We start from the raw sequence: 115,343 nt of genomic DNA, 5'->3' as shown, positions 1-115,343 counted from the left end.
GGGACGAGCACACCCGACATGTCTTGGTTCGAAGCGTTCATCCTCGGGCTCGTCCAGGGGCTGACCGAGTTCCTGCCCATCTCCTCCAGCGCCCACCTGCGGCTGACCGCGGTCTTCGCGGGGTGGGAGGACCCCGGCGCGGCCTTCACCGCCGTCACCCAGATCGGCACCGAGACCGCCGTGCTGATCTACTTCCGCAAGGACATCGCGCGGATCGTCTCCGCCTGGTTCCGCTCCCTGTACGACCGGCGGGCGCGCAGCGAGCACGACGCCAAGCTGGGTTGGCTGGTGATCGTCGGCTCCATACCCATCGGCGTCCTGGGCCTCAGCCTCAAGGACCACATCGAGGGCCCCTTCCGGGATCTGCGGCTGATCGCCACCACACTGATCGTGCTGGGCGTCGTGCTGGGCGTGGCCGACCGGCTGGCGGCCCGCGACGCGAGCGGCGGACGGCACCGCGCCGTACGGGAGCGCAAGGGTCTGGAGAAACTGACCGTGCGCGACGGCCTGCTGTACGGCATGGCCCAGGCGATGGCGTTGGTCCCGGGCGTGTCCCGGTCGGGCGCGACGATCAGCGGCGGCCTGTTCATGGGCTACTCCCGCGAGGCGGCCGCCCGCTACTCGTTCCTGCTGGCCATCCCCGCCGTGCTCGCCTCCGGCCTGTTCGAGCTGACGGAGATCGGCGAGGGACACGTCTCCTGGGCGCCGACGCTCTTCGCCACCGTCCTGGCCTTCCTGGTGGCCTACGCGGTCATCGCCTGGTTCATGAAGTTCATCTCCACGAAGAGCTTCATGCCCTTCGTGGTCTACCGCATACTGCTGGGCCTGCTGATCTTCGGACTCATCGCGGCCGGGGTGATCTCGCCGCACGCGGGCGAAGCGGTGGGCTGAGGGACCCGTCCCACCACCTTCCGCCTCCGGCCTCCCGCCCCGGGCGGCCCTGGGGTCGGCCCGCCGCGGCGCCGCCCGGGGCGGGGACCGGTCACCGGGCCTCGGTCAGCCCGTCCTCGGCGGCGCCCCGGCTCAGCACCGCCTCGCGCACCCGTTCGCGCACCTCGGGGAAGTTCTCCCCGGTGGCGCGGACGACGCGGAAGGGCGGGCCGGTGTCGGAGTGGCCGACCAGGAACTCCGCCCGTGTCACGGTCCAGCCCTCGCCGTCGGGCTCGGGGGCGAAGGTGAAGCGGGCCATCGAGCCCTCGTTGCCGCTGCGCTTGTCGGCCGGGACGAAGCCGGCGACCTGGTCGCCCAGCCCGTAGACCACCCAGGTGCCGTTCACCTTCTCGTAGGGCTGTGGAACGTGGTTGTGGGTGCCGACGACCAGGTCTATGTCCCCGCGGCCGTCGGTGCGCGCGGCGGTCAGCTCCCGGGCGAGCCGGAGCTGCGTCGGGTCGGGGGCCTGCTGCCACTCGGTGCCCCAGTGGACACTGACGACCACCACGTCGGCTCCGGCCCGGCGGGCGGCGCGGGCGTCGGCGATCACCCGTTCCGGTTCCAGCAGCCGTACCGCCCAGGGGCGTTCCTCGGGGATCGGGATGCCGTTGGTCCCGTAGGTGTAGGCGAGGTGGGCGATCTCGGCCCCGCCCGCCCGCAGCACGGCCGGACGGGCGGCCTCCGTCGCGCTGCGGGCCGTGCCCGCGTGCCGCACCCCGGCCTCGTCCAGGGCGTCCAGGGTGCGGCGCACCCCGTCGAAGCCGTCGTCGAGGCTGTGGTTGGAGGCGGTCGAGCAGCTGTCGTAGCCCGTCGCCCGCAGCGCCTCGGCCAGCTGCGGCGGCGAGCGGAACAGCGGATAGCCGGTGAAGGGGCCGTCCTCGTCGCCGTAGGGGGTCTCCATGTGGCACAGCGCGATGTCGGCGGAGGCGACGACCGGCCTCACCCCGGCCAGGATGTCGGTGAAGTCGTGGCCCTTCCCGCCCGCGTCCAGTCGCGCCTGCCGGATGATCGAGGGGTACGGGATGATGTCGCCGGTGGCGACCACGGTGAAGGACCGCCGTTCGTCGGCCGGCGCCGCGTCCCCCGCGCCGCCGGCCGGGGTGTCACGGCCGGTGCACGAGGCCAGGACGGCGAGCGCCAGGAGAACGGCCGCCGGGGCCGCGACGCGTATTCGGCCGGCGTGCGCGCCGCCTCCCGGGCGGGGTCCGCGTCGGAGGCCGGGCCGGTGTCCCGCCACCGTCCGTCGGGTCCGTTCCGTCCGCGTGCCGTCGTGCGTTCCGCGCATCTTCCGTCTCCGTCCCTCGGGTGCGTCACCCCCGAACGGCCGTGCCGTCCCTCCTCCCGGCAGCGTGGGCGGTCGCGGCGCGGGGGGCATCCGGGGAGGGGTTCCGCTGGGCCGGCCGGGCGAACGGAGCGGGACGGGTGTTGGAATGTGGGGTGTCGCCCACCGGGCGGTGGAACGGAGTGGCGGACCAGGGGCGGACCAGTGGCGGAGGGAACGGTGGACGAGACGGTGGGTGTCGGGACCGACGCGGCCTCCGCCGGGGAGACGGACCTGCTGGTCGTCGGCGGCGGCCCGGCCGGATGCGCCGCCGCCGTGATGGCGGCGAGCGTGGGGCTGCGCACCCTGGTGCTGGAGGCGCGGCGGGAGCTGTGCGGCAGGCTGCGGTACGTCCGTCGCCTGGAGAACGTGCTGGGCGGTTTCTCCTCCGGCGCCGAGTTCGCCGCGTCGGCGGCCGCCGACGTGGCACGGGCCGCCGGGTGCCGGGTCGAGTACGGCGCGCGCGTGGTCCGTCTCGCCGCGCACGACGACCACGTGGCCGTCACGCTGGAGTCGGGCGCGCTCCGCACCGCCGCCCACGTCGTCGTCGCCACCGGCACCGGCCCGCTGGGCCCCGCCGGGACCGACTGGCTCGACGGTCCCGGCGGGCCGGCCGCCGCCCCGCTGTGGGAGTCCGGACCCGAGGAGTGGGCGGGGCGGACGGTCCTCGTGTTGGGCGCCGACCGGCCGCTGGGCACTGTGCTGCGCGCTTTCCCGACGGTGGCGGCCCGCTTCCTGGTGGCGTACCCGCCCTCGGACGACCACAGGGCCGACGAGGTGCGCGCCGACCCCCGCGTCGAGTTGGTCCCGGTACGACGTGCCGTTCTGCCGACCGGACGGGAGCGGGCGCGGCCCGGCGACCGGTTCGTGGTGGAACTCGTCACCACCGGGGGCGGGGTGTTGCGCCGGGAGGCGGACGCGGCGTACCTCAACCTCGGCAACGTCCCCGTGCGCCCCCTCGGTGACCTGGTGTGCGGGACCGACGGCTACTGCCCACCGGACCGGCAGCGTCCGCGCGTCCATGTGGCGGGTGACCTGCGGTCGGCGCGCGCCCAACGGATCATGACGGCGGCCGGGTCGGGCGGCGAGGCCGCGCTGCGCGCGTACTACGCGCTGCGCGGGGTGCGCGGGTAGACCGGAGGGCCGCCGCCGGGAAGCACCGTCGGGAGACGCCCGCCGGGAGACGTCCGCCGGAAAGCACAGCCGGGAGCCGGACGGTGGTCCACACGGCCGTTCCCGGGGGCGGTACGCCCGGCCCGACCGGGCCTCGCTTTTCCGCGCCGCCTCCGGCTGGGAAGCTTGGTGCAGGCAGCCGCGGGGGCACCCGCACCGATTTCCGGAGTCCGACTTGGCCGAGCGCACCGACGACAGTTACCGACTGCTGGCCGCCCTCCCGTTCGTCTCCATGGCCGTCGTCGCCCTGGTGGACGTGACGGCGGGGCCGGACGTGGGGTTCCTGCCGCTGTTATCCCTGGGCCCCGCCTTCGCCAGCCTCGTCGGCGGCATGCGCCGTACCGCGCTGATCGGGCTGTTGGCCCTGCTGCTGTGCCTGTGTCTGACCGCCTTCAACGACCTGTTGTGGTCGATGCGCGGCTACACGGCCCTGATCTCGGTGGTCGGGGTGGCGGTGGCCGGGTTGGTCGCCGCCGCCATCCGACAACGGCACGAGGCGGAACTGGCCAGCATGCGGTCCATCGCGGAGGTGGCCCAGCGGGTGCTGCTGCGTCCGGTGCCGCGCGCGGCGGGCCATCTGCGGGTGGCGGTCTCCTACACCTCCGCGGTGGCCGAGGCGCGGATCGGGGGCGACCTGTACGAGGTCGTCAACTCCCCCTCGGGGGTCCGGCTGATCGTGGGCGACGTACAGGGAAAGGGCCTGGAGGCGGTGGAGACGGCCGCCGTGGTGCTGGCCGCGTTCCGGGAGGCCGCGTACGACGAACCGGACCTGACGGCGGTGAGCGCCCGGCTGGAGAGATCGGTCAACCGGCACATGGGGGCGGAGCGGTTCGTCACCGCCGTCCTGGCCGAGACGCACGAGGACCGCTCGGTCACCCTGCTCAACCACGGTCACCCGTCGCCGCTGGTCGTCCGCGCGGACGGTGCGGCCCACCCGGTGGAACCGCCCGAGACCGCTCCGCCGCTGGGCACGGGATTCGACCTCAAACCGCCCGAGCCGTACGGGGTGACCCTCGCCCCCGGCGACCAGATGCTGCTGCACACCGACGGCGTCACCGAGGCGCGCGATCCGGAGGGCGATTTCTACCCGCTCGTGCGGCGGTCCTTCCTGCTGCGGGAGGCGAGCCCGGACATCGCGCTGGAGTCGCTGCGCAGGGATCTGGTGGCCCACGTGGGCGGACCGCTGCACGACGACGCGGCCATGCTGCTCCTGCGCTACCGGGACGGCTGACCCGGGGGGCCACCCCGGCACGAACCTTCGCGAATCACTGCGCAACGGGAGGTTCAATCCCTCGAACGGGGTACCCGCCGAATCGTTGTCCGTTGTTCCGCCGTTCCGGACGTCGAGTGAGCGAAGCCGAGATCATGAAAGAATCCCGCCTCACCCTACGAGAACTCCGCATCCTGCACGAGACCGAACGGGCGCTGCTCCGGGACGCCCGGCTCGCCGAGGCCTTCCGGGAGTTCCGGGAGATCCGGGAGGCCCGGGAGGCCCGGGAGCCCGACGGCTCCGGCCCGGAGGCCGGGCCGGGCACCGGGCCGGCCTCCCCGGACTCCCCGGCGTCGCACCGACTGTGGCTGCTCGTCGGGATCTGCGCCTTCCTGGTTCCCGCCCTGATGGTCCTGCATCCGGGCGTCGGGGCACTGGCGTTCCTGTCGGTGTCGATCGTGTGCGCGGCGGGCTGGGTCAGCCACCGCCGGGGGCGTCGGGGAGCGGGCTGACCCGGTCCGCCCCCGTGCCGTTCAGCCTCCCGTCAGGCGCAGCCCGCACGACTCGCCGGGCTCGACGGTGACGGTCCGGTCGGGCAGCACCAGCCGCACCGGGCCCTCGGCCGACACGGGCAGGCCGATCTCCAGCTCGTTCCGCCGCATCCGCACCCCGATGTCCCAGTGGTGCCGGTAGCGCATGGTGAAGCCGAACTCCGAGAGCTCCGGCAGCGGCGCCGGATCCAGCCACAGACCGTCCGCGCGGGGCCGCATCCCGGTCAGTCCGCGCTGCACGAGGTCCAGCGTCCCGGCCATCGCGCCCAGGTGGATGCCCTCGGCGGTGGTGCCGCCCTGGATGTCGGCGATGTCGCCGACCAGGGCCTCCTGCACGAACCGCCAGGCGTCCGGACGTCGTGCCCGGGCCAGCACCCACCCGTGCACCAGGGCGCTCAGCGTGGAGCCGTGGCTGGTGCGGCGCAGGTAGTGGTCGACGGTGCGCCGCCACAGGTCGTCGTCGAGGGTGTGGCCGAGCCGGCGGAACAGGTCCGCCAACTCGACGGGCGGGAACAGGTAGCCGAGCATCAGCACGTCGGCCTGTTTGGAGGCCCGGTAGCGGTTGGCGGTGTCCCCCTCGGCCTCCAGGATCCGGTCCAGTCGCCGGATGTTCCCGTACCTCCTCCGGTAGCCCTCCCAGTCCAGCTCGGCCAGCTCGCCATAGCCCTCGAACTGGCTGACGACTCCCTCGTGGAAGGGCACGTGCAGCCGCCGGGAGACGTCCTGCCACCGCTCGGTGGTCCCCTCGTCGATCCCCAGGTCCCGACACAGCTCCTCGCGCAGCGGCTCCGGGAGGAGCTCCAGGGTCTCCAGGGCCCGGGAGAGCACCCAGGCGGCGGTGACGTTGGTGTAGGCGTTGTCGTCCAGGCCCGGACGGTCGCTGTCGGGGTACGCCTCGTGGTACTCGTCGGGGCCCACCACCCCGAGGAGGCGGTAGCGCTCGCGCTCGGGGTCGTACCGCGCGGCGCTCCCCCAGAACTGGGCGATCCTCAGCAGGGTCTCCGCGCCCCGGGAGTGCATGAAGTCGGTGTCGCCGCCGGCCTGCCAGTACTGCCACACGTCGTAGGCGACCGCCGAGCCCACGTGATACTGGAGGTGGGAGTGGTCCGGCAGCCAACGCCCCGAGCGCGGGTTCAGGTGCAGGGTCTGAGTCTCCTCGCGCCCGTCGCTGCCGCTCTGCCAGGGGAACATCGCCCCGGCGTACCCGTTGTCCGCGGCCGCCCGCACGGCCTCGGGCAACCGTCGGTGCCGGTAGGTCAGCAGGGCGCGGGAGACCTCCGGGAAGTGGACGTTGAGGTAGGGCAGGACGAACAGTTCGTCCCAGAAGACGTGTCCCCGGTACGCCTCGCCGTGCAGTCCGCGCGCGGGCACCCCGACGTCCAGGTCGGCGGTGTGCGGGGAGAGGGTCTGGAGGAGGTGGAAGAGGTGCACCCGCAGGATGTGCCCCGCCTCGCCGGGGACGTCCAAACCCGTGTGCCGCCACAGCTCCGCCCAGGCCACCTCGTGGGTCCGGAGCAGTTCGGGGAAGTCGGGCGCGTGGCCGATGTCCTCCAGGGCGGCCCGGAGGGGGTCGCCGGCCACGGGATCGTGGGAGGTGTGCAGGGCGACGGTCTTGTCGACGGTGATCGGCCGTCCGGGCCGGACGGCGAAGGTCACCAGCCGGGCGGGCCGGAGACCGTCGAGATCGGTGCGGGCGGCCAGGGGCTCGCCGTCCTCCGCCCGGGTGCGGGCGGCCACCGCGATGCCGGTTCCGGAGGTGGTGGTGCGGCAGTGCACCCAGACGGTGTCGGGCCCCGCCGAACCCGTCTCGTGGTCGGTCAGGTGGCGTCCGTTGAGGGCCCGGTAGCGTTCGACGCCCGCGTTGGTGACGCCGCCGTCGAGGGCGGACTCGACCTCCAGGACCACCGGCCGGTCCTCGGCCGTGAAGGTGGTGCGCAGGGCGGCCAGGTGGGGCCGGCCCATGTGGACCAGCCGGCGCTGCTCGACCCGCACCCGCCGTCCCGAGGGGGCCGTCAGGCGCAGCGTCCGGGTCAGGACGCCCCGCCTGAGGTCCAGGACCTGTCGGTACTCCGACGGAGCGTCCCGGTCCGGTGACCACCAGTCGGTGCCCGGCGCGCCGGGGCGGTGCGGGCCCGCGGCGTTCTCCCGGTGCTCCGCGTCCCCCTCGGCGTCGGGGACGTCGGGGACGTCGGGGACATCGAGAAAACGAAAGCGGAGGGGCAACCAGTTGGGCAGGTTGACCATGTCCTCGTTCTCGACCTGCCGATCCCCCACGGTGGACACCAGCCGGTTGTAGCAGCCCGCCGCGTACGTGCCCGGGTAGTGCGGCCCGCCGGCGTCCGCCTCGGGTGCCGCGCCCCGGGTGGCGAAGTACCCGTTGCCCAGGGTGCACAGCGCCTCGCGCAGCCTCTCCTCCGAGGGGTCGTACCCCTGGTAGCCCCACGTCCACCGGTCCTCGGAGCGTTCCACGGTCATCGCTTCCCCTCGTCGTGCGCGCCGCCGGGCGCACCGTCACACCCGGTCGACAGTTCGGCCAGGTCGGTCACGACCACGTCGGCACCGCGGTCGTACAGGTACCGCGCACCGGTGGGTCCCCCCGTCCGGTCCACGCCGACGACCAGGCCGAAACCGCCTCGTCGGCCCGCCTCCACGCCCGCCGGCGCGTCCTCGACGACGGCCACCTCCGGCGGGGGCACGCCCAGCCGGGCGGCGGCCGCCAGGAAGACGGCGGGGTCCGGCTTGCCGGGCAGGCCCAGCCGGGCCGCCTCCACGCCGTCCACCACCGCGTCGAACAGCCCCAGCACCCCGGCGTCCGACAGCAGTTCCCGCGCGTGCCGGGAGGCGGAGATCACCGCCATGGGCGTCCCGGCGCGGCGCAGGAACCGCAGCAGTCGCGTCGCGTCGGGCCAGACGTCGACCCCGTCCCGCCGCAGCGCGGCGACGAACGACCGCTCCTTGCGCGCGGCGACGGCCCGGACGGTGTCGTTGCCGGGCGGATCGTCCGGCGTGCCCTCCGGCAGGCGCAGTCCCCGGGAGGCGAGGAACGCGGCGGCGCCGTCCAAGCGCGACCTGCCGTCCACGAGGCGCCGGTATTCCTCCCGCACGTCGAACGGGCGGAACCGGTCCGTCCCGCCCTCCGACCCCGGCCCCCCGCCCGTGCGTTCCCGCCACTCGCGCAGACAGGCGTCGAACGCCTCCTTCCAGGCGGCGGCGTGGAGACGGGCGGAGTCGGTGATCACCCCGTCGGTGTCGAAGACCACGGCCCGCACCCCGCGCGGGCGGGGAGCCGGCTCCCCCGTCCCTCGGGGATCCTGCGGTGCGGCGGCGAACGACATGGGAAGTGTCCGTCCGGTCGGGGCGGCCGAGGCCGCGGGTCAGATGTGCTCCGGCACGAGGGCGACCGGGCTCTCGGCGTGGTGGAGGACGGCGTGGGCCACCATCCCCAGCTGGAGCCCCGGACGGTTCTGCCGGCGGTGTGCCCCCAGCACCAGCAGGTCCGCCCTGCGCGACTCGTCCAGCAGCACCGCGCGTGCCGAGCCCTCCGGAGCGTGGAGCCGCAGGTCGGTCCCGGGGTACTCGCGCGCCGGGTCGCGCAGGGTCTCGTCCAGGTACTCCAGCGCCTCCCTCCGGCGCGCCCCGGAGAGGTTCCCCTGGATCAGCGGGTGGCTCCCCGCGGCGTGGGCGGGGCGGCGCCAGGTCCGCACGGCGTGCAGCTCGCACCCGCGGACGGCGGTCTCGCGGAAGGCGAAGCGGGCCGCGGGGGCGCCGCCCTCGACCCTGTCCCCGACCCCGAGGACGATCCGTCGGTGCCCGCCGGCCCGCGCCGTCCCGTCACCGCGCACGACGACGACCGGGCAGTCGGAACGCCCCGCCACCGACAGCCCCACCGAGCCCAGCAGCAGTCCGGTGATCCCGCCCCGGCCCCGGGAGCCGACGACCACGGCGAGGGCGTTCCGTCCCGCGTGGACCAGGGTCTCGGCGGGGTCCCCGGTCAGGATGACGGTGTCCGGCCGCAGGTCGGGGGCGTTCTGTCGGACGCGCTCCACCGCTGCGGCCATCAGTTCCTCCGGGTCCGGGTCGCCCTCGTCCCTCCGTTCGGCGGCGTGGACCAGGCGCAGCGGCACCGCGTGGCGGACCGCCGCGGCCACGGCCCAGTCCACCGCGAGCAGACCGGGTTCGGAACCGTCGACGCCCACCAGCAGGGGCAGTTCCACCACCACGCCTCCTTCTCACGCCCTTCTTCCGGTCCTCCCGGCCCTCTCCCGGCTCCTTTCCGCGAGTTTCTCCGGGTTCCTCAGGATTCCTCCGGTTCCCTCCGGGATCCTTTCGGTTCCTCGCCGCTCCGGGGCCATCATCCGGCGGTTCCTGGGAACGGTGACCCGATATGGGCCGCCGAAACCCCTGGGCGGTTCCCGGCCGAGGCGAGGAGGCGCGGCATGCGGGTGGTCCACCGGGCCCGGTGGTGGCGCGGCGCGCTCGCGGTGGCGGCCGGCGCGCTGCCCGTCCTGGCCTTCCCCGCGCCGTCGTTGTGGTGGTGGGCCTACGGGGCCCTGGTGCCGTGGATGCTGCTGCTGCGCTCCGCGGACGGGGGGCGCCGGGCCGCCGTGGAGGGTTGGCTGGGCGGTGTCGGCTTCCTGCTGGCCGGTCACCACTGGCTGGCGCCGAGTCTGCACGTCTTCCTCGTGGTGGTGGCGGCGTTGGTGGGCCTGCTGTGGGCGCCCTGGGGGTGGCTGGTGCACCGGCTGCTGGCGGGCGCGCCGGGGCCGGGACGGGCCCTGGCGGCCGTGGCGCTGGTGCCGTCGGCGTGGCTGACGGTCGAGCTGGTGCGCTCCTGGGAGTACCTGGGCGGGCCGTGGGCGCTGCTCGGGGCCAGTCAGTGGCAGGTCCCGGCCGCGCTGCGGCTGGCCTCGCTGGGCGGGGTCTGGCTGGTCACCGTGTGGGTGGTGGCCGTCAACACCTCGCTGACACTGCTCGGGACGGCGCCCCGGGCCCGCCGCGCCGCGGCGGCCGCCACCGTGGCGTGCGCGCTGCTCCCGGTGGCGGTCTGGGCGTGGGCGCCGCCGCCGCGGCCGGGGGACACCGTCCGGGTCGCGGTGGTGCAGCCGGGCGTCGTCGAGGGGGCGGACGTGCGTTTCGACACCGGTGAACGGCTGACCCGCTCCTTGGCGGGCCGGGGCGCGGATCTGGTGGTGTGGGGCGAGAGCAGCGTGGGGTACGACCTGGACGACCGTCCGGACCTGCGGGAACGGCTGGCCGAACTGTCCGCGCGGGTCGACGCGCCGCTGCTGGTCAACGTGGACGCGCGGCGCTCGGACCGACCGGGGATCTTCAAGAGCTCGGTGCTGGTGGGCCCGGACGGCCCCACCGGGGACCGCTACGACAAGATGCGGCTGGTCCCGTTCGGCGAGTACGTTCCGGCCCGCTCGCTGCTGGACTGGGCGACGGCGGTGGGCAGGGCGGCCGAGGAGGACCGCGGGCGCGGGGACGCCCCGGTGGTGATGGAGACCGCCGCGGTGCGGCCGGGGCCGCTGGTGTGCTTCGAGTCGGCCTTCCCCGACATGAGCCGGGCGCTGGTGCGCGAGGGCGCCGGGCTGCTGGTCGCCCAGTCGGCGACCTCCACCTTCCAGGAGAGCTGGGCACCGCGGCAGCACGCCTCCCTGGCGGCGCTGCGGGCGGCCGAGACCGGGCGCCCGGTGGTGCACGCCACGCTGACGGGGGTGAGCGCGGCGTACGGGCCGCGCGGCGAGCCGGTGGGCGAACCGCTGGGCACCGACCGGAGCGGGGCGGTGGTGTACGAGGTGCCGCTCGCCTCGGGCACCAGCCCCTACGTGCGGTTCGGCGACTGGGTGCCGGCCGGCGCGCTGGGCGCGCTGGCGGCGGCCGGCGTGTCGGCCGCCGGGCGGGGGCGGGGGTGGGGGCCGCGTCCGGGCCGGCGGCGAGGGGCCGGGCGGCACGAGGCCGCCGACACCGTCAGGCGGCCTGCTCCAGCGCGGCGGTGACGACCCGTTCGCACAGCTCGTGGGTGCGCAGCGCGTCCTCGGCGCTCAGGTGCCGCCCGGCGCGCACCGCGTCGAGGAAGGCGAGGGTGATCTGTTCGATGCCGCGCTGGCGGGCCACGGGCACCCAGTCCCCGCGGCGGCGGACGCTGGGTTGGCCCTTGTGGTCGACGATCTCCGCGAGGTTGAACACCTGGCGCTTGGTGTCCTGTCCGGAGACCTCCAGAATCTCCTCGGTGCTGCCGCTCATCCGGTTCATCACGCCGATCGCGGTGAACCCGTCGCCCGACAGTTGGAGCACCACGTGGTGCAGCAGCCCGTCCCGGACGCGGGCGCGGACGTCCACGTGCTCGGCCGGGCCGGGCAGCAGGAAGCGGAGGGTGTCGACGACGTGGACGAAGTCGTCGTAGACCACCACGCGCGGGTCGGCGGCCAGTCCGACGCGGTTCTTCTGCATCAGCACCAGTTCGCGCGGATGCTCCAGGCACTGTGCGTAACCGGGCGCGTGGCGGCGGTTGAAGCCGACGGCGAGCGACACGCGCCGCTCGTCGGCCAGCCGGACCAGCCGTTCGGCCTCGGGCAACTCGTAGGCGAGCGGCTTGTCGACGTAGGTGGGCACTCCGGCGTGGAGCAGCCTGGTGACGAGGGCGGGGTGCTCGACCGTCGGGGCGTGGACGAACGCCGCGTCGAGGCCGACGGCGAGCAGCCCGTCGAGGTCGCCGTGGCGCTGCCGCTCGGGGACGCGGTGGGCCTCGGCGGTGCGCTCCAGGGTGGCGCGGGTGCGGGTGTGGAGGTGGAGTTCCAGGCCCGGCTGGGTGGTGAGCACCGGCAGGTACGCCTTGTGCGCGATGTCGCCGAGCCCGATCACGCCGACCTTCATGTGGCCTTCCCCTTCGTCCGCCGGGCCGTCGGCCGGGCCGCCTGCCGGTTCGGCCGGTCCGTCGGCCGCGCCCGCCCGTCAGCGGTCCGTGTCCGCCCGAGTCGTCTCCCGTGTCCCGGCAGCATACGGCTCCGGCGGCCGCCAGTCGGCGATGCCGTCCAGCCCGCGCAGGGCCAGGCGCGGTCCGAACCGGTCGACGACGGTGAGGGCGGTGTCGCGCAGCGCCCGGGCGGGCCGGGCGGAGACGCCGGCCAGCCGCGCCACCCGGGCGGAGCGGCGCACCACCTCCGTGGTGCGGGGCAGCCGGTCGCGGGTGTGGGCGGCCAGGGCCCGGGGAACGTCGGCGGCGTCGGGCGCGGCGTGGTGCGCCAGGACGACGGCGTCCTCCAGCGCCTGGCAGCCGCCCTGGCCGAGGTTGGGCGCCATCGCGTGGGCGGCGTCGCCGAGCAGCGCGGTGCGACCGCGGTGGTGGGCGGGCAGCGGTCCGGCGGCGCGGTACACGTCGTTGCGCAGGACGGCGTCGTCCGAGGCGGCGGCGATCAGTTCGGGCACCGGGCGGTGCCAGTCGCCGAAGCGGCGCAGCAGTTCGGCCCGTTCGCCGTCCGGTGCCCGTCCTCCCGCGGGAGCGACGGCGGTGGCGTAGGCGTACACCCGGCCGTCGTGCAGCGGGACGGTGCCCCACAGCGCGCCGCGACCCCATGTCTCGTGGGGGGTGAAGGGCGTTTCGGGCGCGGGGACGACGAACCGCCAGGCGGTGGACCCGGTGTGGCGGGGTTCGGGGTGGCCGGGGAAGAGCGCCGCTCGGGCGGCGGAGTGGATGCCGTCGGCGGCGACGACGAGGTCCGCGGTGATCTCCTCGCCGCCGTCGGTGCGCACGGTCGCGGGCCGGCCGTCCGCGCCCGGATCCGTGAGCCGGGCCGGGGTTCCGGTGCGGAGGACACCCTCGGGCAGGCGGGACAGGAGGAGGGCGACGAGGTCGGCCCGGTGGGCGACGACGACGGGTCCCCCGAAGCGTTCGGCCGCGGCCTGCTGGGTGGTGCGGGAGAGCCAACGACCGGAGGGGGTGCGCAGTCCGCCCTCGTCCTGCCAGGCGGACATGGCACGGACGGTGTCGCCGAGCCCGATGACGTCCAGGGCCCGTTGGGCGTTGGGGGCCAGGGCGATGCCCGCGCCGACCGGCTCCAGGGAGGGGGCGCGTTCGAGGACGGTGACCGACCAGCCGCGCCGGTGCAGGGCCGCGGCGGCCGCCAGTCCGCCGATTCCGGCGCCGACGACGACGGCTCGGGGCTGGGGCATGGCGGTGTCCTTCCCCGACGGGGTCTCACTACAGATGTAGTGACAGCTACGACGTTACTACACCTGTAGTGAGGGCGGTAGATTGGCGGGCATGGCTTCCGGCAAGACCTCCGCCCCCCGACCCTCCCGGGCCGAGTCGATCGCCGACACCGCGATCGACCTGCTCGCCGAACGCGGCCTGCGCGGGCTGACCCACCGGGCGGTGGACGAGGCGGCCGGCCTGCCGCAGGGCTCCACCTCCAACCACGCCCGCACCCGCGAGGCCCTGCTGGAGGCGGCGGTACGGCGACTGGCCGTCCGTGAGGCGGACGTGTTGGCGCCCCGGGAGATGCCCGACCCCGACGCCGGCTCGGAGGCGATGGCCGAGGCACTGGCCCTGGCCCTGCACCGCTACCTCACCCGGCACCGCCGGCTGGCGGTCGCCCGTTACGAACTGGCGCTGGAGGCGACCCGGCGTCCCGCCCTGCGGGCCGCCTACGACCGGGCCGGGACCCGCGCCTTCCGCGAGCCGTTGGTGGCGGCGATGGCCGCCGCGGGCTCGTCCGCGCCCGAGCGGCACGCGCTGTCCCTGATCGCCTGGTGCGAGGGCGTGATGTTCTCCTGCACGGCGGGCTCCCACCACTCGACGGTGCCGGACCCCCAGGAGCTGCGGACCGGGCTGGGCGAGCTGTTGCGGGGCATGCTGGGCGGCTGACGCCCGGACGTCCCCCGGTACCGTTCGCCTCCCGCGCACGGTTCCCTCCACCCACCGGGCCGCTTCCGTTCGCCCGAGTCACTCCTGCGGGGAGTTCCCGACGGTCACCGCGTACCGCAGAGTGGGCGGGTGCGACGCATGAGAAGCGCCCTGACCCTGGCCGGGGTCGCCTTGGCCACGCTCTCCGGATGCGTGTCGGTGGCGGGCGAGCACCACCCGGAGGAAGGCCACCGGTCCTCCCCGCCCCCGGGTCACCCGCCCTCCGGCCGACCGCCGTCCGCGCCCGCGCCCGCGCCCGCGCGAGAGACCTCCCCCTCCCCCGCACCGGCGCGGGAGACCCTGGCCGAGGTGCCGAACGGGACGGGAGAGCCCACCGCGCGCCCCGGCACCGCCGCCCCGCCACGGCGCGAACCGGCACCACGGACCGTCCGCCCCACTCCGCCGAGCGCTCCTCGGGCACCACACCGGCGCCCGCGGCACGAGCCCGCCCCTCCCGCCCCGCCCCGCGCCGAGCACACCCCCGGGGACTTCCCGCCGTGGTCCGGCGCCGACGTGTGCGAACTCGGCGAGCGCCACGGGGGCTGGGACCCGCGGAGCACGTCGGCCCGGATCTGCCGGGAGGTGTACGGCCGCTGAGGCGGGGCGCGCCCGGACCGCCGGCGACGGGCGCCGGGCCGGCGACGGGCTCAGGCGCCTCGCCCTGGCACCGAGCGGCCTCCAGGCGACGTGAGCCCCCCGGCCCGGTACCGCGCGAGATCGAAGTCCGCCGGCCGCTTCACCGGCCGCGAGGTGGTCACCGGCACCGTGGGCGGACGCCCGGGCGGCTTCGTGCTCGCCGAGCGCGGCACCTTCGACCACGAACCGGAGGACCGCTCGAACCGGCCCTGAGGCGTCAGGAGCCGAGATGGGGGATGCACCAGTCGATCGGCGTGTGCCCCTGCGCCGCGATCGCCTCGTCGATCCGGCTGAAGGGGCGGGAGCCGAAGAACTTCTTCGCCGACAGCGGCGAGGGGTGGGCCCCCTCCACCACCACGTGCCGCTCGGTGTCGATCAGCGGCAGCTTCTTCTTCGCGTAGTTGCCCCACAGCACGAAGACGGCCGGGTCGGGGCGGTCGGCCACCGCGCGGATCACCGCGTCGGTGAACTTCTCCCAGCCCTTGCCCTTGTGCGAGTTGGCCTCTCCGGCCCGGACCGTCAGCACCGCGTTGAGCAGCAGGACGCCCTGCTCCGCCCAGGGCATCAGATAGCCGTTGTCCGGCACGGGACAGCCGAGGTCCGCCTGCAGCTCCTTGTAGATGTTCCGCAGGGACGGCGGGACGCGCACCCCGGGACGCACCGAGAACGCCAGACCGTGCCCCTGCCCTTCCCCGTGGTACGGATCCTGGCCGAGCACCAGCACCTTGACCCGGTCGTACGGGGTGGCGTCCAGCGCCGCGAAGACCTCCTCCCGAGGCGGGTAGACCGGCCCGCGCGCCCGCTCCTCCTCGACGAACTCGGTGAGCTCCTTGAAGTAGGGCTTCTCCAGTTCCTCGCCGAGGACCCTCTGCCAGGACTCGGGCAGCATGCCGTTCACGTGAGACAACCTCCGGTGTGGGTTCCGTGCGCCGCGCGTCGGCCCGCGCGGCGCACCTCAGAACGTACCGGTGGGCACCGACAGTCGCCCGCCGACGCGGGCGCCACCGACGTCACCAGCTCTTCTTGCGGTCCAGCTCCCACAGCCGCATGATCGTCGAGGAGTCGATGCACCACTCCACGCCGGCGATGTCCTCGTGCGCGGCGATGTACAGCTTGCCCTGCCACAGGGGCAGCAGGCGGGCGTCCTCCGCGAGGATCTCCTGGGCCTTGCCGAAGTCGTCGCTGACCGCGCCCCGGTCGCTCTCCTTGCGGGACCTGGGCAGCAGGGTTCCGGTCAGGACCTTGTCCTCGTACGGGGCGCCCAGGGCGTTCTCCTTGCCGACGAACGGCGAGATGTAGTTGTCGGCGTCCGGGAAGTCGGGGAACCAGCCACGGCCGAACACCGGGTACTCGCCCTCGGCTATCCCCTTCTGCAGCTCGCGCCACCCCCGGCCCTCCAGGGTGACCTCGAACAGCCCGGAGGCCTCCAACTGCCGCTTGATCTCGCCGAACTCCTCGGCGGTGACGGCCCCGTAGCGGTCGGTGGCGTACCACAGGGTCAGCCGGACCTTCTCGGTGATCCCGGCCTGGGCGAGGGTCTGCTTCGCCTTCTCCACGTCCGGCTCGCCGTACTTCTCGTAGAAGGCGCTGGTGTGGCCGGTGATCCCGCCGGGGACCATGGAGTACAGCGGGGCGGCGGTGCGCTTGTAGACGTTGCGGACCAGCGCCTTGCGGTCGATGACCTGCGCGACGGCCCTGCGGACGGCGGGGTTGGAGACCGCCTCGTGCTGCGGGTTGAACACCAGGTAACGGATCTCGGTGCCGTAGACCTCGCTGAGCTTGATGTCCGGGTAGTCGGTGCGGTTCTTCTCGAACTCGGTGATCTGCTCCGGAGTCAGACCGCGGTAGGTCAGGTCGAGGTCGCCCTTCTTGAACTCCTCGACCATCTCCTCCGACTCCTTGAAGTACCGGACGGTGACGGCGTTGTTCTTGACCTTGGCGGAGCCGTCGTAGCTCCCGTTCTTCACCAGTTCGGCGCGCTCGCCGTCCTGGTAGCTCTCCAGGCGGTACGGACCGGAGCCGCTGATCTTGTCCGATTCCAGGAGCCGGTCGGCCGGGTAGACGGCGGGATCGACGATGGAGGCGGCCGGGGTGGCGAGCACCAGCGGGAAGGTGGCGTCCGGACGCTTGAGATGGAAGATGATCGTCCGCTCACCCGAGGTCTCGATGCGGTCGATGCTCTGCAGCAACTGGGCCGGTCCGGTGTCGGCCTTGATGTCCAGCGTGCGCTCGAAGGAGTACTTGACGGCTTCGGCGTTCAGCGCGCCGCCGCCCGAGAACTTCAGGTCCTTCTTCAGCACGCACCGGTAGACGCTGCTGACGGTGTCGGTGAAGCCGCAGCGCTGCGCCGCGTCGGGCTCGGGGGTGCCGCTGGAGTTCGGGAAGTGCAACAGCGTCTGGTAGACGTTCCGGAACAGCTCCCAGGAGCCGTCCCAGGCACCGGCCGGATCGAGGGTGCTCGGCGTGCTGGTCGTGCCGACCACGATCGCCTCCTCGGTCTCGCCCTCTCCGAGCAGCGAGCCGCATCCGGCGAGCAGGGTCACTGTCACCAGCACGGTTGCGCCCTTCAGAGGCTTGTCCTGGCTGAACACTTGTACGCTCCTCGGTCGGCGATGCCACTAGTGCCTGGGGGGCTGGGGGGATTTGCCGGCCGACGAGGCGGAGCGCGCACCGCGGCGCGCGTGGGCGTCCGCGCCCGCGACAGAGGTCCAACGGGCCTGTCGTACCGACGACGTGGCAGACCTTACCGCAGCATGTGAGGGACCTGACAGGCTCCTGGACCGGGCAAGATCGGGAGGTTCCCCACACCGCGCGGAGGCCACACGGAAGCGCACGAAAAGGGGGTTCCGCCGCCTTGCGCCCCGTTGTGAGGGCATATGACGGCGGAACCCCCCTCCCGGTGTCACTCCGGCGTGACCGTGTGCTCACTCCACCCCGGCGTTGAGGAACATGCCGCCGTCCACCACCAGGGTCTGGCCGGTGATCCATCCCGACGCGTCGGAGGTGAGGAAGGCCGCCGCTCCCCCGATGTCCTCGGGTACGCCGAGCCGTCCCATCGGGTAGCGCCTGACGACCTCCTCCTCGCGCCCCTCGTAGAGGGCCGCGGCGAACTTCGTCTTCACCACGGCCGGGGCGATGGCGTTGACCCGCACGCCCGGCGAGAACTCGTGCGCGAGCTGGAGGGTGAGGTTGACCATCGCGGCCTTGCTGATGCCGTAGGCGCCGATGAAGGGCGAGGCGGACAGCCCGGCGATGGAGGCGATGTTGACGACGGTGCCGCCGTGCTCCTTCTGCCAGGCCGCCCAGGTGCGCTGGGCGAAGCCGAGCGCCGAGAGCACGTTGGTGTCGAAGACCTTGCGGGCCACGTTCAGGTCCAGCTCCGCGATCGGGCCGAAGACCGGATTGGTGCCCGCGTTGTTGACCAGGTGGTCGACCCGGCCGAACGCCTCCATGGTGCGCTCGACGGCCTCCGTCTGGTGGGCCTCGTCGTGCGCCTTCCCGGCCACGCCGATGGCCCGGTCGGAGCCGAGCCGTTCGACGGCCTCCGCCAGCGCCTCCTCGTTGCGACCGGTGATGCACACCCGGTCGCCGCGGGCCACGAGCGCCTCGGCGATGCCGTAGCCGATGCCTCGGCTGGCTCCGGTGATCAGGGCGACCCTGCCGCTGTCCTGCACTGCCATGTGTTCTTCCGTTCCCTGGTGGTTCTTCCCGTCCGACCGTCAGTCGAGCGGGCCGCCGGCCACGTACAGCACCTGGCCGGAGACGAAGCCCGCGTCCTCACCGGTGAAGAACGCGACGGCGTTCGCGATGTCCTCGGGCCTGCCGACCCGCTGGACGGGGATCTGGGAGGCGGCGGCCTTCTGGAAGTCCTCGAAGCCCATGCCGACCCGGGCGGCGGTGGCTGCGGTCATGTCGGTGGCGATGAAGCCGGGCGCCACGGCGTTGGCGGTGACGCCGAACTTTCCGAGTTCCTTGGCCAGGGTCTTGGTGAAGCCCTGGAGGCCGGCCTTGGCGGCGGAGTAGTTGGCCTGGCCGCGGTTGCCGAGCGCCGAGCTGGAGGAGAGGTTGACGATCCGGCCGAACCCGGCGTCGACCATGTGCTTCTGGCAGGCCCGGGACATCAGGAAGGCACCGCGCAGGTGCACGTTCATCACGGTGTCCCAGTCGGAGTCGCTCATCTTGAACAGCAGGTTGTCACGGAGCACACCGGCGTTGTTGACCAGGACGGTCGGCGCCCCCAACTCCTCGGCGACACGGGCGACGGCGGCCTCGACCTGCTCGGTGACGGAGACGTCGCAGCCGACCGCGAGGGCCTTGCCGCCCGCCGCGGTGATCTTCTCCACGGTGTCCTCGCAGGCCGCCTCGTCCAGGTCGAGTACGGCGACGGCCCGCCCCTCGGCGGCCAGCCGGACGGCGGTGGCCGCGCCGATGCCGCGGGCTCCGCCGGTGACGATCGCGACACGCTGCTCGGTGGTGGACATGCTGGTTCTCCTCGCGCTCGGGTGGGTGAGCAACCGCTTAGTACCTTCGGTGGACGTGACGCTAGAAGCACGGACACGCTCTGTCAACGCCTGGCAGCACCGGTGAGGCCCACCCCACGTCGGTTCCCCGGCCCAGGGGCGCGCGGAGCCGGGTGACCGTGCGCGACGGGCCGGCGCCGAACACGCCGAAGGGGCGCGCGGCCGAATGCCGTACGCCCCTTCGGCGGCGCGCTCCGATCAGCGCACCAGCAGGTCCAGCAGGCGCTCGACCTCCGCCTCGGGATCGGCGGTCAGCCCGGTGTGCACCGGCCCCGGCTGGACAACGGTGGAGCGGGGCGCCACCAGCCAGCGAAAGCGCCGTCCGGCATCGTCCGCGGCGGCCTGACCGGCCGCCTCTCCCCCACGGCACACGCACTCCACGGCGTGCAGAGCAGCCCGTACGCCGTCGACGTCGACCTCCGGATCGAGTGCCCGCAGCCGCCCGACGTCCAGATGGGTGCGGGCCGCCACGAAGGAACGGGCCCGGCAGTAGACGACCACTCCGGCGTTGATCGTCTCCCCGCGCTCGATTCGCGGGACGACACGCAGGAGGGCGTACTCGAAGACGTCGCGCTCCGTCGCGCGCTCCACTGTCCGTGCCCTCACCGCGTCCGTCCGCCCTTCTTCAGCCCGCTCACGGCCTCGGCCCAGTCCCTCAGCCAACCCGGCGCCCTGGAGGGGCCGTCCTGGCTCGGCTCCCCGAGGGTGATCCGCCGGTGGACCGTACCCGCCCGGGCCGCCAGCACCTCCACGTAGGCCCGGCGCAGCGCGTCCGGCGTGTCGAAGCCCGGCTCGTCCTCCAGCCACGCGTCGGGGATGTCGGCCGCGCACTCGGTCAGCAGCTCCTCCGTCACCCGCGGCGCCAGTTCGGCGGCGGCCGCGGCGACGTCGGGGCCGGCGGGCGCGAGCACGTGGTCGGAGGCGTCGTACGGTTTGTCGGCCGCCTTGGCGGCGGTGGGCCAGTTGTGGTGCCAGATCAGGGCGGCACCGTGGTCGATGAGCCACAGGTCGCCGTGCCAGACGAGCAGGTTGGGGTTGCGCCAGGAGCGGTCGACGTTGCCCACCAGGGCGTCGAACCACACCACGCGCCCGGCCTCCTCGGGGCCCACCGCGTAGGCGAGCGGGTCGAAGCCGATCGAGCCGGGCAGGAAGTCCATGCCCAGGTTCGGTCCGCCACTGGCCTTGAGCAGCTCCTGCACCTCCTGGTCGGGCTCACCGAGGCCGATCACCGGGTCGAGCCACACGCGCACCAGGTCGGGCACGCGCAGGCCGAGCCGCTGGGCGAGCCGCCCGCACAACACCTCGGCCACCAGGGTCTTGCGGCCCTGCCCGGCGCCGGTGAACTTCACGACGTAGGTGCCCAGGTCGTCGGCCTCGACCAGGCCGGGTAGCGAACCGCCCTCGCGCAGGGGCGTCACATAGCGCGTGGCGGTGACTTCGGGAAGCATTTCCCCAGGCTATCCGACCTGTCGGCCTTGCAATCCACGGTTTTCTCCGGAGGCCCCCGAACCGGGAACCCCGCCGCAACCACTCCTGAGTCGCCCTGGGGGGGAATCCGGGGAGTTTCAGTCGGCACCCGACTCCCCCGCCTCCAACATGAGCGAGGCGTAGGTGTGCCGCAGCACATGGAAGCCGTCCTTCGGCGCCGCCTCCCACTGCCACTGCTTCGCGCCCTTGGCTCGCGGTGGGATGACGCCGGCCTTGGCCAACGCGGGCTTCCACGTATAGGTGTTCCCTGTGTTCACAGCCACGGCGTTGCCGAACCGCATGGTGGCGGAACCAGCGCGGCACCAGGACCGCCTGCCGGAACGGGCCCAGCGCCCGCGAGCCGCGCGGAGTGCCGATTCGCCGCCGGTGGGCGGCCGGCGGCCGGGCGAGGAAGGCCACCACCGGGCGCGGGACGTCGGGCATGGCGACATGGGGAACCAACGTGAAGCCTCTGGTGTCGCAGGACGTTCTTGTGAGAGAGAACCGTCCTACCAGGGGCTCTACGCCGCCCGCCACCGGGGCAGAGCTGCCCGACTCGTCCGGACACCAGAGCCTCATCCGACTTCACGTAGATCATTTCGCTGAGAAAACCTCAGTGTGACAGGCCTGCAGAGTCCGCGATTCTGCGAGCATGGACGTGTGGTTCAGGATGGCCGGAAGCGCAGGCGACGGTCGACGGTTGCCGCTTTCCCGAACATCACGACCTTCTGAAACGAGATGCATAAAGCGACCGCCTGGTCTCGGAAATCCCGGTGCGGCACATGGCCTCGGAGTGTCATGTACGTAAGGTGCGCAAGCGGAATCCGGCTGCCTCCGGTCTCGGTTGGATGGCCCAGGGCAGGCCGGTATCACAGGGGCTGCCGATGGCGGGCGGGATATGGCCGGTGCGGGCGGCGTCTGAAGGGGCAGTGCGGCAGGCCCGGCGCGCGAAGGGCCGCGGTGGTGGCGAAGCCCTCGGGCGGATCGGCAGATGCCTGGCCGAGGGCGGGACTGATGACGGTGCCGGTACCGATCAGGACGCCGTCGCCGAACAGGTCCAGTGCGGTGCCGCCGTAGACGGCGTAGGGGGCGGCACTGCCTCCGGCGGTGCCGCAGGCCTGGAGGTATCCGGCGAAGCGGTCGACGGCGAGGAAGAGTCCGGCGCCGGCGATGAGGGCCGGCATCGGAACCCGGACCGGGTCGGCCTCCAGCGCACGGGGCGTCAGCTCCAGACCGACCACGGCGATGACGATGCCGGTGGCCAGGTGCAGGGCGACGCTGAGCGACCGTCCCGAGAAGAGCAGGACTTCGGGGAGTGCGCCTCCGGTCAGGTTCGCCGCGGCCGGAACCAGGGCCGGCAGCAGCACGGTGGCCAACTCGCTCATCGCGCACCACCACACCCCGCCCCCGCCGGCCGGCCGTAGGCGGCGGGACGGGTCGTGCGCGGCTCCACGGAAGGTTTCGAGGTCATCGGATACAGCCTGGCGGATCGCGGCCCGCGGAGCCGTCAGGCCCCGCCCGCGACGGCACCGGCCGGCCCGGAGTGCGGGCGGGGCAGGGGCAGGTGGCGTGCCGGCCGATGCCGGGAAGCGTCCGGTGCGGGCAGTGCAGGCCGCGTACACGGGGCCGTGCGCGGCCTTGAGGTACGGCTCCTCCACCACGCGGGCCTGGAGTCGGATGGCCGCGGCCGGGCAGGCGAGGGCGAAGGGGGTAGGGCCGCCCAGCCCCACAGCAGCACAGCGTGATCGTCGGGCATCGGCACGAGGCCGTCAGGGGCCACAGCGACCACGATGGCGCACCACACGACTGTGTCCGCACCACACAGGTGGTACCCCCGTAGGATGGCCTCCGTGATCCGGCAGCCACATCAGTCGACCCGCTCCCCACAGGCGTGGGTTCGGTCCTGGCTGCTGGTGGTGGCGGTGCTGGTGGGGCTGGTGGCGATGCACGGCCTGGGCCCGTTCGGTGCACCGGATGCGGCCCGCACCATACCCACCACAGGGCATGCGATATCCGTACCGACGGCCGTCGGCGGCTTCGGCAGCGACGCCTGCGTGCACTCCGGGCACGGGGCCGGCGGGCATCTGGAACACGCCGATGCCACGTGCGCGGCCGGCGGTACCTCCAGTGGGCCGTCGCTGCCTGTGCTGCTGCCCGTCGCGACTGCCCCGGCGGCCGATACGGCCGGCACACCGCAGGTGCCTGCCGCCTTGCTCGGCGGCCGTGCCCCGCCTTCCTTGAGCGAACTGCAACTCCTGCGCATATAGGCACACCCGCGCACCGCCGACCTGACAGAGAGCGGTCGCGCGCCCCATCGCGCCCGTTTTCATCCTTTTTCGTAGCAGGAGTTGCATCACCATGACCGCACACCGTTCCACCCTGCGCCGCGCCGCCGCCGCGGCGGCCGCCGTGACCGCCGCTGCCGTACTGGCCGGCTGCGGCAGCGATGCCGCCTCTGACGGACATTCCGGCCATGGCAAGAATCCCGCACCCGGCGTCTCCGCCCCAGCCTCGACGGGAACCCACAACGCCGCCGACGTGTCCTTCGCCCAAGGGATGATCCCCCACCACCGGCAGGCGGTGGAGATGGCAGACCTCGCCGCCACCCGCGCCTCCTCGCAGGAGGTCAAGGACCTGGCGGCCGCCATTCGGAAGGCCCAGGCCCCGGAGATCAAGACCCTGACCGGGTGGCTGGCCTCCTGGGGTGAGGAGGTCCCCGCCGGGAACGACGGCACGGACCACTCCGGCCACGGGACTTACGGCATGGAGGGGATGATGAGCCCCAAGGAGATGGAAGAGTTGGAGCGGGCCTCGGGCAAGGACTTCGACACCGCCTTCCTGACAATGATGATCAAGCATCACGAGGGTGCGGTGACCATGGCCGAGGCCGAGCGGAAGAACGGCTCCCACGCCCTGGCGAAGTCCATGGCCGGCGACATCATCGCCACCCAGAGCTCCGAGATCGAGGAGATGAACAGACTCCTCGACCAGAGGTAGCAACCGCCGGCGGGCCGGGGCGGCCACATGCCGCCCCGGCTTCCGCACACGGCGCCCTCCCGGTGGGAGACCCCCGCCACACGTCCCGCAGGAGATCTGTCCGCCCGGCCGGAGGGCGCCGTTGGACAGGGACGCGGTGGGCCGCACCTCGCGACGGCACCGCCGCGCTGCACGTGGGCTGTTCGGCTTCCCTGGAGAGGCTGATCGTCGTCCCCGCCACTGAACCGGGTGCAATAGTCCGTTTACGTCACCTGTTTTGGTGCTATTCGATCATGGTGGCGCCGTGGGCTCCCTGCCTCTCCCGCACCCGGCGCCCATGCGCGAGAAGAGACCGGAAGAAAGGTGACACCCATGACCATGGTGGTCGGGGACATGCTGCGGACCTACCCGGCCGACCTCGGCGGCGTCGACCGCGAGGCCCTGGAGCGGTGCATCGCCGAGTGCTTCGACTGCTCGCAGGCGTGTACGGCGTGCGCGGACGCCTGTCTGTCGGAGGACATGGTGGCCGAGCTGCGCAAGTGCATCCGCACCAACCTGGACTGCGCGGACATCTGCGAGGCGACCGGCAAGATCCTGTCCCGGCACACCGGTTACGACGCCAACATCACCCGCGCCCAGCTCCAGGCCTGCGCCATGGTGTGCAAGTCCTGCGCCGAGGAGTGCGAGCGCCACGCCGACATGCACGAGCACTGCCGCATCTGTGCCGAGGCCTGCCGCCGCTGTGAGCAGGCGTGCAACGAGCTCCTGGCCACCCTGTGACCGTGGTCTGACGGGACCGCGGTCGTCCTGCCGGGCAAGACCCTCACCGTCGACTTCGACGCGGACAACCCCGGCCTGTGGATGATCCACTGCCACAACGTCCACCACGCCGAAACCGGCATGATGACCACTCTCGGCTACCGCAGGTAGGCGGTATCCGGCCCCGCACCCACCGGGTGCGGGGCCGGGCTCGCCGGTACCACCGCCGGGTACTTTGCGTTCCATGGGGACACTCACACACAACGGCAACGACGGCTGCCCTCTGCACACCTGAACGACCGGGGCCGGCCCTCCTCTGGTACTGCTGCACGGCGGCGGACCGGACCACCATGGTCTGCTTCCCTGGCCGAGCGGCTCGCCGACCGCCACACCGTCATCCTGCCCGATGTCCGCGGATACGGCCGGTCCATCCGCACCGATCCGGCCCGCCACACCTGGGACCAGTACGTCGATGACGTCGCCTCGCTCATGGATCGCCTTCGCCTGACCCGTGCCACTGTCGGCGGCACCGGGCTGGACGGAACCATCGCCCTGCGCGAGCCGCCGCGCACCCCGACCGCGTCCAGACCGCCATCGTGATCAGCGTCGAGGACATCGTCGAGGACATCGAGGACGATGAGGCCAAGAAGGCGGAGGAGGCGTTTTTCGAGGGCTTCGCGGCGCGCGTACGCGCCGACGGCATCACGGCTGCCTGGGAACCCGTTCTCCCCACTCTCGCTCCCGTCATCGGCACCCTGGTGCGCGACGCCATCCCACGCTCCGACCCTGCCGGCATCGCCGCAGCCTGCGCCATCGGCCGGGACCGGGCCTTCCACAGCATCACCGACCTTCGAGCCGTCCGCGTGCCGACCCTGATCATTCCCGGGGGCGACGCACGGCACCCGGCAGACCTGGCCGAAGAAGCAGTCCACGAGCCGGGCCGTTGAGCGATAACCCCACGACGGCCGGTGAGAGGTCGATCCGCTCAGCCGCCCTCGTCAGTGCTGGTGCGCATCGCCTTCCTCCTGGACTACTTCGTCCTTCTTCTCCTCACCGGCCTTCGCGCCTGCGGTGACGGTGAAGGCGGCGGTGCGGACCTTCCCGTCGTGCTTGAAGTCCAGGAAGAGGCGGTAGGAGCCGCTGCTGGGGGCGGTGGTGGCGAAGGAGACGGTGGGTCCGGGTTCGGTGGTGCCGTCGCCGGGCTCACCGCCCGGGTGGACGTGGAGGTAGGCGAGGTCGCCGGCGCGCAGGGCGACCAGATGACCGTAGGCGCCGAGGTAGGGCTGGAGGTCGGTGACGGGGCGGCCGTCCTTGGCGACCTTCAGGTCGAGGGCGCCGGACGCGCCGGGGCGCAGGGAGCCGTCGAGGATGACGGTGTAGCCGTCGACGGTGGCGGTGCGGGACGGCTCGGGGAGTTCCTCGGGCTCGTACTCGCCGACGGCGGCGAGATCGGCGCCCAGGGTGAGGGGCTTCGCGCCCTTGACGGCGGGGACGAAGTCGACGAAGACGCGGTAGTCGCCGGCGGCGGGGAGGTTCACCGGGACGCTCCAGGCGCCGTCGGCCGCCCGCTTCGGGTGCAAATGGCGGTAGACCGCCAGGTCCCGCGAGGCCAGGATCAGATGGAGCTGCTTGCCGTGCTCGGTGCGGTAGGAGGTGAGCGGCCGGCCGTCCTCGCCCCGGACGGTGAAGCTCAGCTCCGTCTCCTCTCCCGCCTTCACGCGCGGAATGTCCAGGCCCAGGGTGTAGCCACCTTCGGAGATCTGCAGCCCGCCGACCCGTGTCTCCCCGCGGCCGCCCCCTTCTTCTCCTCCGTGCCTCGACGCGGCGTCCCGGTGGCCCGCGTCCGCTCCGTGGTCGGCGTGCGCCGCGTGGGCGGGTTCGGCGGAGACGGGATCCACGGGATCCACGGCGTTCCCCACCCCGTACGCGGCCCCGAACGCGGCCGCGAGGACAGCGGTGAAAGCAGTGATCTTCAGCGTGGTGTTCATGGTGCCCTCACCCTCCTTGAACGTGCCCTGTCCAGTCAGGGCTCGACATGGAAGCATATACCCCAGGGGGGTATACGCAAGCGGGCGGCGGAGACTTGCCAAACATAGGGGAGGGGGGTATACATGACGACGCCACATATACCCCCCCGGGGTATTAAAGAGATCTCCCGGAGGAACACCATGTCGTCCTGCTGCACCCTCGACGGAAGCCGCTCGACCACCGCCAACCAGACCGCCACCGCCGAGGGCACCACCACGGTCTACGCGGTCGCCGGCATGACCTGCGGCCACTGCAAGGCCACCCTCACCAAGGTCATCGGCGACCTCGACGGCGTACTGGCCGCCGAGGCCGTCGACGAGGCCGGATACGAACTCACCGGCCGGGCCGCCTGACCCCGCCTCCACCCCGCGCCTCCCCAGTGCCGGGCCCCGTCCGGCGGGCCCGGCACCCGCCCCTCCCGTACGGCGAGGGCAAGGAGCGCGACCGCGGCCGGCGCGGTCACCGGCTGCGGACTCCCGGCCTCCCCTCCGTCCCCCACACCGCACTCAGCACCTGTCACTTCTGTCCGAGGAGCAGTGATGACCACCACCGCCAGCGAAGCAGCCGAGGTCGAACTCGCCATCGGCGGCATGACCTGCGCTTCCTGCGCCGCCCGCGTCGAGAAGAAGCTCAACCGCATGGACGGTGTGAGCGCCACCGTCAACTACGCCACGGAGAAGGCCAAGGTCACCTTCGGCGAGGGCGTCGGTGTGGAGAATCTGATCGCCACCATCGAGGCCACCGGCTACACCGCCACGCCCCCCGCCCCCGAACGCGAGACGGCCGGCAGCTCCGGCGAGACGGCCCCCGTCGCGGACGGAAGAGACGGGGATGACGAGCTGCGGCCGCTGCGGCAGCGTCTGCTCACCGCCGTGGTCCTGGCCGTGCCCGTCATCGCGCTGGCCATGGTCCCGGTCTGGCAGTTCACCTACTGGCAGTGGCTGTCGCTGGCCCTGGCCGCGCCCGTGGTCACCTACGCCGCCTGGCCCTTCCACAAGGCGGCCTTTACCAACGCCCGGCACGGCGCGGCCACCATGGACACCCTGATCTCGGTGGGCACCTCGGCCGCCTTCCTCTGGTCCCTGTGGGCGCTGTTCCTCGGCACCGCCGGAACACCCGGCATGACCCACCCCTTCGAGCCGACCATCGCCCGCACCGACGGCGCCGCCAACATCTATCTGGAGGCCGCCGCGGGAGTGACCGCCTTCATCCTGGCCGGCCGCTACTTCGAGGCCCGCTCCAAGCGCAAGGCCGGCGCCGCCCTGCGCGCCCTGCTGGAGCTGGGCGCCAAGGAGGTCACCGTCCTGCGCGGAGGGCGCGAGGAGCTCATCCCCGTCGCCGACCTGGCCGTCGGGGACCGCTTCCTGGTCCGCCCCGGCGAGAAGATCGCCACCGACGGCACCGTCGTCGAGGGCTCCTCGGCCGTGGACGCCTCGATGCTGACCGGTGAGTCCGTCCCCGTCGAGGTCGGCGTGGGCGACGCGGTCACCGGCGCCACCCTCAACGCCGGTGGCCGGCTGGTCGTGCAGGCCACCCGTGTCGGCTCCGACACCCAGCTCGCCCGGATGGCCAAGCTGGTCGAGGACGCGCAGAACGGCAAGGCCGCCGCCCAGCGCCTGGCCGACCGCATCTCCGCCGTCTTCGTCCCCGTCGTTATCACCCTGGCTCTGGGCACCCTGGGCTTCTGGCTCGGCAACGGGGCAGGCTGGACCGCGGCCTTCACCGCGGCCGTCGCCGTCCTGATCATCGCCTGCCCGTGCGCCCTGGGCCTGGCCACCCCCACCGCCCTGATGGTCGGCACCGGACGCGGCGCCCAGCTCGGCATCCTCATCAAGGGACCGGAGGTGCTGGAGACCACCCGCGCCGTGGACACCGTCGTCCTGGACAAGACCGGAACCGTCACCACCGGAAAGATGACCCTCCTCGCCGTCCACACCGCCGAGGGCGAGGACGACAGCGAGGTGCTGCGCCTGGCCGGCGCCCTGGAGCACGCCTCCGAGCACCCCATCGCCCGCGCTGTCGCCAACGGCGCCGCCGAGCGCGTCGGCCCCCTGCCCGCTCCGGAGGACTTCGCGAACATCCCCGGCCTCGGCGTCCAGGGCATCGTCAACGGTCACGCCGTCCTCGTCGGCCGCACCCGGCTCCTGGACCAGTGGGCCATCGAGCTGCCCGCCGACCTCGCCCGTGCCCGGAACGACGCCGAGGCCGTCGGCCGCACCGCCATCGCCGTCGCCTGGGACGGAGCCGCCCGCGCCGTCCTGGAGGTCGCCGACGCCGTCAAGCCCACCAGCACCGAGGCCATCACCCGGCTGCGCGCCCTTGGGCTCACCCCGATCCTGCTCACCGGCGACAACCGGGCCGTGGCCGAGTCCGTCGCCCGGGAGGTCGGCATCGACGAGGTGATCGCGGAGGTCATGCCCCAGGACAAGGTCGATGTCGTCAGGCGCCTCCAGGCCGAGGGCCGCAGCGTCGCCATGGTCGGCGACGGCGTCAACGACGCCGCCGCCCTCGCCCAGGCGGACCTCGGCCTGGCCATGGGCACCGGCACCGACGCCGCCATCGAAGCCGGCGACCTCACCCTGGTCCGCGGCGACCTGCGCGCCGCCGCCGACGCCATCCGGCTCGCCCGCAAGACCCTGTCCACCATCAGGTCCAACCTCTTCTGGGCCTTCGCCTACAACGTCGCCGCCCTGCCGCTGGCCGCCGCCGGACTGCTCAACCCGATGATCGCGGGAGCAGCGATGGCCTTCTCCTCGATCTTCGTCGTCGGCAACAGCCTCCGGCTGCGCCGCTTCCGAGCCCAGTCCTGAAGCGGCCCGCCGGCACCGCCCTTCCGCACCACACCACATCGAGGGGCCGGGGTTCCCAGCCCCGGCCCCATCCCCGTATCCACGCCCTTCCTCGCAGGACACTCACGAGATGAGGCACCGCTGACCGGTTACGAGAAGCGCAAGGACGACATCCTCAGGCACCTGCGCAGGATCGAGGACCAGGACTGCGGACCGCAGCTGATGGTCGAGCAGGAGACCTACCGCGTCGATGTCCTCACCCGGGTGTCCGCGACCGACGCGGCCCCCAGTCGTGTGCCCTCGCCCTCCTCGGCGAACACCTCAATCGCTGCGTCACCGAGGCCATCGGACGTGGCGGAGACACGGCACGGGAAGAGGTGGGCGAGGAGTCCCAGCCATCGCGCGGCTCGTCCGGTCCTGACCCACGGCATGGACATACGGCGTGGCGCAGCTGCTGGGCCGTGGGCAGCACCTCACGGTGAGTACTTCAACCGAGGCCCACCGCCACTGCGGGCACGCCGGTGACGAGCCCCCGGCCACCTCGGGCTGACGGGCCCGCGTTGCTCTGCGGGGAAGGAGCTGCGAAGCATGTCCTGGACCACCCCCGCACCGGGGATGCCCCGGTCACCGTACGAGGGTGTCGGAGAGAAGGCCGAGCACCCATCCCGTGCCGGCACCGAGCACCAGGGTGGCCGACGCGGCGGCCACCGCCGTACCCGCCGCCCAGCTCTCGGGCTCGGCCGCCGCCGTCACCTCCCGCTGTTCCCCGTTCCCACCGGGCGGCCCGGCGCCCTGCGGGGGCGGACCGGGACGGTGGATCGACAGGGCCGGCGCGATCCAGCGCAGGTAGTAGAAGAGGCTGACGAGGGTGTTGAGCGCGGCGATCGCCACGAGCCAGGCCATGCCGCCGTCCCAGGTGGCGGAGAAGACCGTCAGCTTGCCCATGAACACCGCCGTCGGCGGAGTGCCCACCAGACCCAGGAGGCAGACGGTGAGGGCGGCGGCGAGCCAGGGGCGGTGCCGTCCCAGTCCCCGGTACGCGGCGAGGGTGCGCAGGTTCGGCAGGGCGGCGGCGACGGCGAACGCTCCGAGGTTGGTGACGGCGTAGGCCGCGAGGTAGAGCAGCAGGGAGCGCAGGGCGTCGGCGCGCCCCGCGACGGCGAGGGCCATCAGCAGGTAGCCGGCCTGGCTGATGGTGGAGTAACCCAGCAGCCGCAGCGGATCGGTCTGGGCGAAGGCGGCGAGGTTGCCCAGCGTCATGGTCGACACCGCCACGGCGGCAAGCAGCACCCGCCATTCGAGGACCTGTTCGGGCAGGACGGTCAGCACCCGGTACAGGGCGACCAGCGCGCCGATCTTGGGGACCGTGGTGAGGAAAGCGGCGGCCGGCACCGTCGCTCCCGACACCGCGTCGGGCACCCAGAAGTGGGCGGGAACCGCGCCGGCCTTGAACAGCGGGCCGGCCAGCAGCGCCACCGTCCCCACCGCGAGGGCCGCCCTGGGGGCGCCGGAGAGCCCTTCGGCCAGGGCCGCGTAGTCGGTGGCGCCCCCCAGCCCGTACAGGACGGCGGTGCCCAGCAGCATGGTGATGCCCAACAGGACGCCGAGCAGGTAGAGCTTGAGGGCGGCCTCGGCGCCGCGCGCGTCGCGGCCCCAGCCGGCCAGCGCGTACAGGGGGATGGAGGCCAGCAGGTAGGCGACGGCCAGCAGCAGCAGGTCGGACGCGCCCGCCAGGAGCACGGCGCCGAGCGAGCCGAGCAGCACCAGCACGCAGAACTCGGTCTCCCGCCGGTCGCCGCGCACCCGCCCCGAGGCCAGTGTCAGGACGGAGAGGGCCGCGGCGGGGACGATGACGCGGGCCGCGTCGGTGGCGCCATCCAGCGCGTAGGTGCCGGCGTAGACGGTGCGGTCCGCGCCGGGGGCGGCGAGCGCGGCGGCGACCAGAGAGGCGGCCAGCATGGTCCCGGCCGCCGCGCGGGCGATCCACTGCCGTCCGCGCGGCAGGAAGGAGCCGGTCAGCAGGGTGGCGACGGCGCCGATCAGCAGCAGGATCTCGGGGACGAGGGCGAGCGGTTCCTTGTGCATCCCCACTCACCGCGCGACCAGGTCGACGACCGTACGGGCGGCGGGCTCGATCACGTCCAGCAGCCATCGCGGCAGGACGCCGATGAGCAGCGACAGCGCCAGCAGCGGCGCCACGGACAGCAGTTCGGCCGGGCGCAGGTCCGCACCGACCGGCTTCGGTTCGCGCCGGACCCCGAGGAAGAGCCGGTGCAGCGCCCACAGGAACAGTCCGGCGGTAACCAGGATGCCCAGCAGGGCCAGGGCGGTGGCCACCGGTACGGCCCCCAGACTCCCGGCGAAGATCTGGAACTCGGCGATGAAACCGCTGAAGCCGGGCAGGCCCAGACCGGCGAAGGCCGCTACGGCGGTCAGCGCGGCGAACCGCGGCATGGGTCCGGCCAGCCCACCCCAGGCGTCCATCTCATAGGTGCCGCCGCGGTCCATCAGAATTCCGGCCAGCAGGAACAGGGCCCCGGTGATCAGCCCGTGGCTGACCATCTGGACGACCGCTCCGGTGACGGCGGTGACGCGGGCGGCCTCGTCGGTGCCCGCGGCGAGTCCGGCCGCGCCCAGGGCCAGCAGGACGTAGCCCATGTGGTTGACACTGGTGTAGGCGATCATCCGTTTGAAGCTGCTCTGCGCCAGGGCGACCAGGACTCCGTAGAGGGCGGAGACGACGCCGACGACGACGAAGACCATCGCGTAGGTGCGCCAGGCCTCCGGCAGAATCGGCATGGCGATGCGCACGAAGCCGTAGGTGCCCATCTTCAGCAGGATCGCCGCCAGGACGGCCGATCCGGCGGCGGGCGCGTCGGTGTGGGCCGGGGGCAGCCAGGTGTGGAAGGGGAAAGTGGGTGTCTTGACCGCCAGGCCGACCGCGATGGCCAGCAGCACCAGTGGGCCCGCCGCTCCGCTGCCCTGGAGCGGCGGGTCGGCGGTCAGTTCGGTGATGTCGAAAGTGTGCGGGTCCGAGGCCGCGTACAGGCCGATGAAGCCCAGCAGCAGCGCGAGGGAGCCGACGAAGGTGTAGAGGAAGAACTTCAACGCCGAACGGGCGGCCTGCTCCCCGTGCCCCCAGCCGGCGATGACGAGGTACATGCCGACGATGGACAGGTCGAAGAAGACGAAGAACAGGATCAGGTCCAGGGCGGCGAACAGGCCCAGGCAAGTGGTCTCAAGAGCCAGGAAGAGGGCGGCGAAGCGGCGGAGGTCGCGTTGTGCGGGGCGGCCCCGCAGCGAGTACACCGCGCAGGCGAGGAAGACGACGGCGGTCAGGGCAAGCAGCGGCAGGGAGAGCCCGTCGACGCCGATGTGGTAGCCCGCGCCTGCTCCGGGGAGCCACGGCCGGTCGGTCTCGTGGCCGATGCCCGGACCGTCGTAGGTGATCCACAACGCGGCCACCAGGGCCGGCTCCACTCCCGAGATCCCCGCCCACAGCCACCGTACGGCCGGCTCGGACAGGCCGCGCCAGGCCGACAGGACCAGGGCGGCGGCCAGCGGCAGGAAGACGGTCAGCGAGAGCATGCTCACCTCAGCAGCAGGAGCAGGACGGCGGCCGCGGTCAGCAGGACCAGGGCTTGGGCGTAGTACTGGTGGAGCTGCCCGGTCTGCGGGCGGCGCGCCAGCTCGCCCAGGTACCGGGTGCCGTCGGCGACGCCCCGGACGGCCCGGTCCACCCCCGAGCGGTCGGCGGCCGACGCCCACGAGGCCAGGCGCCGCACCCCTGTGGCGGTCCCCGTGGCGGCGCGGTCCAGCACGCTGTCGTCGAACCGGGCCAGGGCACGGGCGGCGGCCAGAGTAGGGCGTACGGCGACGGTGTGCGCGGCCGTCTCCAGGTGCAGCCAGGCGCGCGCCCAGGACGGCTCGGGCAGCCGGGGCGCGAAGGCAGCGGCGGTCGCGGTCGCGGCCAGGGCGAGTACGGCGGTGGCGACCATGGTGGCCGCGCCGGCCGACGGCTCACCGGGCGTCCCGACCGCCCGCTTCAGCTCTCCGGCCAGCGGCGGCAGGGCCAGGGCGCCGAGAACGGCGGCTCCTGCGGCGAGAACCGCCAGGGTCACGGTCCGGAGCGGTCCGGCGGACCGCTCCCGCCACTCCCCTCCGGCCTCGGCGGACGGTTCGGGGCCCGGTCCCAGCAGGAAGCCGATCGCCTTGCCCGCGTACAGGGCCGACAGGACGGCGGCGGCCAGCACCACCCCGTACAGCGCCGGGGAGTCGACGGCGGCCAGGATCTCGTCCTTGGTGGCCCACAGCGACAGCGGCGGCACCCCGGCCAGGGCGAGCGCACCCACCGCGAACGGCAGGCCGATCGCCCGGTCCTGGCGCGCGGCTCCGCGCAGGGCGCCCAGGTCTTCGGTGCCCAGCGCCGCCAGCCACGCCCCGGCGGTCAGGAAGAGCAGCGACTTGACAGCCGCGTGGGCGGCGAAGTGGGCGGCACCGCCCGCCACGCTCCCGGCTCCGGCCGCCAGGACGACGAAGCCGAGCTGGGCGGCGGTGGACGCGGCCAGCAGTTGTTTGAGGTCCCGCTGGGCCAGGGCGACCGCGCCCAGGGCGAGCGCGGTGAGCGCACCGCCCCAGGCGGCGGCCGCCGCCGCCCAGCCGGCGGACTCCAGCAACGGGCGCAGCCGCAACAGCAGATAGCCGCCCATGGCCACCATGGCGGCCGAGTGCAGCAGGGCGCTGACCGGGCTCGGGCCGAGCATCGCCTTCGACAGCCAGAAGGAGAACGGCAGTTGGGCGGCCTTGCCGAAGGCGGCCAGCAGCACCCCGGCGGCGGCCAGGTGCAGCCACGGGCCGTCCAGGGCCGGCAGGACGTCCAGGGAGAGCCGGTCGGCGGTGCCGGTTCCCGCGGCGAGGGCGGCGCCGGCCGCCAGGTACAGCCCGAGGTCGCCGGCGCGGGTGGTGAGGAAGGCGGTCGTCCCGGCCGCCACGGGGGCGTCCTCGCGCCAGCGGAAGGCGATCAGCGCGTACGAGGTGGCCCCCATGACCTCCCAGGCCAGCAGCAGCGCGGGCAGAGTGGTGGCGGTGGCGGTGATCAGGACGGCGGCGACGAACAGCAGCATCAGCCCGAAGAACCGCGGCCGCTCCGCCCGGATGCCGGCCGCGGCGAGGACCAGCACGAGCAGGCCGACCGCCGCCACCGTCACGACCACCACGGCCGACAGCCCGTCCACCGCCAGTTCCAGCGGACCGCCCGCCACGAAGCCGGCCCGCGCGGTGGGCCGCACGAGGGCGGCGGCGACCGCCAGGACGAGGGTGACCGCCGCGACGGCCACCGCGACGGCGGGCGCGGCCCGGCCCGTGCCGCCGGGCCGGTCGTACGTCCCGGCCGTGCGGCGCCCGCCGCCGGACAGGGCGAGGAGCCCCCCGGCCGCAGCGGGCAGCAGCACCAGGGACCACAGCAGCGCGCTCGTCCCGCTCACCGTTTCAGCTCCGCGGCCATGTCGGTCATGTCGGCGTCCCTCGCGCGGAACAGCAGTGTCACCACGGCGAAGCCCATGGCCATGTCCACGGTCATGGCCGCGATGACCACCAGCACCAGAACCTGTCCGTCCGGGGCCGCCGGGGCCAGGAAGTACCAGAAGGCGGCCGCCGCCACGATGACGCCGTTGACCATCAGCTCCAGGCCCATCATCACCATCACCACGGTCTGCTGGCTCAGCGCCCCGTACACCCCGATGGCGAACAGGGCCGAGGCCAGCAGCAGGAACAGCTCCAGCATCATGTGCCGCTCCCTTCCGCTGCGGGGGGCGCGGCGTGCGTGCCGTGGCCGCCGTGACCTCCGTGGCCGGCGTGCGCGTCATGGCCGCCGCCGTGTCCGTTGTGCGGGCCGTGGCTTTCGCCGTGCCCGTACCCCGCGGGCTCGTCGTCGCCGTACCGGCCACGGGAAGTGGCCAGGACGAGGGCCGCCACGATGGTGGTGAACAGCACCGCGCTGACGCCGATCATCACCAGCATCTTCGAGCCCATGATCGCCTCGCCCACCGCACGGGTCGGATCGGCGGGTACGGTGCCGCGCCGCTCCGGCCACGGGACGAGCAGCACCAGCGCGCCCAGGGCCAGGAAGATCCCGCCGGAGATGGCCGGCGCCCCCCGCCTGTTGTGCAGCATCGACATCGGCATGAGCCCGGCCGGGTTCATCATGAACATGATCATGAAGACGGCCATGATCGCCATCTCCATCACCATCATCAGGATCGTCACCACGCCGAGGTAGGCCAGGTCCAGCAGCAGGAGCGAGGCGCCGACGGCGACGAACGACAGGGCCAGGGCGTAGGTGGCCCGGGCCATGGAGTCCACCACGAACACCGCGGCACCCGAGACGACGGCCACCACCGCCAGCACGCAGAACAGCGCGATCTGCACCTACCTCACCCCTTCGCCACCACGACGGCGGACACCACCAGCAGTTGCAGTAGCACCGCCGGAAGCGCCACCAGCCAGCCGAGACGGACGATCCGCTCCGGGCGCAGCACCGGCAGCCGGCGGCGCAGCGCCACCAGCGCCGCGAGAACGGCCAGTGTCTTGAGCAGCGACCACGCCCAGCCGGGCAGCCAGGGACCGGCGCCCCCGCCCAGGAACAGCGCGACCGCCATACCCGACCCGGCCGCCAGCAGCGCGTACCGCCCGGTCAGCAGCAGCAGCCGGTCCACTCCGGCGGCCTCCGCGAGCACGCCCCCGGCCGCGTCGCGCCCCACCGGGGAGGAGAACGGCCCCCACACGCCGAGGGCGGCCACCGCCCCCAGGAACACCACGAAGGCCACCGGCATCCACACCGCGAACCACAGCCCCTGCTGGGCCCGGACCACCTCGCCCACGCTCAGACTCCCGGCGGCCACCGCGGGCGCGGTCAGCGCGAACATCAGCGGCAGTTCATAGCCGAGGGCCTGGGCGACGAACCGGTAGCCGCCGATCAGCGGGTAGACGCTGTTCGGCCCCCAGCCCGCCAGCCAGACGGCCGCCCAGAGGGTGACGTCCACCGCGTTGAACCAGACGATGCCCACCGGCAGGTCGGCCACCACCGTCCCGCCCACGGGCACCACCGCCGCCATCAGCAGGGCGGCCACCAGCGGTCCCGCCGTGCCGATCCGCCACAGCAGCCGGTCCGGTTCCACCGTGGTCCGGCCGCGCTGCCGCATCAGCCGCGCCACCTCCACCAGCGGACGGGACCAACGGCGGCCGTGCACCGCCGTACCCCCTCCGCCGGCCGCGGCCGTGTCGAACACGGCGTCGAGTACGGCGGCGGCCAACGCCATGACCAGCAGGACGGCGGCCGCGGGCACCACCGCCCACATCGGCGCTCCGGTGACGGTCACCGCTCACCACCTCCGCCGCCGTGGCCGCCCTCACCGTGACCCTGCCCGTGCCCCTCACCGTGACCCCGGTGCTCCTCGTGACCCCGGTGCTCTCCATGATCGTGACGGCTCTGACGCGGTTCCTTCTCCGCCTCTTCCCATGCCCTGCCCGGCTCCGGTGCTGCCGCCAGTTCATCCGGATCGGGGTCGAGGCTCGCCACCAACAGCCGAACGGCGGACAGCTCCAGACCCGGTGCCAACTCGACGGCCACGTCCAACAGACCGCGCGAGGGCGGGGAGCCGTCCGGGGCCGTGTGTCCGCGCGGACCGCCGTCGGGCACCTTCCCGCCCGCCAGCGCCTCCTCTGTCTCGGTCAGCCACCTCAGCCAGCGCGCGGTCGCGTCATGGGGTGGCCGGGCCCGTACGGCGGGACCGCTCACGCCCAGCCGCGCCGCGTCGACCGGAGTAAGCACGCCGATGCCGTCCGTCGCCCACCGCAGTGTGCGCGAGCGCTCCACCCGCCGCCGCCACGGCCCGAAGTCCGCGCGGACCGCGTCCACCGGCTCGCCTGCGAGCAGCCGGTCGCGCAGCCGGCGGGCCCCGGCCGCGGCGTCCTCCCAGCCGGCCAAGGCGAGCAGTCGTCCCAGCGAGTCCAGATGGCAGGCGGCCGTACGGGCCTCGGGAGCCACGAGGTGATCGTCGTCGTTTTGCCAGAAGGGTGGAGGACACGGCCCCGCGGAGGGGAGCACCCGCCCCTCGGCCCGTTGTACGACGTCTCCCTGCAGGACGGTGTCGACGACCAGACCGGCGGGCCAGTCGGGCAGCACCGGCCCCAGCGGCACGTGCAGCACGTCCAGCTTCAGCCCGTCGCGGTCCTCGGCGCGGTCGGCCATCATCAGCCCACCGGGCATCTGCATCCCACCGTGGCCTTCGTGGCCGCCGTCGTGGTCCTCCTGGCCGCCGTGATCCCCATGTCTGTCGTGGGATCGCTGCTCGTCACCGTGCCCGCCGTGACCTTCGTGGCCGCCGTGGGACCGCTGTTCGCCACCGTGCCCGCCGTGGTTGTCCTCATGGACGCCACCGTGCCCGTCTTCTTCCTCGTCCCGCCCCCACTCGTCGTCCCGCTGCGTCGCCTCCGCCTCCTGCCCCCGACCGGTGAGCACGGGCAGGAGAGCGCGCAGTACCGGCTCCGCGTCCTGTGGCCGCGTCGCCTCTGCCCTCACGCGCGGCCCCGGCATCTGCCCCCACAGCACGTCGGTGGCGGCCCGCATCTCCTGTGACGGTTCTCCTGCCACGAGCAGGACGTCCGCCTCCGTCGGCGAGTCCGCCAGTCGCCCACCGAGTCCGGCGACGGCCACCTCCGCCGCCAGCCGTACGGCCGTGGCCCCGGGGCACACCACCAGCAGGACGTGCGGGACGCGGGCGGCCGGTGCGGCCAGGCGCCCCGACAGGTTCCGCAGGGCGGTGCTCAGGCCCACCGCAGGGCCCCCTCACGCCAGGCGTACAGCACTCCGCACATCAGCAGACCGAGGAAGACGAACATCTCCACCACCGCCGCCGCGCCCATTCCGGCGACGACGACCGCCCAGGGATACATGAACAGCATCTCGACGTCGAAGGCGAGGAACAGCAGCGTCAGCGCGTACCAGCGGGCGTGGAAGCGCGACAGCGCGTGCTCGTCGGGGATATCACCGGAGAGGAAGGGCCCGGCGAGCAGCGGAGCCGCCCGGACGGCCGTCAGCCGGTGCAGCAGGCGCAGCCCGGCGACCGCGCCGACCGCGAGCACCAGCATGACGCCCAGGTCCAGGAACTCCCTCATGGTCTCCTCGCGTCGGTTCGGAGTCGTTCGTCACGGTCCGAGTGGTGAGCGTCCATCCGCCGGTACCCTGCGGGGAACAGTCCATTCCGCACACCGCTCCCATGGGGGGGACCCGCCCGTGGTGTCCGTACCGAGGCGAGGATCTTCGATGCCCGTCCGTCTCCGTTCCCTGGTCGCAGCCACGGCGATCACGCTGGCGGCCGTTCTGACCGGCTGCTCCGGCGGCTCGGACGAACCCGCAGGCCCGTCCTCCGACGGGCACTCCCACGCCTCGGAGCCAGGGGTCAGCCACATCCACGGCCTCGGCGTCAACCCAGGCGACGGAAAGCTCTACGTCGCCACCCACCACGGCGTCATCGCCGTCGACGACAAGGGTTCCTCCCGGCGCGTGAGCGACACCGCCGACTACATGGGCTTCACCGTCGTCGGGCCCGACACCTTCCTCGGCAGCGGCCATCCGCCCGAGGGTAGCGACGAGCCCGCCAACCGCGGTCTGATCAAGAGCACCGACGCCGGGAAGACCTGGAAGACCCTCTCCCTCGGTGGCGAGGTCGACTTCCACGCCCTGGAGCAGGTCCACGACACCATCTACGGCTACGACAGCACCCACGGCCTGCTGCGCGTCAGTCGGGACGGCAAGAAGTGGGACGAGCGCGCCGAACTGGCCGCCCTGGACATCGCCGTCAGCCCCGAGAACCCCGACACCGTCCTGGCCACCACCCAGGGCGGCATCGCCCGCAGCACCGACGGCGGCGAGACCTTCGCGGGCGGTGCCGAACCAGTGCTGGCCCATCTCTCCTGGGCCGGTGAGGACGGGAAGGACGTGCTGTACGGGATCGGTCCCGACGGGGCACTGCACCGCAGCACCGACGGCGGCGAGAGCTGGACCGAGACCGGCACCGTGCCCGGCGGACAGCCCCAGGCCCTGACCGCGGTCACCGCCGACCGCGTCCTGGCCGCCACCGCAGGCGGCGTCTACGAGTCCACCGACGGCGGCAGGACCTTCACCGAACGCCTGGAGACGTCGGCGGGCGGCCACTAGGGACCGGAACGATCCCCGCCGCTCCCCGGCCCTGGGCAGCGGCGCGGAGCGTCAGGCCTTGTCCCCGTTCCAGCCGTCGCTGTGCGGGAACCCCCGGAGGTGCGCCGCCGCCCAATGTGCTCGCGGACGCGGGCCGCGTACTCCTCGTCGTCGACCACGGGGACGCCCGCCTCCCGCGGCACCGACAGTCGGGGGCGCGGGACGTTCCCGCTCGACCCGGCTGAAGAACTGGTCCCGCAGGGTGTCCAGTACCTGGCCCAGGACGGACCCCAGGGGCCCGGTGGCCGCCGGCGTGGGAGCGGCGGTGACGGTCGGAGGTCCGTCCAGCAGGCCCGTGCGGCTGCCCTTCCCAAGTCACTGTCATGCGCAGGTGAGCATCCGGAGCTCCCGGCGGCCGGGGGAGTCCGCGCGGCCGGGAGCGATCGGGGGCGAGGCACCGTCACCTCGCCCACCGCGCGGGCTACCGCCCCTGTTCGGAAAGCCAGGTGCGGAAGTCCACGATCTGCATCTCCTGGGTGTTGATGCCCGAAGCCGCCGCCACCTTCAGCTGGGGGTGGTCGGCCCGGGACTGCGGCTCGAGGAACTCGATGATGCCGGAGGTGTGGTGGGGGATCATCCGCCGCACGAACTCGACGTCGAACCGCTTCCCTGCGGGAACCTGACGCAGCTCGGCGACCATGCGCCGCACCTCCTGCACCATGGCCGCGATCTCCTGGCGCGCCTCCTGGGGCGCCTTCTGCCGGGCCTGCTCGGGGGTGAGGCCGTACCACTGCTTCAGCCAGCGGGTGAACTGGTCGATCTGGTGGCGCTGGTTGGCGATGATGTTGTCCGCGTGGGTGCGGATGCGCGCGTCGGTGCCGCGCTCGCGCTCGAGCTGCGCCATCTCGATCGCCGCCCGGTGGTGGGGGATGATCGCCGCGAAGAAGGTGACCTCCAGTTCCCTCCCGTTCAGCCTGGCCAGGGTCTCTCCGAACCGGTACGCCACTGGAGATGTGGGCAGCGGCTGGATGTGGGCGGTTTTCTGCTGCTGCGCGGCCGGGGCGCCGGCCGGGGCGCTCCAGGCGGCAGCCGCGGGAACGGTCGCGAAGGTCAGGGCGGCCAGAGCGGTCACAGCGCTCCGGCGGGCGATCGAGGACTTCATCGGATCCCTTGCTCGACGTACCGGGACGGTAGGTCACCGGTCTGAGGGGTGGATGGGCTCGCGGAAAAGACCGCGCGGCTGAGACAGCCGCGCGATCCCTGCCGCAGCTCCTCCTCCCGTAAACCCCTTCCTCGGTCCGCCCACCCGACTGGTCTGTGGGTCTCACCCAAACCGCTCGGAAGGAAGCCCACATGAACCGCTGGATGTTGGTCCAGTAGCCGTCGGGGAGGACGATGCGGGCCAGGGCGTGGGCCGTCACCTTCTGCCGCGCCTTGAGGGCCCACAGGATCGCGGGGGCCTGGCGGCGGGTGAGAAGGGCGAGGCTGTCCTCGACCTGCTCGATCGCAGAGAGCGGTTGTTCCGGCTTCTGCGGGTTCTGCTCGGCCCAGGAGGCCGGCATCGGGAGCACCGGCAGGAGTTGTCGGCCTCGGGCGGTGAGGCCGTAGGTGACGTGGCGGGCGGCTCTGCTGTTCCGCCGCCTCCGGCGTGGTCGAGGCGTGGGTGTGCCGCAGTGCCCGGACACCGTCCCTCGGTGCCGCCCCGTTATGTTCTTCGCGGTCCGGCAAGAGGGCCGCCGGCCTCCGGGCCCGGCATGACTGTTCCCCCCTGTCGAACGGATGACCTGGGGGGTGTCACCGGGCCCGAGGGGTGCCGTGGGAGACACTGATGAGAGGTCCGACCACCGCTCGGCCGGGTGTGCCGCCCGGCCGTATCCGGGCGGCAGGTCTGCATAACGTGGATGCGCGTATACGGCGCCGACACCCGGGCCGGCACCGCGCCGAAGCGGCTGGGAGCACGATGTTCGACACCGGCGACGTGGGCGTCTTCCTCGGCCTGGACGTCGGCAAGGCCGCCCACACCGGCCACCGTCCACACCCAGCGCCGGGCCCTGGAGGCCCGGATCAACACCCTGCCGGAGGAGCACCCTCTTTCCAAGGTCCTGACCTCGATGCCGGGGGCGCGGTCAGAACCGCCGCCACCTTGCTGGTCACCGTCGGCGACGGCACCAGCTTCCCCACCGCCGCCCACCTCGCTTCCTACGCCGGTCTCGCCCCGGCCACGAAGTCATCCGGGACCTCCCTCCACGGCGAGTACGCGCCCCGAGGCGGCAACCGGCAGCCCAAACGGGCCGTGTTCCTGTCCGCCTTCGCCGCCCTGCACGACCCCACCTCCCGCGCCCACTACGACCGCTGCCGAGCCTGCGGCAAGACCCACACCCAGGCCCTTCCGCGTCTCGCCCGTCACCGCATCAGCGTGCTCTTCGCGATGCTCCGTGACGGCGCCTTCCACCAGTCCAGAACCCCGCGCCTCACTTGACGAAGACATAGAGGCACCCCCCGCTGAGCGACTCTGCCGGAAATCCCGAGGTTCTCGGGACGGGGCGGTCCGGCGCGTGGTCCCGCGCTCCCGAGGTGATCGGTGTCCGTTCGTCCCCGATCCGGTGCGGTGGCGCCGGAGCCCACGGCTCGGGTGGCGCGGGCCCAGTGGCCCCGGTGGCACAGGACGGGCGTGTCGGTCGTCCACCCGATGCGTGGTGGGACGGGACACGCGCCGGCTGCGGTGACGTCTCACCGGCGGGAACGGCCGCGGCGCGGGGGCAGGGGCGGGGACGGGCCTCGGTCACGTCCAGGGGATCTCCGTGGAGGCCAGGTAGGCGAGCCCCCGCTCCCTCCAGAGCCGCCCATGGCGGGCGAGGCGGGCCCGGTGGTCCTCCCACCGCGGTGCCCGGCCGTTCCACGCGGTCTCCGCGACGGACGCGAGGCGTGGCGGCAGCAGGGTGGTCAGGTCGTCGATCCCTCCGACCGACTCGCCGAAGAGCGTCGCCTCGATTCCGGCGATCCGCTCCTCGGGGGCGCCGTGGGAGGCCGGGTCCCACTCGCGGTGTGCCGGACGCCGCGCGGCCGACCTGATGGCGAACCCGGCGAAATTCGGGCAGGCCGACAGCCTCAGGACCACCCCCGACGACACCGGTCCCTACCACCTCGACACGGCGAGGACGACGATCGGCACCAAGTGGGTCTACGAGCGCAACGAGGACTACTGGGGCGAGCGGCTTCCGTACGACACCCTCACGATCAACTTCTTCGACAACGAGACGGCGATACGTGGGCTACCGCGGCGGCTGGTTCGACTCCGCCGCCAACTGGGCCGTCAACCTCGTCATGGCCCTGCCCGCCATGGTCGTGCTCGACGTGCTCGCGGCACCGAGCCTCTTCCGTCTGGTCCGCGGCATCGTCACGGGCGTCCGCGCGGAGCTCTACATCGACGCGGCGAAGGTGTCGGGGCTGTCGGACACCCGCATCGCCGCCCGGCACGTCCTGATCGTGGTGCGCGGTCCCGTCATCATCCAGGTGGCCCTCGTCGCCGGTGTCGCCATCGGTCTCCAAGCCGGCCTGGAGTTCCTCGGCATCGGCAGCGGCTCGGCTCCGACCTGGGGCGCGATGCTCAACGAGGCGTTCCAGAACATCCAGCGCGCGCCGTTGTGATGTTGTGGCCGGGCCTCGCCCTCGGACTGACCAACGGCGCTCTCGTCCTGCCCGCCGGAGCCCTGCGCGACAGCCTGGAGGAGCGCGCCGCGAAAACGGCCGGCCCCCGCCGGACCCGGCGCCACCGCACCGACACGGCACCGGAGACCGCCTCCACCGTCTCCACCGCTTCCGGTGCCTCCCCTGGCTCCGCCGCTCCCACCGATCGCTCCGGGCTGCCCTCGGTGCGCGGCGTCGACCTCGATGTGCGCGCCGGTGAGATCGTGGGCCTGGTCGGCGAATCCGGCTCCGGGAAGACGCAGACCGCCTTCTCCGTGCTCGGCATCCTGCCCGACGGCGGACGGGTCAGCGGCGGCAGCATCACCATCGGGGGCAGGAGACCGTCGCCCTTCCCGAACGTGCCCACCGCGCGCTCCGGGGCGGCACCGTGGCCTACGTTCCGCAGGAACCCATGAGCAACCTCGACCCCTCCTTTACCATCGGCAGCCAACTCGCCGAGCCCGTGCGCCACGTCCTGGGAGTGTCCCGCGCGGAAGCGGCCCGCCGCACCGTCGACCTGCTGCGCATGGTGGAGATCCCGCGCCCCGAGCGCGTGGTGCGCCTGTACCCCCACGAGATCTCGGCAGGCATGGCCCAGCGCGTCCTCATCGCCGGCGCGATGTCCTGCGCCCCGGCTCGTCATCTGCGACGAACCGGTGTCCGCCCTCGACCTCACCACTCGACGGACCGTCCTGGACCTCCTCCTGGAGATCCAGGAGGAGACCGGTGTGGCCTACCTCTTCGTCACGCACGACCTGTCGGTCGTTCGCTTCGTGAGCCACCGGGTGGCGGTGATCCGCCACGGGAGCCTCGTCGAGGCGGACGACGCCCGCACCGTCACCACCGAACCGCGACACGCCTACACCCGGGCCCTGATGCTCTCCGCTCCCGTGGCGGACGTCATCGGGCAGCGCCACCGCAGGGAGGCCGCGCGGCGCCTCCGGGAACGGCCGCGCGGTCGGCAACCGGCCGGGGCTGACGTCCGGTGCCGGACGGGGGCGCCGTCCGGTCGTGCCGCGAACGCCCCCGGACCGCCGGTGCGGTCCGCGCACGCCTCGCCCCGGGCCCTGCGCTCCCGGGCACACACCCGACGCACGGCGTCGAACGTTCGGGTGCGCTCCTTCGGCAAACGGAGGAGGAGGAGCGGCGGAACGTGCACTCCTCGGCCGAGGGGGTACCCCTCCGAGGCTGTCCGGCGTCCGAACGCCCACCTCTGCCGAGGAGACAACGACGTGGCCCTGTCCTACCCCACCCAGCCCGGCGACATCGACCATCTGATCGCCGACGACCACGCGATCGTGGAGAGGCAGTTCCAGCACCTGGAGGCCGGCCGGGGCGACCGCCGGACCCTCGTCGACCAGATCTGCTTCGAACTCTCGCTGCACGCCTTCGCCGAGGAGGTCGTCCTCTACCCCCTGTGGCCCGAACTGGGCATGGAGGAAGCCAACCACGACGCCCGCGGCGAGCACCACGGCATCAAGGAACTACTGGTCGCCCTCGAGGGCTCGGAACCGGGCGAGGCCGAGTTCGAGCGGGCGCTGACCGATCTCGTCGCCCTGGTGCGCCACCACGTCGCCGACGAGGAGGGCCAGGAACTCCCGGCCTTCCGCGCCAAGGTGGGCCCGGAGAAGATGGCCGAGCTCGGCAGGCGGTTCATCGCCGCCAAGCGGCAGGCGCCGCCCGCCCCCCACCCGCACGCGCCCGACGGCGGCGGCACCGCCGAGAAGGCCGCCGGCAGGCTCGCCAAGCCCATCGACGAGGGCAGGGCCGCCGCGACGGGCAAGAAGAAGCGGCTGGCCACCGACGCGTCCGGGCTGCTCGACCCCCAGGCGCAGGCCGTCGTCGACGCCCACTCGGCCCTGGAGCCCCTCCCCTTCGAGACCCTCACACCGGACCAGGCGCGCAGGCAGCCGGGCCCCGACGCCGCCGTGAAGAAGGTGATGGAGGAGCGGGGCATCGACGGCCCCGAGCCGGTCGGGTCGGTGGAGGACCTGCGGATCCCCGACGCGGCCGGCGGCGAGCAGACCCTGCGCGTCTACACCCCCGCCGCCCCGGCTTCCGGTCCGCTGCCCGTGATCATGTGGATCCACGGCGGCGGCTGGGTGCTGTTCGACACCGACACCTACGACGCCTCCTGCCGGGGGCTGGCGAACAAGGCGGGGGCCATCGTGGTGTCGCCGAACTACCGGCGCGCCCCGGAGGCGGTCTTCCCCGCCTCCCACGACGACGTGCTGGCCGCCTACCGCTGGACCGTCACAGGCGCCGCACGCATCGGCGGCGACCCGACCCGCGTCGGCATCGGCGGGGAGTCCGTCGGCGGGAACATGGCGGCGGCGACGAGCCTGCAACTCGCCGCCGCCGGAGAGCCGGTCCCCAGGGCGCAGGTCTGCGTCTACCCGCTGACGACCGCCGAGCAGTACGGGGAGTCGATGGAGGACGCCGCGGACGGCCGCCCCCTCAACCGCGCACTGCTGAGCTGGATGGCGACGCACGCCTTCGAGGGCAGGCCCGGCGCGGCCAAGGATCCCAGGGTCGATCTCCTCGGGCTGCCGGCCGACCGGTTGGCGGCCATGCCCCCGACCCTGGTGATCACCGCCGAGCGCGACGTCCTGCGCAGCCAGGGCGAGGAGTTCGCACGCCGCCTGCAGGACGCCGGGGTGCCCACCACCCTCACCCGCTACGACGGGGTCATGCACGAGTTCTTCGGCGCCTCGGCCGTCCTGGACAAGGCCGAACAGGCCCAACGGCAGGCCGCCGACCACTTCGGCCGCGCGTTCGCCGCCGGCGGGTGACGGACACCTCCGGAGAGCACGGACCGCCGACCCCGGCAGCAGGAGCCCGCCCTCACCGGACCGGGCACCGCCCACCGGCCGCGATCGCTCGGGGCACGGAAGCGTGCGTCCACCGCACGATACGGAGGGCGGGTGTGGGCCCTGCCGGCCACCGCACGGAGCGAGGACGGGACCACGGCCTTCCGGAAGCGGACACCGCAGCCCTGCCGCTCCCGGATCGACGCTTCTTCCTCGGTTCTTGCTCGGTTCCTGCTCGGTTCCCGCTCGGCGAGGGCCACGGAGCGCCACGGCGGACAAAGGGCGGGGAGCCTTGACGGGCTTACACTGACAGAGATACACGATCCTCTCTTTTCGCCCTTAAGGAGAGAAAATGACACAGGACGAGAACAAGGTGCGCAAGGGCGACGAAGTCTCCTGGAAGAGTCACGGCGGCGAGGCCGTCGGCCGGGTGGAGGAGGAGATCACCTCCCGCACCGAGGCCGCCGGCCGCACGGTGAACGCCTCCCCCGACGACCCGCAGTACCGGGTGCGCAGCGAGAAGTCCGGCGGCGAAGCGGTCCACCGACCCGAAGCCCTCCACCAGAAGGACGCCGAGGATGACTGAGCACCCGGGCGACCGCGAGGAGACCATCGCCGAGTTCGGGAAGCTGGTCAACCTCACCCCCAAGCAGCTCCAGGACTGGTTGGAGAGCGAGGAGTCGAAGGCCGCCGGGCAGCACAAGGACGGCGGCGAGAGCACCGGCCACGCCTCCGGCCGCCGCATCGTCGAACTGCTGCGGACCTCCGGGTCGGACCTCGGCGACGACGACGTGGCCCACATGCGCAAGGTGACCGGCTACATCAAGCGGCACCTGGCCCAGCGCCCCTCCGGCGACGTCACCGACACCGCCTGGCGCCACTCCCTGATGAACTGGGGCCACGACCCGCTCAAGGACTCCTGACGCCGGCCTGCGGCCCGAGGACCGGCGGTCGGGGAACTCCCCGAGCCCTCTCCCCCTCCCCGACGCCGGGAACAACCGTGCGTCCCCCGCCGCAGCGCCCTCCCCCACACGGCCCCGGACCGCTTGCCCACCCGGCCTTCCTCGACGCTCACTCCACCCGTCGGCCCGCACCGCACCGTGTCGTGTACGCCCGGGGGTGCCCCCGGGCAGGGGGCGCCGGCCGCGACGGGGCCGGGCGGCGAACCGTCCTCGTACGAGGGCGCCACCCAGCGCGTGGCGGTGGCTTCGGAGGGCTTCCCGCCGGGTCGGGGAGTCTTTCCCCGGGTGGGACGAACGAGTCCCTGGGCCCGCTCCGCCCACCCTGGTCGTCCCGTCCGTCCCGCCCGGCCCTGCCTCCGCGCGGCCCCGTCCGGCAGGATGCCGGACGGGGCGCGGCACACTCGCCCCACACGGCCGCCGATCCGTACGCCAAGGAGCACCTGTGGAGCCCGACGCCTTCCCGGAGCAGTTCGCCCGTACCCGTCGTTTCTCGCTCGGCGTCCCCCGGCACCTCGCGGTCTCCCCGGACGGGGGGCGGGTGCTGTTCGTCCGGACCGGTGGCGGGGCCGATCCCGTGGGACGACTGTGGTCGTGGGAGGACGGCCGGGAGCGGTTGCTGGCGGCCCCACACGGTGCGGCGGGGCGGACGGGTCCGGTTCCGGAGGAGGAACGGGTACGCCGGGAGCGGGCGCGCGAGCAGTCGGCGGGCGTGGTGTCGTACGCCGCCGACCGGGAGCTGCGCCGGGTGGTGTACCCGCTCGGCGGGGCGCTGTGGGCGGTGGAGACCGTCGGCGAGCGGGCCGGGGAGCCGTTTCCGGTGTCGGCGGCCGGTCCCGTGGTCGATCCGAGGCTCTCGCCGGACGGGCGGTCGGTCGCCTACGTCACCGGCGGCGCGCTGCACGTGGTCGGGTTCGACGGTCGCGGCGACCGTCCGTTGGCCACCCCGGAGGGGGCGGAGGTGACGTACGGGTCGACCGACCACGTCTCGGCCGAGTCGATGGGGCGGCTGCGCGGTCACTGGTGGGCGCCGGACGGGCGGGCCCTGCTGGCGACGCGGGTGGACACCTCGGCGGTGCGGCGCCGGTGGATCACCGATCCGGCGCACCCCGAACGCCGTCCGCGCGCGGTGGCGTACCCGGAGGCCGGCACGCCCAACGCCGACGTCTCCCTCCACCTGTTCCACCTCGACGGCCGTCGGGTGGAGGCGGACTGGGACCGTCGCGCCTTCGAGTACGTCGTGGCCGCCTCCTGGGACGCCCACGGTCCGCTGGTCACCGTGCAGAGCCGCGACCAACGCACCCTGCGCGTGCTGGAGGTCGATCCGGACACCGGCGCCACCCGCGTCCTGCACGAGCAGGTCGACCCGCACTGGGTGGAGCTGCTGCCCGGCGCGCCGTGCCGCACCGCGTCCGGGGCGCTGGTGCGGGCGGAGGAGTCGGCCGGCACCCGGCGGCTGAGGGTCGGCGACACCCTGACTCCGGAGGGGCTGCAGGTGACGCGGGTGCTGAGCACGGACGGTGACGGGGTGCTCTTCACCGGCTGTGCGGACCCGGTGGAGGAGCATGTGTGGATCCTCGGCCCGGAGACGGGCTGTCGCCGCCTCAGCCGGGGACCGGGGCTGCACTCGGCGGCCGTGGGCGGCGGCACCGTGGTCCTCGACAGCCTCACCCCCGAAGGCCACGCGGTCACCGTCCGGCGTGGTGGGGAGGTGGTGGGTCGGATCGACTCCCTGGCCCGGGAGCCGCGCGTCACACCCCGCCCCGTGATGCTGGTCCAGGGCGCCCGGCGACTGCGCAGTGCGCTGTACCTGCCCTCCGGCCACGACCCCGACGCGCCGGACGCCCGTCCGCTGCCGGTGCTGCTCGATCCGTACGGCGGGCCGGGCATGCGGCTGGTGGTGCGGGCGCGGACGTGGCCGGCGTGCGTGTCCCAGTGGTTCGCCGAGCAGGGTTTCGCCGTGCTGGTCACCGACGGACGCGGCACCCCGGGGCGGGGCCCGGGGTGGGAGAAGGAGATCCGCGGCGACCAGCTCACGCCCGTCCTGGAGGACCAGGTCGACGCGTTGCACGCCACGGCCCGGAACCGTCCGTACCTGGACCTGGACCGAGTGGCGATCCGCGGCTGGTCCTTCGGCGGAACGCTCGCCGCGGCGGCCGTCCTGCGCCACCCCGACGTCTTCCACGCGGCCGTCGCCGGAGCCGCCCCCAGCGACCAGCGGCTGTACGACACCCATTGGAAGGAACGCTACCTGGGGCATCCGGAGGAGGAGCCGGAGAACTACGAGCGGTCCTCGCTGCTGCGCGACGCGCACCGACTGCGCCGGCCGCTGTTGCTGATCCACGGCACCGCCGACGACAACGTGGCCTTCGCGCACGTGCTGCGGCTGTCGTCGGCGCTGTTGGCCGCCGGCCGCGAGCACACGGTGCTGCCGCTGCCGGGCGCGGGCCACACCGTCGCGCACGGGACGATCGCCGCGCGGCTGCTGGAGTTCCAACTCCGCTTCCTGCGCGGTGCGCTGGGCATCCCGGACGGAGCGAGTGGGGGACGGGGCGGGGCGGAGGCGGGTCCCTGACCCGAGGGATCGGAGCGCGTCAGTCCCCCATGCCGTCCGCCGCCGCGCGCAGCGCCTCCACCGCGGCCCGGATGGACGGCCTGCGGTCGGCGTCCTCGCGCCAGACCGCGTAGACGTGACGCTTCATCGGATGCCGCACGGGAGCGACGGCCACCCCCTCCGGGAGCGGTCCGCGGCCCAGGCGGGGTGCGACGGCGACCCCGAGGCCGGCGCCGACCAGGGCGAGCTGGGTGTGGTGCTCCCCGGCGGTGTGGCACAGCTTGGGCTCGATGCCCTGACCGCGCAGGGTGAACAGCAGCCATTCGTGACAGAACTCCCCGTCCGGCCAGGAGATCCACTCGTCGTCCGCGAAGTCGGCCAACTCGACCGTCTCGGCTCCGGCGCGGGGGTGGTCCGCGGGCATCGCCACGTCGGCCGGATCGTCCAGCAGGGGCTGTTTGGCCAGTCCGCCGGGCAGTGAGAGCGGCCGGTTGTACCAGTCCAGGACGACCGCGAGGTCGACGTCCCCGCGCACCAGCATCCGCACCGAGGCGTCGGGTTCCACCTCTCGCATCCGGACGCGCAGGTGGGGGTGGTCGGTGCGCAGCGCGGCCAGCGCGTCGGGGAACAGTCCGCGTGCGGCGGTGGGGAAGGCGGCGAGCAGCAGTTCGCCGACGGCCCGGCCGCGGTGCGCCTCCAGGTCGGCCTCGGCGAGTTCGAGTTGGGAGAGGATGCGCTGGGCGTGCCCGGCGAGCAGGCGTCCGGCGTCGGTGAGTCGGACCCCCCGTCCGTTCTTGGCCAACAGTTGCTGACCGGCCTCGCGCTCCAGTTTGGCCATCTGCTGGGAGACGGCCGACGTCGTGACGTGCAGCCCTTCGGCCGCGCCGCTCACCGAGCCGTGGCGGGCGACGGCGTGCAGGATGCGAAGCCGGTCCAGGTTCAACATGTAAGAGATGCTAAGTGGTTCCCTCCAGAAAATCTCGCTTGTTCTTAACCGTGGGACGGGCGATCGTTGACGCATGTCCGCTGCCGCTCCGCTGCGCCCCGGACCCGCTGCCGACACCTCCCCGTCGGCCGGTCCTCCGGTCCCTCCGGTCCCTCCGTCGGTCCGTCCGCCGACAGCCCGCCGCCTTCCCGCCGTCGACTGGCGCGTCCGCTTCGCCGTCCTCTGTCTGATCTGGGGCTTCAGCTTCCTGCTGATCAAGGTCGGCACCCACGGCTTCGCCCCGCTCCAGGTCACCCTGGGGCGCCTGGTGTTCGGCACGGCCGTCCTGGGCGCGGTCCTGCTGGTGCGGCGCGAACGACTGCCGCGGGGGCCGCGCACCTGGGCCCACCTGGCGGTCGCCGCGTTCCTGCTCAACGCGCTGCCGTTCACCCTCTTCTCCTACGCCGAGCTGACCATCTCCTCCACCCTGGCGGGCATCTGCAACGCCACCACCCCGCTGTGGGGCATGGCGCTCTCGCTGGTCGCCCTCCTTGAGGACCGGCCGACGCGGCGCCGGGTCGCCGGCCTCGGCATCGGATTCGCCGGGGTCCTGGTCGTGCTCGGCGCCTGGCAGGGCTTCAGGGGGCAGGACCCCGCCGGTACGGTCATGGCGCTGGTCGCCTCGCTCTGCTACGCGGTCGGTTGGGTGTACGTGCGCCGCACGCTGTCGGACACCGGGAGCTCGAACGTGGCGATGGCCGGCTCCCAGCTCCTGCTCGGCACTCTCCAACTGGCTCTGGTCACACCGTTGTTCACCTCCCTTCCGACCTCTCTCCCCGTCGGGCCGCTGCTGGCGGTGGCGGCGTTGGGCGCGCTGGGCACCGGGGTCGCCTTCCTCCTCCAGTACGGGCTGGTGGCCGAGGTGGGGCCGACCACGGCCACCCTGGTGACGTACTTCATCCCGGTGATCGCCACCGCGGCCGGTGTGCTGCTGCTGGGCGAGCACCTCTCCTGGAACACCCCGGTCGGCGCGCTGATCGTGCTCGTCGGTGCCGCGCTGACCCGGAGCGGCCCGCGGCGCGCGCGACCGTAGGCGCGGCGGCACGGTTCAGCCGTACCGCCGTGCCTCACCGGGGCGGATCGCCTCCGCCACCGCGTCGGCGACCGGCTCGATCCCGTCCTCGGAGAGGGGGGAGACGGTCAGGCGGACACCGGGCGGGGTGGCGATGCGGAAGCGGGCGCCCGGCGCCACGGCCCACCCGGCGCGCAGCAGTCGGGCCACCGCGCCCGTCTCGTCGGGCACCGGCACCCACACGTTCATCCCGCTGCGTCCGTACGCCGGCACTCCCCGTCGGGCGAGCGCGTCGATCAGCGCGTCGCGGCGCCGCCCGTAGGAGTCGGCGATCCGCGCGGGGTCCACCGCACGGCTCTCCCAGAGGGCGGCGACGGTGTGCTGGAGCAGGTGGCTGACCCAGCCCGGCCCCAGTCGCTGCCGTCCGCGCACCCGGTCGATGGTGACGTCGTCCCCGGTCGACACCGCCAGCCGCAGGTCGGGGCCGTACGCCTTGGCGGTGGACCGCACCAGGGCCCAGTGCCGGGTGGGCCCGCCGACGGCCAGGGGGTGCAGCGGCAGGTCGACGATGCCGTGCCCGTGGTCGTCCTCGACCAGCAGGACGTGGGGGTGGGCGGCCAGCACGCGCCGCAGCTCCCGGGCGCGTTCGGCGGAGACGACGGCCCCGGTGGGATTCTGCGCCCGGTCGGTGACGACCAGGGCGCGCGCGCCCCGCCGCAACGCCCGCTCGACCGCGTCCGGCAACGGGCCGTCGTCGTCGAGGGCGACCGGCAGCGTCCGCAGCCCCAGCCCCGGAATCAGGTCCAACAGGCTCCCCCAGCCCGGATCCTCCACGGCGACCGCGTCCCCCGGCCTGAGGTGGGCGGCCAGCACCCGCTCGATGGCGTCCAGCGCGCCGGAGGTGACGGCGATGGGCCCCTCGGGGACGCCGTCGGCGTCGAACGCGGCGCGGGCCGGCCGGGCCAGGTCGTCCGTGACGTCGGGGGCGCCGTAGAGGGTCGGCTGCCGTTCGTGGCGCCGCGCGGCGGCCGCGAGGGCCGCGTCCAGCGGGGGCAGCAGCGCCGGGTCGGGATTGCCCTGGGAGATGTCGCTCACGCCTTCGGGCGCCTCGACCCTGATCGCCTCGCGGGCGGTGGTCGCCGGACGTGGGCGCACCCGGCTGCCGCGCCGCCCGGCCGTCTCGATCACTCCGCGCTCACGCAGGACGCGGTAGGCGGCGGCGACCGTGTTGGGATTCACCCCCAGCTCGGCGGCCAACTCGCGCAGGGGCGGCAGGAGCCGGCCCGGCTCCAACTCACCCGACCCCACGCCGCGTTCCACGCTGGCGGCGATCTCGGCTGCGCGCCGCCCCTCGATCCGATACTCTTCTAGCACAAAACAAACTATGCACTAGAACAAAAGAGGAAGCAAGTCGGCGGACCTCGTGTCCGCCCGCACGAGAGAATGGAGTTCGGCGCCATGTCCACCACCGCCCCCGGGAGCGCGTACACCCCGACCGAGCGCACCGTTCCGACCCGGCACCGCAAGCGCGCCGCGTACGACCGCGAGCTGGTGCACGCGATCCTCGACGACGGCTGCGTCTGCCACCTCGGCTTCGTCCGCGACGGCGCGCCGGTCGTGCTGCCGACGCTCTACGCCCGGGTCGGCGAGCGCCTCTACGTCCACGGCTCGGCCGGTTCCCGGCCGCTGCGGGCGGCGGGCGGGGACGAGGGCCTGCCGGTCTGCCTGACGGTGACCCACCTGGACGGTCTGGTGCTGGCCCGTTCCGCCTTCCACCACTCGGTCAACTACCGCTCGGTGGTGGTGCACGGCACCGCCCACCGGGTGACCGACCCGGCCGAGCGGGCCACCGCGCTCGACGCCATCGTCGACCAGGCGGTCCCCGGACGTTCGGCGGACGCGCGTCCGGCCGACGACAGGGAGTCGGCCGCCACCGCCGTCATCGCCCTGGACCTGGAGGAGGTCTCGGCGAAGATCCGCACCGGCGGCCCCAACGACGAGCCGGAGGACCTGGAACTGCCCCACTGGAGCGGCGTGGTGCCGGTGCGGCGGACCTACGGCGTCCCCGTGCCGGCCGACGACCTCGCACCGGGCGTCCCCGTGCCCGACTACCTCGCCGCGCTCTGACGCCTTCCGCGCCGGGGCGGGGCCGGGGTGTGTCCCGCCCCGGCCCCGCGCGTCCGGATCCGGTCGGTCACACCCCGGCCCCGCCTCCGCCGCCCCCGCTCCCGGAGACGGGGGCGGGGGCGGGGGCGAGGCCGGTCGCCCGCCGGGCGCCGGCCGCCGTACGGGCCTCGGCCACCGCCAATCCCGTCACGGCGGCGAGCAGCAGAGCGGTGCCCAGCACGGTCGCCGCGGTGAGCCGCTCGCCCAGCAGCGCCACGGCGATGACGGCCGCGCTCACCGGCTCGATGAGCATGATCACCGACGCCGTGGCGGCCCGGACGACCGCGGCCCCGGCGAAGTACAGCGCGTACGCCAGGGCCGTGGGCACCGCGGCCGTGTACGCCAGCAGGGCCACCACCTCCAGCGGGTCGGTGGCGGTCCGCGGCAGCAGTCCCTCGACCAGCCCGAGCGGCAGCAGGCAGATCGCCCCGACCCCGAACGCCCAGGTGGTCGTGGCGTACGGGTCGCCCCCCGAGCCGCTGCGCCCCATCCACCGGGTCAGCAGGGTGATGGCGGCGTACCCGGAGGCGGACAGCATGGCCAGCAGGACGCCCAGGGGGCGCACCGTCGCGCTGTCGTCGCCCAGGCACAGCACCGCCAGACCGGCCAGCGCTCCGGCCACGGCCGCCGCGCCGCCGCGCCCCAGCCGTTCCCCCATGGTCAGCCGGGCGCCGACGGCGATCAGTACGGGACCGGCGCCGAGGGTGACGACCGTGCCGACCGCGAGTCCCGTGGCCTGCACCGCCCCGAAGTAGGCGGTCTGGAAGAGCGTCAGCCCCAGTCCGGTGGCGACGATCCGGGCCGCCCGGCGCCGGCGCGGCTCGGGAACGGGGGCGGGGACGGTACGACGGGCCCGGGAGCGGGCGCGCAGCGGGAGGAACGCCAGCAGCAGGGCGATGCCTCCGACGTAGCGCCAGAAGGACAGGGCGATCGGCCCCAGGTCACTGGCCCGGTAGAGCAGGGCCGCCGCGGCACCGGCGGTGCCCCAGGCGATCCCGGCGACGACCAGATAGAGCAGGCCGCGTCCGGTGGACAGGCCGGCCGCAGGGGCCGCACCAGGGGCGGAATCAATGGTTCCGCTCGTGGGCGCGGCGGAGGGGAGGACAGAAGGGGATTTCGACACGTGTGGTTTCTCCGCGTGTTCCGGGAAGTGGTGGTGAGGTCCCGTACGCGGGCAGCGAGGACTCGCGCGGCGGCGATGACGCCACGGCGCGTTCCTCCTCGGCGGCCCGCCCTACGCGGCGGGCGGGGGCAGCACGGTCGAATGCATGTCCGCAACCCTACGGGGCCGGGGCCTTCGCGGACAACCGTTCCCCTCGGTCGCTTCCCCGCCCCTCCCCCGCTCACCGCCGAAGCACACCCGCCCCGGTACCGGCACGGGCGCCCAACACCCCGCCGGCGCCCCGCGCCGGGTGACGTGCAGCGGATCGAACCCGACGGCGATCAGTGGCCTCGCGGCGGGCCCTGACCACCGAACGCGCCGTCCGCCGCCACCGCGAGGGCGTCCTCCGCTCCCGGCTCCACCGGGAGCACGCCCGCACGGCACAACACCTCCACGGCCCGGCAGCGCGGATCGGCGAGCAGCGCCTCCAGCAGGTCCACCCCCTCGGCCCGCGCCGCGCCCCGCGCGCGAGCCCGGTCCAGCGCTCCCCCCAGCGCCACCACCGCCGCCGGGGACCAGTTCGAGCGGGGCGCCCGGCCGGCGAGCCGCGCCGGCCCCACGACCTCCGGCAGCCTCCCGACACCCCCGACGCCACACGGCGTCGTCTCCACCACCCCCCGCCAGCGCAGCCCGTAGCCGATGCTGCGCTGTGCCAGGTACCCCAGCACCCGCACCGGCCGTGCGGGACCGCCGAGCGAGGAGCGCACCACCGGGTCCGACTCGACCAGGCCGTGCAGCAGGTGGGCGGTGTCGACGTGCCGCTCCCCGTCCCGGCCCGCCCTGCGGCGCGCGCTCGACAGCGCCGCGGCCAGTTCCGGAGCGAACGGGCCGTCGGCGTCCGGTCCCGAACCGGCGGGACCCCGGGACGGCTGCGTACGACGGTGCACGCCTCCCACTCCATCACCTCCCGCGCGTTCCGGCATCCGCGCCGGGAGCCATTCACGCGTCCCCCGCGAGTCGGGGGGCACGGCGCGTCGTCTCCTTCTCCGGGCGGACACCCGAACGGCTCGGCCCTCGGGCACGCCAGGGGACGAACACCCCGTTTCGTCCGGCGTCACGTGGGGGACCCGTGGCACCACGGGCCGTCCGAAGCGGTCCGTCATGGTGCGTGCCGGAAGGGAGAAGTGGCATGACCGACGCCACCGCGCGGAACGGGGAGACCGGGCCGCCCGCCGAGGGCGGCCTGCTGTACGGCGTGCAGCCGGACGTGGCGGGGGCCGCGGGCCACCACGACCACCCCCCGCGCATGGGGTTCTTCACCGACACCTCGGTGTGCATCGGCTGCAAGGCCTGCGAGGTGGCGTGCAAGGAGTGGAACGCCATTCCCGAGGACGGTCTGGAACTGACGGGCATGTCCTACGACAACTCCCAGGGCCTGAGCGCCTCCACCTGGCGGCACGTGGCGTTCATCGAACAGCGCAAGCCCCTGGGGGGCCAGGACCCGGGCGTGCGACACGGCGGGACGGGTGCCCCGGGCTCCCCTTCCGAGGACCCCGGTGACGTCTTCGCCGCCGCCGGACGGCTGGGCACCACCGTCCCCGCGCCGGAGGAGACCGCGTCGGGCGAAGCCGCGCCGGAGGGCGCCGGGGCGGGCGCGCCCACCGGGGAGATCTCCCCGGTCGCGCCCGACGGACGCACCGAACTGCGCTGGCTGATGGCCTCCGACGTGTGCAAGCACTGCACCCACGCGGCCTGCCTGGACGTGTGCCCCACCGGCTCGCTGTTCCGCACCGAGTTCGGCACCGTCGTCGTCCAGGAGGACATCTGCAACGGTTGCGGCTACTGCGTCCCCGCGTGCCCCTACGGGGTGATCGACCAGCGCAAGGAGGACGGCCGGGCCTGGAAGTGCACCCTGTGCTACGACCGGTTGGGCGAGGGCATGGAACCGGCCTGCGCCAAGGCGTGCCCCACCGACTCCATCCAGTTCGGCCCCCTGGACGAGCTGCGCGAGCGCGCGGCGGCCCGGGTGGCGCAACTGCACGCCGCCGGGGTGCCCGATGCCCGGCTGTACGGCGAGGACCCCGGCGACGGTGTCGGTGGCGACGGCGCCTTCTTCCTGTTGCTGGACGAACCCGAGACCTACGGGTTGCCGCCCGACCCGGTGGTGACCACCCGTGACCTGCCCTCGATGTGGCGGCACGCGGCGGTGGCGGCGGCCACGATGGTCGCCGGTGTGGCCGCCTGCTTCCTGGGGAGGCGTCGGTGAACCGCGACGACCACGAACACGTCGGACCGGGGGACGCGGGCCGGGCGTCCTCCGGCAGGACGGCTCCGACCGGCCAGGGCGGCGGCAGGCGCCGACGCGGACGCCGGCGCGGGGAACGCCCCGTCGTGCCCGAGGCCGAGTTCACCTCGTACTACGGCATGCCGATCCTCAACCGGCCCACCTGGAAGGCCCTGGACATCGCGGGCTACCTCTTCCTGGGCGGCCTGGCGGGCGGCTCCTCGCTCCTGGCGGCGGGGGCGCACGCCACCGGGCGACGCGCCCTGGCGCGGTCGGCGAAGATCGGGGCGCTGGGTGCCATCTCCGCCTCCACGGTGGCGTTGATCCACGATCTGGGGCGCCCGGAGCGCTTCTACAACATGCTGCGCGTGGCCAAGCCCACCTCCCCCATGAGCGTGGGCTCTTGGATCCTGGCCGGCTACGGTCCGCTGACCGGAGTGGCCGCCGTGACCGAGGCGACCGGTCGGTTCCGGCGCACCGGCGCCGCTGCCACCGCGGGCGCGGCGCTGCTCGGCCCGGCCGTCGCCTCCTACACGGCCGTGCTGATCGCCGACACGGCGGTGCCCTCCTGGCACGAGGGCTACCGCGAGCTGCCGTTCGTCTTCACCGGTTCGGGGACGGCCGCCGCCGGAGGGCTGGGCATGCTCACCGTCTCCGTGGCCCAGGCCGGTCCGGCGCGCCGCGCCGCGGCCCTCGGTGCCGCGCTGGAGCTGGGCGCCGGCGAGGTGATGACCCGTCGCATGGGATTGGCCGCGGAACCCTTGAGACAGGGCCGGGCCGGGGCCCTGGTGCGCGCCTCGAAGATCCTCACCGCCACCGGCGCCGCCGTGGGCCTGCTGGCCGGACGCCGCAGCCGCGCCGCCGCGGCGCTCTCGGGAGCGGCTCTGCTGGCCGGTTCGACGGCTCTGCGGTTCGGCGTCTTCCGGGCGGGCGTGGCCTCCGCCGAGGATCCCCGGTACACGGTCGTGCCGCAGCGCGAGAGGCTGCGGCAGCGGGAGGAGCGGCGCCGCCGGGAGCGGTCGGCGGAGGAACACGAGGAGACCGGGCGTTTGGCCGGGGAAGACCGGGGTACCTCGGAGGGCCGGTAACAGGGAGTCCCGGCGAAGCCGACGGGGAGGTTGGCGCGGTGCCCACACGTGAGCAGGTGTTGCGGCTCCTGGCCGCCGGCTTGGACTACGAGGCCGTGGGCGAGCGGCTGGGCGTCTCCCCGGGGCAGGCGTATCTGACCGCGACCGGGATCCCCGCCGACGGCGGCGACGCGGTGACCGCGGAGCAGGCGCGGCGTCCCGGGGTGCTGTCCGGCGACACGCAGGAGCTGTCCCACGCCCCCTCCGGCGCTCCCGACGCTCGGGAGTCGGTCCACCGCTGGCTGCGGCAACGGGCCCGGTCGGACGAGCAGATGCGCCGTGCCGCCCGGAACGAGGCGCGGGACGGGCCGTCGTAGAGCGGGACACGGCGGGGGGGCACGGAAGTCGAGGACGCAGGACGCAGGACAAGGGCGTGGCACGAGGCGAGGAAGAGCGAAGGACGGCGATCGTGGGCATCCGAACCTGGATCGAATCCTGGCCGGTCTACCGGCAACTCACCGGTGACGACCCGCTGGGTCGTGGCGCCGCCGCCGAGAGCGGGTACACCGAGCGGCTGACGCCCCGGGTGCGCACCGCCGACAAGGTGGTGAAGTCCATCTGCCCGTACTGCGCCGTGGGCTGCGGCCAGAACATCTACGTCGAGAACGGGAAGGTCACCCAGATCGAGGGCGACCCGGACTCCCCGGTCTCGCGCGGGCGGCTGTGTCCCAAGGGAGCGGCCAGCCTCCAACTGACCACCGGCTCCGCGCGCGCCAAGCACGTGCTCTACCGGCGCCCGCACGGCACCGAGTGGGAGCGGCTGGACCTGGACACGGCGATGGACATGATCGCCGACCGGGTGATCGAGGCGCGCCGCTCCGGCTGGCAGTGGGACCACGAGGGCAAGCGGGTGCGGCGCACCATGGGCTTCGCGCACCTGGGCGGCGCGGCGCTCGACAACGAGGAGAACTACCTGATCAAGAAGCTGTTCACGGCCCTGGGGGCCGTGCAGATCGAGAATCAGGCCCGTATTTGACACTCCTCCACGGTCCCCAGTCTGGGGACCTCGTTCGGGCGCGGCGGCGCCAGCACCTTCCAGCAGGACCTGCAGAACTCGGACTGCATCGTCATCCAGGGTTCGAACATGGCCGAGTGTCACCCGGTGGGCTTCCAGTGGGTGATGGAGGCCAAGGCCCGCGGCGCGAAGGTGATCCACGTCGATCCGCGCTTCACCCGCACCAGCGCGATGTCCGACGTGCACGTCCCGCTGCGCGCGGGAAGCGACATCGCCTTCCTGGGCGGGATCGTCAACCACGTCCTGAGCAAGGAGAAGTACTTCCGCGATTACCTCCTGGCGTACACCAACGCCCCGATGATCCTGCGGGAGGACTTCCAGGACACCGAGGACCTCGACGGACTGTTCTCCGGGCTCGACCCGGACGAGCGCGTCTACGACGCGACCACCTGGCAGTACGAGGGGATGGCGACCCAGGCGGCCTCCGGGCACCGCGAGGAGCACTACCCGAAGGTCACCGAGGGCCGGAGCGAGATCTCCCACGAGGCACGCGGCGAGTCCCACGGTTCCGGCGGCGCCGCGCTCGGCGAGGGGGTGCCGCACCGCGACGAGACGCTCTCCCACCCCCGGTGCGTCTTCCAGGTGCTCAAGCGGCACTTCTCCCGCTACACGCCGGAGATGGTCGAGAGGACCTGCGGCGTGCCGCGCGACCTGTTCGAGAAGGTCTGCGAGCTGGTCACCGAGAACTCGGGGCGGGACCGCACCACGGCGATCGCCTACGCCGTCGGCTGGACCCAGCACACCACCGGGGTGCAGAACATCCGCGCCGCGGCGATCCTGCAGACCCTGCTGGGCAACATGGGGCGTCCGGGCGGCGGCATCCTCGCCCTGCGCGGTCACGCCTCGATCCAGGGGTCGAGCGACATCCCGACCCTGTTCAACCTGCTGCCCGGGTACATCCCGATGCCGCATTCCCACACCGGTGAGGACCTCGACACCTTCGTCGAGGCCGAGGCGGCGGAGAAGGGCTACTGGGGACACATGCGGGACTACCTGGTGAGCCTGCTCAAGGCGTACTGGGGCCCGGCCGCGACCGAGGACAACGACTTCTGCTTCGACTACCTGCCGCGTCTGACCGGCTCGCACAGCACCTACGACACCGTCCAGCTCCAGTTGGACGGTGTGTGCAAGGGGTACTTCCTGATGGGCGAGAACCCCGCGGTCGGTTCGGCCAACGCCCGGCTGCAACGCCTGGCCATGGCCAACCTGGACTGGCTGGTGGTGCGCGACTTCTCGCTGATCGAGAGCGCCACCTGGTGGAAGGACGGTCCGGAGATCGAGACGGGCGAGCTGCGCACCGAGGACATCGCCACCGAGGTCTTCTTCCTGCCCGCGGCGTCGCACAGTGAGAAGGACGGCAGCTTCACCAACACCCAGCGCATGGTCCAGTGGCACTACCAGGCGGTGGAACCGGAGGGCGACGCCCGCAGCGACCTGTGGTTCATGTACCACCTGGGACGGGTCATCCGGGAGAAGCTGGCCGGGTCCACCGACGAGGCGGACCGCCCCGTGCTGGACCTCACCTGGGACTACCCGGTCAAGGGCGACATCGCCGAGCCGGAGGCCGAGGCCGTGCTCGCCGAGATCAACGGCTTCGACGCCGAGGGGCGGCCGCTGTCCTCCTACACGCAGCTCAAGGACGACGGCTCGACGGCGTGCGGCTGTTGGATCTACTGCGGCGTCTACGCCGACGGCGTCAACCAGGCGGCGCGCCGCAAACCGGGCAAGGAACAGAACTGGGTCGCCCCCGAGTGGGCCTGGGCGTGGCCCGCCAACCGCCGGATCCTGTACAACCGCGCGTCGGCCGATCCCGAGGGCAGGCCGTGGAGCGAGCGCAAGGCACTGGTGTGGTGGGACGCGGAACGGGGCGAGTGGACCGGCCACGACGTCCCGGACTTCCCCGCCACCAGGCCCCCGGACCACGTGCCCCCCGAGGGCGCCAAGGGGTCCGACGCGCTGTCGGGCACGGACGCCTTCATCATGCAGGCGGACGGCAAGGCCTGGCTGTACGTGCCCACGGGTCTGCTCGACGGGCCGCTGCCGACGCACTACGAGCCGCAGGAGTCGCCGTTCTCCAACCCGCTCCACCGGCAGCGGCGCAACCCGGCGCGGGAGTTCCTGGTGCGGCACCCGTACAACCGGTACCACCCCAGCGGCCCGGAACCGGGATCGGAGGTGTTCCCGTACGTGGCGACCACCTACCGGCTCACCGAGCACCACACCGCGGGCGGCATGTCCCGGTGGCAGCCCTACCTGTCGGAGCTCCAACCGGAGTTCTTCTGCGAGGTCTCGCCGGAGCTGGCGGCCGAGCGGGGGCTGACGCACATGGGCTGGGCGACGCTGGTCAGCGCCCGGACCGCGATCGAGGCGCGGGTGATGGTGACCGACCGGATGGCGCCGATCCGGGTGCAGGGCCGTACCCTGCACCAGATCGGCCTCCCCTACCACTGGGGGCCCAACGGATACACGCGGGGGGACGCCGCCAACGAGCTGATCCACCTGGCCGTGGACCCCAACGTCCGCATCCAGGAGACCAAGACGCTGACGTGCGACATCCGGCCGGGGCGCCGGCCGCGCGGGCCGGCGCTCCTGGATCTGGTGCGCGAGTACCGGACGCGGGCGGGCATCACCGAGGAGACGGGCACGGAGATGTGACGGCCGGGGCGCGCGACGGTTCGCCGGCTCGGCCGTCCCCGGCCGGCGCCGGGGTCGTCAGCCGAGCGGTACCAGGTCGCCGTCGAGGGGCAGTCCCTCGACCCGTCGATTGGTCACGGCGCGGAGCTCCCAGTCGTGCGCGCGGCCCGGCTGCCACTGTCCCCCGGACAGCCTCACGGTGGCGACGTTGGGTACGGGCCCGGCGGTCCAGTCCAGCGGCCCGGCGATGGTCTCCAGTCGGGCCCGACCGAGCGCCTCGGCCACCGAGGCCGCCTGCGTGGGGTCGTCCGCGGTGGTCAGGGCGTGGGCGGCCACCTCGAACAGGGCGTGGGCCAGACCGAGCGGTTGGAGCCACTGGCGGCCCGTGCCCTGCTCGTACGCCTCGGCCAGTTCCGCCGCGCTCGTCCCGTCGAGCGAGGAGCGGTAGGGGTGGTTCGGGGTCCAGTAGATCAGCGTCGCCACGTTCGCCTGGGCCGGCCGGCGGCCCGATCCGGTGGTGGAGGGAGGATAGGCGAGCCACCGTGAACAGGTGATCATTTTCGGTCGCACGCCCAGTTCGTCCGCCCGTTCCCGGAACAACGCCAGGTCCTTCCCGGTGGCCGCGCTGGTGACGACGTCCACGCCCTCGGCGCGGAACGCCGCCAGGTGCTCGTCGAACCCGACGGCGGGCTCGCGGTAGCCGACCGGGTCGACGAGACGGTGCCCGCGGGCGCGGGCCACCGGCGCGAAACCCTGCTCGGCGTGGCGCGACCAGTTCCCCTGCGGGCCGTCGTTCCACAGGCAGCCGACCGTCCGCGCCGGACCGCCGGCGGCCTCCCACAGGTCGGCGAAGGTCTCGGCGATGTCGTCCAGGCCCCAGCAGAAGTGGTAGGTCCAGCGGAACGGCCGCCGCGCCGTCGCGCCACGGCCGTAGTAGTAGACCTGCCAGGGGAAGGTGCTGGACACACAGGGGACGCCCTCCTCCTCGCAGGTGTCCGCGACGGCCGGGAGGACCTCCGTACCGGCCAGGGTCAGCACGATCCGCGCTCCCTCGTCCCGCACCAGCCGCCGCACCGCCTCCCGCGCGCCGTCGGCGCTCGACCGGCTGTCCCTGCTCGCCATGCGCACCGCGTGGTGCCGCCCGCCGTTGCGGATCCGGCGCAGTTCCGGCTCCAGCCGGGACATCACGAACGCCAGCGGGTCGCCCAGCTTCGCCAGCCGCCCCGTGCGCGCCACCACCACGCCGATGGTGAGGGCGTCCCCGTCTCCGCCGCCTGTCGCTCCCATGGCCACTCCTTCCGTCGAACCGGACGTCACACCGGGTCAACCCCGGGACGGAGGGGACGTCACGCTCCACCGCGGGGAGCGTGACGCGGAACGGCGGGGGACGTGGCACGGTGCGCGCCGTGCGGTGGGGTCCGCGCCCCGGCGCGCTCACCGAGGCCCGTCGGGACCTCCGGGAACGGCGACGGGCGTCAGCGGACCACCAGGGTGTGTTCCCCGGCCTCGACCAACTCGCCGACCACGGGCGCGCCGGGAACCTCTCCGGCCACCAGCAGACCGCCGGAGGTCTGGGCGTCGGCCAGCAACAGCCGGGTGTGCTCGTCCGCGGAGCCGAAGTCGGTGTGCGGGGCGACCCAGTCGAGGTTGCGGCGGGTGCCTCCGCTGACGTAGCCGTCACGGACCGCCTCCCGGGCCCCCGCCAGGTAGGGGACGGCGGCGGAGTCCACCACGGCGGTCACCCCGGAGGCACGGGCCAGTTTGTACAGGTGGCCCAGCAGTCCGAAGCCGGTGACGTCGGTGGCGCACCGGACGCCCGCCGCGACGGCCGCCTCGGATGCCTCGCGGTTGAGGGCGGCCATGGTCTCCACGGCGTGCTCGAACACCTCGCCGGTGGACTTGTGCCGGTTGTTGAGCACGCCCACGCCGAGCGGCTTGGTCAGCGACAGCGGCAGCCCCGGCCGTCCCGCGTCGTTGCGCAGCAGCCGCTCGGGGTCGGCGATCCCGGTGACCGCCATGCCGTACTTGGGCTCGACGTCGTCGACGCTGTGGCCGCCGCCGACGTGGCAGCCCGCCTGCCCGGCCACCTCCAGCCCGCCGCGCAGCACCTCACGGGCCAGCTCGAACGGAAGCTTCCCGCGCGGCCAGCCCAGCAGGTTCACCGCCACCAGAGGCCGTCCGCCCATGGCGTAGACGTCCGAGAGGGCGTTGGCCGCGGCGATGCGTCCCCAGTGGTAGGGGTCGTCCACCACGGGGGTGAAGAAGTCGGCGGTGGCGACGACGGCGGGGCCGCCCCGCGGACCGGGGAGACGGACGGCGGCCGCGTCGTCGCCGGTGTCCAGGCCCACCAGCAGTTCGCCCGTCGGAGCGCCGGGGGCGCTCCCCAACAGTCCCGCCACGGCCTCCTCCAGCTCGCCGGGCGGGATCTTGCAGGCGCAACCGCCACCGTGCGCGTACCGCGTCAGCCGTACGGGCTCCTCTCCCGCCGCGTCCCGTGCCTCCCGCGCCTCCCGGTCGGACGTCCCGCCTCGGGTGTACATCGTGCTCCCCTCTCGCCCGACCGGAGCGGGGCGTCCCTCACCGGGCCCGGTCGGGTGTCGCGGCACCGACTGCCCCGGGAACGCGGATCGAAACGCCGGACGGGAGTTTGACTCGCCCTCAGGGGCGGGTTTGGATGTTCGGCGTCCGGGCACGAGCGTGCTCGGCGTGGAGGCGTATGGGTGCCTGGTGGCCCCCCCGGTCTTCAAAACCGAGGTGCCCGAGGATCTCGGGCAGGCGGGTTCGATTCCCGTCCGCCTCCGCCAGCCGACCTGCGGAAACGCGCGCCCGACCTACTCCCGGGGAGCCCCGAAAGGATCCGGCCATGGCCGCGCTGCCCTACCCTCACCCGTATGGCGTGCGTGGAACGGAGACCGCCCCGGAAGGACGCTTCCACATGGCATGACGCGAAGCCACGCCCGCGAAAAGCGCTGCGAGCAGTTCGGCGACCACCGGGTGGCGGCAGCCGACCGCGCCGCCCACGGGCCGAACGCCCGCTCTTGCGTCCGGGCCCCGGGTTTCTTCGGCACCGGTGTCCACGACGGGAACCAGCCCCCGCGGTTCGCCCGGCAGTCGGTGGCGCGGCCTCCCGCTGCTCGGGCGTCATGCGGTCACGGAGCTCGGTCAGGGGGCTTCCTGCGGAATGCCGTGATGACGGTCCCCGTCCCGTGTGTCGGGACGAGGGCCCGGGGCGGCCGGCAGCGTGGCGATGGTCTTCGTCACGCGGTCACGGCCGTCACCCGCACGCACGACCTCGCTCTCGCCGCGTGATCAGCACAGCGCCGAACCGCGGCTCAACCTGCTTGCTCGCAGCCTTCCGCAACACGCTTCGAGGCGTCCCTCTCCCACGAGACCGTCCGCTGCCACACCAGAGGCTTCGCGCCGGTCCCCTGTGTTGCCGTGTCCGGCCCCGGGCGTAGAGCCGGGGTCCCCATTCGTTCCCGGAACGGGGCGTCGGAAGGGCCGCCCGCGGAATGTCGTAAGACGAAGAGGGGGAACGGCATGAGCGCAGAGCAGCACGACAGGGAGAAGCCATTGCGGTGGCGGGGGAAGTCGGGCGAGAAGGCGGTGGAGGAAGGCCCACTCAGCGGGGTGTTGCGGCAGAACACCCGCGACCTGTCCGTCTCCACAGCGGTGGACGCCGCTGTCGCCGTGGTGGGCGACAGCGGGCCGGCACGGGCGTTTCCCCGGTCGTTCCCCGCCCGCCTGGATCACCGCGAACACCGCGTGGTCACTGACCGGCCGGCTGAGGAGCAGCGCTTCGCCGGGCACGATCCGAACGAGGGGGACGGGGCACCGACGGACATCGTCGAACGGGTCCACGCCGTCTGTGGGCAACGCTATGCGGTGGTACCTGACACCGGCCCCGGGCGGCGGAGCCACGAGACGTCTCGGGAGATCGCCGCGGTCGTGGTGGGAGCGCCGTGACCGGCTCTGCGGTCCTGTTCGACCTGGACGGCACTCTGGTGGACAGCGGTCCGGCGTACTTCGAGGCCGAGCGCGACACCCTGGCGCATTTCGGGGGGATGTCGTTCACGTGGGAGGAGCACGCCGCGTTCATCGGGGTCGGCAGTCGGGAGATGTGGGAGCGTGTGCGGGTTGCGTACAGTCTGAACGTTTCGGCCGATCACCTGCTGCGGCACAGCAACCGGTTGTACCTGGAGTACGTGCGGCAGGCGGTGAAGGTGTTCCCCGCCACGGCAGACCTGGCGCGCCGGCTGCACAGGGCGGGCGTTGCCGTGGCTGTCGCCTCCGGGTCCTCACGCGAGGTTGTCCGGACGGTCCTGGCTGCGAGCGGACTGGACGAGGTGTGCGCGGTGTTCGTATCCGCGGAGGAGGTCGGGCGTGGAAAGCCCGATCCGGCTGTGTTCCTGGAAGCGTGTCGGAGGTTGGGGGCCCGGACCGAACGGTGTGTCGTGGTGGAGGACTCGGCGGTGGGGGTCGAGGCGGGACTGCGCGCGGGCATGCGATGTGTGGCGGTGACGGCCGCCGCCGCCCGGCCGTGGGAAGCGGAGCGGCGTGCGGGCCGGATCCTGGCAGTGGAGCACGCGGATTTCCGGGTGAGTGAGGTCCATGCCTGGATCACCGACACCTCTCCGGCATGGTAGCCGTCTCCGCCGGGTCGGGCCTGCGGGCCGGTTCCGGCGGAGACACGGCGTTCGTGGTCAGAGCCGGCTGCTCGCCGATCTGCCGTCGACGACCAGCACCCCGACGGTGCACAGCAGCACGCATGCCGCCCCGGCGGCGGCGATGGTGCCGCCGAAGGTGCGTCCGTCCAGAAGCAGGACGCAGGTGGACAGAAGGGGGGTGGCGTAGCCCAAAGGGGCGAGGCGGCCGTGACTGCGGGTCATCCCCACGCTCCACAGCAGGTATCCGGCGGCACAGGGCCCGACACCGACGTAGATCATGGCCCACCAGGCCGTGGTGGGAGTCCAGTCCGCGCCGGTGGCCAGCGCGATGACGAGAGAGGAGCAGCAGGCAACGGTCCCGCCGATGATCATGACGCGCCGGGCCGGTACACGAGTGCGGCCGACCCCCAGCGTGTAGAACGCCATGAAGAGGGCGGACAGCAAGGCGCTGACGTATCCCAGGGGGCTGCCGGAGGCGGAGTGGCCACCTTGCACCAGAGTCATCATGGCCACGCCGGTGAAGCCGACGAAGGCGAACACCAGGCTCGCGGCGGTGCTCTTGTTTCGAACGGTCACCGCGAGCCAGACAGCGGCGAACATGGGCCATCCGTAGGCGATGATGTTCGATTCCACGACAGGCGCGTAGGCGAAGCCGACGTATTGGAACGTCATGGTGCCGCCGAAGCCAAGAGTTCCGACCCAGATGGCAGTTCGCCAGTCCCCGCGCGTAGGTGTCTGTCGCAGGGGGGTGCTGCCCGCGGAGGGCGGCCGCCGCCGGGAGCGCGTCCGGACGACTGTCTCCACCACCCCGAGGGCAAGGGTGCCGGAGGCGAACTGAAGGAAAAGCACGATGCCCAGGTCCAGGGTGGCGAGGGCGGAGGAGCCGGCGAGCGCGTTGGTGGACCAGAAGGCGATCCCGCCGAGTGCGAAGGCGGCGCCCGCACGGCGGGGATCGGGTCGTGATGCGCCGGGGCCCGGCCTGGCTGGAGTGCCCGGCCGGACCCCGTGGGCGGACTGGTTCACGCGGCCTTCCGCGCGGCGAGGTAGGCCGGCAGTTGACGTTCGCGGACGTCGGCGACGTACTCGTCTACCCACTCGAAATCGGGATTGTCCGCCGCCAGGTAGTACATGGGATTGTTTTCGATGTAGGGGTGGGCGACCGAGCGGAGGTTCATGGTCAGGGTGATTCGCGTCCCCCGGGTCATCGGCTCCGTACGATGCGCGACGCGCATGAGCTGGCCGAACATGCTGCTGCCGACCTTGTGTTGCAGATGGATCATCCGATCGGACGGAAGGACGTGACCTTTCTGGACGGCAGCCATCGCGGCGTCGAAGTCGCCTTGGAAGATTTCCAGTCGTCCGCCTACCGCATCGTCCACCTCAAGCGCCACCAGCTCGGTTACCGGAGGACCGTCCCCGTGCCAGTCGACGGTTCCGTCTTCGGGGCCCATGAAGGTGAGTGCGGTGCTGATCACACTGTGGGGGTACGGCTCCAACTCGGTGCCGGCCAACTCGCTGAGGCTCTCGATGCGCCCAGGCCAGTGCACAAGCTCCTTGATTTCGGGGATGAATTTCTGAGCGTTCCGAATGAAACGCAGGTTGAGGTGCACGTTGGCGCTCTGTTCCTCCTTGATCGCGAGTGCCTTGTCCCTGATCGTCTTCAGGAGGTCGGAGGGGTAGTCATGCTGCAGTTGCATGACGCCCAGGTCGCTGATCTTCCAGTGTTCGTCCTTGCCCAGCAGCGTTGACCGGTCGATGGAGAATTCAGTGCGCATTGTGCTCCTTCGATGAGGGGGTCAGACGGAGTGGTCCAGGCCGATGACAGCGGTCAGCGAGTGGCCGACGCCCAGCCCGGGCGAGATCCTGTGCTCGATGGCACGCAATCCGCGGGCCAGCGAGCGGGCTCCGGCAGCCGAAAGGTACTGTCGCCCGGAGTACCTCCGAGCGATCTCGCCATCCCACTGGGCGGCGAATCGGTGGTGAAAGGAAGAGATCGGCCAGGGTGCCTGACGCACGGGGGAAGGGAACATGAGGTCGCGGGCCGCGATGGCCCCGTCACCCGCCTCGAGGCGGTTGATCAGGTCGCGGTAGGGAGAGAGAGTGGGGTTGTACTGGCGTGTGCTGGTGTGGCGGCCGACCATGATCGACCGGTCGTGGAATGTCACCCTCTCAAAGGTGCTTCCAGCCTGTTGTACAGCCTCTCCGATACACGCCAGGAGAGCTTGAGAATCCCAGAAGGACATAGGCGTAGCCGAACTCGGCTTCTTGCTGTTGAAGAAGCTCATGTGGTAGTCGCGGTGCGCGCTCTCCCAGTGAGGTTCCCACTCCAGGGAGTACCTGCCCAGGACATCGACGACCACGGACGAGCGACTCCGATTGCGCCTGATGGTACGGAAAATGTTCGCGAGGGTGCGCGTCAGTTCGTCGGGCGCCAAGTGCGAGTACGGGACACCGCAGGAGAAATACACGTCAGCGGGTTCCTCCGGCAGATCGTATCGCATGTCGCCCTCGACGAACGACGTGCCGGGACGGTCGGCGAACTGTTCCCTGGCGAGTCCGAGCAGACCCACGTCAAGGTCGATCCCGGTGTAGTGGAGCGTGCGCGACGATGCCTGCACGAGCGGGAGCATCAGGCGGAGCCCCTCGGCCGCACCACAGCCGATGTCCACCACTCTGAGATCCGAGCGCCCGCCGGTGTACCTGAAGGATTCCGAGATGATCCCCGCCGTGACGGGTTCCTCCCATAAGACCTTCACCGGGTCCCTACGCGACGCCGATGAATAGTGATCTCGGGCCGCGACATAGACTTTTCCCGTTGTTCCAGTCAATTTGGGCCCACCCCTGCCGGTCGGGAGTCAAAGCCTTGCGTGGTTTTTTCCACAGGAGGCGTGTCTCCGGCGGCGCCGAGCGCACACGCTATTTTCGAGCCATAGAAGGAATCGGCCCTTCCGGTTTCCTCCTCCCGGAAGCCGGAAAGGGACGGAGAAGACCACCACCAGGTCTGCCCCCTCGGCATGCGCATTCACTTCGAGTTCATCCAGGGACGGGCTTGACCGAAAGTGATGCCTGTTCTCCTCCCACAAGCCACGCACCGAACTACGACACCGACGCTCATGGCCGAGTTGCGCCCCTGCGCGGTTCCGCCCGCCCGACGCCGGGACCGTCCTGTGCTCCTTTCCAGAGTTGCCGCTCCAGGACGAGGACGGCAGCCGGGATTAACGACAGACGGCTCGGGCTGCACCGGTCCCGGCGAGGGCCCGTCAGGGCTTCAGATTCGCGACGCTCCGTTCGACCGGTACTCGCGCCACCGAAAGGGTCCGGTTCACCGTGCGCTGGGTCGGGGTGGGTTTCCGGCGGGTCAGGCGTTTGACCGGCACGATCACCCAGGTGCCGTGCCGGCCCCGACATCCGCGCGCCGGCGAGGACGGGATGCCCGGCGTTCGCGGATCCGGTGGATGCGGGCTGTGGTGGAGTCGCGGCTCTGGTCGGGAACGCGGGTGAGATCCACAGCAGCCGTCCCACTCAAATCGGTCGGAACCCGCACGTTCACGCCGTGGCGGTGAGGGGGCTGGGAGAAGTCGGCCCGGCTGTCACCGACGCGGTCACACTCGGCGAGCGTGCCGTTGAGCGGGACGTGTTCGGGGTCGGCTTCTCACAGGAAAGGCAGTAGTCCGGGTGCCCGTTCGACAGGAGGTCGATGACGGCGGTGGCGTGGACATGAGCGGTATGAACGGAGGTTTTGCAACCGGAGAGCGCTCGGCGCAAGTGTGTCTGCCGACGGAGGCGTACAAGGAGGAGACGCCGGCCCAAGTCGGGGCGAGTTTCGGAGTGTCCGGCCGGATCAAGGGCACCGACGAGACGTGCGACGTCCTCGTGAAGCGAGTCACCGAGTACCCCGACTTCGAGTCGCTGCTCGACGGTGAGGGACCGGCGAACGTGAACCCGACGAGCTCGCGTGAGCAGCAGCTCGCGAACATCCGCAGCATCTACCCGCCCGAGAAGGAGCGGCTCGGCGCTTTCGCGATCGAGGTCGAGCTGCTCAACCAGTGACCGGACACGGCGTCTGATGCTGGGGCGCTCGGCGGTCGAGCTGTCGTCCCCCACCGGGTTCCCCTTCGTGCCCTGTCCGCCTGCGTCCCCCTCGTGGGCGAGCAAGGCTACTCGTTGCGTACGAGGTCGGCGAGGCGTTCCTGCGACATGCGGCGCTCGCGGCGCATGGTCCGGATGCGGTCCCCGATGCCCCGGCGGCGCTGTAGCACCCACTCGGGTGGGGGCCGATCCGTGGCGGCATCCGTACACTGACGTGATCATGGTCGGGTGTCTGCATATTCAAGTCGGCAGTTCTGTGTTGGACGGTCCGATGACCCCGTTCGCACTCACTCGCCGGGAACCCTGGGCGGTCGTTCCCGCGTCCCGTTCCCCCTCGGGAACAGCGCGAGCGGTCCACGCTGACTCACGCTGGTCCGACCGCCGGACCGACCCCCTCACCCTCACACGGCCGCTCTCCCCGGATGTACAGCCGGAGAAGCGCGGCATGGGAGAGCGGAACGCTCCGGTCGTCCACGTCCCCGTTGGTGGTGTGATCGAGGAACACCACATCCGTCGTCGCGGCCCTCTCCCGGAGCCGTTCGACCGACTCCGCGACGCGGTTCTCCAGGCCCCATCGGCAGGTCGGCAGGTGGACGAGGCGACGAGCCGCCTCGTAGGACAGCAACCGGCCACCGTCCGGCCCCCTGCGGTGCCCCGACACCGGCCCCGTACCCCGTGGTGACGTCGAGCTTCGACAGGTCGACGTCGGCGTCTCCGGGAGACGCCCTGGCGAGCGAGGCGGGAGTCCGGCGGCGTCCGGCCACATGGATCGCCATCGGAGGGGTTCCCCTCTCGGCGGCATCGCCGCCCAGCGCCTCCGATGCCTCCGACACCGGCTCGACGGAATTCCCCCGGACCGGCGTCGGAGGCGCCGGAGGCGCCACGAGGGTCCGGGCGAACCGAGGTGCCGGGGGTGTCGCGGGCGTCAGCCCGAGACGGTCCCCGCGCCGGGGGGAGCGGCCTGCTCGGGTCCGTTGCCGAGCGTGCCGGCGCGGCGACGCAGGACCACGGAGGCGGCCGCGGCGGCCGCGGCGAAGGCGGCGGCCGTCATCCAGGGGCGGTTGAGGCGGTGGCCCAGCGCGTGGTCGAGGGAGTGGCTCCCCGGGCCGGTGACGCCGAGGCAGGCGGCGGCGAAGCCGAGGAACGCCGGGTACTCGTAGCCCCCCTCGGTGACGAAGAAGCCCGCCGGGGCGTGGACCGACACCGCGCCCGCCATGGTCCCCGCGACCGCGGCTCCGGCGGCCGGGGTGGCCAGCCCCAGGGCCAACAGCGCGCCGCCGCCCGCCTCGGCCAGTCCGGAGGCGAGCGCGCTCGCCCTGCCGGGCCGGAAGCCCATCTGCTCCATCGCGTTCCGGGTGCCCTCCAGCCCGTGTCCGCCGAACCAGCCGAAGAGCTTCTGGGCGCCGTGCGCGAACAGGACGCCGCCGGTACCCGCCCGCAGGGCGAGCAGTCCCAGGTCGGTGCGGTTCGACTTCGGCATGGGGATCACCTCTCGACGGCCGGATCTCCCGTCCAGGTTCCAGGGTCTCCCCCGGATCCACCATCCACGTGGTCCGTTCGGGTCGATCGGCGTCGATGCCGGGGCGGTGTCGGAAGCGGCGTCGGCAGCGGCGGCTCTCAGCGCGTTTCCGCTCCGGCGGGCGGCGGCTCGCAGCGGCGCAGGGTGCCGTCCAGACGGACCGTCAGCCCGCGCTCGTCCAGGTGCTCCAACAGGGGGATCGCCACCCTGCGCGTGGTGTCCAGGGCGCGGCGGGCCTCGCTGGTGGTGAACGGTTGCTCCAGACGCGCCAACAGGGCGGCGGCCCTCGTGTCGGCGCCGGGCAGCAGCACGACGCCGTCGCCGACCTTCAGCAGGGCGCCCGCGGCGACGGCCGCGGCGATCACGTTGGGGGTCAGGCCGAGTTCGGCCAACCGGTGGGCCTCCGGGGCCCGGAAGGGCGCGCGACGCAGCTCGGCGCGGACGGTGTCGACCGCCCGCCGCACTCCGGGCGGCAGGTGCGGTCGGGCGTCGCCGCCGTAGAGCCGTCCGTCGCGCTGCCGCACCCGCGCTCCGTTCCGGGGGGCGGTGTCCACCAGCGCCTGGACGAGGGAGCGCTCGGGCAGGTCGAGGGCGCGGCGGGCGGCCTCGACGGGCAGCCCGGGGTCCATCGGGTGGCGGGCGGCGTGCTCCTCGACCGTCCGGACCAGGCGCCGCCGCAGTTCGGCCCAGTGCTCGGGGTCGGCGAGCCACTCCCCGGCGACGGGTTCCGCCGGGACCGGTACCCCCATGGCCCGCAGGTCGGCGCGGCGCACCAGTTTGCGGCGGCTCAGTTCGGCCGCGCCGTCCGGGACGCCGGTGACGGTCTCCAGCTCGCGGGCCCGGGCCTTCCCCGCGCCGCGCCGTTCCAGCCGGGGCGGCCGGACGTCGAGCACGGTGAGCCCGGCGGGGATCCGGTGCCGTCCGGGATCGCGCAGCAGCGCGGTGTCCCCCACCCACAGCGGCAGGGGGCGGGCGAGCGTCAGCCGGGCGGTGTCGGTCCCCAACGGCCGGACGGTGACGGGGACCGCGGCCGACCCGGCGTGCAGGACGAGGTGCCGGGGCAGGTCGGCCGCCGGGTCGCCGCGCAGCCGCGCGTCCACCAGGGCGGTGGTGAGCCGGCGTTCCGGGGTCAGCAGGGCGTCGCCCCGGTGGAGGGCGTCGGCCGCGGCGCCGTGGACGTTGACCGCGACACGGGCGACCGCGCCCACCTCCTCGCGGTCCTTCTTGAGGGACTGCAGGCCGCGGACGCGCACGGCCGTGCCGTCGGAGGCCAGGACGAGGCGGTCGCCGGCGCGGATCGTGCCCGCGGCGAGCGTGCCGGTGACCACGGTGCCGCGGCCGCGCACGGTGAAGGAACGGTCCACCCACAGCCGTACGTCGGCGGCCCGGTCCGGTTCGGGCAGGGCGGCGGTCAGCCGGGTCAGGGCGGCGCGCAGTTCGTCCAGGCCCTCGCTGGTGACGGAGCTGACGGCCACCGACTCGACCTCGCCCAGCGAGGTCCTCGCGATCCTGGCGAGCGCGTCGCGGCGCACCGGTTCCGGTTCGGCGAGGTCGGCGCGGGTGACGGCGAGCACGCCGTGCCGCACCCGCAGGGCGTCCAGGACGGCCAGGTGCTCCTCGGACTGCGGCTGCCACCCCTGGTCGGCGGCGACCACCAACAGCACGGCGGGTACGGGGCCGACACCGGCGAGCATGTTCCCGACCAGCTTCTCGTGGCCCGGTACGTCGACGAAGGCGACCGTCCCGCCGCCGGGCAGCTCGGTCCACACGAAGCCCAGGTCGAGGGTGAGGCCGCGGCGGCGCTCCTCCTCCCACCGGTCGGGTTCCATGCCGGTGAGGGCGCGGACGAGGGCGGACTTGCCGTGGTCGACGTGTCCGGCGGTGGCGACGACGTGCACCGGTGCGTTCACTCCTTCTCACGAGCAGCGGCGGACGTGCCCGCCCGCCGCACCGTGTCGGCCAGGTCGGCGTCCCGTTCCTCGGGAACGGTGCGCAGGTCCAGCAGGCAGCGTCCGCCCTCGACCCTGCCCAGTACGGCGGGAGTGCCCCGCCGCAGGGGCGCGGCGTACTCCTCGGGCAGGGAGACGGCCGCGCTGGGCAGCGTGACACCGGGGGCACCGCCGCCGCCGACTGCGGCCTCGCTCTCCACGGCCCGGGCGTCGACGTCCGAGCCGCGCAGCTCGGCGGCCAGGCGTTCGGCGCGTTCCCGCAGGCGTCGGGGATCGGCGTGCAGCATGGTGTGGACGGGGCCGGCCGGGCCGCGCACGGTGGCCTCCAGGGCCGCCAGGGTGAGCTTGTCGACGCGCAGTGCCCGGGCGAGGGGATGGCGCGACAGGCGGCGCACGAGGTCGGCCCGGCCGAGGATCAGGCCGCACTGGGGGCCGCCCAGCAGCTTGTCGCCGCTGGCCGTGACCAGGGACGCGCCCGCGCGCAGCCAACCGGTGGCGTCCGGCTCGTCGGGCAGCGCGGGATCGCGGCGCAGCAGTCCGGAGCCGATGTCGGCGACCACCGGAACGCCGAGGCGGGACAGTTCGGCGACGGAGGCCGACCGGGTGAAGCCGGTGATGCGGAAGTTGGAGGGGTGCACCTTCAACACGAAGCCCGTGTCGGGACCGATCGCCGCCGCGTAGTCGTCGGCGGTGGTGCGGTTGGTGGTGCCGACCTCGCGCAGCCGGGCGCCGGTGGAGACCAACAGGTCCGGCAGGCGGAACCCGTCGCCGATCTCGACCATCTCGCCCCGACTGACGACGATCTCCTTGCCCGCCGCGAGCGCGGTGGCCGCCAGGACGAGCGCGGCGGCCCCGTTGCCCACCACGTGGGCGGCCTCGGCGGCCGGTACGGCCTCGGTCAGGGCCGCCACGGTCGAGGCGCCGCGCCGGGAGCGGGCGCCGGTGGCCAGGTCGAGTTCCACGTCGGTGGGGCCGCAGGCGGCGTCGATCGCCTCCCGCGCGGCTCTCGACAACGGAGCGCGCCCGAGGTTGGTGTGGAGCAGGACGCCGGTGGCGTTGACCACCGGGCGCAGGCCCCCGACCGTCTCCGGGAGGGCCGCGGCCGCGGCGTCGGTGACGGCCTCCGGCGGAATCTCGCCCCTGCGGGCCCGTTCCAGGGCGCGGACGACGACCGTCTTCACCAGGGGGCGGCCCAGCCGGTCGGCGGCATCGGTCAGACGGGGGTCGGCGAGCACCGTGTCCGTGCGGGGGAGACGGCGCCGCGGGTCCGGCCCTCTCCTCCCCGCCGTCGTCGTGGTGTCGCGGTCCATCCGATGACCTCCAGTCGGACGCGGTACGGGTGCGGGCCCGTCCGTCCGCCGTACGGGTGACAGCCGCCCCGGCGCGACGTCGGGCGTCGGCCAGGATAGGCGCGCGGGCAGCGGTGCCGGTGGCGGCGCACCGCGCCGTCTCCGGCGGGGTGTCCGTGTCTCGCCTTCGCCTTCCCGCTCGGGTGCGCGGAGGTGGAGGGGGACGGACGACGACGGGCAGGGGAACGACCGAGGAACGGTGGGGAAACGCCCGGGGCGGCGGGACGTCGGCGGGGCCATTCGGAGGCCACTCGACCGCCTTTGGCCGTGGTCCTCCCCGTGGGACGCTCCTAGGCTGACGATCATGAGGATTCGCATCGTCGACGCGTTCACCGACCGTCCCTTCACCGGCAACCCGGCCGCCGTCGTACTCCTGGACTCGGGGCCGTTCCCCGGTGACGACCGGCTCCAGAGACTCGCGGCCGAGGTCAACCTCTCCGAGACCGCGTACGCCCGCCCGCTGCCGGAGGACTCGGAGGCCGACTGGGCACTGCGCTGGTTCACCCCCACCACCGAGGTCAACCTCTGCGGCCACGCCACGCTCGCCACCGCCCACGTCCTGCACTCCACCGGCGCTGCGAGCGGCACCGTCCGGTTCGCCACCCGCAGCGGCATCCTCACCGCGACCACGGCGGCCGACGGCTCGGTCACCCTGGACTTCCCCACCGCCCCGCTCACCGAGGTCGAGGTGGACGACGACGTCCGCGCGGCCCTGGGCGCCGACGTGCTCTCCGCCCACGACACCGGCCCCAACGTGGGCGACCTGCTGGTGGAGCTGGCCGACGAGAAGACCGTGCGCGCCCTGTCCCCCGACCTGTCCGCCGTGGCGCGGCTGGACCACCGGGGCGTCATCGTCACCGCTCCCGCGGCCGAGGAGGGCGTCCCCTACGACTACGTGTCCCGCTTCTTCGGTCCGGCCGTCGGCATCGACGAGGACCCGGTGACCGGAAGCGCCCACACCGCGCTCGCCCCCCTGTGGTCGGCGCGTCTGGGCCGCGAGGAGCTGACCGGCCTCCAGGCGTCGCCCCGCACCGGCCTGGTCCGCACCGCACTGCGCGGCGACCGGACGCTGCTGACCGGCGACGCCGTCACCGTCATCGACGGTGACCTGCTCATCGGGCCGTGACCCGCCGACGCCGGGCCGTGCCGAGGAGGCCGCCGGTACGTCCGCCCGGTGGCCGGGCGGACGTCAGGCCGTGGGGAGCCAGCCCACCCGGCCGGCCAGCAGCGCGTACCCGACGAACGCCACGATGTCGATCAGGGCGTGCGCCGCGACCAGCGGGCCGACCCGCCCCCACCGCCGGTACAGCAGAACGAACACCACGCCCATCACCACGTTCCCGACGAAGCCACCGATCCCCTGGTAGAGGTGGTACGAACCGCGCAGCAGCGAACTGGCGGCCAGCGCGGCCGTCGGCGTCCAGCCCAGTCGGTCGAGCCTGCGCAGCAGGTAGCCGACGACGATGACCTCCTCCACCACGGAGTTCTGGATCGCCGAGGCGATCAGGACCGGGATCTTCCACCACACGTCCGGCAGCGACTCGGGCACCACGGTGAGGTTGAAGCCGCTCGCCCGCGCGGCCAGGTAGAACAGCAGTCCGCTGCCTCCGATGCCCGCGGCGACCACCGCGCCGCGGGCCAGGTCGGAACCGGGACGGCGCAGGTCGAGGCCGATCCCCCGCAGTCCCGGTCCGCTGCCTCCGCCGTTCGGGGGCTCGCGGGTGAGGAGGTGGGCGACGAGCAGCACCGGCACCAGGGCGGTGGCGATGCCGAACACCTGCCAGGCCAGGTCCAGCCAGGGGCGGTCGGGGGCGTGGGAGCCGTTGAGCCGGGCGGCCTGGTCCTTCAGTCCGCCCGGCCGGGTCAACGCCCCGACGAAGCCGATGAGCGCCGACAGACCGCTCGCTCCCAGCGACAGCGCCAGGACGATCAGCGTCTCGCGTCCCAGGATCCGGCGCGACGCGAGGGTCTCGTCGTCGGCCTCCCTTCCCCGTGCGCCGCGCTCCCGACCGCGTCCGTCGTCGTCCCACATCCGTACCCGCACTCCGTCTCCCGGTCGGCCTTCCGAACCGCGCGGGCCCTCGCCCGCCCACGCGGTACGGGGACAGCTTGCCCGACCGGTACCGGAGACGGACGGCGGGGGCGGGGCGGGGCGGGGCGGGGGACGGGCCCCGGAGCCGGTCGGGCCCCGCCCCGGGCGGAGGGGACCTACACGCCCACCGGCCAACCGTGCACCGGCTCCCCGGTGCGCGCCAGCTCGCAGTAGCGGCGGACCGTCGCCGCCAGTGCCTTCTCCCGATCCAGGCCGCTCTCCAGGGCCCGGTGGTAGGTGTCGGCCTGCCAGGAGGCGCCGTTGACGCGGTGCCGGCAGCGCTCCTCGATGACCGACAGGCAGCGGTCCCGGTCCCCGGGCTCGACCCCCCAGGTGTCCAGGCCCTCGGCGGCCAGCGGCAGCAGCTCCTCCAGCACCAGCCGGTCCACGGGCACGGCCGAGAGCGAACCGCCCCGCCCGCGCGGCCACCACAACCGGGCGTCGATGCCGTGGCGACAGGCGGTGTCGAAGTTCTCGGCCGCCGCGGAGAACGGCATGCGGTTCCACACCGGCCGCGACTCGTCCGCCAGCGAGCGCACCAGGCCGTAGTACAGGGCGGTGTTGGCCAGGACGTCGGTGACGGTGGGCCCGGCGGGCAGCACCCTGTTCTCCACCCTCAGGTGCGGCACCCCGTCCGCCACGCCGTACACCGGCCGGTTCCAGCGGTAGACGGTGCCGTTGAGCAGGTTCATCTCCCCCAGCGAGGGGATGCCGCCGGCGTCCAGCACCTCCAGCGGGTCCTCGTCGTCGCAGACGGGCAGCAGGGGCGGGAAGTACCGGGCGTTCTCCTCGAACAACTCGTACGCCGAGGTGATCCACCGTTCCCCGAACCAGGTGCGCGGCCGCACCCCCTGGGCGACCAGCTCCGGCGACCTGGTGTCGGTGGCCTGCAGGAAGAGCGGGGGCCGGGACTCGCGCCACAGTTCGCGGCCGAAGAGGAAGGGCGAGTTGGCGCCCACCGCGACCTGGACGGCCGAGACGACCTGGGCCGCGTTCCACACGTCGGCGAAACGGCCGGGCGTCACCTGGAGGTGGAGCTGCACGGAGGTGCAGGCCGCCTCCGGGGCGATGGACGCCGAGGCGTACCGCAGGTGTTCCACGCCCTCGATGTCGAGGACGACCTCCTCGCCACGGCCGGTCATGATCTGGTCGTTCAGCAGGGTGTAGCGATCGACGGCGGTGAGGTTCGCGGACACCAGGTCGTCCCCGGTGAGCGTCGGCAGAATGCCGATCATCACGATGCGCGCATCGACCTCGCCGGCTTTGCGATCGGCGTATGCCAGGCCGGTGCGCAGTTCCTCGGCGAGTTGGTCCAGCACCCGTCCGGACATCCGGTGCGGAAGGACGTTGACCTCCAGATTGAACTGCCCCAGTTCCGTCTGGAAATCGCGGCTCGCGATGCGTTCCAGAACCTCCAGGTTCATCATTCGGGGCATGCCCTCGGCATCCGCGAGGTTCAGTTCGATCTCCAACCCCATGAGGTCGCGGGGCCGGTCGAAGCGCTGTTCGTCCAGCATCCGCCGCAGCCCCTGGAGACATCGGCGGTGCTTCTCCCGATACCGCCGGCGATCGGACAGGGCGAACCCACTGGCCTCGACCTTCTCGCCCATCGGTGCGTCCCTCCTCTAATGGACCGTGCCCGGATGATGCCCCGCGGATGCGGGAGATAACGCCTCGTGCGACAGTGAGGACCGGTATCCTGGAGTCAGGCTTTCGCCGGGCACATTCCGCAGGCATACGGCGTCACCGTCGGCATCACGACGGTGACTCGTGGAAAAAACCGAAAAGATACGGCCGACCGCATGGCCGGTCACCTTCCAGGTCAGCAGCCTATTGCCCGGGAAATCGCAGGCGAAACACCGTTGCAAAACGCCCTGATGACCTCTTGCCGGTAACATGCGGGACAGCTAGCCGAAACCTCGGCCGAACACCCGTCGTATAAACTTCCCAAAGCGGCGGGAGAGGCGTCCCTCGGTGGGCGCGGATCCGCCGCGTCCCTCACTCCGGCCCTCTTCGCGGCCTCCCCGTACGCCGACAGCGCCGTCCGCGCCAGCCGAGCACCACCGTGTCTCCGAGCGAGAGGCGACCCACCATGCCCCTGCGTGTCCAACCGGCCCCGGCACCCGCACTGCGCAGCGTGCACGCGGCCCTCGGTTCTCCCACCGGCCTCCGCGGCACGTTCACCCCTCCGGGCCCCCAGGCCCGGAAGGGGTCCGTACAGCCGGCCCTCCCCCTGCCCCTCCACGTGCTGGACGGGATCACGGCCGCGGCCGGCCCGCCTCGCGTTCGACTGACCGGCTGGCGCTTCCTGCTGCGGGACGCGCAGGGCACGGTGGGCGCCGCCGAGGCCATGCTCACCGCGGACGGTTGGACGTTCTCGCACTTCTGCGAAGGCCCCTTCGTCACCTCCACCGAGACCGCGCTGGCGCGGGCCGACACGCTGCCGGTGACGTACCAGCCGCGGCTGCTCTCCATGCCCGAGCTGTACATGATGGCGCTGTGGCTGCACGGTGACACGGAGGCCGACGCCGCCGGCGGCTCTCCCGCCTCCTCCGACCTGCTGGTGCCGCTGGCTCCGGCACCGCCGGGAATCGCCGCGCACCGGCCGCACCGCGTCGACGGTCTGCTGCCCGTGCTGGCCCGACGCCTGGTGCCCCCCGCCCCTCCCCTGTTGGGCACTCCCGCCTGACGCGCAGGCGGAGCCCGGCGACGGGCCCGCGCTTCCACGAGCGGTGGGCGCCCCGGCCGGTTCGGCCGGGGCGCCCACCGTTTCCCCTTCTTCTGGTTCTTCCGGTTCTTCCGGTTCTTCCGGGCACCGGCGCGGCGGACCGGGTGGAACCGGACGGTCGGGTCAGCTCTCGTACGCCTCCGGCGAGGGGCAGGAGCACACGAGGTTGCGGTCGCCGTAGGCACCGTCGATGCGCCGGACCGGGGGCCAGTACTTGTCGGCCGCCGAGACGCCCTCGGGGAAGGCGGCTTCCTCGCGTCCGTAGGGGTGCGGCCACTCGCCGGCGAGCTGTGCCGACGTGTGCGGTGCGTTGCGCAGCGGGTTGTCCTCCGCGCTCCACTCGCCCGAGGCGACCTTCTCGATCTCGGCCCGAATCGCGATCATGGCGTCGCAGAAGCGGTCCAGCTCCGCCAGGTCCTCGCTCTCGGTGGGCTCGATCATCAGCGTCCCGGCCACGGGGAAGGACATCGTCGGAGCGTGGAAGCCGTAGTCGATCAGCCGCTTGGCCACGTCGTCGATGCTGACCCCGGTGGCCTTGGTCAGCGGACGGACGTCGATGATGCACTCGTGCGCCACCAGTCCGCCCGGACCGGTGTAGAGCACCGGGTAGTGCGGCTCCAGACGCCTGGCGACGTAGTTGGCGCCGAGCACGGCCACCTGGGTGGCGCGGCGCAGCCCCTCGGCGCCCATCAGCCGCAGGTACGCCCAGGAGATCGGCAGGATGCCCGCCGAACCCCACGGGGCCGCCGAGATCGGCCCCACGCCCGTCTCGGGGCCGGCGTCGGGCTGGAGCGGGTGGTTGGGCAGGTACGGCGCGAGGTGGGCGCGCACCGCCACCGGGCCGACGCCCGGGCCGCCGCCGCCGTGCGGGATGCAGAAGGTCTTGTGCAGGTTCAGGTGGGAGACGTCCGCTCCGAACGTCCCCGGCCGGGCCAGACCGACCAGCGCGTTGAGGTTGGCGCCGTCGACGTAGACCTGGCCGCCCGCCTCGTGCACGGCGGCGCAGATGTCGGTGATGTGCTCCTCGAACACGCCGTGGGTGGAGGGATAGGTGACCATCAGCACCGCGAGCTCCTCGCGGTGCTTGTCGATCTTGGCCCGCAGGTCGTCGACGTCCACGTCGCCGTTCTCGCCCGTCTTCACCACCACGACCCTCATCCCGGCCATCACGGCGCTGGCGGCGTTGGTGCCGTGCGCGGAGGACGGGATCAGGCAGACGGTGCGCCGCTCGTCGCCGTTCGCGCGGTGGTACGCCCGCACTGCCAGCAGGCCCGCCAGCTCGCCCTGCGATCCGGCATTGGGCTGGAGGGAGACCTTGTCGTAGCCGGTGACCTCCGCCAGTCGCTCCTCCAGCTCACGGATCAGCGTCAGGTAGCCCTCGGCCTGGTCGATGGGGGCGAAGGGGTGCAGACCGCCGAACTCGGGCCAGGTGATCGGCTCCATCTCGGTGGTGGCGTTGAGCTTCATCGTGCACGAGCCCAGCGGGATCATGCCGCGGTCCAGCGCGTAGTCACGGTCGGCCAGGCGGCGCAGGTAGCGCAGCATCGCCGTCTCGGAGCGGTACCGGTGGAAGACGGGGTGGGTCAGGTAGTCGTCGGTGCGCAGCAGCCCGGCGGGCAGGACCTCCCCGGCGGCCTCGTCCAACGCCTCGACGTCCGCGGCCGTGGCGGAGACCCCGAAGGCTCCCCACACCGCGGCGAGCCGGTCGCGTCCGGTGGTCTCGTCACAGGCGACGCCGACGTGGTCGGCGTCGGTCTGCCGCAGGTTGACCCCGGCCTCGCGGGCCGCGGCGACGACCTCGGCGGCCCGCCCCGGCACCCGCGCGGTGACGGTGTCGAAGAACGTGTCGTGCACGACCTCCACCCCGCCGGCGCGCAACCCCTGGGCCAGGACGGCGGCGTGGCGGTGGGTCCGGCGGGCGATGGCGGCCAGTCCGTCGGGGCCGTGGTACACGGCGTACATGGAGGCCATCACGGCGAGCAGCACCTGGGCGGTGCAGATGTTGCTGGTGGCCTTCTCGCGACGGATGTGCTGCTCGCGCGTCTGGAGGGCCAGGCGGTAGGCGGTGGTGCCGTCGGCGTCCACCGAGACGCCGACCAGCCGGCCGGGCAGGTTCCGCGCGAACTTCTCGCGCACCGCCATGAAGCCGGCGTGCGGTCCGCCGAAGCCCATCGGCACGCCGAAGCGCTGACTGGAACCCACCGCGATATCGGCGCCCAGCTCGCCGGGGGAGGTCAGCAGGGTGAGGGCGAGCAGGTCGGCGGCGACGGTGACGACCGCGCCCAGCTCGTGCGCCTGCCCGATCACCGGCCGCAGGTCCCGCACGGCGCCCGAGGCGCCCGGGTACTGCAGGAGCACACCGAAGACGCCGCGCTCGGCGGCGTCGGCGGGGATGCCGTCCGACAGGTCGGCGACGACGACCTCGACCCCGGTGGGCTCGGCGCGGGTCTCGATGACGGCGATCGTCTGGGGCAGGCAGTCGGCGTCGATCAGGAAGACGCCTTCCTTGACCTTGCCGACGCGCCGGGACAGGGCCATGGCCTCGGCCGCGGCGGTGCCCTCGTCCAGCAGCGAGGCGCCGGCGGTGGGCAGGCCGGTCAGGTCGGCGACCACGGTCTGGAAGTTCAGCAGCGCCTCCAGGCGCCCCTGGGAGATCTCCGGCTGGTAGGGGGTGTAGGCGGTGTACCAGGCCGGGTTCTCCAGGACGTTGCGCAGGATGACCGGCGGGGTGAAGGTGCCGTAGTACCCCAGGCCGATCATCGAGTCCAGCACCCGGTTGCGCCGGGCCAGGGAGCGCAGTTCGTCGAGGACCTCCGCCTCGCCGCGGGCCTCGGGCAGCCGCAGCGCCTCGGTGCTCCTGATCACCTCGGGCACCGCGGCGGCGGTCAGTTCGTCGAGCGACCCGTAGCCGACCTGGGCGAGCATCTTGGCCTGCTCGCCGGCGTCGGGGCCGATGTGGCGCTCCTCGAAGGGCCTGCCCCGCTCCAACTCGGCGAGGGAAGCGGTACGGGAGGTGCGGTCTGCTGTCATCTGCGGAGGCCTCCTGGTCTGTGCGACCTGCGAGGGGCACCACGGCGCGGGTGCCCTGACGGCCTCCCCCTCTGTCATCTCGACCTGAGAGCTTCACCGGCCCGCGCCCGCGGCCCGGCTTTCACCGTCGGTGAGGAGGGGCCGCGGCTCGTCGCCCGTGACCCGCCCTGCTTTCCAGAGTGACCTCGCCCGCGCGGTACGTGAGCCTGAGAGATTCCGGGGAGGATTTGCTCCTTCGGCGCCTCCGGCGTCTCGCCGAAGGACTCTCCCGCTCGGGGTCAACAGCCACTTCAGAGCCTACCAGCGCGTTACGGGGATGAACCCGACGGCGGTCGCGGGGGCCCCTCCGAGTGGCCGATGGGCCGAATGTGCCGTTTGGTTGTTTGTGGCAACCGTTTTCGAGCAGGTGTTTCCCGGACGAGGAGTTGGAGGGACCGCCGTGCAGACCGACATCGACCCCCGCAACCTGATAGGCCTCAGGACGCTCGACCGTGACGGGCGGAAGATAGGCACCGTGGACGAGGTGTACCTCGACGACGCCACCGGCGTTCCGGAGTGGGCGGCGGTGCGCACCGGGTTCTTCAGCCGTGACGCCTTCGTGCCCCTGGAGCCCAGCGAGGTGGTGGACGGGGTGCTCCGAGTGCCCTTTGAACGTGCCCTGGTCAAGGAGGCACCGGACTTCGGCGTGGGCCGCCACCTCTCCCCCGAACAGGAGCTCCGGCTCTACCACCACTACGGCCTGGACACGTCGGACACCGGTGCTCCCGTGTCCGACGAGAACATGTCCTTCGGACGGATCGCGGGCTCGGAGCGCTGACCGTCCGACCGTCCGCCCGACGTCCCCTCCCAGGGCAAAAGCGGCTCGGAGAGTTCCAGTTCCGGGTCGTCCAGCGCGAAGGTGCGCACCCGGCCCGGCGGTGTGCCGGGCCCCTCGAAGCGCACCGTGACCCGTCCCAGACCACTGCCCTGCACCCAGCCCGGTCCGTACCGTGCGTGCCGCACGTCCCGACCGGGCGGCAGCCGGTGCCCCACCGTCTCCCCGGCCGCCGGGGCCGCCTCCGACGGGGAGGTGGGGCCCGGCGGCCGTGCCGCGTCGGGAGCGGCCGTCCCCTCCCCGTTCGGGGCCAGGGCCGCGGTCTGCGCGAACAGGTCCTCCTGCGCGAAGCCGACCAGACCGCTCACGCCCACCCCCAGCAGCCGTACGCCGGCGGTGGTGTCCACTCCTTCGATGAGCCGGGCCGCGGCTTCCCGGACGACGGCCGGATCGTCCGTCGGACCGCGCAGCGTCTCGGAACGGGTGAGGGTGGTGAAGTCGTAGTTGCGCACCTTGACCACCACCGTGCGCCCGGAGCGCCCCGCCCCCCGCAGTCGCTCGACGCACCGGTCGGCGAGTCGCGCGATCTCCGCGTGGATCCGCGTGCGGTCGGTGAGGTCGACGTCGAAGGTGTCCTCGACCGAGACCGACTTGGCGTCGCGCTCGGCGACCACCGGCCGCTCGTCGACTCCCAGGGCCATCAGGTGCAGCGCCGCGCCGTGTGCCCGGCCCAGCAGCCGCACCAGCTCGGCCTCCCCGGCCTCGGCGGCCTCCCCCACGGTGGTTATCCCGGCCCGGCGCAGCGTCTGGCCGGTGGCGGGGCCCACGCCCGGCAGCGTACGCACCGGCATCGGTGCCAGCAGGGCGCGCTCGGTGCCGGGCGGGACCATCACCAGCCCGTCGGGTTTGGCCTGCTCGGAGGCGACCTTGGCGAGCATCTTCGATCCGGCCAGCCCGACCGAGCCGGACAGCCCGGTGGCGGTCCGGATGTCCCGGCGCAGCCGCTCGCCGACCGCGCGGGCGTCCGCGGCCGACCACTCCCCCGCCGGCGGACCGGTGTCCCCCGCCTCCAGATCGACGAATGCCTCGTCCAGGCTAAGCGGCTCCACCAGGGGCGACAGTTCGCGCAGCAGCCCCATCACCACCTCGCTCACCCGGCGGTAGAGGCCGAAGCGGGGGTTGAGGTAGGCCGCGTTCGGGCAGAGCCGCCGCGCCTGGGCCGTCGGCATCGCCGAGTGGACACCGAAGACCCGGGCCTCGTAGGAGGCGGTGGCGACCACTCCACGTGGGCCGAGGCCGCCGACGACGACCGGCTTACCGCGCAGGCTGGGTTTGGTCGCCTGCTCCACCGCGGCGTAGAACGCGTCCATGTCCAGGTGCAGGACCGTCGGTGCCCTTCTCACACCCGTGATGCTGCCCCACGCCACTGACAACGGCCGCGACGCCCCTCCCTCACTCCGGCGGTCGAAGGGGCCCGGCGGGCCGGCCGCTCGGTCAACCCGCCCGGTTGCGACGCCGCGCCAGTTCGTCGGCGGGATTCTCCCCCAGCAGGGTCTCCCCGGTGTCGATCCGCTCGGCGTGGAGACGCGACAGGGCCGCCTCGACGTCCCTCCGCACCACACCGACGGCGATCCCGAAGACGCCCTGGCCGCCCTGGAGGAGGTCGACGACCTCGTCCGGCGAGGTGCACTCGTAGACCGTCGCACCGTCGCTCATCAACGTCATCCGCGCCAGGTCGTCGAGCCCCCGCGAGCGCAGGTGCCGCACCGCCGCGCGGATGTTCTGCAAGGACACCCCGGCGTCCAGGAGCCGCTTGACGATCTTGAGGACGACCACGTCGCGGAAGCTGTAGAGCCGCTGCGTGCCGGAGCCGTACGCCGGACGGATGCTGGGCTCGACCAGCCCCGTACGGGCCCAGTAGTCCAGCTGCCGGTAGGTGATGCCCGCGGCGGCGCACGCCGTGGGGCCGCGGTATCCGATCCGCTCGGAGGCGGTGTCCCGGACCGCGGTGGCGGACTGGGCGGTGGGCCGTATGGAGGACCCGTGCAACGGATACGGATCGCCCGCCGCGCTACTGTCGCCGGTGCTTCTCACGCCGACCCTCCGTCCTTCGCGTCCCGCGGATGTGCCCGGGACCTGCCCAATCGACGGTAGGCAGTCACTCGGGGTGCGTCAACGATCGCCACACTCGGCACGCCGAGTGATAATCACCCAAAGAGTGGTTTAGCGTGTCCCGCCCTCGGGAATGGGTGCCCGAATGGCCCGGCGCCGGACAGGCTCACTGGTTACTGGTCCCGAAGTCCTCCGGTGAGATCTGGTCGAGGAACTCGCGGAACTTCTCCACCTCGTCCTCCTGCTCGTCCGGGATCGCGATCCCCGCGTCGTCCAGCACACCGTCGCTGCCGTAGATCGGCGTCCCGGTGCGCAGGGCCAGCGCTATGGCGTCGGACGGCCGTGCGCTGACCTCGACGCCGCTGGCGAAGACCAGTTCGGCGTAGAAGACACCCTCTCTCAGGTCCGTGATCCGCACGGCGGTGAGTTCCTGGCCGACCGCCTCCAGGACGTCCTTGAACAGGTCATGGGTCAGCGGGCGGGCGGGCGTCATGCCCTGCTGGGCGAAGGCGATGGCAGTCGCCTCACCCGGACCGATCCAGATGGGGAGATAACGGTCGCCCCCCACTTCTCGCAGGAGAACGATCGGTTGGTTGGAGGGCATTTCGACCCGGACACCCACAACGTCGAGCTCGTTCACACAGCAACCCTAGGACGTGCCCGCCCCCTTTGGGTAGTCGGACACCCTCCGGCCTGTTCGAACCGGACCCGAAGGACGGCGGATCGTCAGTGGAGCCGGGCCCCCAGCGCCGACTGCACCAGGGCCGCGTGGAGCCGTACCGCCAGCGTCGCCAGCTCCCTCGCGGTGCTCTCGGCATGGGCCCTGGTCTGCGGATTCCGGTGCCGCCTCAGCGGCGCGACCACCTGTTCGACCAGCCCGGCCTCGCGCTCGGCCGAAGCCTTCACCACCCTCAGATGGCGTGGTTCCAGGCCGTACCGTCCCAGGTCCGCGACGATCCGGGCGATGGTGACCGCCTCGGCGTCGTACCCCCCGTCCCGAGCCGGCCCGATCAGGCCGTACGACTCCCACTCCGCCAGTTGCTCCTCGTCCGCCTCGGCGGCGGCGAGCAGTTCCTCCCGGCCCACCCGGGTCGTGCGGGGACGGCCAGAGCCGTTCGCCCCGCCCCCGCCGTCCGCGTCGGCGCCCCGGTCCCCGTCCACCGGGTCGAACGGGTCCAGGGCGTCGGACGGCTTCGCCGGTCCGGGCAGTCTGATCTCCTCACCGCGGTCGAGCGCGTCGAGCTGCTCCCGGATCACCTTCAGGGGCAGGTAGTGGTCGCGTTGGAGACGCAGGACCCGACTGAGCCGCTCCACATCGGCCGGGCCGAACTTCCGGTATCCCGACGGGGTCCGCTGCGGCTCCACGAGTCCCTCGGACTCCAGGAAACGAATCTTGGAGATCGTCACCTCGGGGAACTCGTCCCGCAGGAGATTGAGCACCGCTCCGATGCTCATCGGACCGGATTCGGCGGCGGTGGTGCCCCTGCGGGCACCACCGGACCGGGATTGCACCATGCGACGCCCCCGGGGCGGTCGGTTCAGACGGTTCGCTGGCTCGCGAAGAACACCAGCCGGTACTTGCCGATCTGCACCTCGTCACCGTTGTTGAGCACGACCGAGTCGATCCGCTCACGGTTGACGTACGTGCCGTTGAGGCTGCCGACATCGGAGACGGTGAACCGGCCGTCCGGGCCGCGGCGGAACTCCACGTGGCGCCGGGAGACGGTCACGTCGTCGAGGAAGATGTCGCTCTGGGGGTGGCGTCCGGCCGTCGTCAGCTCGCTGTCGAGCAGGAACCGACTTCCGGAGTTCGGCCCCCTGCGCACCACCAACAGAGCCGAGCCCATCGGCAGCGCCTCCACGGCCGCCTGGGCCTCCGGGGGGAGCGCCGGCAGCGCCGTCTGCCCCGTCATCTCGGAGTCGTAGGCCTCCAGGCCGGAGATCGAGATGGTGGAGGTCGTCTCCGAGGCGCGTTCCGAAGCCGGTGCACCGCCTCGCAGCGGCGCGCCGCAGTTGGAGCAGAACCGGCTCGCCTCGGCGGCTCGGCTCCCGCACCTCGCACAGACCGGCACGTCAGTTCCTCCGCCCGCACCCGAGGTTGATGGTGCCTCGGAACCTATGCGGCCGGGCGTCCCCTGGTCAACAGCGACAGGGCCGTGACCACCCGAATTGCCGCCGGAAGCGACTTCGTCGCGGAAGAGCGGACGCCCGGCGTCCTCGGCAGCCTCGCCACCGCGCGGCGCACGGTGCTTGGCACCGTCACCGGCGTTCTGACGCTTGCCGAACAACTTCCCAAGAAAACTCACGGGCGATTCCCCTCGCACGAAACAGACCCGCCCGTGGGGCAGGACAGACCCTCGATGCTCACAGTGGCCGAACCGGACGTCCTCACAACGTCCCTGGCCTTCGGACAGTTTCCCTCATCCACCGGCCGGCAAGCCCGCCGACCCCCCGATTTCTTCCGTGTGCCGGCTCACTGCGACGGCGACTGAGCGTAGTCAGGTCGCTTCGCCGATCGCAAGGCATCCACGACGATCTTCTCTGATCGGGTTATCGACACGGTGGCCTGCTCTTTCTCCATGGTCTGGACGACACCGCCCGGGATGTTGAGCGCCGGCTCGAGATCCTGGGGGTTGCCGATGACCTCGAACCGGTACGGCGAGGTCACTCTACGGCCGTCGATCCTGACGGCGCCGTCGCTGTCGGTGAAGTACGTGCTCGTCACCACTCGGACGTCGTTGACCTCGATCGCCTCGGCGCCCGCGGCGCGCAGTTCCTGGATGGCGTCCAGGAGCATGTGCGCCTCCACCGTGCCCACCGTGTCGTTCACCACCATGTGGATACCCGGCCCCTCGGCGGCGACCGTACCCGCCAACACACCGAGTTGCCGTGCCCTCTCCCGCGTCTGCCGACGGGCCTCCTCGGCCTGGTCGGAACTGTTCTCCAGCTCCGACTTGAGGTCCTCCAGCCTCCGCTTCTCGTCCTCCAGCCGCTCGGTGCGGCTGTCGAGCTCGTCGAGGATCCGCACCAGGTCCTCCTGCCGCGCGCCACGCAGCGGATCGCTCTCGCTGGTGGAACGGACCTGGATGGCCAGTCCCAGCCCGAGGACGAACAGCAACAGCGCGACGGTGAGTTGGTTGCGGTTCACCCTCGGTGGCCACAGGCCGCGGACCAGCCGCTCGCGTCCGGTCGGCGACGGCGGCCCGGCGGGCGGCTCGAAAGTCCCGTCGGTGTCCGCGGGGGCACCGTCCCCGGGGCGCGCGTCATCACGCCCCGTTCCGTCGGCTCCCCCGGTGACGCCGTCACCGGGGGCCGGGGAAGCGTCGCCGCTCCCGGTCCCGCCCGCTGTGTTCCGCTCCTCTTCCGGGCCCTCGCCCGGTGTCGTCCTGTCCTCGCTCATCGCCCACTCACGCCCGGAACACGTGCCGCCGGATGGCGGCTGCATTGGAGAAGATGCGGATGCCCAGCACCACCACGACCCCCGTCGACAGCTGCGCACCGACACCCAACTTGTCGCCGAGGAAGACGATCAGGGCCGCCACCACGACGTTGGACAGGAACGACACCACGAACACCTTGTCGTCGAAGATGCCGTCCAGCATCGCGCGCAGCCCGCCGAACACCGCGTCCAGCGCGGCCACGACGGCGATCGGCAGGTAGGGCTCGACGACCGTCGGCACCACGGGACGGACCACGAGTCCGGCCACGACTCCCACGATGAGGCCCAAAACGGCGATCACGATGTGCTGCCCTCTCCTGTCTTCACCGGCTCGGCTGTGCGAACGGTCAGACTGGGCGCGGCGGGCAGCCGCACCCTGTCCTCCACCGAGATGCTGGTACGGATGTCGTAGTTCTCCCGCAGCACTTCCAGGTACCGGCCGTCGCCGCTGCTCCGGAACCGGGAACTCAGCCGCTCCCCGTCCCCCACCGCCAGCAGGGTGTACGGCGGCGCCAACGGCTTGTTGTCGACGAGTATGGCGTCCCCCGCGGCACGGATCGCGGACAGGGCCGTCAGCCGCTGGCCGTTGATCGAGATCGCCTCGGCCCCCGACTCCCACAGCCCGTTGACCACGCGTTGCAGATCCCTGTCCCTGACCCGGCCGGTGTCGGAGAAGCTGGTGCTCCGACGCGGGCCGCCCCCCTCACCAGGTCCGGACTCCTCCGCGTCGTCGACGACCAGCTCGACTCCGGGGCCCTCGACCGGCACCGCACCGGCCAGCAGGGCGACCACCTCGCCGCTGTCACCGCCGTGCTCCTGGAGCGCCTCGCGCTGCATGGCTCCGACCTCCTCGCGGAGACCGTCCACGCTCTTCTGCAGCTCGTCGGCGTCCCGGCTGTCGTTCCGGATCCGGTCGACCAACTCCTGTCGCTCCCTGGCCTCCGTGGGCGCCTCGAAGCGCGCCTGGGCCGCACCGAGCGTCACCACCAGCGCCGCGAGGACGAGCCCCGACGCCAGTACGAGCTTCGCCCGCAGCGTGCGCGGCATTCCGGAACGGCCCTCGGTCCCCCGGCGGGCCGCCGCCTCCGCGTAACCGTCGTCGAGACTGTGCTCCATCACGTTGGTCAGCAGCGACATGGAGGCGTCGGGCCGCACGGGCCGGGAGGGACTACTCCGTACGGGGTGCTGCGACATGCCGCACATCGTCGCACGCCAGGTGCCCTTGTGCCGAACGGGGCCTCCGGGACGCCCGGGACGCGGCATCACGCCGCGGCCCGGCGGCCGTCCCGAAGACCCCGCCCGGAGACCCACCGGACCCGTCAGGTCCGGAGCGTCGGCCGGAGAGTCAGCGTCCGGCGCTGTCGACCACGGCCGACCACTCGTCGAGCAGCGCCTGGGCGGAGGCGTCGTCGGGCCCCTCGGCCCACAGGTGCGTGACGGCCTCGGCGGGGTCCGGCAGGACCATCACCCACCGACCGTCGGACTCCACCACGCGCACACCGTCGGTGGTGTCGACGAAGCGTTCCCCCGCCGCCTCGACGACCCGCCGCATGACCAGCCCCTTGACCGCCCAGGGGGTGGCCAGGTCCCGGCGCAGCACGTGAGCCTGCGGGATGCGGGCATCGATCTGGCTCAGGGTCAGTTGGGTGCGCGCCACGAGCCCGAGCAGACGCACGAAGGCGGCCGTACCGTCGAAGACGCTGCTGAACTCCGGCACGATGAAGCCGCCCCGACCGTCTCCACCGAAGATGGTGGCGTCGTCGCGACCGACCCGGGTGAGGTCGTCGGGCGAGGTGGTCGTCCACTCCACCTGGGTGCCGTGGTAGGCGGCGACCTGCTCGGCGATGCGGGTCGTGGTCACCGGCAGGGCGACCTTTCCGCTGCGCCGCTCGGCGGCGATCAGGTCGAGCATCACCAGCAGCGCCCGCTGGTCCTCGATGATCGTGCCCCGCTCGTCGACCAGGGAGATCTTCTCGCCCACGGGGTCGAAGCGGACGCCGAAGGCGGCCCGCGCCGAGGAGACGATCTCCCCCAACCGCACCAGCCCCGCACGGCGGGTCTCCGCCGTCTCGGTGGGACGCGACTCGTCGAGGCCGGGGTTGATCGTCAGCGAGTCGACGCCGAGCCGGCCCAGCAGACTGGGCAGGACGAGGCCGGCGCTGCCGTTGGAGGCGTCCACGACGACCTTCAGGCCGGACTCGGCGACGCCCGTGGTGTCCACCGCCCTCAGCAGGGTTCCCGTGTAGGAGTCGAAGACGCTCGCCGGGAAACTCAGGTCGCCGATCTCGCCGGGGAACGCCCTGCGGTACTCCTGCCGAGCGTAGACGCGGTCGAGCTTGCGCTGGCCCGCCTGGGAGAGATCCGCCCCGCGCTCGTCGAAGAACATGATGTCGACGGAGTCGGGGACCCCCGGGGTGGTGCGGATCATCAGGCCGCCGGCGCTGCCCCGCGCGGTCTGCTGCCGGGCCACGGGGAGCGGCACGTTCTCCAGGTCGCGCACGTCGATGGCGCTCGCCTGGAGGGCCGAGATCATCGCGCGCTTGAGGGCACGCGCGCCTCGGGAGTGGTCACGGGCCGTGGTGACGGTCGATCCCTTCTTCAGGGTCGTCGCGTACGCGCCCGCCAATCGCACCGCCAACTCCGGCGTGATCTCGACGTTGAGGATGCCGGAGACGCCGCGCGCGCCGAAGAGATGTGCCTGGCCGCGCGACTCCCAGATGACGGAGGTGTTGACGAACGCGCCCGCCTCGACCGTTTTGAAGGGGTAGACGCGGACGTTGCCCTGGACGATGGACTCTTCGCCCACCAGACACTCGTCGCCGATGACCGCCCCGTCCTCGATCCGGGCAGCGCGCATCACGTCGGTGTTCTTGCCGACGACACAGCCGCGGAGGTTGGTCTGGGGGCCGATGTAGACGTTGTCGTGGACCACGGCCCTGTGCAGGAAGGCACCGCTCTTGACCACCACGTTGGAGCCGACGACCGTGTGCTCGCGGATCTCCGCGCCGGCTTCGACCTTGGCGTAGTCGCCGATGTACAGCGGGCCCCGCAGTGTGGCGTCCGGGTGCACCTCGGCGCCCTCGGCGATCCAGACGCCCGGGGAGATCTCGAAGCCGTCGAGTTCGACGTCCACCTTGCCCTCGAGGACGTCGGCCTGCGCCTTCACATAGCTCTCGTGGGTGCCGACGTCCTCCCAGTAGCCCTCCGCCACGTACCCGTAGATCGGCTTGCCTTCCTTCAGCAGTTGCGGGAAGACATCCCCCGACCAGTCCACGGGAACGTCGGGATCGACGTAGTCGAAGACCTCGGGTTCCATGATGTAGATGCCGGTGTTGACGGTGTCGGAGAACACCTGGCCCCAGGTGGGCTTCTCCAGGAACCGCTCGACCTTCCCGTCGTCATCGACGATCGTGATGCCGAACTCCAGGGGATTCGGCACCCTCGTGAGACACACGGTGACCATCGCGCCACGTTCGCGGTGGAAATTGATGAGCTCGGTCAGGTCGAAGTCGGTGAGGGCGTCGCCGGAGATGACGAGAAACGAGTCGTCCTTGAGGGCTTCCTCGGCGTTCTTGACGCTGCCGGCAGTACCGAGCGGCTTTTCCTCATGGGCATAGGTGAGCTCCATCCCGAGCTCCTCGCCGTCCCCGAAGTAGTTCTTGACCAACGAGGCCAGGAACTGAACGGTCACCACGGTCTCGGTGAGACCGTGCCGCTTGAGCAACCTGAGCACGTGCTCCATGATGGGCTTGTTGACCACCGGCAACAGCGGCTTGGGCATGCTCGCGGTCATCGGGCGAAGGCGGGTGCCTTCGCCACCGGCCATTACGACGGCCTTCATGTCGGAAGCGTCCTCCTTGAAGAGACGACATACACGCCGACTGTGCCCGACCGAGGAAGCCTGTGAAGCTCGAAAAGGGCTACTCGGGTCTCGCAGCCCCCGACACGAGACTGGGCTAGTCGGCTGCGGCGTCCGCCCTGACAAGTCGGCGGACTTGAACCACGTAGAGGATTCCTGCCCACCAGTAGAGGGTTGTACCCCAGCCTGCGAACGCCCATCCGAAAATCGCAGCGAGTGACGACACCCAGCCACTTCCGTCACTGAGCAACAGCAACGGGAAGGCGTACATCAGGCAGAAGGTGGCGGCTTTCCCGAGGAAGTTGACCTGCGGCGGCGCATATCCGTGCCGGTCGAGCACCCAGACCGCGACCAGGAGCATCAGTTCGCGTGCCAGCAGCAGTCCGGTGAGCCAGAGCGGGAGGATGCCCCGCCAGGTGAGTCCCACAAGGGTGGAGAGGATGTACAGCCTGTCGGCGGCGGGGTCGAGGATGCGGCCGAGGCCGCTGATCTGGTTCCACCGCCGGGCGAGCTTGCCGTCCAGGTAATCGCTGACCCCACTGAGCCCCAACACCAGCAGCGCCCAGCCGTCCGCGTTCGGCCCTCCGAACTCCGGCCAGAGGATCAACCACAGGAAGACCGGCACTCCGATGAGCCGTGCCATGCTGAGGATGTTGGGGATGGTGAGGACACGGTCCGTCTGGACTCGTGTCTCCTGGACCTCCACCCGGGACCTCCCGTGAGTCCGTACCAACGATGCCTCCTGACCTTACCCGCAGCCCGGAACACGAGACGGAAGGGGGTCCCGGACAGAGCTCCGGAACACAAAAAGAGCCGTGGTTTCCGGACCAACCAGTCCGGAAACCACGGCTCTTCAACATATCGTTCGGCGGCGTCCTACTCTCCCACACGGTCCCCCATGCAGTACCATCGGCGCTGAAAGGCTTAGCTTCCGGGTTCGGAATGTAACCGGGCGTTTCCCTCTCGCCATGACCACCGAAACACCATCCGAGTGTTCCTAGCGAACAAGCACACTGTTCAATTGGAAACCTCGAAAATCCGGAGAAACCGGTCGTGGTCTCAGAACCCACACAGTGGACGCGAGCATCTACGGTCAAGCCCTCGGCCTATTAGTACCGGTCGACTCCACCCCTCACGAAGCTTCCATCTCCGGCCTATCAACCCGGTCGTCTCCCGGGAGCCTTACCCCCTGAAACGGGGTGGGAGTCCTCATCTCGAAGCAGGCTTCCCGCTTAGATGCTTTCAGCGGTTATCCCTCCCGAACGTAGCCAACCAGCCATGCCCTTGGCAGAACAACTGGCACACCAGAGGTTCGTCCGTCCCGGTCCTCTCGTACTAGGGACAGCCCTTCTCAAGACTCCTACGCGCACAGCGGATAGGGACCGAACTGTCTCACGACGTTCTAAACCCAGCTCGCGTACCGCTTTAATGGGCGAACAGCCCAACCCTTGGGACCGACTCCAGCCCCAGGATGCGACGAGCCGACATCGAGGTGCCAAACCATCCCGTCGATATGGACTCTTGGGGAAGATCAGCCTGTTATCCCCGGGGTACCTTTTATCCGTTGAGCGACGGCGCTTCCACAAGCCACCGCCGGATCACTAGTCCCTGCTTTCGCACCTGCTCGACCCGTCAGTCTCACAGTCAAGCTCCCTTGTGCACTTACACTCACCACCTGATGACCAACCAGGCTGAGGGAACCTTTGGGCGCCTCCGTTACCCTTTGGGAGGCAACCGCCCCAGTTAAACTACCCACCAGACACTGTCCCCGATCCGGATCACGGACCCGGGTTAGACATCCAGCACGACCAGAGTGGTATTTCAACAACGCCTCCACACACACTGGCGTGCATGCTTCACCGGCTCCCACCTATCCTACACAAGCCGAACCGAACACCAATATCAAGCTGTAGTAAAGGTCCCGGGGTCTTTCCGTCCTGCTGCGCGAAACGAGCATCTTTACTCGTAGTGCAATTTCACCGGGCCTATGGTTGAGACAGTCGAGAAGTCGTTACGCCATTCGTGCAGGTCGGAACTTACCCGACAAGGAATTTCGCTACCTTAGGATGGTTATAGTTACCACCGCCGTTTACTGGCGCTTAAGTTCTCAGCTTCGCGGTACCGAAGCACCACTAACCGGTCCCCTTAACGTTCCAGCACCGGGCAGGCGTCAGTCCGTATACCTCGCCTTACGGCTTCGCACGGACCTGTGTTTTTAGTAAACAGTCGCTTCTCGCTGGTCTCTGCGGCCACACCCGGCTCGGAGTGCAAGACTCGTCACCAGACATGGCCCCCCTTCTCCCGAAGTTACGGGGGCATTTTGCCGAGTTCCTTAACCATAGTTCACCCGAACGCCTCGGTATTCTCTACCAGACCACCTGAGTCGGTTTGGGGTACGGGCCGCCGTGCAACTCGCTAGAGGCTTTTCTCGACAGCATAGGATCATCCACTTCGCCACCATCGGCTCGGCATCGGGTCTCACCCCTACACGAGGGACGGATTTACCTACCCCTCGGGCTACACCCTTACCCCGGGACAACCACCGCCCGGGCTGGACTACCTTCCTGCGTCACCCCATCACTCACCTACTACCGGATCGGACCGTCGGCTCCACCACACCCCGCACCCGAAGGCACGAGAGGGCTTCACGGACTTAGCATCACCGGGCTCGGCCCTTGCGCTCCACAGCGGGTACCGGAATATCAACCGGTTGTCCATCGACTACGCCTGTCGGCCTCGCCTTAGGTCCCGACTTACCCTGGGCAGATCAGCTTGACCCAGGAACCCTTGGTCAATCGGCGCAGGAGTTTCCCACTCCTGTATCGCTACTCATGCCTGCATTCTCACTCGTGTACCGTCCACAACTCGCTTCCACGGCTGCTTCACCCGGCACACGACGCTCCCCTACCCACCCACACGGCCGTTGGACCTGATGTGTGAGTGACACGACGTCGGCGGTGTGCTTGAGCCCCGCTACATTGTCGGCGCGGAATCACTTGACCAGTGAGCTATTACGCACTCTTTCAAGGATGGCTGCTTCTAAGCCAACCTCCTGGTTGTCTCTGCGACTCCACATCCTTTCCCACTTAGCACACGCTTGGGGGCCTTAGTCGATGCTCTGGGCTGTTTCCCTCTCGACCATGGAGCTTATCCCCCACAGTCTCACTGCCGCGCTTACCACTTACCGGCATTCGGAGTTTGGCTAAGGTCAGTAACCCGGTAGGGCCCATCGCCTATCCAGTGCTCTACCTCCGGCAAGCAACACACGACGCTGCACCTAAATGCATTTCGGGGAGAACCAGCTATCACGGAGTTTGATTGGCCTTTCACCCCTAACCACAGGTCATCCCCCAGGTTTTCAACCCTGGTGGGTTCGGGCCTCCACGACCTCTTACAGCCGCTTCACCCTGCCCATGGCTAGATCACTCCGCTTCGGGTCTTGGGCACGCTACTCAAACGCCCTGTTCGGACTCGCTTTCGCTACGGCTCCCCCACACGGGTTAACCTCGCAACATACCGCAAACTCGCAGGCTCATTCTTCAAAAGGCACGCAGTCACGACCGCAAGCGCAAGCACTCACGGCGACGCTCCCACGGCTTGTAGGCACACGGTTTCAGGTACTATTTCACTCCGCTCCCGCGGTACTTTTCACCATTCCCTCACGGTACTATCCGCTATCGGTCACCAGGGAATATTTAGGCTTGACGGGTGGTCCCGCCGGATTCACACGGGATTTCTCGGGCCCCGTGCTACTTGGGTGGTCCTCAAACGAGCCGCACAGATTTCGACTACGGGGGTCTTACCCTCTACGCCGGGCCTTTCGCATGCCCTTCGCCTATCCATACGGTTTCTGACTCGTCCGGCCGCCGGCAGACGACCGAAGAGAACTCCCACAACCCCGCACACGCAACCCCTGCCGGGTCTCACACGTGAACGGTTTGGCCTCATCCGGTTTCGCTCGCCACTACTCCCGGAATCACGGTTGTCTTCTCTTCCTGCGGGTACTGAGATGTTTCACTTCCCCGCGTTCCCTCCACACTGCCTATGTGTTCAGCAGCGGGTGACAGCCCATGACGACTGCCGGGTTTCCCCATTCGGACACCCCCGGATCACAGCTCGGTTGACAGCTCCCCGGGGCCTATCGCGGCCTCCCACGTCCTTCATCGGTTCCTGGTGCCAAGGCATCCACCGTGCGCCCTTAAAAACTTGGCCACAGATGCTCGCGTCCACTGTGCAGTTCTCAAACAACGACCGGCCCACCGTCACCCCACCCCACAGGCGAGTACACCGGGTCCGGAACCCAAGGGAACCACGACCTCACGGCCGCACCCTCAGACACCCAACAGCGCGCCCGACGAACCCTCGACCCCCACTCCGTTCCACACCCACCCGAAGGCCGGCAGTACTGAGAGAACAACGGTCGAGAACCCACCGAATAGTCAACGTTCCACCCACGAGCAACCACCGCAGAACACGCGTCTGCGCAGTGGCCTCTGGACCGGCGCCCGAAGACGACCGGCCGAGAATGCTCCTTAGAAAGGAGGTGATCCAGCCGCACCTTCCGGTACGGCTACCTTGTTACGACTTCGTCCCAATCGCCAGTCCCACCTTCGACGATTCCCTCCCACAAGGGGTTGGGCCACCGGCTTCGGGTGTTACCGACTTTCGTGACGTGACGGGCGGTGTGTACAAGGCCCGGGAACGTATTCACCGCAGCAATGCTGATCTGCGATTACTAGCGACTCCGACTTCATGGGGTCGAGTTGCAGACCCCAATCCGAACTGAGACCGGCTTTTTGAGATTCGCTCCACCTCACGGCATCGCAGCTCATTGTACCGGCCATTGTAGCACGTGTGCAGCCCAAGACATAAGGGGCATGATGACTTGACGTCGTCCCCACCTTCCTCCGAGTTGACCCCGGCAGTCTCCTGTGAGTCCCCATCACCCCGAAAGGCATGCTGGCAACACAGAACAAGGGTTGCGCTCGTTGCGGGACTTAACCCAACATCTCACGACACGAGCTGACGACAGCCATGCACCACCTGTACACCGACCACAAGGGGGGCTCTGTCTCCAGAGCTTTCCGATGTATGTCAAGCCTTGGTAAGGTTCTTCGCGTTGCGTCGAATTAAGCCACATGCTCCGCCGCTTGTGCGGGCCCCCGTCAATTCCTTTGAGTTTTAGCCTTGCGGCCGTACTCCCCAGGCGGGGCACTTAATGCGTTAGCTGCGGCACGGACGACGTGGAATGCCGCCCACACCTAGTGCCCAACGTTTACGGCGTGGACTACCAGGGTATCTAATCCTGTTCGCTCCCCACGCTTTCGCTCCTCAGCGTCAGTATCGGCCCAGAGATCCGCCTTCGCCACCGGTGTTCCTCCTGATATCTGCGCATTTCACCGCTACACCAGGAATTCCGATCTCCCCTACCGAACTCTAGCCTGCCCGTATCGAATGCAGACCCGGAGTTAAGCCCCGGGCTTTCACATCCGACGCGACAGGCCGCCTACGAGCTCTTTACGCCCAATAATTCCGGACAACGCTCGCACCCTACGTATTACCGCGGCTGCTGGCACGTAGTTAGCCGGTGCTTCTTCTGCAGGTACCGTCACTCGCGCTTCTTCCCTGCTGAAAGAGGTTTACAACCCGAAGGCCGTCATCCCTCACGCGGCGTCGCTGCATCAGGCTTGCGCCCATTGTGCAATATTCCCCACTGCTGCCTCCCGTAGGAGTCTGGGCCGTGTCTCAGTCCCAGTGTGGCCGGTCGCCCTCTCAGGCCGGCTACCCGTCGTCGCCTTGGTGGGCCGTCACCCCACCAACCAGCTGATAGGCCGCGGGCTCATCCTGCACCGCCGGAGCTTTCCACCACCACGGATGCCCGCGATGGTCGTATCCGGTATTAGCTCCGGTTTCCCGGAGTTATCCCAGAGTGCAGGGCAGATTGCCCACGTGTTACTCACCCGTTCGCCACTAATCCCCTCCCGAAGGAGGTTCATCGTTCGACTTGCATGTGTTAAGCACGCCGCCAGCGTTCGTCCTGAGCCAGGATCAAACTCTCCGTGAATGCTTCCCGGTACTCCGGGGGTCACATCCGCGGGGAGCGGCGCCACCGGGAGGAATGATCCCGGGGCGCACAGCGTCCTCGCTGTGTGTTTCAAAGGAACCACATCACCGGAACCGACCGGTTCCGACGACGGGGTATCAACATATCTGGCGTTGACTTTTGGCACGCTGTTGAGTTCTCAAGGAACGGACGCTTCCATCGGCACCCCTTCCCGGGGCCCCTCCGGGCGCTTCCCTTCGGTGTCTCCGACTCTATCAGCACTCTCACCGGGTTCCGAAATTCGGTCTCTCCGCGAACACACGGAACCGAACCGGATTGTCGATGGGAGTCGATTGCTCGGATGCCGTCGGCACCCGAGGGGGCCGGACGGAGATACGAGAGTACAGGCGGGTCGGAACAGAGGCAAATCCGCCCGACCGGCCCCCGACGGGGCGCCACGCGCGCGCTCGTCCAGGCCCGACGGTTCCCATGTCCTACGCTTCTGATCAGTGCGCATGTCAGGACAAACAGTGACGACTGCGACCAACCGATCTCCGTTCCGGGAGGCTCCCATGACCATCGTGACGTCCCCGCTGGCCGGGCGTGCCATCGGCCTCGCGGCCGTGCCCGACCCGGTCTTCTCCGGTCTGATGGTGGGCCCCGGTACCGCCGTGGACCCGGTCCGTGGCCAGTCCACCGCCGTCGCTCCGGTCGACGGGATCGTCGTCTCCCTGCACGCTCACGCCTTCGTCGTCGTGGACGACGAGGGACACGGTGTGCTGACGCACCTCGGCATCGACACCGTGCAGTTGAACGGACGGGGATTCGACCTGGTGGCGGCCAAGGGGGACACGGTGCGCCGTGGGACTCCGATCGTCCGCTGGAACCCCGTGGAAGTCGAGGCCGCGGGAAAGTCTCCTGTCTGTCCGGTCATCGCCCTGGAGGCCGGCCCCGACTCGCTGACCGATGTCGCCGAGGGCGTCGACGTTCCCGCCGGGGGCACCCTGTTCACCTGGCGGTGAGCCCATCGCTCCCGCGTCGGCGGCGAGGTGTTCACGCGTGGTGGACACCCGGCGGGCGCGTATCCACCCATGAGACGGAATGACCGGAGACGGTGAGATGGAGACAACGCTTCGAGGTGTCGGCGTGAGCCACGGGGTGGCGATCGGCGAGGTCCGGCACATGAGCACTGCCGAGCTGGAGCCGTCGACCGCGCGAATCGCTCCGCAGGACGTGCCGCGCGAGCGGAAGAGGGCCCGCCGGGCGATGGAGGCGGTGGCCGCCGACCTCGTCGCGCGGGGAAACCTGGCGGGCGGGGAGGCCCAGGCCGTGTTGGAGGCCCAGGCCATGATGGCCCGGGATCCGGAGCTGAGCGCCGACGTCGAGCGGCGCATCGCCGTGGGCAGCACCGCCGAGCGCGCCGTGTACGACTCCCTCCACGCCTACCGTGCCCTGCTGGCCGGTGCGGGCGAGTACCTCGCCGGGCGGGTGGCCGACCTGGACGACGTGCGGAACCGGATCGTCGCCAGGTTGTTGGGGATGCCGATGCCGGGGGTGCCGAACAGCGACAAGCCGTTCGTGCTGGTGGCGCGTGATCTCGCCCCCGCCGACACCGCGCTGCTGGACACCTCCCTCGTGCTCGGGTTCGTGACGGAGGAGGGCGGCCCGACCAGCCACAGCGCCATCCTGGCCCGCGCCCTGGGAGTACCGGCCGTGGTGGCGTTGGAGGGTGCCGTCGACCTGGCCGAGGGCACGGTCGTCGCGGTGGACGGCAGCACCGGAGAGGTCGTGGTGGCGCCGAGCCCGGAGCAGCGGGAGAGGCTGGCCGGGATCGCCCGGGAGCGGAAGGCCATGCTCGCCACCGCCACCGGTCCCGGCGCGACCTCCGACGGGCACAGGATGCCGCTGCTGGCGAACATCGGTGGGCCCGCGGACGTGGCGGCGGCGCTCGACGCGGGTGCCGAGGGCGTCGGTCTGTTCCGGACGGAGTTCCTGTTCCTCGACGGGCGGAAGGCGCCTTCGGAGAAGAAGCAGGTCGAGACGTACCGACAGGTTCTGGAGGCGTTCCCGGAGGGACGCGTCGTGGTGCGGGTGCTCGACGCGGGCGCGGACAAGCCGCTGGAGTTCCTCTCCCCCTCCGAGGAGCCGAACCCGGCACTCGGAGTACGGGGGCTGCGGGCCCTGCTCGATCACCCGGACGTGCTGCGGACGCAGTTGCGTGCGCTGGCCCGGGCGGCCGAGGGGCTTCCGGTGTACCTGGAGGTCATGGCCCCCATGGTGGCCGACCGCGCCGACGCGAGAGCGTTCGCCGACGCCTGTCGGGAGGCCGGGCTGCGGGCCGAGGTCGGTGTGATGGTGGAGGTGCCCTCGGCCGCGTTGCGGGCCCGGTCGCTCCTCCAGGAGGTGGAGTTCCTGTCGCTGGGCACCAACGACCTGGCGCAGTACGCCTTCGCGGCGGACCGGCAGGTCGGTGCCCTCTCCCGCTACCAGGATCCCTGGCAGCCCGCGCTGCTCGACCTGGTGGCGATGGCGGCGGAGGCGGCCGGGGCGGAGGGCAAGAGTTGCGGCGTCTGCGGTGAGGCGGCCTCCGATCCGTTGCTCGCGTGCGTGCTGACCGGCCTGGGGGTCACCAGCCTGTCGATGGGCGCGACGGCCATCCCGTACGTCCGCGCGACGCTGGCCAAACACACGTTGGCCCAGTGCGAGCGCGCCGCGGCGGCCGCCCGGGCCTCGGAGAGCGGCGACCGGGCGCGGGCGGCCGCGCGGTCGGTGCTCTCCGGGGAGTGAGACCCGAGGACGGGGGGACTCCGCGCCCTCGGGACGCGAGTGCGCCCGTGGACGCGGCCGGGGGGCGCGGTGGTCGGCCCCCTCACTCTCCCCCGCTGCCCGGTTCCTGTGTCCCCGCGGTGTCGGAGGGGCCCGGGAGGCGGGGCAGTGGGAAGCCCGCGCGGTAGGTGAGGCCCGGTTCGGGCGGGATCGGCTCCCCCGTCTCCGCGTCGGTGCAGTAGGCGGAGAAGACCTCCGCCTCGGTGAGCGGGTGGATCCGGCCGTCGGCCAGGCTCCACCCCCGGACCTCCTCGTGCCCGTCTCGGGTGGTGCGCATCACCACTGCCGCGGGCCTCCCCGCGGTGAGGCCCGCGGCGAGCACCGTGTGGAAGACCAGGGCCTGGGTGGTGTCCGTCCGGAACGGGACGCGGGGCGTGTCGTGGACCCGGAGGACCGCGACGAGGGGCCCCGTGCCCCCTGTGGGGCTTGTGACGCTGCACACCAGGTGGTGGGTGCCGGGGCCCGCCCCGTCGAGGAGCCCCGCGGTGATCCCGGTGGCCTCGTCGAGGGCCCCGCGTGCCGCGTCCCCGCCGCAGTCGGGACGGGGGCCCGGGGCGGTGGGCGGTTCGGTGGCGCGCTCCCGGGTGTCTCGGTGCTCCCTGGCGTCGAGCAGCAGCGGCAGGATCCGGCCGAGCGGTTGCCCCCGGTAGTGCACGGTGGCTCCGGTGGCGACGAGTTCCGCGACGTAGCGGGCGCGGCTGTCGGGGGTGTCGGGCTCGATGCGTTCCCGGGTGCAGAAGCGTGCGTAGGCGGCCGGGTCGAACAGGCCGACACGGGTGTGGACGCCCTGGGCGGTGAGCGAGCGCAGCAGCCCTTCCGTCCGCCGCAGGTAGGTGTGGTGGTCCTCGAAGGGGAAGGTGGTGTGGCCGCGCATGGCGGCGAAGCCGGCCGGATCGGCCACGACGGCGACCGTGCTGGGCGCCTCGCGACGCAGCGCTCGGCGCGTGGTCGCCCTTCGGCGGCCGCGGCGGCGTTCGCGGTGTCGGCCGGAGCGGCCGCCGGCGCGCTCGTGTCGGTGCTCTCGGTTCCTGGCGGTCGTCATGTCTCCCCCTCGGTTGCGTCGCGTCCGACTGGTGACTCAACGTAACCGAGGGGTCTGACAACGGGCCCGCCCGGCCGGGGCGCGGTCAGGAGGTGAGGCGCTGCCGGGCCAGTCGCTCGTAGAAGCGGAGGAGTTCGACGTCGTCGACCGAGCCGGGGTTGACGGCCTTGTCGAAGTCGGCGCCCTGGAGAAGGCGCTTGACCGGGACCTCCAGGCGCTTGCCGGTGAGGGTGTGGGGGACGCCTTTCACCTCGATGATCTCGTCGGGGACGTGCCGCGGGGAGAGGTGTTCGCGGATGGTCCGCTTGACGCGGTCGCGCAGGGAGTCGTCGAGGGTGGCCCCCTCGGTGAGGTGGACGAACAGCGGCATCCAGTAGCCGCCGTCGGGCTGTTCGACGCCGATGACGAGGGACTCGCGGATTTCGGGGAGCCGCTCGACGACCTCGTAGATGTCGGCCGAGCCCATGCGTACGCCCTGCCGGTTGAGGGTGGAGTCGGAACGGCCGTGGATGACGACGGTGCCGCGCGAGGTGAGGGTGGTCCAGTCGCCGTGCCGCCACACGCCGGGGAACATCTCGAAGTAGCTCTCGCGGTAGCGGGAGCCGTCGGGATCGTTCCAGAAGCGGATCGGCATGGACGGCATGGGGTTGGTGACGACCAGTTCGCCGACCTCGTCGACGAGGGGTTCGCCCTGCGGGTCCCAGGACTGCAGGTCGGTGCCCAGACAGGGGGCCTGGAGTTCGCCGACGTGGACGGGGAGGGTGGGGACGGCGCCGGCGAAGCAGCTGCACACGTCGGTGCCGCCGCTGACGGAGGCGATCCACATGTCCTCGGCGACCTCGTCGTGGATCCAGCGGAAGCCGTCGGGCGGGAGCGGGGAGCCGGTGGTGGCGACGCACCCGACGCGGGAGAGGTCGAGGTCGCGGCCGGGGTGGACGTCGGCCTTGCGGCAGGCCATGACGTAGGCCGCGGAGGTGCCGAACAGGGTGGCGCCGGTGCGTTCGGCCACGCGCCACTGGGCGTCGATGGTGGGGTGCCCGGGGCTGCCGTCGTAGAGGACGACGGTGGTGCCGGTGAGCAGGCCGGAGACGAGGAAGTTCCACATCATCCAGCCGGTGGAGGTGTACCAGAAGAAGCGGTCGTCGGGCCCGAGGTCGCAGTGGAGGCCGAGCTGTTTGAGGTGCTCGACGAGGATGCCGCCCTGGGACTGGACGATGGCCTTGGGCAGACCGGTGGTGCCGGAGGAGTAGAGCACCCACAGCGGGTGGTCGAAGGGGACGTGCTCGTAGACCGGCTCGGTGTCGGCGGCGGTGAGGGAGTCCCACTCCAGGGCGCCTTCCGGGGCGGGGGTGCCGAGCAGTGGGATGTGGACGACGGCGCGCAGGCCGGTCAGCTCGCGGCGCAGTTCGGCGACGACGTCCGCGCGGTCGTGTTCCCTGCCCCCGTAGCGGTAGCCGTCGACGGTGAACAGGACGACGGGGTCGACCTGCCGGAAGCGGTCCAGGACGCTGCGGGCGCCGAAGTCGGGGGCGCAGGAGGTCCACACGCCGCCGACGGCGGCGGTGGCCAACAGGGCGACGACCGCTTGGGGGACGTTGGGCAGATAGCCGCTGACGCGGTCGCCGGGGCGCACCCCGAGGCGGCGCAGTTCGGCGGCGAGCGAGCCGACCTGGCGGCGCAGTTCGGCCCAGGTGACGGGCCTGGGACGGTGGCTCTCGTCGACGTGGAGCAGGGCGGGGGTGTCGGCGCGTGCGGGATCCTCGGCGGCGCGCAGGGCGTGTTCGGCGTAGTTGAGGGTGGCGCCGGGGAACCAGTCGGCGCCGGGCATGGTCGCGTCGGCCAGGACGGTCTCGTACGGGGTGGCGAAGCGGACGTCGAACCACTCGGTGACCGCCTGCCAGAAGGTGGACGACTCCTCGACGGACCAGCGGTGCAGCACGGCGTAGCTCGCGGCCGGGTCGCCGGGAACGGCGGCCGGTGCTCCGAAGCGTTCGGCCGCCCAGCTCTGGAAACGGGTGAGCCGGGCGCCCTCGATCCGTTCCGGGCCGGGCCGCCACAGGGGTTCGGGCTGGTCGGCGGTCGTCGGTGCGGCGCTGTGCGCGGCGGTCATGGCGGCTCCCGGGCTGTCTTCCACGCTTCGTGTGCGTTCGCCTCCCGCACGGCCGGCCCCTGGGATGGTGGCCGGGGGCGTGCGTGTGCGTGACGGCTGTACGAGGACTGTGTCAGGACTGTGCCACGTGATCGGTTTCCGCACCAGGGCGGGGCGCCCATATCGGTGGGCCGGGCGGTGTGGTCCAACCACGGGGGGATGTTGGGTGAACGACAGTTGAACGCGGTACTTCCCATGGGCCGGTGGTGGCACTCTGAGCAGCATGGATGCACGTGGCCTGGTGCGGTCGGTGAGGGTGTTCGGTGCGGCGCGCGGGCTGGGTGCGGCGCGGTCGTCGTGGCGGGGGTGGCGGACGGACGCCCGTGCGCTGCCGCGGGGGGTTCGGGAACGGGCTCGGGTGCCGGGTACGGCCGAGGGGGCGGAGCCCCGGCCGGGGGGTGGAGTGGTGCGCTTCGAGCGGTCGTCGCTGCGGGTGCGGGTGACGGCGGGCGGGGTGGTCTTCTGCGGCTGGGACGACGCGTCACCGGAGCCGTCGTACGCGCTGTCCGGCGCGTGTCCGCAGGCCGACGCGCGGGCCGCCCTGGAGCCGGACAAGGACGGTGGCTGGCGGGTGGTCTCGGAGCGGGTGCTGGTGACCGTGACCCGGTCGGGCGCCGTGGAGGTGCGCACCCCGGGCGGGGTGGTGCTCCGCCGTGACCTGCCGCCGCGCTGGTGGGAACCGGTGGAGGGGGACGCGGGGAGCCGGTGGACGCAGCGCAGCGAGGTACCGGCGGACGCGCGGTTCTTCGGACTGGGCGGACGGACGCCGGGGCCGCGGTTGCGGAACGGCACGTACCGGCTGTGGAACGCGGGTCCGGGCCCGTCGGGCGCGGGGCGCGGCGAGCGGGCGCTGACGATGCCCGTGCTGTGGGTGGTGGCGGACGCGGGCAACCACCTGGTCTTCCACGACAACTCCTGGGACGGCCTGGTGACGCTGTACGAGGGCCTGGAGGGGGCCGGGTCGGGGCACGACCGGCCGGGCCGGTGCGAGGTGCGGTTCTCGGGCGGACCACCGCGCTACTGGGTGCTGACGGGGGCGCCGTCGCGGATCCTGTCCGGCTGGCGGGCGCTTACGGGGGCGCCGGCCGTACCGCCGCGGTGGGCGTTGGGCCACCAGTTGGGTCTGTCGGGCGCGGGGGGCGAGCGCGAGGTGCGGCGGATCGTGGCGGGGTACGCCGAGCGGGGACTGCCGCTGAGCGCCGTGCACCTGGGGGCGGGGCACCACCGTCGAGGCCGGGGTTTCACGGTGGACTCCGGGCGCTTTCCCGATCTGCCCGGTCTCGCCGCCTCGCTGCGCGGGCGGGGGATACGTCTGGTGTCGGTGGTCGAGCCCGCGGTGCGGGCGGAGCCGGGCGACCCGGTGTACGACGGCGGACGGGACGAGGACGCCTTCGTCCGGGACCCGCGCGGTGTGCCGGTGCGCGGGGTGGGCCGGGCGGGCGGCGCGGTCTTCCCGGACTTCACCGACCCTCGGGTGCGCAAGTGGTGGGGCGGGTTGTACGAGGAGCGGTTGGGGCGGGGCTTCGCCGGGTTCTGCCACGAACTGGACGAGCCGTTCTCCCTGTCCGTCCTCGGGGAGGCGACGCTGCCGCGGTCGGCGCGGCACGCCCTGGAGGCGCGCGGGGGCGATCACCGCGAGGCGCACAACGTCTACGCCCTGGCGATGGCCCGGGCCGGGTTCGAGGGGCTGCGCGGGCTGCGGCCGCGGGAACGGCCGTTCCTGCTGTCGGGGTCGGGCTGGGCGGGGTCGCAGCGGTACGGCGGCACCTGGACGGATCAGGGGACGGGCGGCTGGGAGGGACTGCGGGACGCGCTCGCCCAGGTGATCGGCCTGGGGCTGTGCGGGGTGCCGTACTGCGGCGCGGACGTCGGGGGCCCGGCGGGATCGCCGCCTCCGTCGCCGGAGCTGTATCTGCGCTGGTTCCAGATGGCGGCCTACCTGCCGCTGTTCCGGGTGTACGGCGCGCCGGGGGGCGGGCGGCGCGAGCCGTGGGAGTTCGGTTCGGACGTGCTGGAGCACGCGGGGGCGGCGCTGCGGGAGCGGGAGCGGCTGGTGCCGTACTTCGCGACGTTGGCCCGGCTGGCGCACCGCTCGGGTGCTCCGTATGTGCGTCCGCTGTGGTGGGGGGCGCCCCGGGACCGGGGGCTGCGGGAGTGCGAGGACGCGTTCCTGCTCGGGGACGCGCTGTTGGTGGCGCCGGTGCTGGAGCCGGGGGTGACGCGCCGCACCGTGCGGCTGCCGCGCGGCCGGTGGTACGACACGGCCGGTGGCGGTGTGTACGACGGGCCGGGGCGGGTGGTGGTGGAGGCACCGCTGTCGCGGATACCGGTGCTGGCGCGGGCGGGCGCGGTGGTGCCGGTGGCCGGGGCCGACGGCGCAGTGGAGCTGGACGTCTGGGCACCGCCGCGCGGGCGAACGGGCGGCGGGGTGCTCGCGGTGGAGACCGGGGACGGTTGGGAGCGGGCGGAGCTGGAGCGGTTCTCCGTCCGGTCGCACGGCCGTGAGGTGGTGGTGACGCGGGAGGGCGCCGAGGACGTGGGGTACCCGGTGCGGGTGCGCGGCGTGGGGGGCGGCTCGGGGACCCCGGGAGGCGATCGGGGGTGACCGGGGGCGGCCGGGGGCGGCCGGGGGCGGCCGGGGGTGACCGGGCGGGGCGGGGACGGCCCCGGAGGACGCCGGAGGACGCCGGAGGAGCGCCGGAGGAGCGTCGGAGGAGCGTCGGAGGAGCGTCGGAGGGCGCGAAGCGGGGACCCGGGGCGTGCGAGACGGTCTTCCGCACCGTGCGGGTTCCCTGGTAAACGGAGGCCTCATGTTGATCGGTTCCCTGATCGGTTCGCCCAGGAGGCCGGGTGGGACGGCGACCGCGGCGTCCTCCCGCCTCGCCGCCGTGCCGCTCGTCCTCGCGGTCCTCGTCACCCTCCTCGCCGCGGCCCCGGCCGCACGGGCCGAGTCGGAGCCGAAGGCCCCGCCGGGGTTCGTGTCGTTGGCCGACGTGGACCCGACGATCCTCCAGGAGATCCGCTACACCACCGCGCACAACTTCGTCGGCGAGCCGATCGACGGCTACCGCGAGCCGATGTGCGTCCTGACCCGTGAGGCGGCCGAGGCCCTGCGCCGGGCCCAGTGGAGGCTGCTGTGGCGGGGCTACTCGCTCAAGGTCTACGACTGCTACCGGCCGCAACGGGCCGTGGACCACTTCGTGGCCTGGGCGGAGGACGTGGACGACCAGCGGATGAAGGAGGAGTTCTATCCCCGGGTGGACAAGTCCCGGCTCTTCGAGGACGGGTACATCGCCTCGCGGTCCGGGCACAGCCGGGGCAGCACCGTCGACCTGACGCTGGTGCGGCTGCCGGCCTGGCCGACCCGGCCGTACGTGCCGGGCGAGCCGCTGACGCCGTGCCACGCGCCGCGGGAGGAGCGCTTCCCCGACAACTCGGTGGACATGGGAACGGGTTACGACTGCTTCGACACCCTGTCGCACACCCTGGATCCGCGGATCACCGACGCGCAGCGGGCCAACCGGCTGCTGCTGAAGGAGACCCTGCGGGACGTGGGGTTCGTCAACTACGCCTCGGAGTGGTGGCACTACAGTCTGGGATCGGAGCCGTTTCCGGACACCTACTTCGACTTCCCCGTGCACCGCAGGTCGCTGACCGGCCGCTGACCGGCCGCCGACCGGTCGGTCCGGTCCCGGGCGCCCGGACGGGCCGGTGGGCGGTGCGTCCACGAGGGTCGGACGGCGGCACGGATCCACCCCCGTCGGTCCCGTACCGCCGTCCGACGGCGGGGACGCGGCTCCCCGCGCGGCGGGTTCGCCTCCTGGCGTCCTGTCACGCGCTCGCGACATTCCGGTGACCCCTCGCGGACGTTCCGCCCGTCGGCGGCGTCACGCGCCGGTTCGGCCACCGCCCGGTCCCGGCACGGTGTCCGGCGCGGTGTCCGGCGCGGGCACCGGGAAATGCTCGTTAACTCTGCGCGAACAGCGCCTCCGGAGGGGCATCCAGGCAGCATGCTGGGTGGTGTGCGTGCCTGGACGGACCGACTCCGATTCGCCTACCAACCGGTCGTGGACCTCGCGACCGGTTCCGTGACGGCCCTGGAGGTGTTGGCACGTCCACAGGAGGGCGACGTGGTGGCCGAGGCGCGCCACGACCCGGAACTGGACGCCGAACTGGCCGCGCTGGCGGTGCGGACCGCCACCCGCCAGGAGGGCCTGTTGCCCCTGCACGTGAACGTCTTCGCCGCCACCCTCGCGGAACTGGGCGATCTGACCGCGCTGCGTCGGGCCGTACGGGACGCCGGCCGCCGGCCCCGGGAGGTGACGCTGGACGTCACCCCGGCCCCCGCTCCCGCGCGGGTGCCGCACGAGGCGCTGGTCTCGGCGGTGGACGCACTGCGCGGGGACGGCTTCCGGATCTGTGCGGACGGGGTGGGCGACGGGAACCTGCCGATGCTGTTGCTCGCCGACCTCTCCCCCGACCTGCTCAAGGTGGACGCCGCGATCGTCGCCCGGCTGCCGCACCGGCACGCGTACCGGGCGATGGTCACCGGGCTGCGGAGGTTCTGCGACGGTGTCGGCGCGCTGCTGGTGGCCGAGGGCGTGGAGACCGACCTGCAGTACGCGGCGGCACGGGCGGCAGGCGCCCAGTGGGGGCAGGGGCACCTCTTCGCCCCGCCGGCCCGGCGTCCCGGTGCCGACGTCCACCGTCCCGTGTGCCCGCCCGCCGCCACGCCGGAGGGCGCCTCCGGTACGGGGGGCCCCTCGGTGTCGGAGTTCCTGCATCCGGCGGTGATGCTTCCGCTGTCCGCCTCCGCCTTCCAGGTGCGGGCGCTGCTCATCGGTTCCCCCGAGACCACCGGAGTACTACTGGTGGACCCCGACGGGGTGCCGGTGCGCGCGGTGGACCGGGACCGCTTCCTGCTGGCGATGTCGGGCCGGTACGGACACGCGCTGTACGCCCACCGCCCCGCGGTCCGGCTCGCCGACCGGCCGCGCACCGTCCGGGCGGGAGCCACCGCCTGGGAGGTCCTAGACGTGGTGGCCGCCGATGACGGCAGCCGGGCGGCGGACGACGTGGCGGTCGTGGACGAGGTGGGGCGGTGTGTGGGCGTGGTGCGGCTGGCCGAGGTCATCAGGGCGTTGGCCGACAGCCGACCGGAGGACGCGCCGGGGCTGAATCCGCTCACCCGGGTGCCGCGTTCCACCACGCGCTGATCGCCGCGCCTCGTCCGTACCGGGCGGCCCGACGGCCCGTACGGACGCGGCACGGTGCGCGTGTCCCCCACGGCTCCGCACGGCGCCGCGGTGGCCTCCGTCTCCCCCTCCGGTGACCTTGACGGTCCTCCCACCCGGGTGAACACTTCCGATTATCAGACGGTATCGCCATATGTCGGTCCCCATGGCCGCACCCTCCCGAGGGCGATCCCGCCGGACACGCACGCCCGTCGCGGATGCCGGGCGGGCGCGGGCTCCGCCGTGCCGCCGGATCCGCCGGCACGATACGACGCACCCCGCAGGACGCCCCGGGCCACCGCTCGGGGCGAGGGCACGAGGAGCGGCAATGAACTTCCCCAACGGCGACATCTTCCTCGGCGAGATCATCGGAACGGCGATCCTGATCCTCTTCGGTGCGGGAGTGTGCGCCGCCATCACGCTCAACCACTCCAAGGCGCAGAACGCGGGGTGGGTCGTCATCGCCTTCGGATGGGGCTTCGGCGTCCTCGCGGGGGCGTACACCGCGGCGCCCCTGTCCGGTGGCCACATCAATCCGGCCGTGACCATCGGCATCGCCGTGCAGAGCGGCGAGAACTGGGACAAGGTCCCGGTCTACTTCGCCGGTCAGCTCCTGGGCGCGATGCTCGGTGCCGTGCTGGCCTGGCTCGCCTACCACTCGCAGTTCTCGGCGAACCGCGACAGGGACACCTCGACGCCGACCCTCGGCATCTTCTCGACCATCCCCGAGATCCGCAGTCCCGTCGCCAACCTGATCACCGAGGTCATCGCGACCATCGCGCTGGTGCTGCCGATCCTGGCCTTCGGCCTGACCACGGGACTGGGCGAGTCCGGCACGCTGATCCTGATCGTCGCCCTGCTGGTGGTCGGAATCGGCCTGTCCCTGGGCGGGCCGACCGGTTACGCCATCAACCCGGCCCGCGACCTGGGTCCCCGCATCGTCCACGCGCTGTTGCCCATCCCCAACAAGGGCGCCTCCGACTGGGGCTACGCCTGGGTTCCGGTGGCGGGGCCGCTGATCGGCGGCGTCCTCGCGGCGCTCGTCTACGACCTCGCCTTCTGATCCCGCACACCGGCGGACCGGGACGGGGCGGGTCGGGCCGGGACGGGACGGGCCGGGTCGGAGACGCGGGGGACGGGGAAAACCGGCACGGGACCGGCAAGGGACGGGCAGAAGCGGGAACAGCCGAAGAACGGGCAACCGGCAGAAGGGCACCGAGGTAACCGCCATGACGGACACCGCACCCACCTACGTCGCCGCGATCGACCAGGGCACCACGTCGAGTCGCTGCATCATCTTCGACCACGGCGGCTCGATCGTCGCCATCGACCAGCGCGAACACCAACAGATCTTCCCCAAGCCCGGCTGGGTGGAGCACGACGCGACCGAGATCTGGTCCAAGGTCCAGGCCGTGGTCGCCGGCGCGCTCGCCAAAGCGGGGCTGCGCGGCCGTGACCTGGCGGCGCTGGGCATCACCAACCAGCGCGAGACCACCGTGCTGTGGGACCGGTCCACCGGCCGGCCCGTCCACAACGCCATCGTCTGGCAGGACACCCGCACCTCGACGCTCTGCCGGGAGTTGGGCGGCGAGGTGGGGCAGAACCGTTTCCGTGATCAAACGGGTCTGCCGCTGGCCAGCTACTTCTCCGGCCCGAAGGCGGCCTGGCTGCTGGAGAACGTGCCGGGGCTGCGCAAGCGCGCCGAGGCGGGCGAGATCGCCTTCGGCACGATGGACTCCTGGCTGATCTGGAACCTGACCGGCGGCACGGAAGGCGGCGTGCACGTCACGGACGTCACCAACGCCAGCCGGACGATGCTGATGAACCTGGAAACCCTCCAGTGGGACTCCTCGATCCTGGACGCCATGGGCATCCCCGAGGCGATGCTGCCCGAGATCCGCTCCTCGGCCGAGGTGTACGGCGACACCGCGGTCGGGACGTCCACCGGGGTGCCGGTGGCGTCGGCCCTGGGGGACCAGCAGGCGGCCGTCTTCGGACAGACCTGCTACGACGTCGGCGACGCCAAGAACACCTACGGCACCGGATCGTTCCTGCTGTTGAACACCGGCCACCGCCCCGTGCCCTCCAAGAGCGGACTGGTGACCACGGTGGGCTACCGGCTCGGCGGCGAGCGGCCCGTCTACTGCCTGGAGGGCTCCATCGCCATCACCGGGGCGTTGGTGCAGTGGTTCCGGGACCAGCTCGGAATCATCCGGGAGGCGGCCGAGATCGAGCCCCTGGCGGCGAGCGTGGAGGACAACGGCGGCGCGTACATCGTCCCGGCGTTCTCCGGTCTGTTCGCCCCCTACTGGCGCTCGGACGCCCGCGGCGTCGTCACCGGCCTCACCCGCTACGTCACCAAGGCCCATCTGGCGCGGGCCGTGCTGGAGGCCACCAGTTGGCAGACGCGCGAGGTCGTCGACGCGATGTACCGGGACTCCGGGGTGGAGATCACCAGCCTGAAGGTGGACGGCGGCATGACCGCCAACGGGCTGCTGATGCAGCACCAGGCGGACGTGCTCGACGTACCGGTGATCCGGCCGGTGGTCTCCGAGACCACCTGCCTGGGCGCGGCGTACGCGGCCGGGCTGGCGACCGGCGTCTGGTCCGACCTGGACGAGCTGAGGGCGCACTGGAGGAAGGACGCCGAGTGGACCCCGCGGATGGACGCCGGGACGCGGGAGCGGGAGCACCACAACTGGCGCAAGGCCGTCGAGCGCAGCTTCGGTTGGGAGGAGGACGCCGACTGAGGCCTCCGTCCCCCGGGCGCCGCGCCGCCCGCGGTCTCGCCGTCCTCCGGGAGGGCGTGTCGGGCCGCGGGGGTTCGGGTCCGAGCGGACCGGACGGCCGGAGGCGGCCGACCGTCCGGTCACCGCGCCCGAAGGGGTCGTTTACATGACGTGTCGTTCGGGAACTGGGCGGTATGCCTGTTAATCGGAATGTTCGTGCCGTTCTCTCGGCCGTGCGCTCGGTGCTCCCGGACCCCGAACGCCCGGGCCGGGTGATGATCGCCGTGGAGAGGCTGGAGAACTCCCCTCGCCTCGACTCCGCGCTCGGACCGCTCCGCCGCGCCGTCCACGCGCTCCCGCTGGGCGGGGCACGCGACGTCCTGCACGGCCGCTGGCTGGGCCACGCGGTACACCCCCTGATGGTGCAGGTTCCCATCGGAACCTGGATGTCCGCCGCCGTGCTGGACCTGCTGCCCGGGCAGCGCCGCGGCGCCGACACCCTGGTGGGGCTCGGCCTGGCCGCGGCCGCCCCGGCCGCCCTGACGGGCTGGGTGGACTGGGCCGAGCTGCGCAAGCCGCAGATGCGGGTCGGTCTGGTGCACGCCGCGACCAACATCACCGCCGTCGGCCTGTACACGGCTTCGCTGGGCGCCCGGCTGCGCGGGCGGCGCGCGCGGGGCCGCCTGCTGGGGTTCGCGGGGCTGACCGCGGTGAGCCTCGGAGGTGCCCTGGGCGGCCACCTGGCCTACCGCCAGGCCTCCGCCGTCAACCACGCCGAACAGATCCCCGCCGTGGTCGAACCCGGCTGGCACCCGATCGGCGACGTGGCGGACCTGCCCGTCGGCGAGCCGGTGCGGCGACAGATCGGCGAGACGCCGGTGCTGGTCGTCCGCGAGGCCGGTGGGACGGTGCACGCCCTGGCCGACCGGTGCAGCCACATGGCCGGGCCGTTGTCGCAGGGCACGGTCGCCGACGGGTGCGTGCGGTGTCCGTGGCACGGCAGCGTCTTCCGACTGTCCGACGGCTGGAACGTGCGCGGCCCCGCGACGGCGCCCCAGCCGGTCTTCGAGACCCGGGTGGTGGACGGCCGGGTGGAGGCCCGGTTGGTCCAGGATCCGGTACGGGCCCACCGCCCGGCCTCCCGGACGGTCTGAGGGCCGGGCCGCCCGACGCTTCTCCCGGCGGGCGGCCCCCTTCCGCGGCACCGCTCAGAGCGCCCGCAGTCCGTCGATCACGTCGCGCAGGACCCGCTCGTCCGGCAGCTCCGCCGGGGGTACGGGACGGGTGACGCGGACCAGTCCGGCGGCCACGAGATCACCCACGAGCACCCGGACCACCCCCACCGGCAGGTCCATCCCGGCCGCCAGCGCGGCGACCGGCTGCGGCGACCGGCGACACCGGGCGACGATGTCCATGTGTTCCGGGCCGAGCGCCCCGGGCGCGTGCGACGGAGGGTGGGCCCCCCGTTCCTCGAACGCGCCGGGAGCGGACGCCTCCGCGGCGCGCTTCCCCTCGCCCGGCTCGGCGATCACCACGGCGACCGGGTCCAGACCGCCCCCGGCGCCGGCGGTGCGGCCGCGCGTCACGGCGTACGGCCGCACCACCGGTCCGGCCGCGTCGTCGAACCACCTGTCCGTCATGGCGGGCCTCACCCCACTCCGGGAACGTCGTGCCGACCGGCGCCGTCCGGGCGGGTTCCGTCCCGCCCCGGCGGGCCCGCCGGGGCGGGCGAGACCCCGTCGAGGTCACCCGTCCCCCGGTCGGCGCGGTCTTCCGTGTCCCGTGATGCGGTCATCGCTCGTCCCCCTCGAGTACGTCGATCGCGGTGCCGCGTCGTTCGAGCCGTTCCCACCGTTCGGCCCGCCCACACCCGTGCCG

93 protein-coding genes, 1 tRNA gene, 3 rRNA genes, 6 pseudogenes and 2 riboswitches (1 of these 105 only partly in view) are annotated in these 115,343 nt (G+C 72.3%); of the genes and pseudogenes, 44 read left to right on the top strand and 59 right to left on the bottom strand.

Annotated elements, in window-relative coordinates; translation table 11 throughout:
• The first annotated feature begins 18 nt into the window (after positions 1-18).
• Positions 19-891: an undecaprenyl-diphosphate phosphatase gene (locus F0L17_RS24160; RefSeq protein ID WP_155072682.1), complete on the top strand. Its 873-nt coding sequence runs from the start codon at positions 19-21 to the stop codon at positions 889-891.
• A 91-nt stretch (positions 892-982) separates the two neighbouring features.
• On the opposite strand, the gene F0L17_RS24155 is transcribed toward F0L17_RS24160, so the two are convergent.
• Complete coding sequence (locus F0L17_RS24155; protein ID WP_155072681.1) at positions 983-2,215, bottom strand: CapA family protein; 1,233 nt, start codon at positions 2,213-2,215, stop codon at positions 983-985.
• 216 nt (positions 2,216-2,431) lie between these two features.
• On the opposite strand from F0L17_RS24155, the gene F0L17_RS24150 reads away from it, so the two are divergent.
• From F0L17_RS24150 to F0L17_RS24140, 3 genes are all read left to right on the top strand, one after another.
• Positions 2,432-3,385: an FAD-dependent oxidoreductase gene (locus F0L17_RS24150; protein WP_338018202.1), complete on the top strand. Its 954-nt coding sequence runs from the start codon at positions 2,432-2,434 to the stop codon at positions 3,383-3,385.
• Positions 3,386-3,656: 271 nt separating this feature from the next.
• The gene (locus F0L17_RS24145; protein ID WP_155074133.1) at positions 3,657-4,655 is read left to right on the top strand and encodes a PP2C family protein-serine/threonine phosphatase; all 999 of its coding nucleotides are present in this window, start codon (positions 3,657-3,659) and stop codon (positions 4,653-4,655) included.
• Between the two features lie 134 nt (positions 4,656-4,789).
• Positions 4,790-5,146 (top strand): hypothetical protein, encoded by a 357-nt coding sequence (locus F0L17_RS24140; RefSeq protein WP_155072680.1) that lies wholly within the window; start codon positions 4,790-4,792, stop codon positions 5,144-5,146.
• A gap of 21 nt (positions 5,147-5,167) precedes the next feature.
• Here the strand turns inward: F0L17_RS24140 and F0L17_RS24135 are convergent, their stop codons facing one another.
• From F0L17_RS24135 to F0L17_RS24125, 3 genes are read right to left on the bottom strand one after another with little or no spacing between them, the layout of a single operon-like run.
• Positions 5,168-7,660, bottom strand: a complete 2,493-nt coding sequence (locus tag F0L17_RS24135) for a glycoside hydrolase family 65 protein (protein ID WP_155072679.1) — start codon at positions 7,658-7,660, stop codon at positions 5,168-5,170.
• Positions 7,657-8,520, bottom strand: a complete 864-nt coding sequence (locus tag F0L17_RS24130; protein WP_155072678.1) for an HAD family hydrolase — start codon at positions 8,518-8,520, stop codon at positions 7,657-7,659. Before F0L17_RS24130 ends, F0L17_RS24135 begins: the two co-directional genes overlap by 4 nt.
• A gap of 39 nt (positions 8,521-8,559) precedes the next feature.
• Positions 8,560-9,402 (bottom strand): universal stress protein, encoded by an 843-nt coding sequence (locus F0L17_RS24125; RefSeq protein ID WP_338018201.1) that lies wholly within the window; start codon positions 9,400-9,402, stop codon positions 8,560-8,562.
• A gap of 219 nt (positions 9,403-9,621) precedes the next feature.
• Here F0L17_RS24125 and lnt point away from each other — a divergent pair, with 219 nt between their 5' ends.
• Entirely contained in the window at positions 9,622-11,184 is a 1,563-nt protein-coding gene (gene lnt / locus F0L17_RS24120) for an apolipoprotein N-acyltransferase (protein ID WP_155072677.1), read from the top strand.
• Here lnt and F0L17_RS24115 read toward each other — a convergent pair.
• On the bottom strand, positions 11,156-12,061 hold the full coding sequence (locus tag F0L17_RS24115; protein WP_155072676.1) for a Gfo/Idh/MocA family protein: 906 nt from the start codon (positions 12,059-12,061) through the stop codon (positions 11,156-11,158). The genes lnt and F0L17_RS24115 overlap by 29 nt on opposite strands.
• Positions 12,062-12,139: 78 nt before the next feature.
• Positions 12,140-13,357 (bottom strand): FAD-dependent oxidoreductase, encoded by a 1,218-nt coding sequence (locus F0L17_RS24110; RefSeq protein ID WP_155072675.1) that lies wholly within the window; start codon positions 13,355-13,357, stop codon positions 12,140-12,142.
• Positions 13,358-13,448: 91 nt separating this feature from the next.
• On the opposite strand from F0L17_RS24110, the gene F0L17_RS24105 reads away from it, so the two are divergent.
• A complete protein-coding gene (locus tag F0L17_RS24105; RefSeq protein ID WP_155072674.1) occupies positions 13,449-14,051 on the top strand; it encodes a TetR/AcrR family transcriptional regulator in 603 nt (200 codons plus the stop codon).
• A gap of 726 nt (positions 14,052-14,777) precedes the next feature.
• Complete coding sequence (locus tag F0L17_RS24100; protein WP_162466635.1) at positions 14,778-14,939, top strand: DUF3224 domain-containing protein; 162 nt, start codon at positions 14,778-14,780, stop codon at positions 14,937-14,939.
• Positions 14,940-14,943: 4 nt separating this feature from the next.
• Here F0L17_RS24100 and F0L17_RS24095 read toward each other — a convergent pair whose 3' ends face one another.
• The 8 genes and pseudogenes from F0L17_RS24095 to F0L17_RS24060 form a co-directional block, all read right to left on the bottom strand.
• Entirely contained in the window at positions 14,944-15,615 is a 672-nt protein-coding gene (locus F0L17_RS24095; protein WP_155074131.1) for a uracil-DNA glycosylase, read from the bottom strand.
• A 121-nt stretch (positions 15,616-15,736) separates the two neighbouring features.
• Entirely contained in the window at positions 15,737-17,317 is a 1,581-nt protein-coding gene (locus tag F0L17_RS24090; protein ID WP_162466634.1) for an ABC transporter substrate-binding protein, read from the bottom strand.
• 333 nt (positions 17,318-17,650) lie between these two features.
• Positions 17,651-18,406 (bottom strand): SDR family oxidoreductase, encoded by a 756-nt coding sequence (locus tag F0L17_RS24085; RefSeq protein ID WP_155072673.1) that lies wholly within the window; start codon positions 18,404-18,406, stop codon positions 17,651-17,653.
• A gap of 39 nt (positions 18,407-18,445) precedes the next feature.
• A complete protein-coding gene (gene fabG, locus F0L17_RS24080; protein ID WP_155072672.1) occupies positions 18,446-19,207 on the bottom strand; it encodes a 3-oxoacyl-ACP reductase FabG in 762 nt (253 codons plus the stop codon).
• A gap of 237 nt (positions 19,208-19,444) precedes the next feature.
• A complete protein-coding gene (locus tag F0L17_RS24075) occupies positions 19,445-19,852 on the bottom strand; it encodes a DUF3037 domain-containing protein (protein WP_338018200.1) in 408 nt (135 codons plus the stop codon).
• Positions 19,849-20,694 (bottom strand): HipA family kinase, encoded by an 846-nt coding sequence (locus F0L17_RS24070; protein ID WP_155072671.1) that lies wholly within the window; start codon positions 20,692-20,694, stop codon positions 19,849-19,851. The genes F0L17_RS24075 and F0L17_RS24070 overlap by 4 nt, the downstream gene beginning before the upstream one ends.
• 129 nt (positions 20,695-20,823) lie before the next feature.
• Positions 20,824-21,018 (bottom strand): annotated as a pseudogene (locus tag F0L17_RS24065) (site-specific integrase); the annotation flags it as partial.
• 564 nt (positions 21,019-21,582) lie between these two features.
• On the bottom strand, positions 21,583-22,098 hold the full coding sequence (locus F0L17_RS24060) for a ZIP family metal transporter (protein WP_155072670.1): 516 nt from the start codon (positions 22,096-22,098) through the stop codon (positions 21,583-21,585).
• 456 nt (positions 22,099-22,554) lie between these two features.
• Between F0L17_RS24060 and F0L17_RS24055 the strand changes: the two genes are divergently transcribed.
• The 6 genes and pseudogenes from F0L17_RS24055 to F0L17_RS27835 all read left to right on the top strand — a co-directional run bounded on the left by F0L17_RS24055 (position 22,555) and on the right by F0L17_RS27835 (position 25,395).
• Entirely contained in the window at positions 22,555-22,980 is a 426-nt protein-coding gene (locus tag F0L17_RS24055; RefSeq protein WP_238419590.1) for a DUF6153 family protein, read from the top strand.
• A gap of 91 nt (positions 22,981-23,071) precedes the next feature.
• Positions 23,072-23,710, top strand: coding sequence for a DUF305 domain-containing protein (locus tag F0L17_RS24050; RefSeq protein WP_155072669.1), 639 nt, complete (start codon positions 23,072-23,074; stop codon positions 23,708-23,710).
• A gap of 351 nt (positions 23,711-24,061) precedes the next feature.
• Complete coding sequence (locus tag F0L17_RS24045) at positions 24,062-24,469, top strand: four-helix bundle copper-binding protein (RefSeq protein ID WP_155072668.1); 408 nt, start codon at positions 24,062-24,064, stop codon at positions 24,467-24,469.
• A 15-nt stretch (positions 24,470-24,484) separates the two neighbouring features.
• Positions 24,485-24,619, top strand: a pseudogene (locus F0L17_RS24040) (multicopper oxidase domain-containing protein); the annotation flags it as partial.
• A gap of 105 nt (positions 24,620-24,724) precedes the next feature.
• Positions 24,725-25,048, top strand: coding sequence for an alpha/beta fold hydrolase (locus tag F0L17_RS28385; protein WP_338018288.1), 324 nt, complete (start codon positions 24,725-24,727; stop codon positions 25,046-25,048).
• Entirely contained in the window at positions 25,045-25,395 is a 351-nt protein-coding gene (locus F0L17_RS27835; RefSeq protein WP_238419583.1) for a hypothetical protein, read from the top strand. The genes F0L17_RS28385 and F0L17_RS27835 overlap by 4 nt, the downstream gene beginning before the upstream one ends.
• A 51-nt stretch (positions 25,396-25,446) precedes the next feature.
• On the opposite strand, the gene F0L17_RS24030 is transcribed toward F0L17_RS27835, so the two are convergent.
• Positions 25,447-26,436, bottom strand: coding sequence for a hypothetical protein (locus F0L17_RS24030; protein WP_155072667.1), 990 nt, complete (start codon positions 26,434-26,436; stop codon positions 25,447-25,449).
• Positions 26,437-26,616: 180 nt separating this feature from the next.
• Here F0L17_RS24030 and F0L17_RS24025 point away from each other — a divergent pair, with 180 nt between their 5' ends.
• The 3 genes from F0L17_RS24025 to F0L17_RS24015 all read left to right on the top strand — a co-directional run bounded on the left by F0L17_RS24025 (position 26,617) and on the right by F0L17_RS24015 (position 29,790).
• Positions 26,617-26,829 carry a heavy-metal-associated domain-containing protein gene (locus F0L17_RS24025; RefSeq protein WP_155072666.1) on the top strand — a complete coding sequence of 71 codons (213 nt, stop codon included), beginning with the start codon at positions 26,617-26,619 and terminating at the stop codon, positions 26,827-26,829.
• 186 nt (positions 26,830-27,015) lie between these two features.
• Complete coding sequence (locus F0L17_RS24020; RefSeq protein WP_155072665.1) at positions 27,016-29,286, top strand: heavy metal translocating P-type ATPase; 2,271 nt, start codon at positions 27,016-27,018, stop codon at positions 29,284-29,286.
• 201 nt (positions 29,287-29,487) lie between these two features.
• Entirely contained in the window at positions 29,488-29,790 is a 303-nt protein-coding gene (locus tag F0L17_RS24015; protein ID WP_238419574.1) for a hypothetical protein, read from the top strand.
• A gap of 99 nt (positions 29,791-29,889) precedes the next feature.
• Here the strand turns inward: F0L17_RS24015 and F0L17_RS24010 are convergent, their stop codons facing one another.
• The 8 genes from F0L17_RS24010 to F0L17_RS23975 are packed head-to-tail and all read right to left on the bottom strand — an operon-like array spanning position 29,890 to position 38,439.
• The gene (locus F0L17_RS24010) at positions 29,890-31,350 is read right to left on the bottom strand and encodes an NADH-quinone oxidoreductase subunit N (protein ID WP_155072664.1); all 1,461 of its coding nucleotides are present in this window, start codon (positions 31,348-31,350) and stop codon (positions 29,890-29,892) included.
• A 6-nt stretch (positions 31,351-31,356) separates the two neighbouring features.
• Positions 31,357-32,853 carry a complex I subunit 4 family protein gene (locus F0L17_RS24005; RefSeq protein WP_155072663.1) on the bottom strand — a complete coding sequence of 499 codons (1,497 nt, stop codon included), beginning with the start codon at positions 32,851-32,853 and terminating at the stop codon, positions 31,357-31,359.
• Between the two features lie 2 nt (positions 32,854-32,855).
• Positions 32,856-34,748, bottom strand: coding sequence for a proton-conducting transporter transmembrane domain-containing protein (locus tag F0L17_RS24000; RefSeq protein WP_162466633.1), 1,893 nt, complete (start codon positions 34,746-34,748; stop codon positions 32,856-32,858).
• Positions 34,745-35,050 (bottom strand): NADH-quinone oxidoreductase subunit NuoK, encoded by a 306-nt coding sequence (locus F0L17_RS23995; protein WP_155072662.1) that lies wholly within the window; start codon positions 35,048-35,050, stop codon positions 34,745-34,747. Before F0L17_RS23995 ends, F0L17_RS24000 begins: the two co-directional genes overlap by 4 nt.
• Positions 35,047-35,691 carry an NADH-quinone oxidoreductase subunit J gene (locus F0L17_RS23990; protein ID WP_162466632.1) on the bottom strand — a complete coding sequence of 215 codons (645 nt, stop codon included), beginning with the start codon at positions 35,689-35,691 and terminating at the stop codon, positions 35,047-35,049. Before F0L17_RS23990 ends, F0L17_RS23995 begins: the two co-directional genes overlap by 4 nt.
• Before the next feature lie 5 nt (positions 35,692-35,696).
• Positions 35,697-36,641, bottom strand: a complete 945-nt coding sequence (locus F0L17_RS23985; RefSeq protein ID WP_338018199.1) for a complex I subunit 1 family protein — start codon at positions 36,639-36,641, stop codon at positions 35,697-35,699.
• Positions 36,638-38,098: a hypothetical protein gene (locus F0L17_RS23980; RefSeq protein ID WP_202917929.1), complete on the bottom strand. Its 1,461-nt coding sequence runs from the start codon at positions 38,096-38,098 to the stop codon at positions 36,638-36,640. Before F0L17_RS23980 ends, F0L17_RS23985 begins: the two co-directional genes overlap by 4 nt.
• Entirely contained in the window at positions 38,089-38,439 is a 351-nt protein-coding gene (locus tag F0L17_RS23975) for an NADH-quinone oxidoreductase subunit A (RefSeq protein WP_202917928.1), read from the bottom strand. Before F0L17_RS23975 ends, F0L17_RS23980 begins: the two co-directional genes overlap by 10 nt.
• 148 nt (positions 38,440-38,587) lie before the next feature.
• Here F0L17_RS23975 and F0L17_RS23970 point away from each other — a divergent pair, with 148 nt between their 5' ends.
• Complete coding sequence (locus F0L17_RS23970; protein ID WP_155072661.1) at positions 38,588-39,481, top strand: F510_1955 family glycosylhydrolase; 894 nt, start codon at positions 38,588-38,590, stop codon at positions 39,479-39,481.
• Positions 39,482-39,941: 460 nt separating this feature from the next.
• On the opposite strand, the gene F0L17_RS23965 is transcribed toward F0L17_RS23970, so the two are convergent.
• On the bottom strand, positions 39,942-40,622 hold the full coding sequence (locus F0L17_RS23965; protein ID WP_155072660.1) for a DUF305 domain-containing protein: 681 nt from the start codon (positions 40,620-40,622) through the stop codon (positions 39,942-39,944).
• 862 nt (positions 40,623-41,484) lie between these two features.
• Between F0L17_RS23965 and F0L17_RS23960 the strand changes: the two are divergent.
• Positions 41,485-41,939: pseudogene (locus F0L17_RS23960) on the top strand (transposase); the annotation flags it as partial.
• A 303-nt stretch (positions 41,940-42,242) separates the two neighbouring features.
• Here the strand turns inward: F0L17_RS23960 and F0L17_RS23955 are convergent.
• A complete protein-coding gene (locus tag F0L17_RS23955; RefSeq protein ID WP_202917927.1) occupies positions 42,243-42,590 on the bottom strand; it encodes a family 20 glycosylhydrolase in 348 nt (115 codons plus the stop codon).
• Positions 42,591-42,724: 134 nt separating this feature from the next.
• Between F0L17_RS23955 and F0L17_RS23945 the strand changes: the two are divergent.
• From F0L17_RS23945 to F0L17_RS23925, 5 genes and pseudogenes are all read left to right on the top strand, one after another.
• Positions 42,725-44,025: pseudogene (locus F0L17_RS23945) on the top strand (dipeptide/oligopeptide/nickel ABC transporter permease/ATP-binding protein); the annotation flags it as partial.
• Positions 44,023-45,939: an alpha/beta hydrolase fold domain-containing protein gene (locus tag F0L17_RS27830; protein ID WP_155074123.1), complete on the top strand. Its 1,917-nt coding sequence runs from the start codon at positions 44,023-44,025 to the stop codon at positions 45,937-45,939. The pseudogene F0L17_RS23945 and the gene F0L17_RS27830, both read left to right, overlap by 3 nt.
• 370 nt (positions 45,940-46,309) lie before the next feature.
• Positions 46,310-46,543 (top strand): hypervirulence associated TUDOR domain-containing protein, encoded by a 234-nt coding sequence (locus tag F0L17_RS23935; protein ID WP_155072659.1) that lies wholly within the window; start codon positions 46,310-46,312, stop codon positions 46,541-46,543.
• A complete protein-coding gene (locus F0L17_RS23930) occupies positions 46,536-46,880 on the top strand; it encodes a DUF3140 domain-containing protein (protein ID WP_155072658.1) in 345 nt (114 codons plus the stop codon). The genes F0L17_RS23935 and F0L17_RS23930 overlap by 8 nt, the downstream gene beginning before the upstream one ends.
• Positions 46,881-47,361: 481 nt before the next feature.
• Positions 47,362-49,491 carry a prolyl oligopeptidase family serine peptidase gene (locus tag F0L17_RS23925; protein ID WP_162466631.1) on the top strand — a complete coding sequence of 710 codons (2,130 nt, stop codon included), beginning with the start codon at positions 47,362-47,364 and terminating at the stop codon, positions 49,489-49,491.
• A 19-nt stretch (positions 49,492-49,510) separates the two neighbouring features.
• Here F0L17_RS23925 and F0L17_RS23920 read toward each other — a convergent pair whose 3' ends face one another.
• Entirely contained in the window at positions 49,511-50,416 is a 906-nt protein-coding gene (locus tag F0L17_RS23920; protein WP_155072657.1) for a LysR family transcriptional regulator, read from the bottom strand.
• Between the two features lie 73 nt (positions 50,417-50,489).
• On the opposite strand from F0L17_RS23920, the gene F0L17_RS23915 reads away from it, so the two are divergent.
• A complete protein-coding gene (locus F0L17_RS23915) occupies positions 50,490-51,488 on the top strand; it encodes a DMT family transporter (RefSeq protein ID WP_155072656.1) in 999 nt (332 codons plus the stop codon).
• Positions 51,489-51,503: 15 nt separating this feature from the next.
• On the opposite strand, the gene F0L17_RS23910 is transcribed toward F0L17_RS23915, so the two are convergent.
• Entirely contained in the window at positions 51,504-52,841 is a 1,338-nt protein-coding gene (locus tag F0L17_RS23910; RefSeq protein WP_162466630.1) for an aminotransferase class I/II-fold pyridoxal phosphate-dependent enzyme, read from the bottom strand.
• Between the two features lie 84 nt (positions 52,842-52,925).
• Between F0L17_RS23910 and F0L17_RS23905 the strand changes: the two genes are divergently transcribed.
• A complete protein-coding gene (locus tag F0L17_RS23905; protein ID WP_155072655.1) occupies positions 52,926-53,594 on the top strand; it encodes a pyridoxamine 5'-phosphate oxidase family protein in 669 nt (222 codons plus the stop codon).
• A 67-nt stretch (positions 53,595-53,661) separates the two neighbouring features.
• Here the strand turns inward: F0L17_RS23905 and F0L17_RS23900 are convergent, their stop codons facing one another.
• Positions 53,662-54,705, bottom strand: coding sequence for a DMT family transporter (locus tag F0L17_RS23900; protein WP_420802482.1), 1,044 nt, complete (start codon positions 54,703-54,705; stop codon positions 53,662-53,664).
• Between the two features lie 371 nt (positions 54,706-55,076).
• Complete coding sequence (locus F0L17_RS23895; RefSeq protein WP_420802450.1) at positions 55,077-55,682, bottom strand: peptidase; 606 nt, start codon at positions 55,680-55,682, stop codon at positions 55,077-55,079.
• 242 nt (positions 55,683-55,924) lie between these two features.
• Between F0L17_RS23895 and F0L17_RS23890 the strand changes: the two genes are divergently transcribed.
• The 4 genes from F0L17_RS23890 to fdh all read left to right on the top strand — a co-directional run bounded on the left by F0L17_RS23890 (position 55,925) and on the right by fdh (position 61,816).
• Positions 55,925-57,001, top strand: a complete 1,077-nt coding sequence (locus F0L17_RS23890; RefSeq protein WP_155072654.1) for a 4Fe-4S dicluster domain-containing protein — start codon at positions 55,925-55,927, stop codon at positions 56,999-57,001.
• A complete protein-coding gene (nrfD, locus tag F0L17_RS23885) occupies positions 56,998-58,107 on the top strand; it encodes an NrfD/PsrC family molybdoenzyme membrane anchor subunit (RefSeq protein WP_338018198.1) in 1,110 nt (369 codons plus the stop codon). The genes F0L17_RS23890 and nrfD overlap by 4 nt, the downstream gene beginning before the upstream one ends.
• A gap of 38 nt (positions 58,108-58,145) precedes the next feature.
• The gene (locus F0L17_RS23880) at positions 58,146-58,463 is read left to right on the top strand and encodes a hypothetical protein (protein WP_162466629.1); all 318 of its coding nucleotides are present in this window, start codon (positions 58,146-58,148) and stop codon (positions 58,461-58,463) included.
• Between the two features lie 92 nt (positions 58,464-58,555).
• Positions 58,556-61,816 (top strand): formate dehydrogenase, encoded by a 3,261-nt coding sequence (fdh, locus tag F0L17_RS23870; protein ID WP_338018197.1) that lies wholly within the window; start codon positions 58,556-58,558, stop codon positions 61,814-61,816.
• Between the two features lie 57 nt (positions 61,817-61,873).
• On the opposite strand, the gene F0L17_RS23865 is transcribed toward fdh, so the two are convergent.
• Both F0L17_RS23865 and selD read right to left on the bottom strand, forming a co-directional pair.
• On the bottom strand, positions 61,874-63,082 hold the full coding sequence (locus F0L17_RS23865; protein ID WP_155072651.1) for an ABC transporter substrate-binding protein: 1,209 nt from the start codon (positions 63,080-63,082) through the stop codon (positions 61,874-61,876).
• Positions 63,083-63,270: 188 nt separating this feature from the next.
• Positions 63,271-64,335 carry a selenide, water dikinase SelD gene (gene selD / locus F0L17_RS23860; RefSeq protein ID WP_155072650.1) on the bottom strand — a complete coding sequence of 355 codons (1,065 nt, stop codon included), beginning with the start codon at positions 64,333-64,335 and terminating at the stop codon, positions 63,271-63,273.
• A gap of 168 nt (positions 64,336-64,503) precedes the next feature.
• On the opposite strand from selD, the gene F0L17_RS23855 reads away from it, so the two are divergent.
• The 3 genes from F0L17_RS23855 to F0L17_RS23845 all read left to right on the top strand — a co-directional run bounded on the left by F0L17_RS23855 (position 64,504) and on the right by F0L17_RS23845 (position 66,441).
• Positions 64,504-64,599 (top strand) — tRNA-Sec (locus tag F0L17_RS23855).
• A 736-nt stretch (positions 64,600-65,335) separates the two neighbouring features.
• Entirely contained in the window at positions 65,336-65,761 is a 426-nt protein-coding gene (locus tag F0L17_RS23850) for a hypothetical protein (RefSeq protein ID WP_155072649.1), read from the top strand.
• Complete coding sequence (locus F0L17_RS23845; RefSeq protein WP_155072648.1) at positions 65,758-66,441, top strand: HAD-IA family hydrolase; 684 nt, start codon at positions 65,758-65,760, stop codon at positions 66,439-66,441. Before F0L17_RS23850 ends, F0L17_RS23845 begins: the two co-directional genes overlap by 4 nt.
• A gap of 57 nt (positions 66,442-66,498) precedes the next feature.
• Here the strand turns inward: F0L17_RS23845 and F0L17_RS23840 are convergent, their stop codons facing one another.
• From F0L17_RS23840 to F0L17_RS28570, 4 genes and pseudogenes are all read right to left on the bottom strand, one after another.
• Positions 66,499-67,485 carry an EamA family transporter gene (locus tag F0L17_RS23840; protein WP_155072647.1) on the bottom strand — a complete coding sequence of 329 codons (987 nt, stop codon included), beginning with the start codon at positions 67,483-67,485 and terminating at the stop codon, positions 66,499-66,501.
• Positions 67,482-68,237: a hypothetical protein gene (locus F0L17_RS23835; RefSeq protein WP_155072646.1), complete on the bottom strand. Its 756-nt coding sequence runs from the start codon at positions 68,235-68,237 to the stop codon at positions 67,482-67,484. Before F0L17_RS23835 ends, F0L17_RS23840 begins: the two co-directional genes overlap by 4 nt.
• 21 nt (positions 68,238-68,258) lie before the next feature.
• Positions 68,259-69,218, bottom strand: a complete 960-nt coding sequence (locus tag F0L17_RS23830) for a methyltransferase domain-containing protein (RefSeq protein ID WP_155072645.1) — start codon at positions 69,216-69,218, stop codon at positions 68,259-68,261.
• Between the two features lie 427 nt (positions 69,219-69,645).
• Positions 69,646-70,353, bottom strand: a pseudogene (locus tag F0L17_RS28570) (transposase family protein); the annotation flags it as partial.
• Between F0L17_RS28570 and F0L17_RS27825 the strand changes: the two are divergent.
• Entirely contained in the window at positions 70,234-70,512 is a 279-nt protein-coding gene (locus tag F0L17_RS27825) for an ASCH domain-containing protein (RefSeq protein WP_420802481.1), read from the top strand. The pseudogene F0L17_RS28570 and the gene F0L17_RS27825 overlap by 120 nt on opposite strands.
• 403 nt (positions 70,513-70,915) lie before the next feature.
• On the opposite strand, the gene F0L17_RS28565 is transcribed toward F0L17_RS27825, so the two are convergent.
• From F0L17_RS28565 to selA, 4 genes are all read right to left on the bottom strand, one after another.
• Positions 70,916-71,317, bottom strand: a complete 402-nt coding sequence (locus F0L17_RS28565) for a DUF6939 family protein (RefSeq protein ID WP_420802449.1) — start codon at positions 71,315-71,317, stop codon at positions 70,916-70,918.
• A 159-nt stretch (positions 71,318-71,476) separates the two neighbouring features.
• Positions 71,477-72,031, bottom strand: coding sequence for a DoxX family protein (locus F0L17_RS23815; RefSeq protein ID WP_155072644.1), 555 nt, complete (start codon positions 72,029-72,031; stop codon positions 71,477-71,479).
• Between the two features lie 137 nt (positions 72,032-72,168).
• Positions 72,169-73,968 (bottom strand): selenocysteine-specific translation elongation factor, encoded by a 1,800-nt coding sequence (gene selB / locus F0L17_RS23810; protein WP_162466627.1) that lies wholly within the window; start codon positions 73,966-73,968, stop codon positions 72,169-72,171.
• 8 nt (positions 73,969-73,976) lie between these two features.
• Positions 73,977-75,329, bottom strand: a complete 1,353-nt coding sequence (selA, locus tag F0L17_RS23805) for an L-seryl-tRNA(Sec) selenium transferase (RefSeq protein WP_155072643.1) — start codon at positions 75,327-75,329, stop codon at positions 73,977-73,979.
• A gap of 343 nt (positions 75,330-75,672) precedes the next feature.
• On the opposite strand from selA, the gene F0L17_RS23800 reads away from it, so the two are divergent.
• A complete protein-coding gene (locus tag F0L17_RS23800) occupies positions 75,673-76,494 on the top strand; it encodes a PhzF family phenazine biosynthesis protein (RefSeq protein ID WP_155072642.1) in 822 nt (273 codons plus the stop codon).
• A gap of 63 nt (positions 76,495-76,557) precedes the next feature.
• Here the strand turns inward: F0L17_RS23800 and F0L17_RS23795 are convergent, their stop codons facing one another.
• Together F0L17_RS23795 and F0L17_RS23790 are read right to left on the bottom strand one after the other, a co-directional pair.
• Positions 76,558-77,400 carry a CPBP family intramembrane glutamic endopeptidase gene (locus tag F0L17_RS23795; protein ID WP_155074117.1) on the bottom strand — a complete coding sequence of 281 codons (843 nt, stop codon included), beginning with the start codon at positions 77,398-77,400 and terminating at the stop codon, positions 76,558-76,560.
• Positions 77,401-77,576: 176 nt separating this feature from the next.
• Entirely contained in the window at positions 77,577-79,070 is a 1,494-nt protein-coding gene (locus tag F0L17_RS23790; RefSeq protein WP_155072641.1) for a glutamate-cysteine ligase family protein, read from the bottom strand.
• A 482-nt stretch (positions 79,071-79,552) separates the two neighbouring features.
• Between F0L17_RS23790 and F0L17_RS23785 the strand changes: the two genes are divergently transcribed.
• Positions 79,553-80,149 carry a hypothetical protein gene (locus tag F0L17_RS23785; protein WP_155072640.1) on the top strand — a complete coding sequence of 199 codons (597 nt, stop codon included), beginning with the start codon at positions 79,553-79,555 and terminating at the stop codon, positions 80,147-80,149.
• Between the two features lie 162 nt (positions 80,150-80,311).
• Here F0L17_RS23785 and gcvP read toward each other — a convergent pair whose 3' ends face one another.
• Positions 80,312-83,218 carry an aminomethyl-transferring glycine dehydrogenase gene (gene gcvP, locus F0L17_RS23780; protein WP_155072639.1) on the bottom strand — a complete coding sequence of 969 codons (2,907 nt, stop codon included), beginning with the start codon at positions 83,216-83,218 and terminating at the stop codon, positions 80,312-80,314.
• A gap of 64 nt (positions 83,219-83,282) precedes the next feature.
• A riboswitch (glycine riboswitch) is annotated at positions 83,283-83,401 on the bottom strand.
• A 1-nt stretch (position 83,402) separates the two neighbouring features.
• A riboswitch (glycine riboswitch) is annotated at positions 83,403-83,499 on the bottom strand.
• A gap of 158 nt (positions 83,500-83,657) precedes the next feature.
• Here gcvP and F0L17_RS23775 point away from each other — a divergent pair.
• A complete protein-coding gene (locus F0L17_RS23775; RefSeq protein WP_338018194.1) occupies positions 83,658-84,035 on the top strand; it encodes a PRC-barrel domain-containing protein in 378 nt (125 codons plus the stop codon).
• Here F0L17_RS23775 and F0L17_RS23770 read toward each other — a convergent pair.
• The 13 genes from F0L17_RS23770 to F0L17_RS23710 all read right to left on the bottom strand — a co-directional run bounded on the left by F0L17_RS23770 (position 83,951) and on the right by F0L17_RS23710 (position 99,506).
• Positions 83,951-85,435 (bottom strand): DNA polymerase IV, encoded by a 1,485-nt coding sequence (locus tag F0L17_RS23770; protein ID WP_162466626.1) that lies wholly within the window; start codon positions 85,433-85,435, stop codon positions 83,951-83,953. The genes F0L17_RS23775 and F0L17_RS23770 overlap by 85 nt on opposite strands.
• A gap of 91 nt (positions 85,436-85,526) precedes the next feature.
• Positions 85,527-86,126 (bottom strand): MerR family transcriptional regulator, encoded by a 600-nt coding sequence (locus F0L17_RS23765; protein WP_162466625.1) that lies wholly within the window; start codon positions 86,124-86,126, stop codon positions 85,527-85,529.
• A gap of 184 nt (positions 86,127-86,310) precedes the next feature.
• Positions 86,311-86,784 carry a bifunctional nuclease family protein gene (locus tag F0L17_RS23760; RefSeq protein ID WP_093658537.1) on the bottom strand — a complete coding sequence of 158 codons (474 nt, stop codon included), beginning with the start codon at positions 86,782-86,784 and terminating at the stop codon, positions 86,311-86,313.
• Positions 86,785-86,870: 86 nt separating this feature from the next.
• Complete coding sequence (gene ftsR / locus F0L17_RS23755) at positions 86,871-87,659, bottom strand: transcriptional regulator FtsR (RefSeq protein WP_155072637.1); 789 nt, start codon at positions 87,657-87,659, stop codon at positions 86,871-86,873.
• Between the two features lie 23 nt (positions 87,660-87,682).
• Positions 87,683-88,492, bottom strand: coding sequence for an FHA domain-containing protein (locus tag F0L17_RS27820; protein WP_420802480.1), 810 nt, complete (start codon positions 88,490-88,492; stop codon positions 87,683-87,685).
• A gap of 125 nt (positions 88,493-88,617) precedes the next feature.
• The gene (locus F0L17_RS23745; RefSeq protein WP_155072635.1) at positions 88,618-89,544 is read right to left on the bottom strand and encodes a DUF881 domain-containing protein; all 927 of its coding nucleotides are present in this window, start codon (positions 89,542-89,544) and stop codon (positions 88,618-88,620) included.
• Between the two features lie 7 nt (positions 89,545-89,551).
• Entirely contained in the window at positions 89,552-89,884 is a 333-nt protein-coding gene (locus F0L17_RS23740) for a small basic family protein (RefSeq protein ID WP_027750352.1), read from the bottom strand.
• Positions 89,881-90,786, bottom strand: a complete 906-nt coding sequence (locus F0L17_RS23735) for a DUF881 domain-containing protein (protein ID WP_155072634.1) — start codon at positions 90,784-90,786, stop codon at positions 89,881-89,883. Before F0L17_RS23735 ends, F0L17_RS23740 begins: the two co-directional genes overlap by 4 nt.
• 142 nt (positions 90,787-90,928) lie before the next feature.
• Positions 90,929-93,424, bottom strand: a complete 2,496-nt coding sequence (locus tag F0L17_RS23730; RefSeq protein ID WP_155072633.1) for a mannose-1-phosphate guanyltransferase — start codon at positions 93,422-93,424, stop codon at positions 90,929-90,931.
• A gap of 115 nt (positions 93,425-93,539) precedes the next feature.
• Positions 93,540-94,148, bottom strand: a complete 609-nt coding sequence (gene clsA, locus F0L17_RS23725) for a cardiolipin synthase ClsA (protein WP_162466624.1) — start codon at positions 94,146-94,148, stop codon at positions 93,540-93,542.
• Between the two features lie 157 nt (positions 94,149-94,305).
• Positions 94,306-94,422 (bottom strand): 5S ribosomal RNA (rrf, locus tag F0L17_RS23720).
• A gap of 109 nt (positions 94,423-94,531) precedes the next feature.
• A 23S ribosomal RNA gene (locus F0L17_RS23715) occupies positions 94,532-97,654 on the bottom strand.
• Between the two features lie 324 nt (positions 97,655-97,978).
• Positions 97,979-99,506: ribosomal RNA gene (locus F0L17_RS23710) — 16S ribosomal RNA — on the bottom strand.
• Together the 16S, 23S and 5S rRNA genes form the textbook arrangement of a ribosomal RNA operon.
• A gap of 551 nt (positions 99,507-100,057) precedes the next feature.
• Between F0L17_RS23710 and F0L17_RS23705 the strand changes: the two genes are divergently transcribed.
• Both F0L17_RS23705 and ptsP read left to right on the top strand, forming a co-directional pair.
• Positions 100,058-100,507, top strand: a complete 450-nt coding sequence (locus F0L17_RS23705; RefSeq protein ID WP_155072631.1) for a PTS sugar transporter subunit IIA — start codon at positions 100,058-100,060, stop codon at positions 100,505-100,507.
• Between the two features lie 97 nt (positions 100,508-100,604).
• Entirely contained in the window at positions 100,605-102,272 is a 1,668-nt protein-coding gene (gene ptsP, locus F0L17_RS23700) for a phosphoenolpyruvate--protein phosphotransferase (protein ID WP_155072630.1), read from the top strand.
• Between the two features lie 82 nt (positions 102,273-102,354).
• Here ptsP and F0L17_RS23695 read toward each other — a convergent pair whose 3' ends face one another.
• Both F0L17_RS23695 and F0L17_RS23690 read right to left on the bottom strand, forming a co-directional pair.
• Complete coding sequence (locus F0L17_RS23695) at positions 102,355-103,353, bottom strand: hypothetical protein (RefSeq protein ID WP_202917925.1); 999 nt, start codon at positions 103,351-103,353, stop codon at positions 102,355-102,357.
• 85 nt (positions 103,354-103,438) lie between these two features.
• Positions 103,439-105,463: an acetoacetate--CoA ligase gene (locus F0L17_RS23690; RefSeq protein ID WP_155072629.1), complete on the bottom strand. Its 2,025-nt coding sequence runs from the start codon at positions 105,461-105,463 to the stop codon at positions 103,439-103,441.
• 262 nt (positions 105,464-105,725) lie between these two features.
• On the opposite strand from F0L17_RS23690, the gene F0L17_RS23685 reads away from it, so the two are divergent.
• The 6 genes and pseudogenes from F0L17_RS23685 to F0L17_RS23660 all read left to right on the top strand — a co-directional run bounded on the left by F0L17_RS23685 (position 105,726) and on the right by F0L17_RS23660 (position 114,619).
• Positions 105,726-108,107 (top strand): glycoside hydrolase family 31 protein, encoded by a 2,382-nt coding sequence (locus tag F0L17_RS23685; RefSeq protein WP_155072628.1) that lies wholly within the window; start codon positions 105,726-105,728, stop codon positions 108,105-108,107.
• Positions 108,108-108,312: 205 nt separating this feature from the next.
• Positions 108,313-109,167, top strand: coding sequence for a M15 family metallopeptidase (locus F0L17_RS23680; protein WP_155072627.1), 855 nt, complete (start codon positions 108,313-108,315; stop codon positions 109,165-109,167).
• Positions 109,168-109,524: 357 nt separating this feature from the next.
• Positions 109,525-110,706: pseudogene (locus F0L17_RS23675) on the top strand (EAL domain-containing protein); the annotation flags it as partial.
• A 358-nt stretch (positions 110,707-111,064) separates the two neighbouring features.
• Positions 111,065-111,799, top strand: coding sequence for an MIP/aquaporin family protein (locus F0L17_RS23670; protein ID WP_155072625.1), 735 nt, complete (start codon positions 111,065-111,067; stop codon positions 111,797-111,799).
• Positions 111,800-111,965: 166 nt separating this feature from the next.
• Positions 111,966-113,486, top strand: coding sequence for a glycerol kinase GlpK (glpK, locus tag F0L17_RS23665; RefSeq protein WP_155072624.1), 1,521 nt, complete (start codon positions 111,966-111,968; stop codon positions 113,484-113,486).
• 254 nt (positions 113,487-113,740) lie between these two features.
• Positions 113,741-114,619, top strand: coding sequence for a Rieske (2Fe-2S) protein (locus F0L17_RS23660; protein ID WP_238420873.1), 879 nt, complete (start codon positions 113,741-113,743; stop codon positions 114,617-114,619).
• 54 nt (positions 114,620-114,673) lie between these two features.
• On the opposite strand, the gene F0L17_RS23655 is transcribed toward F0L17_RS23660, so the two are convergent.
• Together F0L17_RS23655 and F0L17_RS23650 are read right to left on the bottom strand one after the other, a co-directional pair.
• Entirely contained in the window at positions 114,674-115,105 is a 432-nt protein-coding gene (locus F0L17_RS23655; RefSeq protein WP_155072622.1) for a DUF742 domain-containing protein, read from the bottom strand.
• A gap of 105 nt (positions 115,106-115,210) precedes the next feature.
• On the bottom strand, positions 115,211-115,343 hold the 3' end of the coding sequence (locus tag F0L17_RS23650; protein ID WP_155072621.1) for a sensor histidine kinase. 2,285 nt of this gene lie beyond the right edge of the window; 133 of the gene's 2,418 nt are visible here — the last part of the coding sequence; the start codon falls outside the window, past its right edge; the stop codon is at positions 115,211-115,213.

The sequence above is a fragment of the Streptomyces taklimakanensis genome (assembly GCF_009709575.1).
Classification (GTDB): domain Bacteria; phylum Actinomycetota; class Actinomycetes; order Streptomycetales; family Streptomycetaceae; genus Streptomyces; species Streptomyces taklimakanensis.
The sequence above is the reverse complement of the archived record's forward strand: the minus strand, read 5'-3'. Positions and strand labels throughout refer to the sequence as shown.

What these genes read in the sequence shown, in the direction of transcription:
- F0L17_RS24160 (WP_155072682.1), top strand. Translation starts at nt 19, where the DNA reads ATGTCTTGGTTCGAAGCGTTCATCCTCGGGCTCGTCCAGGGGCTGACC.
- F0L17_RS24155 (WP_155072681.1), bottom strand. Translation starts at nt 2,215, where the DNA reads ATGCGCGGAACGCACGACGGCACGCGGACGGAACGGACCCGACGGACG.
- F0L17_RS24145 (WP_155074133.1), top strand. Translation starts at nt 3,657, where the DNA reads ATGGCCGTCGTCGCCCTGGTGGACGTGACGGCGGGGCCGGACGTGGGG.
- F0L17_RS24140 (WP_155072680.1), top strand. Translation starts at nt 4,790, where the DNA reads ATGAAAGAATCCCGCCTCACCCTACGAGAACTCCGCATCCTGCACGAG.
- F0L17_RS24135 (WP_155072679.1), bottom strand. Translation starts at nt 7,660, where the DNA reads ATGACCGTGGAACGCTCCGAGGACCGGTGGACGTGGGGCTACCAGGGG.
- F0L17_RS24130 (WP_155072678.1), bottom strand. Translation starts at nt 8,520, where the DNA reads ATGTCGTTCGCCGCCGCACCGCAGGATCCCCGAGGGACGGGGGAGCCG.
- lnt (WP_155072677.1), top strand. Translation starts at nt 9,622, where the DNA reads ATGCGGGTGGTCCACCGGGCCCGGTGGTGGCGCGGCGCGCTCGCGGTG.
- F0L17_RS24115 (WP_155072676.1), bottom strand. Translation starts at nt 12,061, where the DNA reads ATGAAGGTCGGCGTGATCGGGCTCGGCGACATCGCGCACAAGGCGTAC.
- F0L17_RS24110 (WP_155072675.1), bottom strand. Translation starts at nt 13,357, where the DNA reads ATGCCCCAGCCCCGAGCCGTCGTCGTCGGCGCCGGAATCGGCGGACTG.
- F0L17_RS24105 (WP_155072674.1), top strand. Translation starts at nt 13,449, where the DNA reads ATGGCTTCCGGCAAGACCTCCGCCCCCCGACCCTCCCGGGCCGAGTCG.
- F0L17_RS24095 (WP_155074131.1), bottom strand. Translation starts at nt 15,615, where the DNA reads ATGCTGCCCGAGTCCTGGCAGAGGGTCCTCGGCGAGGAACTGGAGAAG.
- F0L17_RS24085 (WP_155072673.1), bottom strand. Translation starts at nt 18,406, where the DNA reads ATGGCAGTGCAGGACAGCGGCAGGGTCGCCCTGATCACCGGAGCCAGC.
- fabG (WP_155072672.1), bottom strand. Translation starts at nt 19,207, where the DNA reads ATGTCCACCACCGAGCAGCGTGTCGCGATCGTCACCGGCGGAGCCCGC.
- F0L17_RS24070 (WP_155072671.1), bottom strand. Translation starts at nt 20,694, where the DNA reads ATGCTTCCCGAAGTCACCGCCACGCGCTATGTGACGCCCCTGCGCGAG.
- F0L17_RS24060 (WP_155072670.1), bottom strand. Translation starts at nt 22,098, where the DNA reads ATGAGCGAGTTGGCCACCGTGCTGCTGCCGGCCCTGGTTCCGGCCGCG.
- F0L17_RS24055 (WP_238419590.1), top strand. Translation starts at nt 22,555, where the DNA reads ATGGCCTCCGTGATCCGGCAGCCACATCAGTCGACCCGCTCCCCACAG.
- F0L17_RS24050 (WP_155072669.1), top strand. Translation starts at nt 23,072, where the DNA reads ATGACCGCACACCGTTCCACCCTGCGCCGCGCCGCCGCCGCGGCGGCC.
- F0L17_RS24045 (WP_155072668.1), top strand. Translation starts at nt 24,062, where the DNA reads ATGACCATGGTGGTCGGGGACATGCTGCGGACCTACCCGGCCGACCTC.
- F0L17_RS24030 (WP_155072667.1), bottom strand. Translation starts at nt 26,436, where the DNA reads ATGAACACCACGCTGAAGATCACTGCTTTCACCGCTGTCCTCGCGGCC.
- F0L17_RS24025 (WP_155072666.1), top strand. Translation starts at nt 26,617, where the DNA reads ATGTCGTCCTGCTGCACCCTCGACGGAAGCCGCTCGACCACCGCCAAC.
- F0L17_RS24020 (WP_155072665.1), top strand. Translation starts at nt 27,016, where the DNA reads ATGACCACCACCGCCAGCGAAGCAGCCGAGGTCGAACTCGCCATCGGC.
- F0L17_RS24015 (WP_238419574.1), top strand. Translation starts at nt 29,488, where the DNA reads ATGGTCGAGCAGGAGACCTACCGCGTCGATGTCCTCACCCGGGTGTCC.
- F0L17_RS24010 (WP_155072664.1), bottom strand. Translation starts at nt 31,350, where the DNA reads ATGCACAAGGAACCGCTCGCCCTCGTCCCCGAGATCCTGCTGCTGATC.
- F0L17_RS24005 (WP_155072663.1), bottom strand. Translation starts at nt 32,853, where the DNA reads ATGCTCTCGCTGACCGTCTTCCTGCCGCTGGCCGCCGCCCTGGTCCTG.
- F0L17_RS23995 (WP_155072662.1), bottom strand. Translation starts at nt 35,050, where the DNA reads ATGATGCTGGAGCTGTTCCTGCTGCTGGCCTCGGCCCTGTTCGCCATC.
- F0L17_RS23975 (WP_202917928.1), bottom strand. Translation starts at nt 38,439, where the DNA reads ATGAGGGAGTTCCTGGACCTGGGCGTCATGCTGGTGCTCGCGGTCGGC.
- F0L17_RS23970 (WP_155072661.1), top strand. Translation starts at nt 38,588, where the DNA reads ATGCCCGTCCGTCTCCGTTCCCTGGTCGCAGCCACGGCGATCACGCTG.
- F0L17_RS23965 (WP_155072660.1), bottom strand. Translation starts at nt 40,622, where the DNA reads ATGAAGTCCTCGATCGCCCGCCGGAGCGCTGTGACCGCTCTGGCCGCC.
- F0L17_RS27830 (WP_155074123.1), top strand. Translation starts at nt 44,023, where the DNA reads ATGCTCTCCGCTCCCGTGGCGGACGTCATCGGGCAGCGCCACCGCAGG.
- F0L17_RS23935 (WP_155072659.1), top strand. Translation starts at nt 46,310, where the DNA reads ATGACACAGGACGAGAACAAGGTGCGCAAGGGCGACGAAGTCTCCTGG.
- F0L17_RS23930 (WP_155072658.1), top strand. Translation starts at nt 46,536, where the DNA reads ATGACTGAGCACCCGGGCGACCGCGAGGAGACCATCGCCGAGTTCGGG.
- F0L17_RS23920 (WP_155072657.1), bottom strand. Translation starts at nt 50,416, where the DNA reads ATGTTGAACCTGGACCGGCTTCGCATCCTGCACGCCGTCGCCCGCCAC.
- F0L17_RS23915 (WP_155072656.1), top strand. Translation starts at nt 50,490, where the DNA reads ATGTCCGCTGCCGCTCCGCTGCGCCCCGGACCCGCTGCCGACACCTCC.
- F0L17_RS23905 (WP_155072655.1), top strand. Translation starts at nt 52,926, where the DNA reads ATGTCCACCACCGCCCCCGGGAGCGCGTACACCCCGACCGAGCGCACC.
- F0L17_RS23890 (WP_155072654.1), top strand. Translation starts at nt 55,925, where the DNA reads ATGACCGACGCCACCGCGCGGAACGGGGAGACCGGGCCGCCCGCCGAG.
- F0L17_RS23865 (WP_155072651.1), bottom strand. Translation starts at nt 63,082, where the DNA reads ATGGGAGCGACAGGCGGCGGAGACGGGGACGCCCTCACCATCGGCGTG.
- selD (WP_155072650.1), bottom strand. Translation starts at nt 64,335, where the DNA reads ATGTACACCCGAGGCGGGACGTCCGACCGGGAGGCGCGGGAGGCACGG.
- F0L17_RS23850 (WP_155072649.1), top strand. Translation starts at nt 65,336, where the DNA reads ATGAGCGCAGAGCAGCACGACAGGGAGAAGCCATTGCGGTGGCGGGGG.
- F0L17_RS23835 (WP_155072646.1), bottom strand. Translation starts at nt 68,237, where the DNA reads ATGCGCACTGAATTCTCCATCGACCGGTCAACGCTGCTGGGCAAGGAC.
- F0L17_RS28565 (WP_420802449.1), bottom strand. Translation starts at nt 71,317, where the DNA reads ATGTGGCCGGACGCCGCCGGACTCCCGCCTCGCTCGCCAGGGCGTCTC.
- F0L17_RS23815 (WP_155072644.1), bottom strand. Translation starts at nt 72,031, where the DNA reads ATGCCGAAGTCGAACCGCACCGACCTGGGACTGCTCGCCCTGCGGGCG.
- selA (WP_155072643.1), bottom strand. Translation starts at nt 75,329, where the DNA reads ATGGACCGCGACACCACGACGACGGCGGGGAGGAGAGGGCCGGACCCG.
- F0L17_RS23800 (WP_155072642.1), top strand. Translation starts at nt 75,673, where the DNA reads ATGAGGATTCGCATCGTCGACGCGTTCACCGACCGTCCCTTCACCGGC.
- F0L17_RS23795 (WP_155074117.1), bottom strand. Translation starts at nt 77,400, where the DNA reads ATGTGGGACGACGACGGACGCGGTCGGGAGCGCGGCGCACGGGGAAGG.
- F0L17_RS23790 (WP_155072641.1), bottom strand. Translation starts at nt 79,070, where the DNA reads ATGGGCGAGAAGGTCGAGGCCAGTGGGTTCGCCCTGTCCGATCGCCGG.
- F0L17_RS23785 (WP_155072640.1), top strand. Translation starts at nt 79,553, where the DNA reads ATGCCCCTGCGTGTCCAACCGGCCCCGGCACCCGCACTGCGCAGCGTG.
- gcvP (WP_155072639.1), bottom strand. Translation starts at nt 83,218, where the DNA reads ATGACAGCAGACCGCACCTCCCGTACCGCTTCCCTCGCCGAGTTGGAG.
- ftsR (WP_155072637.1), bottom strand. Translation starts at nt 87,659, where the DNA reads ATGGTGCAATCCCGGTCCGGTGGTGCCCGCAGGGGCACCACCGCCGCC.
- F0L17_RS23745 (WP_155072635.1), bottom strand. Translation starts at nt 89,544, where the DNA reads ATGAGCGAGGACAGGACGACACCGGGCGAGGGCCCGGAAGAGGAGCGG.
- F0L17_RS23735 (WP_155072634.1), bottom strand. Translation starts at nt 90,786, where the DNA reads ATGTGCGGCATGTCGCAGCACCCCGTACGGAGTAGTCCCTCCCGGCCC.
- F0L17_RS23730 (WP_155072633.1), bottom strand. Translation starts at nt 93,424, where the DNA reads ATGAAGGCCGTCGTAATGGCCGGTGGCGAAGGCACCCGCCTTCGCCCG.
- F0L17_RS23705 (WP_155072631.1), top strand. Translation starts at nt 100,058, where the DNA reads ATGACCATCGTGACGTCCCCGCTGGCCGGGCGTGCCATCGGCCTCGCG.
- ptsP (WP_155072630.1), top strand. Translation starts at nt 100,605, where the DNA reads ATGGAGACAACGCTTCGAGGTGTCGGCGTGAGCCACGGGGTGGCGATC.
- F0L17_RS23695 (WP_202917925.1), bottom strand. Translation starts at nt 103,353, where the DNA reads ATGACGACCGCCAGGAACCGAGAGCACCGACACGAGCGCGCCGGCGGC.
- F0L17_RS23690 (WP_155072629.1), bottom strand. Translation starts at nt 105,463, where the DNA reads ATGACCGCCGCGCACAGCGCCGCACCGACGACCGCCGACCAGCCCGAA.
- F0L17_RS23685 (WP_155072628.1), top strand. Translation starts at nt 105,726, where the DNA reads ATGGATGCACGTGGCCTGGTGCGGTCGGTGAGGGTGTTCGGTGCGGCG.
- F0L17_RS23680 (WP_155072627.1), top strand. Translation starts at nt 108,313, where the DNA reads ATGTTGATCGGTTCCCTGATCGGTTCGCCCAGGAGGCCGGGTGGGACG.
- F0L17_RS23670 (WP_155072625.1), top strand. Translation starts at nt 111,065, where the DNA reads ATGAACTTCCCCAACGGCGACATCTTCCTCGGCGAGATCATCGGAACG.
- glpK (WP_155072624.1), top strand. Translation starts at nt 111,966, where the DNA reads ATGACGGACACCGCACCCACCTACGTCGCCGCGATCGACCAGGGCACC.
- F0L17_RS23660 (WP_238420873.1), top strand. Translation starts at nt 113,741, where the DNA reads ATGATCGCCGTGGAGAGGCTGGAGAACTCCCCTCGCCTCGACTCCGCG.
- F0L17_RS23655 (WP_155072622.1), bottom strand. Translation starts at nt 115,105, where the DNA reads ATGACGGACAGGTGGTTCGACGACGCGGCCGGACCGGTGGTGCGGCCG.